108 protein-coding genes and 3 tRNA genes (1 of these 111 cut by a window edge) are annotated in these 113,134 nt (G+C 66.9%); 43 read left to right on the forward strand and 68 right to left on the reverse strand.

Features of this window, described 5'->3' with window-relative positions:
* From SP5_RS06455 to SP5_RS06475, 5 genes are all read left to right on the forward strand, one after another.
* Window positions 1-2,640 (forward strand): BapA/Bap/LapF family large adhesin (locus SP5_RS06455; RefSeq protein WP_042485836.1); only part of this gene is annotated, 2,640 nt, incomplete at its 5' end.
* Between the two features lie 187 nt (window positions 2,641-2,827).
* Window positions 2,828-4,090, forward strand: coding sequence for a TolC family protein (locus tag SP5_RS06460; RefSeq protein ID WP_042485838.1), 1,263 nt, complete (start codon window positions 2,828-2,830; stop codon window positions 4,088-4,090).
* Window positions 4,087-6,228, forward strand: coding sequence for a type I secretion system permease/ATPase (locus SP5_RS06465; RefSeq protein WP_042485841.1), 2,142 nt, complete (start codon window positions 4,087-4,089; stop codon window positions 6,226-6,228). Before SP5_RS06460 ends, SP5_RS06465 begins: the two co-directional genes overlap by 4 nt.
* On the forward strand, window positions 6,225-7,412 hold the full coding sequence (locus SP5_RS06470; RefSeq protein ID WP_042485844.1) for a beta-barrel domain-containing protein: 1,188 nt from the start codon (window positions 6,225-6,227) through the stop codon (window positions 7,410-7,412). Before SP5_RS06465 ends, SP5_RS06470 begins: the two co-directional genes overlap by 4 nt.
* 77 nt (window positions 7,413-7,489) lie before the next feature.
* Window positions 7,490-7,942, forward strand: coding sequence for a helix-turn-helix domain-containing protein (locus SP5_RS06475; protein WP_042485847.1), 453 nt, complete (start codon window positions 7,490-7,492; stop codon window positions 7,940-7,942).
* 6 nt (window positions 7,943-7,948) lie between these two features.
* On the opposite strand, the gene SP5_RS06480 is transcribed toward SP5_RS06475, so the two are convergent.
* Window positions 7,949-8,800, reverse strand: coding sequence for an IclR family transcriptional regulator (locus SP5_RS06480; protein WP_369386072.1), 852 nt, complete (start codon window positions 8,798-8,800; stop codon window positions 7,949-7,951).
* A 64-nt stretch (window positions 8,801-8,864) separates the two neighbouring features.
* Entirely contained in the window at window positions 8,865-9,881 is a 1,017-nt protein-coding gene (locus SP5_RS06485) for a zinc-binding alcohol dehydrogenase family protein (protein WP_042485853.1), read from the reverse strand.
* Between the two features lie 139 nt (window positions 9,882-10,020).
* Between SP5_RS06485 and SP5_RS06490 the strand changes: the two genes are divergently transcribed.
* The gene (locus SP5_RS06490; RefSeq protein WP_042485856.1) at window positions 10,021-10,359 is read left to right on the forward strand and encodes an L-rhamnose mutarotase; all 339 of its coding nucleotides are present in this window, start codon (window positions 10,021-10,023) and stop codon (window positions 10,357-10,359) included.
* Window positions 10,356-11,480 (forward strand): mannitol dehydrogenase family protein, encoded by a 1,125-nt coding sequence (locus tag SP5_RS06495; protein ID WP_042485859.1) that lies wholly within the window; start codon window positions 10,356-10,358, stop codon window positions 11,478-11,480. Before SP5_RS06490 ends, SP5_RS06495 begins: the two co-directional genes overlap by 4 nt.
* A gap of 182 nt (window positions 11,481-11,662) precedes the next feature.
* Here the strand turns inward: SP5_RS06495 and SP5_RS06500 are convergent, their stop codons facing one another.
* The 8 genes from SP5_RS06500 to epsC form a co-directional block, all read right to left on the reverse strand.
* Window positions 11,663-12,898 (reverse strand): UxaA family hydrolase, encoded by a 1,236-nt coding sequence (locus SP5_RS06500; protein ID WP_245613423.1) that lies wholly within the window; start codon window positions 12,896-12,898, stop codon window positions 11,663-11,665.
* Window positions 12,895-13,194: a UxaA family hydrolase gene (locus tag SP5_RS06505; protein ID WP_042485862.1), complete on the reverse strand. Its 300-nt coding sequence runs from the start codon at window positions 13,192-13,194 to the stop codon at window positions 12,895-12,897. Before SP5_RS06505 ends, SP5_RS06500 begins: the two co-directional genes overlap by 4 nt.
* The gene (locus SP5_RS06510) at window positions 13,191-14,219 is read right to left on the reverse strand and encodes an aldo/keto reductase (protein WP_042485863.1); all 1,029 of its coding nucleotides are present in this window, start codon (window positions 14,217-14,219) and stop codon (window positions 13,191-13,193) included. The genes SP5_RS06505 and SP5_RS06510 overlap by 4 nt, the downstream gene beginning before the upstream one ends.
* A complete protein-coding gene (locus tag SP5_RS06515) occupies window positions 14,216-15,103 on the reverse strand; it encodes an amidohydrolase family protein (protein WP_042486245.1) in 888 nt (295 codons plus the stop codon). Before SP5_RS06515 ends, SP5_RS06510 begins: the two co-directional genes overlap by 4 nt.
* Window positions 15,100-15,831 carry an SDR family oxidoreductase gene (locus tag SP5_RS06520; protein WP_042485866.1) on the reverse strand — a complete coding sequence of 244 codons (732 nt, stop codon included), beginning with the start codon at window positions 15,829-15,831 and terminating at the stop codon, window positions 15,100-15,102. The genes SP5_RS06515 and SP5_RS06520 overlap by 4 nt, the downstream gene beginning before the upstream one ends.
* On the reverse strand, window positions 15,831-17,150 hold the full coding sequence (fucP, locus tag SP5_RS06525) for an L-fucose:H+ symporter permease (protein ID WP_042485869.1): 1,320 nt from the start codon (window positions 17,148-17,150) through the stop codon (window positions 15,831-15,833). The genes SP5_RS06520 and fucP overlap by 1 nt, the downstream gene beginning before the upstream one ends.
* A gap of 322 nt (window positions 17,151-17,472) precedes the next feature.
* A complete protein-coding gene (locus tag SP5_RS06530) occupies window positions 17,473-18,213 on the reverse strand; it encodes a gamma-glutamyl-gamma-aminobutyrate hydrolase family protein (protein WP_174435516.1) in 741 nt (246 codons plus the stop codon).
* Window positions 18,210-19,166, reverse strand: a complete 957-nt coding sequence (gene epsC / locus SP5_RS06535) for a serine O-acetyltransferase EpsC (RefSeq protein WP_042486251.1) — start codon at window positions 19,164-19,166, stop codon at window positions 18,210-18,212. Before epsC ends, SP5_RS06530 begins: the two co-directional genes overlap by 4 nt.
* 225 nt (window positions 19,167-19,391) lie before the next feature.
* Between epsC and SP5_RS06540 the strand changes: the two genes are divergently transcribed.
* Window positions 19,392-20,411: a class 1 fructose-bisphosphatase gene (locus tag SP5_RS06540; RefSeq protein WP_042485872.1), complete on the forward strand. Its 1,020-nt coding sequence runs from the start codon at window positions 19,392-19,394 to the stop codon at window positions 20,409-20,411.
* A gap of 145 nt (window positions 20,412-20,556) precedes the next feature.
* On the opposite strand, the gene SP5_RS06545 is transcribed toward SP5_RS06540, so the two are convergent.
* The 9 genes from SP5_RS06545 to SP5_RS06585 form a co-directional block, all read right to left on the reverse strand.
* Window positions 20,557-21,609, reverse strand: coding sequence for a LacI family DNA-binding transcriptional regulator (locus tag SP5_RS06545; RefSeq protein WP_084220594.1), 1,053 nt, complete (start codon window positions 21,607-21,609; stop codon window positions 20,557-20,559).
* A gap of 139 nt (window positions 21,610-21,748) precedes the next feature.
* Window positions 21,749-23,431, reverse strand: coding sequence for a GMC family oxidoreductase (locus SP5_RS06550; protein ID WP_042485875.1), 1,683 nt, complete (start codon window positions 23,429-23,431; stop codon window positions 21,749-21,751).
* 30 nt (window positions 23,432-23,461) lie between these two features.
* A complete protein-coding gene (locus tag SP5_RS06555; protein ID WP_042485878.1) occupies window positions 23,462-24,295 on the reverse strand; it encodes a sugar phosphate isomerase/epimerase family protein in 834 nt (277 codons plus the stop codon).
* Window positions 24,292-24,876 (reverse strand): gluconate 2-dehydrogenase subunit 3 family protein, encoded by a 585-nt coding sequence (locus tag SP5_RS06560; RefSeq protein ID WP_042485880.1) that lies wholly within the window; start codon window positions 24,874-24,876, stop codon window positions 24,292-24,294. Before SP5_RS06560 ends, SP5_RS06555 begins: the two co-directional genes overlap by 4 nt.
* Window positions 24,873-25,694: a 3-keto-disaccharide hydrolase gene (locus SP5_RS06565; RefSeq protein ID WP_369386074.1), complete on the reverse strand. Its 822-nt coding sequence runs from the start codon at window positions 25,692-25,694 to the stop codon at window positions 24,873-24,875. Before SP5_RS06565 ends, SP5_RS06560 begins: the two co-directional genes overlap by 4 nt.
* Before the next feature lie 17 nt (window positions 25,695-25,711).
* Entirely contained in the window at window positions 25,712-26,632 is a 921-nt protein-coding gene (locus SP5_RS06570; RefSeq protein ID WP_042485885.1) for a hydroxypyruvate isomerase family protein, read from the reverse strand.
* Complete coding sequence (locus tag SP5_RS06575) at window positions 26,629-27,933, reverse strand: MFS transporter (RefSeq protein ID WP_042485887.1); 1,305 nt, start codon at window positions 27,931-27,933, stop codon at window positions 26,629-26,631. Before SP5_RS06575 ends, SP5_RS06570 begins: the two co-directional genes overlap by 4 nt.
* 71 nt (window positions 27,934-28,004) lie before the next feature.
* Window positions 28,005-29,045 (reverse strand): sugar phosphate isomerase/epimerase family protein, encoded by a 1,041-nt coding sequence (locus SP5_RS06580; RefSeq protein WP_042486257.1) that lies wholly within the window; start codon window positions 29,043-29,045, stop codon window positions 28,005-28,007.
* A gap of 14 nt (window positions 29,046-29,059) precedes the next feature.
* Window positions 29,060-29,452 (reverse strand): c-type cytochrome, encoded by a 393-nt coding sequence (locus tag SP5_RS06585; protein ID WP_042485890.1) that lies wholly within the window; start codon window positions 29,450-29,452, stop codon window positions 29,060-29,062.
* 121 nt (window positions 29,453-29,573) lie between these two features.
* On the opposite strand from SP5_RS06585, the gene SP5_RS06590 reads away from it, so the two are divergent.
* Both SP5_RS06590 and SP5_RS06595 read left to right on the forward strand, forming a co-directional pair.
* The gene (locus SP5_RS06590) at window positions 29,574-30,764 is read left to right on the forward strand and encodes a Gfo/Idh/MocA family protein (protein ID WP_084220595.1); all 1,191 of its coding nucleotides are present in this window, start codon (window positions 29,574-29,576) and stop codon (window positions 30,762-30,764) included.
* 27 nt (window positions 30,765-30,791) lie between these two features.
* On the forward strand, window positions 30,792-31,244 hold the full coding sequence (locus SP5_RS06595) for a nuclear transport factor 2 family protein (RefSeq protein WP_052811440.1): 453 nt from the start codon (window positions 30,792-30,794) through the stop codon (window positions 31,242-31,244).
* A gap of 17 nt (window positions 31,245-31,261) precedes the next feature.
* Here the strand turns inward: SP5_RS06595 and SP5_RS06600 are convergent, their stop codons facing one another.
* Window positions 31,262-31,741 (reverse strand): DUF4126 family protein, encoded by a 480-nt coding sequence (locus SP5_RS06600; RefSeq protein ID WP_217995685.1) that lies wholly within the window; start codon window positions 31,739-31,741, stop codon window positions 31,262-31,264.
* Between the two features lie 103 nt (window positions 31,742-31,844).
* On the opposite strand from SP5_RS06600, the gene SP5_RS06605 reads away from it, so the two are divergent.
* From SP5_RS06605 to SP5_RS06615, 3 genes are all read left to right on the forward strand, one after another.
* Window positions 31,845-32,042 (forward strand): hypothetical protein, encoded by a 198-nt coding sequence (locus SP5_RS06605; RefSeq protein ID WP_042485896.1) that lies wholly within the window; start codon window positions 31,845-31,847, stop codon window positions 32,040-32,042.
* 6 nt (window positions 32,043-32,048) lie between these two features.
* Complete coding sequence (locus SP5_RS06610) at window positions 32,049-33,005, forward strand: aldo/keto reductase (protein WP_042485898.1); 957 nt, start codon at window positions 32,049-32,051, stop codon at window positions 33,003-33,005.
* A gap of 69 nt (window positions 33,006-33,074) precedes the next feature.
* Window positions 33,075-33,434: a response regulator gene (locus tag SP5_RS06615; RefSeq protein ID WP_042485900.1), complete on the forward strand. Its 360-nt coding sequence runs from the start codon at window positions 33,075-33,077 to the stop codon at window positions 33,432-33,434.
* 28 nt (window positions 33,435-33,462) lie between these two features.
* On the opposite strand, the gene SP5_RS18465 is transcribed toward SP5_RS06615, so the two are convergent.
* A complete protein-coding gene (locus SP5_RS18465; protein WP_052811441.1) occupies window positions 33,463-35,511 on the reverse strand; it encodes a putative bifunctional diguanylate cyclase/phosphodiesterase in 2,049 nt (682 codons plus the stop codon).
* Between the two features lie 69 nt (window positions 35,512-35,580).
* On the reverse strand, window positions 35,581-36,975 hold the full coding sequence (locus tag SP5_RS06625) for a helix-turn-helix domain-containing protein (protein ID WP_042485902.1): 1,395 nt from the start codon (window positions 36,973-36,975) through the stop codon (window positions 35,581-35,583).
* A 186-nt stretch (window positions 36,976-37,161) separates the two neighbouring features.
* On the opposite strand from SP5_RS06625, the gene aceA reads away from it, so the two are divergent.
* The 4 genes from aceA (at window position 37,162) to SP5_RS06640 (ending at window position 40,491) form a co-directional block, all read left to right on the forward strand.
* A complete protein-coding gene (gene aceA / locus SP5_RS06630) occupies window positions 37,162-38,439 on the forward strand; it encodes an isocitrate lyase (RefSeq protein ID WP_042485905.1) in 1,278 nt (425 codons plus the stop codon).
* 23 nt (window positions 38,440-38,462) lie between these two features.
* Window positions 38,463-38,621: a hypothetical protein gene (locus tag SP5_RS19465; RefSeq protein WP_167334684.1), complete on the forward strand. Its 159-nt coding sequence runs from the start codon at window positions 38,463-38,465 to the stop codon at window positions 38,619-38,621.
* A gap of 257 nt (window positions 38,622-38,878) precedes the next feature.
* On the forward strand, window positions 38,879-39,838 hold the full coding sequence (locus SP5_RS06635) for a cation diffusion facilitator family transporter (protein ID WP_042485908.1): 960 nt from the start codon (window positions 38,879-38,881) through the stop codon (window positions 39,836-39,838).
* An 8-nt stretch (window positions 39,839-39,846) separates the two neighbouring features.
* The gene (locus SP5_RS06640; RefSeq protein ID WP_042485910.1) at window positions 39,847-40,491 is read left to right on the forward strand and encodes a hypothetical protein; all 645 of its coding nucleotides are present in this window, start codon (window positions 39,847-39,849) and stop codon (window positions 40,489-40,491) included.
* Here SP5_RS06640 and SP5_RS06645 read toward each other — a convergent pair.
* Together SP5_RS06645 and SP5_RS06650 are read right to left on the reverse strand one after the other, a co-directional pair.
* Entirely contained in the window at window positions 40,443-41,057 is a 615-nt protein-coding gene (locus SP5_RS06645) for a DUF4893 domain-containing protein (protein WP_052811442.1), read from the reverse strand. The two genes, SP5_RS06640 and SP5_RS06645, sit on opposite strands and share 49 nt — an antisense overlap.
* A complete protein-coding gene (locus SP5_RS06650; RefSeq protein ID WP_042485913.1) occupies window positions 41,054-41,839 on the reverse strand; it encodes a 3-hydroxybutyrate dehydrogenase in 786 nt (261 codons plus the stop codon). Before SP5_RS06650 ends, SP5_RS06645 begins: the two co-directional genes overlap by 4 nt.
* A 130-nt stretch (window positions 41,840-41,969) precedes the next feature.
* Here SP5_RS06650 and ypfJ point away from each other — a divergent pair, with 130 nt between their 5' ends.
* Complete coding sequence (gene ypfJ, locus SP5_RS06655; protein WP_042485917.1) at window positions 41,970-42,884, forward strand: KPN_02809 family neutral zinc metallopeptidase; 915 nt, start codon at window positions 41,970-41,972, stop codon at window positions 42,882-42,884.
* 469 nt (window positions 42,885-43,353) lie between these two features.
* Here the strand turns inward: ypfJ and SP5_RS06660 are convergent, their stop codons facing one another.
* On the reverse strand, window positions 43,354-44,340 hold the full coding sequence (locus SP5_RS06660; protein WP_217995686.1) for an NADP-dependent oxidoreductase: 987 nt from the start codon (window positions 44,338-44,340) through the stop codon (window positions 43,354-43,356).
* A 100-nt stretch (window positions 44,341-44,440) separates the two neighbouring features.
* Window positions 44,441-45,703 (reverse strand): DUF2171 domain-containing protein, encoded by a 1,263-nt coding sequence (locus SP5_RS06665; protein ID WP_042485920.1) that lies wholly within the window; start codon window positions 45,701-45,703, stop codon window positions 44,441-44,443.
* Window positions 45,704-45,951: 248 nt separating this feature from the next.
* On the opposite strand from SP5_RS06665, the gene SP5_RS06670 reads away from it, so the two are divergent.
* From SP5_RS06670 to SP5_RS06680, 3 genes are all read left to right on the forward strand, one after another.
* Window positions 45,952-46,027: transfer RNA gene (locus tag SP5_RS06670), tRNA-Ala, on the forward strand.
* Window positions 46,028-46,085: 58 nt separating this feature from the next.
* Window positions 46,086-46,844 carry an NUDIX hydrolase gene (locus tag SP5_RS06675; protein WP_042485923.1) on the forward strand — a complete coding sequence of 253 codons (759 nt, stop codon included), beginning with the start codon at window positions 46,086-46,088 and terminating at the stop codon, window positions 46,842-46,844.
* Complete coding sequence (locus tag SP5_RS06680; RefSeq protein WP_042485926.1) at window positions 46,844-47,575, forward strand: extensin-like domain-containing protein; 732 nt, start codon at window positions 46,844-46,846, stop codon at window positions 47,573-47,575. The genes SP5_RS06675 and SP5_RS06680 overlap by 1 nt, the downstream gene beginning before the upstream one ends.
* Window positions 47,576-47,630: 55 nt before the next feature.
* Here SP5_RS06680 and SP5_RS06685 read toward each other — a convergent pair whose 3' ends face one another.
* The 4 genes from SP5_RS06685 to SP5_RS06700 form a co-directional block, all read right to left on the reverse strand.
* Window positions 47,631-48,188, reverse strand: a complete 558-nt coding sequence (locus SP5_RS06685) for a hypothetical protein (protein WP_042485929.1) — start codon at window positions 48,186-48,188, stop codon at window positions 47,631-47,633.
* Between the two features lie 274 nt (window positions 48,189-48,462).
* Complete coding sequence (locus tag SP5_RS06690) at window positions 48,463-48,738, reverse strand: hypothetical protein (RefSeq protein ID WP_042485932.1); 276 nt, start codon at window positions 48,736-48,738, stop codon at window positions 48,463-48,465.
* Window positions 48,739-48,765: 27 nt separating this feature from the next.
* Entirely contained in the window at window positions 48,766-49,581 is an 816-nt protein-coding gene (locus SP5_RS06695) for a transglutaminase-like domain-containing protein (protein WP_042485936.1), read from the reverse strand.
* 76 nt (window positions 49,582-49,657) lie between these two features.
* Window positions 49,658-50,404: a Bax inhibitor-1/YccA family protein gene (locus SP5_RS06700; protein WP_042485939.1), complete on the reverse strand. Its 747-nt coding sequence runs from the start codon at window positions 50,402-50,404 to the stop codon at window positions 49,658-49,660.
* Between the two features lie 123 nt (window positions 50,405-50,527).
* On the opposite strand from SP5_RS06700, the gene thpR reads away from it, so the two are divergent.
* From thpR to SP5_RS06715, 3 genes are read left to right on the forward strand one after another with little or no spacing between them, the layout of a single operon-like run.
* Complete coding sequence (gene thpR / locus SP5_RS06705; RefSeq protein ID WP_042485942.1) at window positions 50,528-50,992, forward strand: RNA 2',3'-cyclic phosphodiesterase; 465 nt, start codon at window positions 50,528-50,530, stop codon at window positions 50,990-50,992.
* A gap of 39 nt (window positions 50,993-51,031) precedes the next feature.
* Window positions 51,032-51,568, forward strand: a complete 537-nt coding sequence (locus SP5_RS06710) for a superoxide dismutase family protein (RefSeq protein ID WP_042485944.1) — start codon at window positions 51,032-51,034, stop codon at window positions 51,566-51,568.
* 5 nt (window positions 51,569-51,573) lie between these two features.
* Entirely contained in the window at window positions 51,574-52,236 is a 663-nt protein-coding gene (locus SP5_RS06715; protein WP_042485948.1) for an HAD-IA family hydrolase, read from the forward strand.
* Window positions 52,237-52,512: 276 nt separating this feature from the next.
* Here SP5_RS06715 and SP5_RS06720 read toward each other — a convergent pair whose 3' ends face one another.
* The 25 genes from SP5_RS06720 to SP5_RS06840 all read right to left on the reverse strand — a co-directional run bounded on the left by SP5_RS06720 (window position 52,513) and on the right by SP5_RS06840 (window position 77,846).
* Window positions 52,513-52,866 (reverse strand): HesB/IscA family protein, encoded by a 354-nt coding sequence (locus tag SP5_RS06720; RefSeq protein ID WP_042485949.1) that lies wholly within the window; start codon window positions 52,864-52,866, stop codon window positions 52,513-52,515.
* A 2-nt stretch (window positions 52,867-52,868) separates the two neighbouring features.
* A complete protein-coding gene (locus tag SP5_RS06725) occupies window positions 52,869-53,342 on the reverse strand; it encodes an SUF system Fe-S cluster assembly protein (protein WP_042485952.1) in 474 nt (157 codons plus the stop codon).
* Window positions 53,339-54,544, reverse strand: coding sequence for an aminotransferase class V-fold PLP-dependent enzyme (locus SP5_RS06730; RefSeq protein WP_042485954.1), 1,206 nt, complete (start codon window positions 54,542-54,544; stop codon window positions 53,339-53,341). The genes SP5_RS06725 and SP5_RS06730 overlap by 4 nt, the downstream gene beginning before the upstream one ends.
* Complete coding sequence (locus tag SP5_RS06735; protein WP_042485956.1) at window positions 54,541-55,620, reverse strand: SufB/SufD family protein; 1,080 nt, start codon at window positions 55,618-55,620, stop codon at window positions 54,541-54,543. Before SP5_RS06735 ends, SP5_RS06730 begins: the two co-directional genes overlap by 4 nt.
* Window positions 55,617-56,369, reverse strand: coding sequence for a Fe-S cluster assembly ATPase SufC (sufC, locus tag SP5_RS06740; protein ID WP_042485959.1), 753 nt, complete (start codon window positions 56,367-56,369; stop codon window positions 55,617-55,619). Before sufC ends, SP5_RS06735 begins: the two co-directional genes overlap by 4 nt.
* Before the next feature lie 2 nt (window positions 56,370-56,371).
* Window positions 56,372-56,782 (reverse strand): endonuclease domain-containing protein, encoded by a 411-nt coding sequence (locus SP5_RS06745; RefSeq protein WP_042485961.1) that lies wholly within the window; start codon window positions 56,780-56,782, stop codon window positions 56,372-56,374.
* Between the two features lie 71 nt (window positions 56,783-56,853).
* A complete protein-coding gene (gene sufB / locus SP5_RS06750; RefSeq protein WP_042485964.1) occupies window positions 56,854-58,317 on the reverse strand; it encodes a Fe-S cluster assembly protein SufB in 1,464 nt (487 codons plus the stop codon).
* Window positions 58,317-58,772 carry an SUF system Fe-S cluster assembly regulator gene (locus SP5_RS06755; RefSeq protein WP_042485967.1) on the reverse strand — a complete coding sequence of 152 codons (456 nt, stop codon included), beginning with the start codon at window positions 58,770-58,772 and terminating at the stop codon, window positions 58,317-58,319. The genes sufB and SP5_RS06755 overlap by 1 nt, the downstream gene beginning before the upstream one ends.
* 309 nt (window positions 58,773-59,081) lie before the next feature.
* Window positions 59,082-60,128 (reverse strand): Glu/Leu/Phe/Val dehydrogenase family protein, encoded by a 1,047-nt coding sequence (locus tag SP5_RS06760; protein ID WP_042485970.1) that lies wholly within the window; start codon window positions 60,126-60,128, stop codon window positions 59,082-59,084.
* 132 nt (window positions 60,129-60,260) lie between these two features.
* Window positions 60,261-60,337: transfer RNA gene (locus SP5_RS06765), tRNA-His, on the reverse strand.
* A 48-nt stretch (window positions 60,338-60,385) separates the two neighbouring features.
* Complete coding sequence (locus SP5_RS06770) at window positions 60,386-61,096, reverse strand: type II secretion system protein N (RefSeq protein ID WP_241823696.1); 711 nt, start codon at window positions 61,094-61,096, stop codon at window positions 60,386-60,388.
* Window positions 61,097-61,107: 11 nt separating this feature from the next.
* Window positions 61,108-61,581, reverse strand: coding sequence for a type II secretion system protein GspM (gene gspM, locus SP5_RS06775; protein WP_042485977.1), 474 nt, complete (start codon window positions 61,579-61,581; stop codon window positions 61,108-61,110).
* On the reverse strand, window positions 61,578-62,660 hold the full coding sequence (gene gspL / locus SP5_RS06780; RefSeq protein ID WP_042485981.1) for a type II secretion system protein GspL: 1,083 nt from the start codon (window positions 62,658-62,660) through the stop codon (window positions 61,578-61,580). The genes gspM and gspL overlap by 4 nt, the downstream gene beginning before the upstream one ends.
* Window positions 62,660-63,649: a type II secretion system minor pseudopilin GspK gene (gspK, locus tag SP5_RS06785; protein WP_241823695.1), complete on the reverse strand. Its 990-nt coding sequence runs from the start codon at window positions 63,647-63,649 to the stop codon at window positions 62,660-62,662. Before gspK ends, gspL begins: the two co-directional genes overlap by 1 nt.
* On the reverse strand, window positions 63,642-64,319 hold the full coding sequence (gene gspJ, locus SP5_RS06790; protein WP_281177311.1) for a type II secretion system minor pseudopilin GspJ: 678 nt from the start codon (window positions 64,317-64,319) through the stop codon (window positions 63,642-63,644). Before gspJ ends, gspK begins: the two co-directional genes overlap by 8 nt.
* 86 nt (window positions 64,320-64,405) lie before the next feature.
* Complete coding sequence (gene gspI, locus SP5_RS06795) at window positions 64,406-64,759, reverse strand: type II secretion system minor pseudopilin GspI (protein ID WP_042485984.1); 354 nt, start codon at window positions 64,757-64,759, stop codon at window positions 64,406-64,408.
* Window positions 64,760-64,919: 160 nt separating this feature from the next.
* Window positions 64,920-65,462: a GspH/FimT family pseudopilin gene (locus tag SP5_RS06800; protein ID WP_439645604.1), complete on the reverse strand. Its 543-nt coding sequence runs from the start codon at window positions 65,460-65,462 to the stop codon at window positions 64,920-64,922.
* 44 nt (window positions 65,463-65,506) lie between these two features.
* A complete protein-coding gene (gspG, locus tag SP5_RS06805) occupies window positions 65,507-65,962 on the reverse strand; it encodes a type II secretion system major pseudopilin GspG (RefSeq protein WP_076710552.1) in 456 nt (151 codons plus the stop codon).
* Window positions 65,963-65,979: 17 nt separating this feature from the next.
* Window positions 65,980-67,203, reverse strand: a complete 1,224-nt coding sequence (gene gspF, locus SP5_RS06810; RefSeq protein ID WP_042485988.1) for a type II secretion system inner membrane protein GspF — start codon at window positions 67,201-67,203, stop codon at window positions 65,980-65,982.
* A gap of 390 nt (window positions 67,204-67,593) precedes the next feature.
* Window positions 67,594-69,069, reverse strand: a complete 1,476-nt coding sequence (gspE, locus tag SP5_RS06815) for a type II secretion system ATPase GspE (protein WP_084220605.1) — start codon at window positions 69,067-69,069, stop codon at window positions 67,594-67,596.
* Between the two features lie 121 nt (window positions 69,070-69,190).
* Window positions 69,191-71,419 (reverse strand): type II secretion system secretin GspD, encoded by a 2,229-nt coding sequence (gene gspD, locus SP5_RS06820; protein WP_042485995.1) that lies wholly within the window; start codon window positions 71,417-71,419, stop codon window positions 69,191-69,193.
* On the reverse strand, window positions 71,416-72,258 hold the full coding sequence (locus SP5_RS06825) for a type II secretion system protein N (RefSeq protein WP_042485998.1): 843 nt from the start codon (window positions 72,256-72,258) through the stop codon (window positions 71,416-71,418). The genes gspD and SP5_RS06825 overlap by 4 nt, the downstream gene beginning before the upstream one ends.
* 315 nt (window positions 72,259-72,573) lie before the next feature.
* The gene (locus tag SP5_RS06830) at window positions 72,574-75,402 is read right to left on the reverse strand and encodes a TonB-dependent receptor domain-containing protein (RefSeq protein ID WP_042486001.1); all 2,829 of its coding nucleotides are present in this window, start codon (window positions 75,400-75,402) and stop codon (window positions 72,574-72,576) included.
* Between the two features lie 112 nt (window positions 75,403-75,514).
* Complete coding sequence (locus SP5_RS06835; protein ID WP_042486003.1) at window positions 75,515-77,143, reverse strand: beta-helix domain-containing protein; 1,629 nt, start codon at window positions 77,141-77,143, stop codon at window positions 75,515-75,517.
* A gap of 613 nt (window positions 77,144-77,756) precedes the next feature.
* Window positions 77,757-77,846, reverse strand: a tRNA-Ser gene (locus tag SP5_RS06840).
* Between the two features lie 127 nt (window positions 77,847-77,973).
* On the opposite strand from SP5_RS06840, the gene hspQ reads away from it, so the two are divergent.
* The 15 genes from hspQ to lptG all read left to right on the forward strand — a co-directional run bounded on the left by hspQ (window position 77,974) and on the right by lptG (window position 91,827).
* On the forward strand, window positions 77,974-78,354 hold the full coding sequence (gene hspQ / locus SP5_RS06845; RefSeq protein ID WP_042486005.1) for a heat shock protein HspQ: 381 nt from the start codon (window positions 77,974-77,976) through the stop codon (window positions 78,352-78,354).
* A 147-nt stretch (window positions 78,355-78,501) separates the two neighbouring features.
* Complete coding sequence (gene rplU / locus SP5_RS06850; RefSeq protein ID WP_007405484.1) at window positions 78,502-78,801, forward strand: 50S ribosomal protein L21; 300 nt, start codon at window positions 78,502-78,504, stop codon at window positions 78,799-78,801.
* Window positions 78,802-78,844: 43 nt separating this feature from the next.
* Window positions 78,845-79,111 (forward strand): 50S ribosomal protein L27, encoded by a 267-nt coding sequence (gene rpmA, locus SP5_RS06855; protein ID WP_042486007.1) that lies wholly within the window; start codon window positions 78,845-78,847, stop codon window positions 79,109-79,111.
* Window positions 79,112-79,291: 180 nt separating this feature from the next.
* Window positions 79,292-79,840: a GNAT family N-acetyltransferase gene (locus SP5_RS06860; RefSeq protein WP_174435519.1), complete on the forward strand. Its 549-nt coding sequence runs from the start codon at window positions 79,292-79,294 to the stop codon at window positions 79,838-79,840.
* Between the two features lie 199 nt (window positions 79,841-80,039).
* Window positions 80,040-80,333 (forward strand): hypothetical protein, encoded by a 294-nt coding sequence (locus SP5_RS19045; protein WP_157013613.1) that lies wholly within the window; start codon window positions 80,040-80,042, stop codon window positions 80,331-80,333.
* Between the two features lie 93 nt (window positions 80,334-80,426).
* Window positions 80,427-80,858, forward strand: a complete 432-nt coding sequence (locus tag SP5_RS06865) for a TadE/TadG family type IV pilus assembly protein (protein WP_052811443.1) — start codon at window positions 80,427-80,429, stop codon at window positions 80,856-80,858.
* A complete protein-coding gene (locus SP5_RS06870) occupies window positions 80,855-82,462 on the forward strand; it encodes a pilus assembly protein TadG-related protein (protein ID WP_042486013.1) in 1,608 nt (535 codons plus the stop codon). Before SP5_RS06865 ends, SP5_RS06870 begins: the two co-directional genes overlap by 4 nt.
* 61 nt (window positions 82,463-82,523) lie before the next feature.
* Window positions 82,524-83,573 (forward strand): GTPase ObgE, encoded by a 1,050-nt coding sequence (gene obgE / locus SP5_RS06875; protein ID WP_042486015.1) that lies wholly within the window; start codon window positions 82,524-82,526, stop codon window positions 83,571-83,573.
* Window positions 83,574-83,751: 178 nt separating this feature from the next.
* Window positions 83,752-84,852 carry a glutamate 5-kinase gene (proB, locus tag SP5_RS06880; protein WP_042486017.1) on the forward strand — a complete coding sequence of 367 codons (1,101 nt, stop codon included), beginning with the start codon at window positions 83,752-83,754 and terminating at the stop codon, window positions 84,850-84,852.
* Window positions 84,849-85,745: an NAD-dependent epimerase/dehydratase family protein gene (locus tag SP5_RS06885; RefSeq protein ID WP_042486018.1), complete on the forward strand. Its 897-nt coding sequence runs from the start codon at window positions 84,849-84,851 to the stop codon at window positions 85,743-85,745. Before proB ends, SP5_RS06885 begins: the two co-directional genes overlap by 4 nt.
* A 71-nt stretch (window positions 85,746-85,816) precedes the next feature.
* Window positions 85,817-86,062: an acyl carrier protein gene (locus tag SP5_RS06890; RefSeq protein ID WP_042486020.1), complete on the forward strand. Its 246-nt coding sequence runs from the start codon at window positions 85,817-85,819 to the stop codon at window positions 86,060-86,062.
* Window positions 86,063-86,090: 28 nt separating this feature from the next.
* Complete coding sequence (gene spt, locus SP5_RS06895) at window positions 86,091-87,353, forward strand: serine palmitoyltransferase (RefSeq protein ID WP_042486022.1); 1,263 nt, start codon at window positions 86,091-86,093, stop codon at window positions 87,351-87,353.
* Between the two features lie 75 nt (window positions 87,354-87,428).
* Window positions 87,429-89,348 carry an ATP-binding protein gene (locus tag SP5_RS06900; RefSeq protein WP_042486283.1) on the forward strand — a complete coding sequence of 640 codons (1,920 nt, stop codon included), beginning with the start codon at window positions 87,429-87,431 and terminating at the stop codon, window positions 89,346-89,348.
* 185 nt (window positions 89,349-89,533) lie between these two features.
* Complete coding sequence (gene lptF, locus SP5_RS06905) at window positions 89,534-90,733, forward strand: LPS export ABC transporter permease LptF (RefSeq protein WP_172839621.1); 1,200 nt, start codon at window positions 89,534-89,536, stop codon at window positions 90,731-90,733.
* Window positions 90,730-91,827 carry an LPS export ABC transporter permease LptG gene (gene lptG, locus SP5_RS06910; protein ID WP_042486024.1) on the forward strand — a complete coding sequence of 366 codons (1,098 nt, stop codon included), beginning with the start codon at window positions 90,730-90,732 and terminating at the stop codon, window positions 91,825-91,827. The genes lptF and lptG overlap by 4 nt, the downstream gene beginning before the upstream one ends.
* Before the next feature lie 195 nt (window positions 91,828-92,022).
* Here lptG and SP5_RS06915 read toward each other — a convergent pair whose 3' ends face one another.
* Entirely contained in the window at window positions 92,023-93,117 is a 1,095-nt protein-coding gene (locus SP5_RS06915) for a fatty acid desaturase family protein (RefSeq protein WP_042486026.1), read from the reverse strand.
* 132 nt (window positions 93,118-93,249) lie between these two features.
* Here SP5_RS06915 and SP5_RS06920 point away from each other — a divergent pair, with 132 nt between their 5' ends.
* Window positions 93,250-94,401, forward strand: coding sequence for a hypothetical protein (locus tag SP5_RS06920; protein WP_042486028.1), 1,152 nt, complete (start codon window positions 93,250-93,252; stop codon window positions 94,399-94,401).
* Between the two features lie 50 nt (window positions 94,402-94,451).
* On the opposite strand, the gene SP5_RS06925 is transcribed toward SP5_RS06920, so the two are convergent.
* Window positions 94,452-94,706, reverse strand: coding sequence for a hypothetical protein (locus SP5_RS06925; RefSeq protein WP_042486032.1), 255 nt, complete (start codon window positions 94,704-94,706; stop codon window positions 94,452-94,454).
* A 20-nt stretch (window positions 94,707-94,726) separates the two neighbouring features.
* The gene (locus tag SP5_RS06930) at window positions 94,727-94,987 is read right to left on the reverse strand and encodes a hypothetical protein (protein WP_042486035.1); all 261 of its coding nucleotides are present in this window, start codon (window positions 94,985-94,987) and stop codon (window positions 94,727-94,729) included.
* Between the two features lie 555 nt (window positions 94,988-95,542).
* Here SP5_RS06930 and SP5_RS06935 point away from each other — a divergent pair.
* Together SP5_RS06935 and SP5_RS06940 are read left to right on the forward strand one after the other, a co-directional pair.
* A complete protein-coding gene (locus SP5_RS06935; RefSeq protein WP_245613424.1) occupies window positions 95,543-96,196 on the forward strand; it encodes a class I SAM-dependent methyltransferase in 654 nt (217 codons plus the stop codon).
* A complete protein-coding gene (locus SP5_RS06940) occupies window positions 96,193-96,816 on the forward strand; it encodes a hypothetical protein (protein ID WP_042486040.1) in 624 nt (207 codons plus the stop codon). Before SP5_RS06935 ends, SP5_RS06940 begins: the two co-directional genes overlap by 4 nt.
* A 212-nt stretch (window positions 96,817-97,028) precedes the next feature.
* Here SP5_RS06940 and SP5_RS06945 read toward each other — a convergent pair whose 3' ends face one another.
* A complete protein-coding gene (locus tag SP5_RS06945) occupies window positions 97,029-98,705 on the reverse strand; it encodes an aminotransferase class III-fold pyridoxal phosphate-dependent enzyme (RefSeq protein ID WP_042486044.1) in 1,677 nt (558 codons plus the stop codon).
* Between the two features lie 38 nt (window positions 98,706-98,743).
* Here SP5_RS06945 and asd point away from each other — a divergent pair, with 38 nt between their 5' ends.
* Window positions 98,744-99,601 carry an archaetidylserine decarboxylase gene (gene asd / locus SP5_RS06950; RefSeq protein WP_245613425.1) on the forward strand — a complete coding sequence of 286 codons (858 nt, stop codon included), beginning with the start codon at window positions 98,744-98,746 and terminating at the stop codon, window positions 99,599-99,601.
* A 35-nt stretch (window positions 99,602-99,636) separates the two neighbouring features.
* Here asd and SP5_RS06955 read toward each other — a convergent pair whose 3' ends face one another.
* The 9 genes from SP5_RS06955 to SP5_RS06990 form a co-directional block, all read right to left on the reverse strand.
* Window positions 99,637-101,526, reverse strand: a complete 1,890-nt coding sequence (locus tag SP5_RS06955) for a methyl-accepting chemotaxis protein (RefSeq protein ID WP_042486051.1) — start codon at window positions 101,524-101,526, stop codon at window positions 99,637-99,639.
* 339 nt (window positions 101,527-101,865) lie between these two features.
* Window positions 101,866-102,126 carry a hypothetical protein gene (locus SP5_RS06960; protein WP_042486054.1) on the reverse strand — a complete coding sequence of 87 codons (261 nt, stop codon included), beginning with the start codon at window positions 102,124-102,126 and terminating at the stop codon, window positions 101,866-101,868.
* Window positions 102,123-102,674 (reverse strand): glycoside hydrolase family 108 protein, encoded by a 552-nt coding sequence (locus SP5_RS06965; protein ID WP_042486056.1) that lies wholly within the window; start codon window positions 102,672-102,674, stop codon window positions 102,123-102,125. Before SP5_RS06965 ends, SP5_RS06960 begins: the two co-directional genes overlap by 4 nt.
* The gene (locus tag SP5_RS06970; RefSeq protein ID WP_042486058.1) at window positions 102,671-103,000 is read right to left on the reverse strand and encodes a hypothetical protein; all 330 of its coding nucleotides are present in this window, start codon (window positions 102,998-103,000) and stop codon (window positions 102,671-102,673) included. Before SP5_RS06970 ends, SP5_RS06965 begins: the two co-directional genes overlap by 4 nt.
* A complete protein-coding gene (locus SP5_RS19050; RefSeq protein ID WP_157013614.1) occupies window positions 102,997-103,245 on the reverse strand; it encodes a hypothetical protein in 249 nt (82 codons plus the stop codon). The genes SP5_RS06970 and SP5_RS19050 overlap by 4 nt, the downstream gene beginning before the upstream one ends.
* A gap of 13 nt (window positions 103,246-103,258) precedes the next feature.
* Window positions 103,259-105,508 carry a hypothetical protein gene (locus tag SP5_RS06975; RefSeq protein WP_042486061.1) on the reverse strand — a complete coding sequence of 750 codons (2,250 nt, stop codon included), beginning with the start codon at window positions 105,506-105,508 and terminating at the stop codon, window positions 103,259-103,261.
* A complete protein-coding gene (locus SP5_RS06980; protein ID WP_157013615.1) occupies window positions 105,505-107,991 on the reverse strand; it encodes a hypothetical protein in 2,487 nt (828 codons plus the stop codon). The genes SP5_RS06975 and SP5_RS06980 overlap by 4 nt, the downstream gene beginning before the upstream one ends.
* Window positions 107,988-111,161: a glycosyl hydrolase 108 family protein gene (locus SP5_RS06985; protein ID WP_042486067.1), complete on the reverse strand. Its 3,174-nt coding sequence runs from the start codon at window positions 111,159-111,161 to the stop codon at window positions 107,988-107,990. Before SP5_RS06985 ends, SP5_RS06980 begins: the two co-directional genes overlap by 4 nt.
* On the reverse strand, window positions 111,158-113,134 hold the 3' portion of the coding sequence (locus tag SP5_RS06990) for a hypothetical protein (protein ID WP_042486070.1). 3 nt of this gene lie beyond the right edge of the window; the window shows 1,977 of its 1,980 coding nt (coding positions 4-1,980); its start codon lies beyond the right edge, outside the window — the gene reads right to left on this strand; the stop codon is at window positions 111,158-111,160. Before SP5_RS06990 ends, SP5_RS06985 begins: the two co-directional genes overlap by 4 nt.

Consider the following 113,134-nt stretch of genomic DNA (forward strand, 5'->3'; position numbering starts at 1 on the left):
ATCGGCACGCTGGTTACGGGTCAGGGAGAAACAGGCGCGACCGTGACCGTGCGCGATGCGGGCGGCAACCCGATCGGCACCGCCGTCGTCGCGTCGAATGGCAGCTATACGGTCACGCTCACCAGCCCCCAGGCCAATGGCCAGACGCTGAGCGTGACCCAGGCCGATGCGGCGGGCAACGCCTCCGCGCCCAGCCCGCTGACCGCGCCGGACATCACACCACCGGCCTTGCCCGGCGCCACGATCAACGGCACGGGCACGATCGTCACCGGCTCGGGCGAGCCCGGCGCGACGGTGCGCATCCTCGGCGCGCAGGGCCAGCTGGTCGGCAGTGCGATCGTCGATGCGAACGGCGCCTACACCGCCACGCTGACCATCGCGCAGGCCAATGGCCAGGCTCTGACCGTCACGCAAGTGGACGCGGCGGGCAATGTCTCGCCCCAGGCGCCATTGGCCGCGCCCGATATCACGCCCCCGGCGATTCCCACCGCCGCGATCAACGGCACGGGCACGATCGTCACCGGCACGGGTGAAGCCGGCACCACGGTGGAGGTCCGCAATACGGGCGGCACCGTCATCGGCACCGGCACGGTCGCGGGCGGCGGCACCTATAGCGTCACCCTCACCACGCCGCAGGTCGCGGGCGAAACGCTGAACGTCGGACTTCGTGACGGGGCGGGCAATGTGTCGGGTACGGTCGCGGTCGTCGCGCCCTTCGACATCAGTGCCTTCGACAATGTCGCCTCGGCACAGGTCGACCTGGTGCCCGTGCAGACCAACGAAACGCTGGGCAATGCCAACTACACCGCGCTTGTCTCGCTGGGCTTGGTCAATCTGGACGCACAGGTGCTGGCCATCCCCAACGTCCAGTTCACGGTGCAGCAGGGCCATGTGCTGGACGCGACCTTCACCTATGACGCCACCCTGTCGCTGGGTGTCGCCAGCGGCTATTCGGTGGTGCTCCAGCGGTTCGACGGCACCAACTGGGTCGCGGTGAACGGCGGCGGCAATTCCCCGCTGCTGGAGGTCAGCCTGTTGGGCGGCAATCTGGTCGCCACCGCAGACGATCTGGCGCCGGGCCAGTACCGGGCCTTCGTCACCTTCGACAATACGCTGGGCATCGGCCTCCTCGGCGGGTTGAGCGTCACCGGCGTGGACTCGGACTTCACCGATATCGGCCAGGTCTTGCCCGCCGTGACGAACGGGAATGTCATCACCGATCCCGGCCCCACGGGCCAGGTCGATGTGGTCAGCCCGCAGACCCGCGTCGAAAGCGTCACGCTGAACGGGGTGACGACCGCCGTCACCGGCAATACGCAGGTGGTCGGGCAATGGGGCACGCTGACCATCGGCAGCGACGGCCGGTACAGCTACACCCCCAATGCGGATGCCGCCGTGCTCGGCAAGACCGACCGCTTCACCTACACCCTGCTCGACGCCAGCGACGGCGAGCGGGAGAGCGCGACGCTGACCATCTCGATCGGCAGCCCGGACATCACTGGCGCTCCGATCGCGGTCAACGATGCGGCGACGGCGGGCGCGACCTTCGTCAATGTGGTCGAAACCATCCCGGCGACGGTCGATACGTCGTTCGCCACTCCAACGGCCATCGCGCTGACCGGCGCGCGGACGGGTCAGGTCACCGACAGCTTCACGGTCGATGCCAACAGCGTGGCCAACGTCACCCTGACCGCCGCGATCGCACCCGGCCTGTCGGTCGTGCCCAACTATACGATCACCGTCACCAATGCGGCGGGCGCGGTCGTCGGCACCGCGTCGGGCACGGCCCTGGCGGGGGTCGGCGGGCTGATCGGCTCGGGCATCAGCGTGACGATGACCGGTCTGCCCTCGGGCACGTACAACTACACCGTCACCAGCACCAACATTCTGGGACTGGGCTATACGACCGACGTCTATGTGGCCGAGACGGTGACCCGTCTCGACCAGTTCGCCCTGTCCGGCACCACGCCGGTCAACGGCGATCTGCTGGCCAATGATACGCTGGGCAGCGATTTCCTGGGCATCAAGATCCTGGTCGGCGGCGAGTTCGTGGACGTTGGCGATGCAGGCCGGACCCTGGCCGGCGCCTATGGCACGCTGACCATCAACGAGGTCGGGCAATATAGCTACCAGCCCTTCGCCAACCTGGCCTATGCCGCGACCGATCCGATCGACCGCTTCACCTATCAGATCGTGCAGCCCGACGGGCAGGTCTCGACCGCGCGGCTGGACGTGGCGATCGACATCAACAACGGCGTCGCCCCCGTCTTCCCCGCGACGCTGACCGCCTTTGCGCTGGAAGACCCGGTGCAAGTGCATAGCGACGTCGTGCCGATGACGCTGGCCGTCGGTCATGACGCGGTGCCGCTGACCCTGGATCAGGCGGATGCCAGGATCGCACTGTCACCGATGGACGATCAGGGCAGCGTCGAGGATGTGCTGTCCCGCTATCTCGACGCGCAGAGCCCGGCCGGGGAACCGTTGCCGAGCGAATCTCTGGCCGATGCGGGTGATTCGTCCGTGATGCCAAGCGTTTCGGACATCAGCGCGCAGGACCCCGTGACGCATGATCCGCTGGGCTATCTGACCGTTTCGGTCGATCCCGAGCAGGAAAGGCTGGCGACCCTGCACCTGGTCTGACCATCTTGCGCATATATCCGAAAACGGAGTTGATTTCGGGTGCCGAAGGGGTTCCCCTTCGGCGCCTAATCCCTTTTTGTTTAAATAGTTTAGTCAGCCTCTTTGTCAGGGAGAGGTCAAAATGCGATCGATGAAGCGAGAGTGGCGAGAACGCTACCAGAGGCGATCGGCACGGTTCGGGAGGGTGATGATCGCGATGAGCGCCATCACGGCAACGGCTGCGGCAGAACCCGCGGTCGTGACGATGGAAAGCGCGATGCACGAGGTCCTGGCGTGGCACCCTTCGGTCGTCCAGGCGACGGCGACCATCGAGGCGCGGGCTGAGGATGTCGAGGTTGCGCGCGCGGGTTATCTGCCGCGGATCAGCGCAGGGGTCGGCAGCGGGTACGACAACCGCATCGGCAGCGCGTGGCGGCCCCGTCCGCAGGTCTCGGCGTCGCAGATGATCTATGATTTCGGCAAGGTCGCGGGCGCGGTCGAGTCCGCCCGCGCGGGCACCCGGATCGGTCGCGCAGACCTGTTGCTGGCGGTCGACGGGCTGATCCGCGACACCGGCTTCGCACTGGTGGAGGTCCAGCGCAATGCGGCGCTGCGCGCGATCGCGATGGAACAGCTGGGCCGCATCCGCGAGATCAGCGCGCTGGTCGACAAGCGGTTCGGCAAGGGCGCGACCACCCGCTCCGACGCGCTGCAGGCCCAGTCGCGCGTCGCCGCAGCCGAAGCGACGCTGACCCGGATCGAGGCGGAGCAACGGCGCTGGACGACCAGCCTCGCCTTTCTGCTCGGCCGCGAGACGGCGCCCGTGGTCGATCCGGGCGTCCCCGACTGGCTGATGGCCAGCTGCACCCGCGCCACCACCGTCGAATGGGCCGATATCCCCGCGATCATGCGTGCGCGGGCGCAATATGAGCAGGCCAGCGCCGAGAGCCGCCGGGTCCATGCCGCGCGCCTGCCGACCATCGCCCTGGCGGGCGATGCCACGACCGATGTCACCTCCCCCTTTTCCGACCGCAGCCTGTACAATTTCGGGCTGAACGTCAGCAGCGACGTGTTCGGCGGCAATGCCGTGCGCGCCCGCGCGCGCAGCGCCGATTACGGCGTCCGCGCGGCGCAGGCCGCCGAACAGGCCGCCCGCAACGAGGTCGGCCAGTCGCTCGCCGCCACGCAACAGCAGATCGCCGGGCTGTCGCAACTGCTCGGCACGCTGGCCGAACGGCAGGACAATATGGTCGAGACCGGCAAGCTCTATCGCCTGCAATATCTCGACATGGGCACGCGTACCCTGGTCGACCTGCTCAACGCCGAACAGGAATTGCAGCAGGCGCGCTTCGATGCGGTCAACACGACCCACGACCTGCGGCGGCTGGCGATCGAATGCCTTTATTATTCGGGCCGGGCGCGCGACGATTTCGGGCTGACCGGCACCTCGATCCGGGGCGTGACGCTATGAGTGGCCCGACCCAGCCACAGACCGATCCGCTCGCCTGGATCGACATGATGGGGCAGGTCGCGCGCCATTACCGTATGCCCTTTGCCGAGCAGCGCGCGCGCCTAACGACCCTGTGGCAGGGCGGCGGCGATGAAGAGGCGCGGGTTCGGGCACTCGCGCGGGCGAGCGGCCTGTCCGTCCGTTTCGTGGCGCCGGGCGCGATGCGGCTGACCAGCTGGCGGCTACCGGTCATCGCTTGGCTGAACGATGGCGAGCTGGCGCTGATCACCGGTATCGACGCCGATGGCCAGGCGGTCTTCTCGGTCGCGGGCGAGGAAGGGCAAAGCGCCCAGCGTCCGCTGTCCACGCTGGTCGAACAGACGCGCATGTTCGTCGTCCCCCGCCCCGCCCGCTCGGCGAAGGATATCCGGGTGGACAGCTATATCCGCCCCTTCGAGGAGCATTGGCTCCGCCGCCTGCTGCTTCAGGACATGAAGGGCTATGGCCATGTCGCCATCGCCTCGGTCGTGACCAACTGCCTGGGGCTGGCGGGGGTGCTGTTCTCGATGCAGGTCTATGACCGCGTCGTCCCCGCCCAGTCGATGCCGACGCTCTACATCCTGTTCATTGGCGTCATTCTGGCGACGGGGTTCGACTTCGTGCTGCGCCGCTTGCGCGTCGGGATCACCGACATTCTCGGCAAGCGCGCCGACCTGCGCCTGTCGGATGTGGTGTTCGGCCATGCGCTGCGGGTGCGCAACCGGGCGCGGCCGACCTCGACCGGCACCTTCATCGCGCAGCTTCGCGATCTGGACCAGGTACGCGACATGCTGACCTCCACCACCGTCGCGGCGGTGGCGGACCTGCCCTTCTTCTTCCTGTTCCTCGTCATCCTGGCCTTTATCGGCGGCTCGCTGGCGCTGGTGCCGGTGGTGGCGCTGATCGCGCTCCTGCTGCCCAGCCTGCTCGCCCAGCGCCGGTTGCGCGCCTATGCGACCGAGTCGATGCGCGAGACCTCGCTGCGCAATGCCCTGCTGATCGAGTCGGTACAGGGGATCGAGGATATCAAGACCCTCCAGGCCGAGGAGCGGTTCCAGCGCCAGTGGAACCACTGCAATGCGGTGGCGGGCGAGGCGCAGTTGCGGCTTCGTGGCCTGACCGCCAGCCTGTCGACCTGGGCGCAAAGCGTGCAGAATGCCGTCTACGCCACCGTCATCTTCGTCGGCGCGCCCATGGTGATCGCAGGCGACATCACGACCGGCGCGCTGGTCGCCACCTCGATGCTGGCCAGCCGGATGATGGCGCCGATGGGACAGGTGTCGCACCTGCTCGGTCGCTATCAACATGCCAAGGTCGCGGCGAACAGCCTGGACCAGATCATGGGCCTGCCGGTCGACAACCCGGATGCCGAGCATCGCATTCCCCTGCCCTCGGTCGACGGCCGCTTCACGCTTCGCGGCGCGGTGTTCAGCTACGCCGATCCCAATGCCCCCCCTGCGCTGACCGTGCCGAAGCTGGAGATTGCGAGCGGCGAGAAGATCGCGCTGCTGGGCCGCAACGGGGCGGGCAAGTCGACGCTGTTGCAGGGCCTGTCGGGCATGTTGCAGCCGGTATCGGGCGAGATCCTGCTCGACGACCTCGCTTTGCACCAGATCGATCCCGCCGATGTCCGCCGCGACGTCGCGCTGCTCACCCAGAACAGCCGGTTGTTCCACGGCACGCTGCGCGAGAATTTGACTATGGGCGCGGTGACGGCGAGCAACGAGACGATCCTCGCCGCGCTCGACATGGTGGGAGCGATCGACTTCATCCGGCGGTTGCGCGACGGGCTGGAGCATGTCGTGCTGGAGGGCGGGCTGGGCCTGTCGGGCGGCCAGCAACAGGCGCTGCTGCTCGCGCGCCTGCTGATCCGCCAGCCGCAGGTCATGCTGCTCGACGAACCCACCGCCGCGATGGATGAGGCGGCCGAGCGTCTGTTCATCGATCGTTTCCGCGCCTGGGGACAGGGCCGCACCGTCATCGTCGCGACGCACCGGATGCGCGTGCTCGAACTGGTCGACCGGATCATCGTCATCGATCAGGGCCAGATCCTGCTCGACCAGCCCAAGGCCGCCGCGCTCGCCACCATGCAGGGCGCTGCCCGGAGCCAAGCGGCATGACCGCGCTCACCCATCCCGCCGACCTGCCCTTCGCCGATGAGGGCGCGGCGCCTTTGCTGGCGGCCAAGCGGATGAACTGGGCGCTCGCCGCGCTGTTCGTCGTGTTGCTGGTCTGGGCCTGGTTCGCCAAACTCGACGAGGTGGCGACCGGCACCGGCCGCGTCGTGCCGACAAGCCGCGAACAGGTGCTGCAATCGCTGGAGGGCGGCATCCTCGCCAAGATGCTCGTTCGCCAGGACGACATCGTGAAGCCGGGCCAGATCCTCGCCCAGCTCGACCCCACCCAGGCCGGATCGACCGTCGAGGAAAGCGCCGCCAAATACCGCGCCGCGCTGGCCGCGCAAGCGCGGTTGCAGGCGGAGGTGAACGGCACGCCTTTGACCTTCTCGCGCGAACTGGATGCCTTCCCCGCGCTCAAGGCCGAGCAGCAGCGGCTCTACGATGCCCGCCGCCGCAGCCTCGCCAGCTCGATCGGGCTGATCGACGAGTCGCTCGCGCTGATCGGACGCGAGGTCGGCATCGGCGAATCCCTGATCGAGGTCGGCGCGGCCAGCAATGTCGAGGTGCTGCGCCTGAAGCGCCAGCGCGCCGACCTCGACCTGAAGAAGTCCGACCTGCGCTCGCAATATATCGTCGAGGCGCGGCAGGACCTCGCCAAGGTCAGCGAGGAGGTGGAGGCCCTCGCCCCGGTGGTGCGCGGCCGTTCCGACACGCTGCAACGCCTGACCCTGCGCTCGCCGGTGCGCGGCGTGGTCAAGAATATCGAGGTGTCGACCATCGGCGGCGTCGTGCCGCCGAACGGCAAGATCATGGAGATCGTGCCGCTGGACGAACGCCTGCTGGTCGAAGCGCGCATCCAGCCGCGCGACATCGCCTTCATCCGCCCCGGCCAGCGCGCCAGCGTCAAGATCACCGCCTATGACTATGCGATCTATGGCGGGCTGGAGGGCAAGGTCAGCAGCATCTCGCCCGACACCATCCGCGACGAGGTGAACCCGGACGTCTATTATTACCGCGTCTTCGTGCGCACGAGCGCGGACTCGCTGGTCAACAAGGCGGGCAAGCGCTTTCCGATCGTGCCCGGCATGATCGCCACCGCCGATATCCACACCGGCAGCAAGACCGTGCTGCAATATCTCCTGAAGCCGCTCAACCGCGCGCGCGAAGGATTGCGCGAACGATGACCGGCCCGCCCCGCTCCTCCCATCCGCCGCCATGCCATCGACATGATCGTCCATTGCCCCAAGCCAAGGATCACCTCATGCCCAAGGAACTTGCCGCTTTCTATCACCCCCCCGCCCATCGCGGCATTCGGCCACCCGCCATGCGCGAGGTCGGCCCCAGCCTGCTCGATCTGGCCCGCCAGACCCAGGCGATGCGCGCCACGACCGCACAGTTCTTTCCCCGCGACGTGTTCCGCGACTCCGCCTGGGACATGATGCTGGAGCTGTTCATCGCCGATCAGCAGAACCGGCCGATCTGCGTCAAGGAATTGATCCTCGTCTCGGGCGAAAGCGCGACCAGCGCGCTGCGCCGGATCGACCGGCTGGAGGGGGCGGATCTGCTGCGGCGGCGCACCGACCCGGCGGATCACCGACGCCTGGCAGTCACCCTGACCGACCGGGGCATCGATGCGATGACGGCGATGTTGCAGCATTTGTATCTGACGATGGGCAATGGCACGCAGCGGGGCACGGAAACGCGCCCCGACTGATCCGCCCTATCCGTGCGATGCAGGCCGCGCGTCGCCCGCATCGTCCCCGCGATGGCCGAGCGCTTGTGAAATACGGGCGGTGGTTGCGATCAGGATCTGCGTGGCCTCCGCGATGGAGCATTGCTGCGATCCGTCGATCGATTCCAGGAAGGGGATGGTCAGCGCCGCCATGCAGTCGCCGCCGAAACCGAAGATCGGCGCGCTGATATCCGTCACGCCGCGGGTGATCGGGCTTTCGCGCAGGCCATGGCCCTGGACGCGCACCCGCTCCAGTTCCCCGGCCAGCGACACGCGGTCGATGGCCCGGCCCTGCGCCGCCTCCGCCCGGTCCAGGATGCGCCCCAGTTGCGCCGGCGCGGCAAAGGCGAGGAGCACCTTGCCCGAACAGCTGGTGACGATATCGATCGACGCGCCCATGCGCAGGGCGAAACCGCGCGTGCCGGGATTTTCCTCGCGCGCGATGACCAGCCCCGCTCCGCCCTCGATCACCACCAGGTGACAGGACTGGCCGACATGCAGCGCCAGCGACTGCATCTCGGGCAGCGCCGCGGCGGTCAGTTGCCGCGCCGGCGTGGCCCGGTACGCGATGTCGAGGAATTTGTAGGTGACGCGGTAACGATCGTCGACCGGCGACTTTTCGAGATAGCGCGCTTCCTCCATCACCACGACGATGCGGAACAGTTCGCCCAGCGAGCGGCCCAGCGCGGTCGCCATCTCGCTGACCAGCATCCCGCCCGGATGGTTGGCCAGCAGTTCGATGATCAGGAACGCCTTGTCCAGCGCGGGTGCGGCATAGCTGCCCTTGCGCGTCCGCCCTTCGCTCGTCTTTACCCCGTCGCCCGTCATATCGTCCCTCACCGATCGAGGATTAGGGCGATGGCCCGCCCCGGGCAAGCGATGTTGCCCGGAGCCGCCGGTCCGCTCAGGCGATGGTGATGATCGCCTTCAGCACCGAATCCGCCTCGTCGATCAGTTGGGGCAGGCGCGTCGGCGCCTCGTCCAGCGTCAGCGTGTGGGTGCGGATCGCGTCGGTCGGCACCGCGCCGCTGCGGATGCTGGCGATGACATGGTCGAAATCCACCGACAGCGCGTTGCGGCTGGCGACCAGCGTCGTCTCGCGCTTGTGGAATTCGGGATCGGGGAAGACCAGATCGTCCTTGCAGACGCCGACCAGCGTGTAGCTGCCGCCATGCGCGACCCAGTTCAGTCCGGCGCGCATCGCATGGATGTTGCCGGTGGCGTCGAACACATGGTCGAACATCTCGCCCCCCGTCATCCCGGCCAGCGTCGCGCCCAGCGCCTCGTCGGCGACCACGCCCTCGCCGAAGCCCAGATGGTCGCGCGCATAGGCCAGGCGCGGGGCGCGCGTGTCGACCAGCACGATCCGACCCGCCCCGGCGATCCGCGCGAACAGCGCCGCCGCGATGCCAATCGGCCCGGCCCCGATCACCGCGACGCTCTCCCCCTCGGCGACGCCCGCCCGCCGCACCGCATGGGCGCCGATCGCCAGGAACTCGACCATCGCCGCCTGGTCGAGCGACAGGCCGACCGCATCGATCACCGCGCTTTCGGGCACCGCCAACAGCTCGCACATGCCGCCATCGCCATGCACGCCCAGGACGCTGATCCGGGCACAGCAATTGGGTTTGCCCCGGCGGCAGGCGCGGCAGGTGCCGCACGCGATATAGGGGTTCACCGTCACCACCTGTCCGACCGTGAAGGCCGAACCCTCTGGAACCTCGGCGATTTCGCCCGCCAGCTCGTGGCCGATCAGCCGGGGATATTCGAGGAACGGATGCTTGCCGCCATAGATATGATAGTCGGTGCCGCAGATTCCGGCACGGCGCATCCGGATCAGGACCTCGCCTTCTCCCCGCACCGGCACGGGCCGATCCTCGACGCGAATGTCATGCGGCTGGACACAGACCAGTGCCTTCATTGCGACCCTCTCCAGATTCCTATATGCGATTTCACTCTCACATATGCCATTGCTGGCTTGGGATGGAAACGCTAAAACATCCTCCGGCGGATGGGACGCAAAGAATGGGTCCTACCGCCCTGGAGAGAGGAGGCCCGAATTGGCCCGACGCCTGTGTTTCGCCCTGGATCTGGTCGCCGATGCCGGTCTGATCGCCGAATATGAAAAGGCCCATGCCCCCGGCGCGGCCTGGCCCGAGGTGACCACGGCGATCCGAGCCAAGGGATTCCTGTCGATGGAGATCTGGCGCACCGGCGACCGGCTGTTCATGATCGCCGAGGTGGCCGACGACTTCCCCCATGCCATCCCCGCCGAACTGGCAGCTGTCGACGCCAGATGGGAAGCCACGATGGACCGCTTCCAGAAAGCCCTGCCCCATGCCGCGCCGGGCGAAAAATGGGTGGGCATGGACCGCATCTTCTCGCTGGACGCGCCATGAGCGAGGCGGGCGTCATCCTGCAATTCGGCACCAGCCGCTTCCTGCAGGCGCATGTCGACCTGTTCGCCGAGGAGGCTCGCGCCGCCGGGCAGGCGGTGCCGCCGATCGTCATCGTCCAGACCACCCGCGACCCCGAGCGCGCGCGGCGGCTGGCCGGTTTCGCCGATCCGGCTGGCTTTCCCGTCATCCTGCGCGGCCTGCGCGACGGCACACGTGATGAGCGGACCATCCAGGTGCGCAGCGTCCGCGAAGGGCTGAGCGCGGCGGGCGACTGGGACCGGCTGGTCGATCTGGCGGTTGGGGCGGTGACGCATATCGTCTCCAACACCGGCGACAGCGGCTATGCCATCCCCGACGAAGATCGAACCGTGCCCGCCCATGATCAGGGGTCGGTGAGCTTTTGCGGGATGCTGACCGAATTGCTGCACCGGCGCTGGCAGGCCGGGGGGGCGGGCGTCACCTTGCTGCCCTGCGAACTGGTGGTGCGCAATGGCGACGTGCTGCGCGCTACTATCCTGGGCCTGGCGCGGGATCAGGGACGCGAGGTGGCGTTTCTCGACTGGCTGGAGCGGGAATGCGTCTGGGCCAACACCCTGGTTGACCGCATCGTCAGCGAACCGCTCCATCCGGCCGGTGCTGTGGCCGAACCCTATGCCCTTTGGGCGATCGAACGCCAGTCGGGCCTGGCTTTGCCCTTCCCCCATCCCGACATCGTCCTGACCGACGATCTGGAGCGGTATGAGCGGCTGAAGCTGCACATCCTCAATCTCGGCCATAGCTGGCTGGCGGCGCGCTGGCATGACGGCGGCGGTGCGGCGGACTTGACCGTCCGCGCGGCGCTGGCGGATGCGGACACGCGCGCGGCGCTGGAGCGGGTGATGGCGCAGGACGTGCTGCCGGGCTTTGCCGCGCACGGCATGGCGGAGGAGGCGCGCGCCTATATCGCGACGACGCTGGAACGCTTCGCCAACCCGTTCCTTGACCATCGGCTGTCCGATATTTTCCAGGGGCACGCCGCGAAGATCGACAAGCGGGTCGGCGGCTTCATCCGCTGGGTCGATGGCTCGGGCGAGACGGTGGCGATGCCGGAGTTGCGGGCGCTGGCGACGCACCACGCCTGAAGCTTCCCCACTGCCGTTCAGCCTGAGCGAAGTCGAAGGCTATAATGGGATGACGTTGCCTAGAATCGATGCGAGCCCCTCCCCTTCAGGGGAGGGGTTGGGGTGGGGCCTCACCGCGAACGCCGTGCTCGCCGCAACGCCCCACCCCCGGCCCCTCCCCTGAAGGGGAGATTCAGTCCTACTTACGCCGCGTTCGGCAGACAGCCCGGTCCCTTCGCCCCCGCCGCCTTGTAGGTCAGCACGAACTCCTGATGCCCCAGCGACTCCGACTTGGTCTGCGCGCCGCCCGACACCGCGACGATCAGGTCGACGATCTCCGCCCCCACTTCGTCCAGCGTCGCGTCGCCGTACAGGATGCGACCGGCATTCACGTCCATGTCGCCCTCCATCCGGGCATACATTTCCGGGTTCGCCGCGACCTTGATGACCGGCGAGATGGCCGAGCCGACCACCGAGCCGCGCCCGGTCACGAACAGGTTGATATGCGCGCCGCACGCGATCAGTTCGCCGATTTCGGCATTGTCGACGATGTTGGGGAAGCCGAACTTGGGGTCGCCCGCGGGCACCACGTCGAGCAGGTACAGCCCCGGCCCCGGCGCCTGTTCGGCGGGCAGGATGACGCCGGTGATCGGACGGCTGCCCGACTTGGCATAGGCGCCTGCCGACTTCTCTTCCTGGCTCGAAAGGCCGCCCTCGGCATTGCCGGGCGCGAAGCTGCCATAGCCCATGGCGCGATAATAACGCTCGGCCTGCGCGACCGAGGCGATCAGGTCCTGCGCCACCTCCGGCGTCGCGGCACGCTCGGCCATATGGCCCTCGCACCCGATCATCTCGCCGGTTTCCTCGAAGATGCAGATCGCGCCCGCATCGTAGAGCGTGTCGAAGGCGCGGCCGACCGCCGGGTTACCGGTGATGCCGCTGGTCCCGTCCGACCCGCCGCAGATGGTGCCGATCACCAGTTCGGACAGCGCCATGGGCACGCGCACGGCTTGCGCATCCGCCGCCGCCCGGACGCGCTCGACGGCGGCGATCCCTGCCTCCATCGCGCCGCGCGTGCCGCCCGACTGCTGGATGACGATCGTCTCGACCGGGCGGCCCTGCTCGCGCACATTGGCGGCCAGCGCCTCGCGGTTGAAGCTCTCGCAGCCCAGCGACAACAGGACGACGCCGCCGACATTGGGGTGCGTGGTCAGCGCCTTCATCATCGCCAGCGCATAGTCATTGGGGTAGCAGCCGGGAAAGCCGATCAGCTGCACACGCGGGTCGTCCATCCGGTCGACGATCCGCCGCGCGACATGATGCGCGCATTCGACCAGGTAGACGACGACGATCGCGTCGCGAATGCCCTTGCGGCCGTCGGGGCGCGCCCAGGCCTGCCAGGTCCGTTCGGCCATGGCCCCAGTCATGCCCGTGTTCATGCGTGATCTCCGTGCGCGTCGCGCAGATGCGCGGGGATATAGTCGCTTTGCATGTTGTGCATATGGACCCAGCCACCGGCGGGCGCGTCATGCGTCATCGATCCGATCGGCATGCCGTATTTGATGACCTTGTCGCCGGCCGCCAGTGCCACGACCGCCAGCTTGTGGCCCAGCGCGACGCGTTCGGTGACGGTCAGCGCATGGCCGTCGACCAGGATATGCTCGCCCGGCTCGACCGTGCGGCAGCAGACCGCGACATTGTCGGTCGGGGTCAGCCGGATGGCGGCGACGCTCATGCCCCCTCTCCCGGCAGGGGCGCGTCGGGACGGACCAGCCCCTGGTCACGCAGTTCCGTCCAGAAGGCGGACGGGATGGGTTCGGCGTAAAGTCGCATCGTGTCGGATACCTGTTGCGGATCGGCGATACCGGGAATGACGCTGGCCACCAGCGGATGGGCCAGCACGAAGGCGAGCGCGGCGGCGGGCAGCGAAACATGGTGCCGCGCGGCCACCGCCTCCAGCGCGCGGACCTTGGTCAGCACCGCCTCGGGCGCGGGCGCGTAATTATAGCGCCCGGCGGCCGCACTGCCGGTCGCCAGGATGCCGCTATTATAGGGACCGCCGACCACGATCGACGTGCCTGCCATAGCGCAGGCGGGGAACAGCGCATTGAGCGCACCCTGTTCCAGCAGGGTATAGCGCCCGGCGAGCAGGATCACGTCGAACCGCGCCGCCTCCATCAGGTCCAGGCAGACCTCGACCTCGTTGACGCCCAGCCCGAAGCCCGAGATCGCACCCTGGTCGCGCAAGCTCTCCAGCGCGCGGAACCCGCCGCCCGCGATCAGTTGCTCGCGATAGCGCGCATCGGCCTCGCCATGCGTGACCCGGCCGATGTCGTGGACGAACAGTATATCGACACGCGCCAGGCCAAGCCGTTGCAGGCTGTGCTCATGGCTGCGCAGGATGCCGTCATAGCTATAGTCGTAGCGCGGTCTGAACGGCATGGCGGAGTGGAAGCCGTCGCGCTCCCGGGCATCGGTGATGCTGGCGTCCGGGTCCATCAGCCGCCCGACCTTGGTCGAGACGAACACGTCACCCCGCCCCCGCAGCGCGTCACCGAGCCGCCGCTCGCTCAGGCCCCGGCCATAATGCGGCGCGGTATCGAAATAGCGGAGACCGGCCGACAGCGCGGCGTCCAGCGTCGCGGCGGCGCTGGCATCGTCGATCGCGGCATAGAGATTGCCCATCGCCGCCGCGCCGAAGCCCAGCTCGGGCAAGGCGCAGTCGGTCCGGCCCATCTTGCGACGGGGAATGTCGGTCATAGGTTCAGGCCCAGTCGATAGATCCGGTTGGCATTGCGCCCCCACAGGTCGCGCCGCTCGTCATCGGAAAAGCCGCTCAGCAATGTCTCGTATACGCCGAGCGTGCGATCGAGATCGGCGGCAAGCCGGTCGGTCGGGAAGTTGGTCGCGACCATCACGCGCGACGTGCCGAAGCGATCGATCACCTCAGCCACGATGTCCGCGAAATGGACCGGATCGAAACGCGGCCCGACAAAGCCCGCCCCCGACAGCTTGATCGCGGCATGGGGCATGGCTGCAAAGGCGACCAGCCCGGCGCGCCATTCCTCCAGCCCGTCCGCCGGGATGGGCAAGGCGAGGTGGTTGAGGATGACCGGCACCTCGATATGCTGCGCCGCGACCTCCGCCAGTCCCGCCAGTTGCGCGGGAAAGCCATGGAAATCATAGCTCAGCCCATGGCGACCAAGCAGCGCATAACCCGCCCGCCAGCGTGGATCGCGGGTCAGGTCACGCTCATAGGCCCGGCGCGCGGGGTCGGTCGGATGCCAGTTGATGAGGTGGCGGATGCCCTTCACCCGTGGCTGAGCCGCCTGCCACGCCAATTGCGCCTCGACCGCCGGATGGTCGAGTTCGACCCGCGCGACGATACCCCCGGGCAGGCCGTCCTCATCCGCGACGCCGTTCAGCCAGACCGTCTCGTCCGCGCCCTGGTCGGGATGCGCGCCCGCATCGACATGCACCGCACCCGCCGGATTCCACGCCGCCAGCTCCGCCCGATAATCGGCGATCCGATAGCTCGCGGCGATCGGCGCCGTCTCGGGCGCGTCCAGCCATGGGTAGCGCAGCACGGCGTGATCCCACAGGTGGAAATGCGCGTCGACAAAAGGCGGGCGCGTGTGCGTCACGCCATCGTCCACCCGCCGTCGATGGCGTGCAGCTGGCCGGTGGTATAGGCGCTCTCGTCCGAGGCGAGGTAAAGCGCGAGCGATGCGACCTCCTCGGCCCGGCCCAGCCGCCCCATGGGCTGGCGCGCGACAAAGGCGGCACGCGCCGCCTCCGCATCGCCGGTCGCGGCCAGTCGCTCGTCGAGGCTGGGCGACTGGACGGTGCCGGGGCAGATCGCGTTGCAGCGAATGCCCTTGCCGACATAGTCGAGGGCGACCGACCGGGTGATCCCCGCCACCGCCGCCTTGGAGGCGCAATAGGCATAGCGGTTGCCGACGCCGATGATCGCGCCCGCGACCGAGGCCATGTTGACGATCGAGCCGCCCCCTTGCGCGATCATCGCGGGCACGAAGGCCTGGAGCATATGGGTGATCGCATGGACGTTCAGGTCGAAGGACAGGCGATATCCGCCGTCCTGCGTCGCCAGCAGGTCGCCCGCATCGACATAGCCCGCGCAGTTGAACAGCACATCGACCGCGCCCGTCCGCTCGCCGAACGCCGCGATAGCCGCCGGATCGGTCAGGTCCAGTGTCTCGGTCGTACAGCCCCGAAGGCTGGCCAGCGCGTCGGCGTTGCGATCGACCGCGATCACCTGCGCGCCCTCGGCGGCGAACAGCTCGGCGGCGGCGCGGCCGATACCCTGTCCGGCGCCCGTCACGATCGCCCGCTTACCCTGCAGACGGTTCATCAATCTCTCTCCTTACGGCGGCCCATCATCAGGGCGAATATCGTCACGACCACAAAGCTGGCGGTCGGGACCAGCATGGCGCTGGTAATGCCGGCATGGTCGGACACCAAGCCCATCAGCGCGGTCAGCCCCGCGCCGCCGATGATCGCCATCACGATCAGCGACGCCCCCGCCCGGCGCAGCGGCCCCAACCCCTCGATCCCGAGCGCGAAGATCGTCGGGAACTGGATCGACATGAAGAAGCTGGCCGCGACCAGCGCGATCAGCCCCGGCCAGCCGCCGAGCACGGCCGCCACGGCGGTCAGCAGCACCGAAAGCCCCGCGAACAGCGTCAGCAGCTTCACCGGCCCGGCGCGGCCCATCAGCGCGCTGCCCAGGAAGCGCCCGGCGGCGAACAGCACCAGCGAGACGAACAGCGCATCCGCGCCACCCCGCTCGTTCAGCCCGACATTGGCCTGCGCATAGCGGATCGTGTAGCTCCACACACCGACCTGCGCGCCGACATAGAAGAACTGCGCGACGACCGCGCCCATCAGGCGCGGCTGGCGGAACACGTCGACGAAGCGGCCGCTGCGCCCCTCATCCTCCGCCCGCACCGGCGCGCCAGTGGGGAAACGGACCAGCGCGGTCGCGACGGCGAACAACAGCACGATGATCGCGATCGCGACATAGGGCGGTGCGATGGCCTGTACCTCGGCCTTGTAGAAGGCGGTGCGCGCGGCGGCGTCCATCGTGGCGAGCGCGCGCTCGTCATGCTCGATGCCCGACAGGATGAAGAAGCGCCCGATCAGGATGCCAGTGATCGCGCCCAGCGGATTGGCCGCCTGCGCCCAGTTGAGCCGCCGGGTCGCCCCCGCCGGATCGCCCAGCTCCCCCATCAGCGGATTGGCCGAGGTTTCGAGAAAGGCCAGGCCCGCCGCGATGACGAACAGGCCGAGCAGGAACAGCTGGTACAGGCTCGCCGCCGCCGCCGGATAGAAGAGCAGCGCGCCCGTGCCATAGAGCGTCAGCCCCAGCACGATCGCCGCCTTGTAGCCATAACGGCGCATCACCATCGAGGCGGGCACCGCGAGCAGGAAATAGCCGAGATAGAAGACCTGCTGGACGAAGCTGGTCCCGAAATCGCTGAGCGTGAAGGCCTTGCGGAATTGCGCGATCAGGATGTCGTTGAGGTTGTTCGCCATCCCCCACAGGAAGAACAGGCTGACCGTGATTATCAGCGCGGGGAGATAACCGCGCGCGACTGTGCCGCCCTGGCCTGCGGCGTCACCGCCCTGCCCCGTCACGGCCCTGGGGGGTAGATCGACAGGCAGGGCCATCAGCCATGTCCTCGCTTATGCCGTCCCGTGCCAAGTGCCGCCATGACGACTCCTTCTCCATGAAAGTCTTATTTTATGAGCGCGACTCTATGGTGGAGGCAGGGTTGATGGCAAGCGCTATCGGAGGAGTTCCGCCGGGGATGCGATTGATGCGAGAAGATATGACAAGCGGATACGGGCGCAATCTCCCCTCCCCTTCAGGGGAGGGGCCGGGGGTGGGGCGCTTCCACAAGTGCGGTATCAAATGGCGAGGCCCCACCCCAACCCCTCCCCTGAAGGGGAGGGGTTGGGGCCGATTGACTGAAACTAGCAAACCCCCTCGTCAGGCGTGACCGCGCACCGACTCGCCCAGCATGGTGAAGAAGCCGCGCGCCACGCCGCAGGTCGCAATGTCCCATTCGGGATGCCATTGCACCGCCAGCACGTCTGCGCCGCAGCCGGGCGCGCGGAACGCCTCGATCAGTCCGTCTTCGGCATCGCGTGCCTCGACCACCAGGCCATAGCCCAGCCGGTCGACACCCTGCTGATGCACCGAATTGACCTCGACCCGGCGATGCCCGCTGCGCCCGGCCAGCGCGCCGCCGGGCATCAGGTCGACCGGATGGTGATGGCCGAACAGCATGTCGTAATCGCCTTCCCACGATCCGCGATGATGGCGCGGCAGGCCGCCCAAGCAGGTCAGCGACCCGCCGAACAGCACATTGATCTCCTGCATCCCCCGGCAGATACCGAACACCGTCTTGCCGCGCTCGATCATCCGCCCGGCCAGCGCCAGCGCAACCGAGTCCCGCTGCGGGTCGCAGGCTTGCGGGGCCAGTTCGGCGCAATCGCCATATTGCGCGGGCGCGACATGCGACCGTCCGCCGGTCAGCAGCAGCCCGTCGAGCATGTCGGCCATCAGCGCAGTGTCGACCGCTTCCGGCACGGCGGGGACGATCAGCACGCTGGCACCACACAGCTGGACCAGCGGATCGATGAAGCGCGTCGCGACCGCCTGGATCGGGCGGTTCGACACCTCATTGCCGCACATCAGGCCGATGACCGGTTTGCGCCCCTGCTTCATGCCGTCCCCTCCAATTCCTGCCGCAGCGCCCGCCCCTCGGCGCGTGGCAGGGCCAGCGCCTCGGGCTGGACGAGCACGCTGTCCGGCTCGACATCGGTCAGCAGCCAGACATTGCCCCCGATCACCGAGCGCGCTCCGATCGTCACCCGCCCCAGGATCGTCGCGCCCGCATAGATGATGACGTCATCCTCGACGATGGGATGGCGCGCAAAGCGGTCGCGCGGGGAGCGCGGCGCGGTGCCCAGTGCCGAGCGCGCGCCCAGCGTCACATGCTGATAGACGCGCACCCGCTCGCCGATGATCGCGGTCTCGCCGACGACGACGCCGGTGCCATGGTCGATGAAGAAGTGCCGCCCGATGGTCGCGCCCGGATGGATGTCGATCCCGGTCCGTTCATTGGCCAGTTCGGAGATCATCCGCGCCACGATCGGTGCGCCCAGCGCGTTCAGCTCATGCGCGATACGGTGGTGCAGGCTGGCGATGGCACCGGGATAGCAGAGCAATATCTCATCGACGCTGCGCGCGGCGGGATCGGCCAGGAACGCCGCCTCGACATCGCTGTCGATCAGCTCGCGCACCTGCGGCAGCGTGGCACCGAACAGCCGCGACACCAGCGCCGCCTGCTCGGGCGGGAAGGCCGCATCGACATCCTTCTGCCAATAGGCCAGCTCCGCGCCGATCTTGCGTTCCAAGGCGGTCAGCGCGGCGAGCAGCTTGGCGGCGACGAAGCGATCCTCCTCCTGCACACCGCCGCGAAAATGGCCCAGACGACGCGGATAGAGCGCGGCGGCGACCAGCGCGACGACATCCTCGACCCCGCTGCGCGAGGGAAAACGCTCGACATCGCGGCCCGCATCCTGCCGCACCCGCCAGCCATGCCGGGCGGTGCGCAACGCCGATACGATGCCGTCGATGCCCGTCGGGGCATGACCCTGAACGAGGGTATCCGTCATCAGCCGTCCGGTCGTCATATGCGATCCTCCGACTTCCATCATATCCCATTTGCGAAGTGGGATATAACAGATTTGCTACGGTCCCATAAAGCGCCAGCTTTGCTTAACGTCAGGTTGCGCATGCGAAGAGGCCGGTCCATGGTCCGCCCGCCACCATGGCTTGGCCCGGCGGGAGGGAGCCCGCGGGGCCGATCATCCCCCCCCCGGCCCTTCCCGGAGCAATCGATGACGACGCCGCGCCAGACGACGCTGACCCGTTTCCTGATCGAGGAGCAGCGCCGCTCCGAAGAGACCTGCCCCGCCGAACTCCGCCTGCTGATCGAAACCGTCGCGCGCGCGTGCAAGGCGGTGAACCAGGCCATCTCCAAGGGCGCGCTGGGCGATGTGCTCGGCAGCCTGGGCAGCGAGAATGTGCAGGGCGAGGTCCAGAAGAAGCTGGACGTGATCGCCAACGACCTGCTGCTCGACGCGAACGAATGGGGCGGGCATCTGGCGGCGATGGCGTCGGAGGAGATGGAGACGATCCACCGCATCCCCAACCGCTTCCCGCGCGGCGAATATCTGTTGCTGTTCGATCCCATCGACGGGTCGAGCAATGTCGATGTCGACCTGTCGGTCGGCACCATCTTCTCGGTCCTGCGCGCGCCCGAGGATTGCGCAGGGCGCGAAGTGACCGAGGCCGATTTCCTCCAGCCCGGCCGCGCGCAGGTGGCGGCGGGCTATGCCATTTACGGTCCGCAGACGTTGCTGGTCCTGACGGTCGGCACCGGCGTCTATGAGTTCACGCTCGACCGCGAGATCGGGTCGTGGCGGCTGACCGACGGGCCGATGCGTATTCCGACGGGTACGAAGGAATTCGCGATCAACATGGCGCGCCGCCGCCAATGGTCGCCCGGCATTGCCCGCTATATCGAGGAGCGCATCCTGGGCACCGAGGGGCCGCTGGGCGAGGATTACAATATGCGCTGGACCGCCTCGATGGTGGCGGACGTCCACCGTATCCTGAAGCGCGGCGGGGTGTTCCTGTATCCGGGCGACCACCGCAAGGACGGCAAGGCCAAGCTGCGTTTGCTCTATGAAGCGAACCCGATGAGCTTCCTGATCGAGCAGGCGGGCGGCGCGTCGATCGACGGGGCCATTCCGATCATGGAGGTCGAGGCGGTCGGCCTGCACCAGCGCGTCGGCGTGGTGCTGGGCGATCCCGAAGAGGTGGCGCTGATCGCGGATTATGGGCGGACGGGGTAAGGCTTCGTTCCCCGGGGCGGCGGAGGAGGAGGGAACTTCTACCTACCTCCGTTCAGCCTGAGCGTAGTCGAAGGCCAAGGGAAACCCCTGCGGCAGGGTCCGGGGCGTGCACTTCGACTTCGCTCAGCGCGAACGGAGGTGAGGTTTATGAGGCGGTAAGCCCCACCGATTCCCGCACCACCAGCTCGAAATCCACCACCCGGTCCTCCACCACCCGCGAGCGCAGCGCCGCCAGCACCTGCTCGACCGCACGAAAGGCCATGTCGCCGACCGGCTGGCGGATCACGGTCAGCGGTGGCCAGAGCCGCGCCGCGATCGCGGTGTCGTCGAATCCGGTGACCGCCAGTTCGTCCGGCAGCCGCAGGCCCCGGCGAGACGCCTCACCGATCAGCCCCGCCGCCATGTCGTCGCTGCTGCACAGGATCGCGCTCGGCCGATCGGGTCGGTCGAGCAGTTCCCGCCCCGCCGCCGCGCCCGCCGCCGGATCGAACCCGGCGCGCACGACCAGTGCGGGATCATAGGCCAGGCCGCCCGCCGCCAGCCCGTCGCGAAAGCCCGCCAGCCGCTCGTCGGCGACCGAGAAATGCTGCGGCCCCGCCAGGAAGCCGATGCGGCGATGCCCGGCCTCCACGACATGCGCGGTCATCGCCGCCATCGCCGCGCGATTGTCGATCCGCACGGTCGCCATGTCGGGCATGGTCTGCCCCGTCGCGATCGCCGCCGCCGCGACGCCCAGTTCCTCGAACAGGCCCGATCCGCTCAGCAATTCGGCAAAGGGGGGCAGCAGCAGCACCGCCGCCGCGCCGCTCTGCACCAGCGTGCGCAGCGCTGCCTCGGCCGACGCGCGGGTCAGCCCTTCCTCGGCCTGGGCGATGAATTGCAGGCCCCTCGCATTGCTCGCCCGCAGCGCACCGAGCAGCACCGAGTCGATGAACGGGGTGCCCTTGTCGCTGTATAAAAGGCCCAAAGTCGTCGCCCGCGCCTTGGCCAGCCGCCGCGCCGCGACATTGGGGACATAGCCCAGCGCCTCGATCGCCGCGAGCACGGCGTCGCGTGTCGCGGGGCTGACCCGGCCTGCGCCGTTGATGACGTTGGACACGGTCATCGCCGACACCCCCGCCCGCTCGCCGACCGCGCGGATGGTGACGCCTTCGGGGCGTTTGGTAGGGATGGAGGGCTTTGCGGTGGACGAGGTCAAAGAAAAGCGCCCCTCCCCTTCAGGGGAGGGGATGGGGGTGGGGCGCTTCCGCAGGCGGAAAGCACTTGGTGAGGCCCCACCCCAACCCCTCCCCTGAAGGGGAGGGACTTTGCCCAGATCAACTCGACGGCCTCCAACCTCAGACCGCCCCCGCCTTCAGCCCCTTGACCGCATGGTCCGCCGCCCGCGCGGTCAGCGCCATGAAGGTCAGCGAGGGGTTCACGCACGACACCGACGCCATTTGCGCCCCGTCCGTGACATAGAGATTGGACGCGTCATGCGCCTGGCTCCATTTGTTGAGCACCGATTGGCGGGGGTCCGCGCCCATGCGCGCGCCGCCCATTTCGTGGATCGCGTCGCCGGGCACATGCTCGGACTCGCCGCTGGTCACGTTCTTCAGCCCCGCCGCGCGCAGCATCGCCTCGCCCTCGCGCCGGGCGTCGGCCATCATCTTCAACTCGTTGTCGCGGAAGGTCACATCGAACCTCATCAGCGGCACGCCGAAGCGATCGACCTTGCTGGAATGCAGCGACACGCGATTATCCTCATAGGGCAGGCATTCGCCGAACGCGCCCATGCTGAACTGCCACGGGCCATAGCGGCGCATCCCATGCTTCATCTCCGCGCCGAAGCCGACCGGCTTGGCGGCGTTGCGATAGGCCGAACCCTGATAGCCATAACCGCGCCGGAACCCCAGCCCCTCGTCGCCCTTCAGGTTGCGGAAGCGCGGCACATAGACCCCGCCCGGACGACGGCCATATTCGATCAGGTCGTCCATGCCCGGAATCTCGCCCGACACGCCGACGCGGAAGATATGGTCCATGACATAGCGGCCCAGCGTCCCGCTGCTGTCGAAATGGCTGCGCTCCGAGCCGGGCGCGCGCGAGTTCATCAGGATCTGCACCGACGCCATGGCCGAGGCGCAGACAAAGACGAGATTCGCCTGGACCGTCTGTGCCTGCCCGGTCTTGGCATCGACATAGCGGACGCCGGTGACTTTCTTCTTGGCGGGGTCATAGTCGATCCCCGTCACCACCGCATCCGACTGAAGCGTCAGCCGCCCGGTTGCGCGCGCGGCAGGCAGCGTCACGGCTTGCGTCGAGAAATAGGCGCCGAAGGAGCAGCCATTGCCGCACTGGTTGCGGAACTGGCATTTCGTGCGGTTCTGGTCGGGCTTGTCCTCGGTCATGTTGGACAGGCGGGTGTGGATCAGCTTGCGGCCGGGAAACTGGCCTTCCAGCCGCTCCTTCAGCCACTTCTCCGCCACGTTCATCGGCATCGGCGGCTGGAACTCGCTATCCGGCAGATAGGGTAGATTCTCCCGCGAGCCCGAGACACCGATATATTTCTCAACATAGGAATACCAGGGCGCGACATCCTCGTACCGGATCGGCCAGTCGGCGGCGACGCCCTCGCGCTTGTTCGCCTCGAAATCGTCCGCGCTCCAGCGGAACGACCAGCGCCCCCAGATCAGCGACTTGCCGCCAACCGCAGCGGGCCGGATCCAGTAGAATTTGCTCCCCTCGTCATAGGCATAGGGGTTCAGCCGGTCGTCATTGTAGAATTTCTGGTTGCTGGGGGCGACATAACCCTGCTTGGCGATGAAATAATCGCTCTCCAGCAAGGGCTTTGGCATGATGTTGCGCGCGGGCACCTCGAACGGCGGCTTGCCGTCATAGGGATAGCCCTCGCCATGCTCGACCATGACGCCGCGGTCGAGCATCAGCACGCGCAGGCCCTTTTCGGTCAGTTCCTTGGCGGCGAAACCGCCGCTGATCCCCGACCCGATCACGATCGCGTCGAAACGGTTCGTCGCCGCCATGGCTATCCTCCCTATATCGTTCTTGTCGTTTTAGAATCGAAGCGCTTTCAGCGTCCGGTAGCTGGTCGTGATGTCGGGCAGATAGGGCGCGGGCGCCTGGTCGTTCTCGACATAGAAATGCTTCACGCCCGCCAGGCCATTGAGCTTGAAGAGCGAGGCGAAGTCGATCTTGCCCGCACCCACCGCGGTCATGCTGCCGTCGGCGCGCGCGTCCTTGACGTGATAGGCATAGATGCGCCCGGCCAGCCGCCGGATCAGCCCCGCCGCATCCTCGCCCGCATGGATCGCCCAGTACAGATCGATCTCGACCTTCACGAGCGTCGGATCGGTGCCCTTGAGCAACCGGTCGTACAGGCTGATGCCGCCGGGCTTGTTGGTGAATTCGAAGTCGTGATTGTGATAGGCGAAACCCAGCCCCGCCGCCTTCAACTGCGCGGCGAAGCGATTGATGTTGGGCAGCGCCGCGTTCCAGCCCGCCTCGGTCCGATGCCGATCGATCATGTACGGCAGAATGATGGTATCCGAACCCAGCGTCTTGGCCATCGCGACGCACTTGTCGAACTTGCCGAGCAGCAACTCATAGGGGACATGGATCGATGGCGCCTTCAGCCCCAGCCGGTCCTGCGTACGGCGGAGCATGGCATGATCCATCGCGTCATAGCCGCCCCCGCCATATTCGACTTCGCGGTAGCCGATCTTGGCCACCGCCTCCAGGGTCTTGACCGGATCGGCCGCGAACAGCTCGCGGATCGTATAAAGCTGGAGCCCGATGGCGCCGAGCTTCGCGGCCTGCGCCATGCCCGGCAGCATCGCCGCCGCGCCTAAGCCCAGCCCCGCGCCCATGAGAGAACGACGATCGATCATGCCGAATACACCTTGTTGACCTTGGAATAGGGATAGGCGCCGTCATATTCGCCCGGCACCGGCAGATATTCGCGCTCCTGCGTGATGCCGATCTCCGACGTGTAGTAGCCGGTGATGACCAGCTGCCGGAACGGCTCGAAGAACGCGCGCCCCTCGGGCAGCACGCCCTCCATCGCCTCGGTCAGCAGCGTGTCCTGTTGCGCGGGGCTGGCCTTGGCGGCGGGCACCTTGTTGACGCTCTGGCTGCGCGCCTCGATCGCGTTCAGCCCGGCGATGATCGGCACCCGGTCGGCGGGCAGCGACCAGTCGGCCAGCATCTTTTCGATAAAGGCGGGCACCCCGGCCGCGATCGCACCGGGCGTGTCGGTGGTCGGGATCACGCGGTCGGCCAGCGCGGTCATCGTCGCGCGCTGGACGGGGGTGAAGACGGCGACGCTGGGCGGGCCGTCGGAGATGACGGGGATGGTGCCGCGCGCCTGCTCCACCGCGCCCGCCGCTCGCGCGATCGGCGCGAACAGCGCGGAGCCGAACATGGCGGTGATCCCCGCCAGGGCATGTCTGCGGTCGATATGGGGGGTCATCGGGCATCCTCCGGCAGGTCCTGCGCGATCGCCTCGGGCGGCAGCGGACGGACCCAGATATTGCGGAACGAAACGGGCGAGTCATGATCCTGAAGCTGGATCGGCGCGGCATCGCCATGCGCCTGGTATTTTTCGACCTGTCGCCAGATGGTGGTGCCCAGCATCGCCTGATGATTCTGCACCACCACGCCGTTCAGCAACGCGGTGACATAGGCGGGCCGCAACAGCTTGCCGTCCGCCGCGAAGCGTGGCCGCTCGAAGATGATGTCATAGCTCTGCCACTGGCCGGGTTTGCGCGCGGCGTTCACCAGCGGCGGCTTCCAGGCATAGACCGCACCGACCTGCCCATCGGCATAGGTCGGGTTGTCGTACCCGTCGAGGATCTGCACCTCGTAGCGCTGCATGAACCAGATGCCGCTATTGCCCCGGTCCTGCGACGATTTCTGCGGCGGGTTGGGCGAGCGGAATTCGAGGTGAAGCTGGACGTCGCCGAAGCTCTGCTTGCTGACCAGCACGCTCTCGGCCTTGCCGTCGCGCGGGGGCACGGTCATCGCGCCGTCTTTCAATAGCCATGGCTTGCCGCTGGGCGTCCAGGCGTCCATCGAGCGCCCGTCGAACAGCACCACCGCGTCGGACGGCGCACCGCCGGGCTGCGCGGCGGGCGTGACGACCTTCGGCGCGGGCCGGTCGGGGTCATGGACATGCCATTTTCCACCGGGCAGCATCGGCGTGTCGCGAAAGCCCATGCCCGGCTTGTCCGCCTGCTGACCCTGGGCCACCGCACCACTCGCCACGGCCAATGCGATCAACGATAGCATCCGCATCGCTCCCCTCCTCATGTTCTCGGATCGATCGCGCGATAGGCGGCGATCAGCTTGTCTTCGCCCGCCCGCCCTTCGACCGAATTGCCATGCTCCATGCCGATCACCCCGGCATAGCCCTGTGCCTTCAGGAAGCGGCAGATATTGGCGTAATTGATCTCGCCGCTGCCCGGCTCGTTACGGCCCGGATTGTCGCCGAACTGGATATAGCCGATCTCGTCCCAGCACAGCTTCATGGTCGGGATCAAATTCCCCGACTGGATCTGCTCGTGATACAGGTCCGCCAGCACCTTCACGCCGGGACTGTTCGCCCCGCGCGCCACCGCATAGCCCTCCGCGATCGACTGCATGAAGACGCCCGGATGGTTGGTCCGCGTGTTGAGCGGCTCCATCACCAGCGCCATCCCGTGCGGCGCGACGATGTCGCCCGCGCGGCGCATCACGTCGATGATCCGGCCCATCTGGATTGCGGGGTGCAGCTTCTTGTCCATAAAGCCGGTGACGACGGTCATCCGCGTCGCGCCGACCCGCTTGGCGACATCGACCGCGCTGGTCACGTCGGCGAGGAAGGCCTGCCGTTCGCCCTCGTCGTCACCACCCAGCAGGGGGCGCGACTCCGACCATTTGGGCATCGACGCGACGAACACGCCCATCGTCATCTTCCGGTCGCGCAATGCCTTGGCGATCGCCTCCTGCTCGGCCACGGGGCGGAGGCGGTATTCATTGTCCTCCCACGCCCAGAAGCCCTGATCGGCGGCATAGGCGATCTGCTCGACCGAGCTGTCGCCCCGGCTGGCGAAGCTGCCCAGATGCGGCGCGAAGCCGAGGGTAAAACGCGCGGCATTCGAGGACTTGCCCGATTTCCGGCCCGCCAGCGCGGCGGCGGGGACAGCGGCGGCCAGGCCACCCATGACGGTACGACGCGACCAGTTCATGCGACAGTCTCCGCAACAGAGCGATGGGGACGACGGCGCTCGGCCAGCCAGATGCCGCCGAATACGAACAACAGGATCACCGGCACGATGGCGAGCCGCGCAAAGGACTGCGACGCCGCCGCATCCTCGACCTGGCGCAGCGCTTCGCCGGTCAGCCGCTTGAACGCCTCCGGCCCGCCTGCCAGCTCGACCTTAGCCGCGTCGAACATCGCGCCCAGGCGCGGCAGGACGAAGAAGCTGGCGAGAGCCCCCGCCGATCCGACCAGGCCCAGCGCCCAGGCGCCGCCGCGCGGATAGCGTTCCGCGACCGAGGCCAGCATGGTCGGCCACATCGCACAGACGCCCAGCCCCCAGACGGTCGAGGCCAGCACCGCCGCCACCGGCGACTGGGCGCGCGACAGCAGGAACAGGCCGATGCCTGCCATCAGGCTCGACACCCAGAGCAGCCCCGGATTGGACAGCCGCCCCGCGATCCGCCCGGCAAAGTGGCGGAACACGAACATCAGCGCGCTGACATAGACGAGCAGCAGGATACCGCGCATCCCCACCCGGCTGCTAAGCGCCACGTCGAGCCACTGGCCCGGCGCGAGTTCGGACGCGGCGGTCAGGAACATCGCGGCGAACCAGACGAAGAAGCTGGGCCGCTTGAAGACTTCGGCGATCATGCCGCCAAAGCCGACGTCTTTCACCGCGCGCGGGACAGGCGGAAAGCGCGTGGTCGCCGCCATCACCAGCACGCCCAGCGCGGGGATCAGCACCAGCGCCATGATCGCCTGCCACGACAGGACTTCGGCCAGCAGCACGCCCGCCAGCCCGCCGACGATCAGCCCGCCGGGATACCAGGCATGGAGCACGTTCAGCCGGTGCGTGGTCTCCTCCGGGTAGAGCCGCGCGGTCAGCGGATTGATCGACGCCTCGGCCAGCCCCCAGCCGATGCCGCTCAAGAGCATTCCGCCCCAGACGATGTGATAGACTCCCATGCCGGTTGCGACATGGCCCGCCCCGATGATCGCGCCCGTGCCGAGCAGGAAGCACAGCCCACAGCCGATCAGCATCTGCCGCGCGCCGATCCGGTCCAGCAGCGCGCTCGCCACGAACAGGGTCGCCGCAAAGCCCAAGAACGCCGATCCCAGCGCCGATCCGATCAGCTCCCCCGCCTCGACCGGCGCGATGGGATCGATCCATTCCGCCTTCAGGCTGCTCGCCACCGCCGCGCGCAAGGCCGCACTCGCTGCGGCCGTGAACAGCGCCAGCACGCTCAGCCAGAACAGCCGCGACCGATTGTCCGGTATCGCTTCCATGCCCCTCTCCCGCTTCTTATATTTTTGTCAGACTTTACCTTCCGGGGCGGATGGTCAAGCCGTTGCAATCGTTACAGTCCCAGCCAGCGCCGATTGGCGGCCGGATCGCCGCCACCGGCGAAATCGTCGAAGGCGCGTTCGGCGCGACGGATCATATGCGCGGCGATGAAGGGTGCCCCCTCCCGCGCGCCGTCCTCCGGGTGCTTCAGGCAGCATTCCCATTCCAGCACCGCCCAACCGGCGTAACCATATTGGGTGAGCTTCGAGAAAATGCCGCCGAAATCCACCTGCCCGTCGCCCAGCGAACGGAAGCGCCCGGGCCGGTCGACCCAATCGCCATAGCTGCCATAGACGCCCGCGCGGCCGGTCGGATTGAACTCGGCATCCTTGACGTGGAACATGCGGATGCGGTCGTGGTAAAAGTCGATGAACTGCAGATAATCCATCGCCTGCAGCACGAAATGGCTGGGGTCGTAGAGGATATTGGCCCGCGCATGGCCGCCGACCGAGTCCAGGAACCGCTCGAAGGTCGTGCCGTCGTGCAGGTCCTCGCCGGGATGCAACTCGTAGCAGAGGTCGACGCCCTCTTCTTCGAACGCATCGAGGATCGGGCGCCAGCGCTTGCCCAGTTCGGCAAAGCCTTCCGCGACCAGTCCGGCGGGCCGCTGCGGCCAGGGATAGACGAAGGGCCAGAGGAGCGCGCCCGAAAAGGTCGCGTGCGCCTTCAGCCCCAACCGCCGACTGGCCTTGGCGGCGTAATGGAGTTGCTGCACCGCCCATTGCTGGCGCTCGGCCGGCTTGCCCCGCACCGCCTCCGGCGCGAAGCCGTCAAAGGCCGCATCATAGGCCGGGTGGACCGCGACCAGCTGCCCCTGCAAATGGGTCGACAGCTCGGTGATCGCCACCCCCGCCTCGGCACAGCGCCCGGCGAGGTCGTCGCAATAATCCTGGCTTTCGGCGGCCAGCTTCAGGTCGATACAGCGCGCATCCCAGGTCGGGATCTGCACACCCTCATAGCCCGCCTCCGCCATCCAGCGCGCCGCCGAATCGAGCGTGTCGAACGGCGCGGCGTCGCCCATGAACTGCGCCAGGAAGATGCCCGGCCCGCGCATGGCCCCCGCCGCCGTCACTTGCTGGTCTCGGCCTTGAGATAGGCGATCAGCGCGGCGCGCTTGGCCGGATCGGCGACGCCGATCGGCATCCGCGTGCCCGGCACCTTCTTCATCGGTGCGGCGATGAACTCATTGAGAGTCTTGTCATCCCATTTCAGCCCGGACGCCTTCATTGCGGGCGAATAGTTGAAACCTGCGACCGAGCCCGCCTGGCGTCCGATTACGCCGTTCAGATTGGGACCGACACCGTTACGCCCGCCCTTGTTGAGCGTGTGACAGGCCCGGCACGCGGCAAAGGCCTGCGCGCCTGCGGCGGGGGCGATCTGCGCAGTGGACGGCGCCTGTACGGCCACGATCCCGGCGACCAGGGCCGGTACGGCGGCGGCCAGCCCGATGAGCTGCCTCATCCTCTCTCTCCCGAAATTTTCTTGCCCAGACTCGCTGGTTGTTGACTGAGTTTACCGCTAAATCGACGCCATGCAAGCACCGATTATCGCGTTATAAGCGATTGGGATGACAGGAGAGAGGATGATGGCGGGACGGAAACTGCGGCTGGCCATGGCAGGCGGCGGCGAAGGCGCGTTCATCGGGGGCGTGCACCGAATGGCGGCGGCGCTGGACGGCGACTGGGACCTGGTCGCGGGCACGTTCAGCAGCGATGCGGCGCGCAACCGGCGGAGCGGTGAGCAGCTGGGCCTCTCCCCCGACCGGGTGCATGATTCGATCGACGCGCTGCTGGCCGACGAACGTGCGCGGCCCGAGGACGAGCGGGCCGATGCGGTGGCGATCGTCACCCCCAACCACCTCCACGCGCCGATGGCGATCGCCGCCTTGAACGCCGGTTTCCCCGTGTTCAGCGAAAAGCCGATGGCGATGAACCTCGCCGAAGCCCGCGCCATCGCCGAAGCGGCGCGCGCCTCGGGCCAGCTCTATGCGCTGGCCTTCACCTATAGCGGCTACCCGATGGTCGAGGAGGCGCGCGCACGGGTCGCGCGCGGCGATTTCGGGGCGATCCGGCTGGTCCATGTCGAATATGTCCAGGGCTGGCTCAGCAGCCCGCTGGATCGCGAGGGCAACAAACAGGCCGAATGGCGCACCGACCCGGCGCGGGCGGGACTTGGCGGGGCGCTGGGCGATATCGGCACCCACGCCTTCCAGCTGGCCGAGCATGTCGCGGGGCTGCGGGTCGAGGCGCTGTCGGCGGACGTGACGACGCATGTCGCGGGGCGGATGCTCGACGACGACGTCAACGTCCTGCTCCGCTTCGCCGAGGGTGCGCGCGGTACGTTGCGCGCGACGCAGGTGGCGGCGGGCGAGGAAAACGGCCTGCGCCTGCGCATCCATGGCGAGAAGGGCGGGCTGGAATGGTCGCAGATGGAGCCCAACACGTTGACCCTGCGCTGGCTCGACCGCCCCGCCGAGATCGTCCGCGCCGGAGGGCCGGGTCTCAGCCCCACCACCCTGCCCCGCCTGCGCACCCCCTCGGGCCATCCTGAAGGGTATATCGAGGCGTTCGGGAACCTCTATCGCGCGGTGGCAGGGTCCTTGCGCGATGGTGACGCGAACAACGACCAAGTACCGGGCGAGGCGAACTGGTATCCGGGGCTGGAGCCGGGACTGCGCACCATGGCGTTCGTCGAGGCGGTGCTGGACAGCGCGAAGTCGCAGGAGAAATGGACGGCGTTTCCCGTGGTAGACGCGGCGATGCTGAGCGGATAGCCTGATCCCCATCGGGGGGAGAGAAACATGCGGTCTTGGTACATCGTCGTCGGTCTGGCGCTGCTCGCGGGTCCGGCGTCGGCGCAAGGGTCGAGCGATCCGGCGGTCCTGAAGCTCGTCCAGTCGTTCAACGACGCGCGCAACCGCTTCGATGCGAAGGCGCTCGATGGCCTGTTGGCGGCGGACTATATCGAGGTCTCGCCGCGGGGCGAGATCGACCGGCGACCGGAAGTCCTCACCTTCTACGCGCCCGAAAAGGCGAGCCAAGTGCCACCCATGAGCTTTCAGACGCAGGACGTGCGTCGACATGGTGACAGTGCGATCGTCATCGGCTCGGTCGACTATACGCTGCCCAGTCCCAATGGCGGCACGGTCACGCGCAGCGTGCGCGTGACCTATGTCGAGCAGCGGGTCGACCGGGAATGGAAGATGGTGTCGGTCCAATATACCGGCATCCAGCCACCCAAACCCGCCTCCTGATCGGAGGCTGCATCGCCTCAGGCCGCTGCGCGTCCTCGCACGACGCCGATGGCACCGGCCAAAACCGCCGCATCCTCGGCAAAGCCCGTCTTGGTCTGGCCGTAGCGGCCCAGCGCCGCCATCCGCCCGCGCCAGCCGGGATAGGACGCGACGACCGCCGTCACGCCGCCGATCGCAGCGCCCAGCCAGCGATGCTTCGGGCTGGCCAGCGCCGCGCCCGCAATGGCCGAGGTCGTGAAACGGGCGACCAGGCCGATGGGGACGATGCGGTTCGGCGCGGTCTTCTGCTTGTCGCCCGCCATCTCGCCGATCGCGAGGGCCAGCGTGCCCGCCGCGACGATCGGATTGGCCAGCCAGCGGAGCACGCCCTTGCCCACCGGCAACTGCCCGCGCGCCGCCGCGATCGACACGGCGGCGAGCGGCGTCATCGCGCGCTGGCCGCCGACCAGACCCATTTTGAACGGCGCGAGCAGATGGGCAGGCAAGGGAGCGGACATGGCATTGACCTCATGAGCGAAAATCAGGCCGCGACAACGCACGCCCCCCGCCGCCGGGTTCCCCCCTTCCCCACCGCCCCCGGCTTTTGGCATGATAGCACCCATGATCCGCATCCTGATGACCGCCGCGCTGCTGGCGCTGCCCGCCTGCTCCTCCCACGACCAGCCCCAGGGGTTGAGCGCGGCGGAGAATGACCAGCTGAACGATGCCGCCGCGATGCTCGACGCCAATGCGGTCGATCTGAACGCGATGGCACCTTCGGGCGTTGGGGAGGAAAATCCCATCGAAAACGAAAGCTGATACGCCATGACCGACATGCCGCTTCGCCGCCTGGGCTCGACCGACCTGATGATCGCGCCGCTGGTGCTGGGCGGCAATGTCTTTGGCTGGACGGCCGACCGCGCGGCCAGCTTTGCCGTGCTCGACGCCTTTGTCGATCACGGCGGCGTGATGATCGATACGGCGGATGTCTATTCCGCCTGGGTCGACGGGCATCAGGGCGGCGAATCCGAGGCGATGATCGGCCACTGGCTGAAGGCCAGCGGCAAACGCGACCGGGTGCTGATCGCGACGAAGGTCGGGATGCTGCCCGGCGAAGGCGGTGAGAAGCTGGCCCCCGCCCGGATCACGGCGGCGGCGGAAGCGTCGCTCAAGCGGCTCGGCACCGACCGGATCGACCTCTATTTCGCGCACCAGGACGACGAGGACCAGCCGCAAGAGGCGGTCATGGAGGCCTTTGCCAGACTGGTCGAGGCGGGCAAGGTGCGGGTGATCGGCGCATCCAACTTCCACGCCGCGCGGCTGAAATCGGCGAACGAAGCCGCGCGCGACGCCGGGCTGCCGCGCTATCATGTCCTGCAGCCCGAATATAATCTGGTCAGCCGCCACAAGTTCGAGGGCGAGTTACAGGATTACTGCGTGACGGAGAATGTCGGCGTCGTCCCCTATTACGGGCTCGCCGCCGGGTTCCTGACCGGCAAGTACCGCAGCGACGCCGACCTGTCGCAAAGCGTGCGCGGCGCGAAGATGGGCGAGCTGCTGCATGGCAAGGGGGCCGCGGTGCTGGCGGCGCTGGACGCGGTGGCGGAGGAGACCGGGGCCACCCCGGCCCAGGTCGCGCTCGCCTGGCTGATGGCGCAACCCGGCGTCACCGCGCCCATCGCCAGCGCGACCAGCGTGAAGCAGCTGTCCGAGCTGACGCCCGCCATGCGCCTGTCCCTGTCGGAGGCGCAGCTGGCCCGGCTCACGGACAGTGGCGCCTGACGCTCCCATGAACGCCGAATGACACCGAATCCGGAACAGACGCCGCATTGCAGAATTGATACAAATTATATGAAGCCTCCGACCATTTTGATCGTCGACGACCAGCCGCTTCTGCTGATGCACGCGCAATTCGCATTCGAGGATGCCGGCTATGTGGTGATCCAGGCGGGCAGCGCTGACGAGGCGCTGATCGCACTCGATCGCCATCCCGAAATCTGCGCGATGTTCACCGACGTCGCGATGCCCGGTTCGATCGACGGGGCAGCACTGGCGGAAAAGGCCCATCAGTCGCATCCCCATATGTCGATCATCGTCACGTCGGGCGAACAACGCCATGTCGCTGCCGACCTGCCCGCCGGGGTCCAGTTCATACCCAAGCCCTATACAGGCCACGACATCATCCGCATGATCCGGGAATGCGTCAGCTGACGACCGGCATAGCCGCCCCGGCCGCGGATCATGCCGCCTTGGCCAGATGCGCTATCGGGCGACCGATCAGATAACCCTGCACCTGGTCGCATCCCAGATCGCACAGCATCCGGTATTGCGCTTCGGTTTCCAGCCCCTCCGCCACGATCGGGATGTTCAGGCTGCGTCCCAGCCCGATCGAGGCGCGAACGATCGACAGGGCCGGGCCATCCTCGTCCATCGCCTGGATGAAGCTGCGGTCGATCTTGATCTTGTCGAAGGGAAATTGCTGGAGGCTGCTGAGCGAGGCGTAACCGGTGCCGAAATCGTCCATCACGATTCCCACGCCCGCGGCCCGCAGTGCCGCCAGATTGGCGGTGGTGGCTTCGCGATTGTCGATCAGCACGCCTTCGGTCACTTCCACCTCGATCCGGCGAGGATCGATGCCCTGGGACGCGGTGGCGGCCAGCATCCGCCGGGCGAGGTTCGGTTCGCGAAGCTGCACCGGCGACAGGTTGATCGCCAGCATCCATTCGGCGGGCCAGGTGCGCGCGGTGGCCAGCGCATCGACAAACAGACGCTGCCCGATCTCGCCGATCAGGCCGCTTTCCTCGGCCAAGCCGATGAACACGTCCGGGCTGACCGGCCCCAGCACCGGATGATCCCAACGCGCCAGCGCTTCCTGTCCGATGATCCCGCGCGACGCGCAATCGGCGATCGGCTGATAGACCAGGTGCAGTTCGCCGCGCGTGACGGCCTCGTGCAGTTCATGCGCCAGCCAGTGGCGCTGCCGCCGCTCCTCGTCCATCGCCATGTCGTAATGGCGGGCGCAGTGGCGGCCATCGGCCTTGGCACGATAGAGCGCGATGTCGGCGCAGGCCTGAAGCTCGTCGGCCTCCAGCCCGTGGCGGGGCGACAGCGCAACGCCGATGCTCATCCGCACCGACGGGCTTACGGGGTCCTCGGCAATGACGGCATAGATGCGGCGGACCAGCGCCTCGGCATCCTCTTCGTCGGCGGACAGATGGTGGATGATCGCGAATTCGTCGCCACCGATGCGCGCGACCGTGTCGCCGGTGCCCACCGACACCGCCAGCAGGTCGCTGGCACGCTTGAGCAGGATGTCGCCAGCCGCATGGCCGAGCGTGTCGTTGACCCCCTTGAACCCATCGAGATCGATCGCCAGCAACGCGATCCTGCGCCCCGCCTGCAATGCGGCATCCAGCCGGTCGGCGAAAACGATGCGGTTGGCCAGCCCGGTCAGCGGATCGTGATGCGCGAGATATTCGACCTGCCGCTGGATACGCTCGCGCTCCTCGGCGGCGCGGGCCAGCATGTCCATGCCCCGTGCCAGCTCACCCAGTTCGTCGCGGCGATGCACTGACAACGGCTTCAGCGACTGGCCCTTGCTCATCGCGCGCATCCCCGCGACGATATCCATCAGCGGCCGCATGACCCGGATACGAAGCCAGAGGATCAGCCCGCCAGCCAGGATCACGAGGAGCAGTCCGGCCAGCATCATCCGGGTCAGCACCCGCTTCGCCAGCGCCTCCACCTCGCGGGTTTGCCAGGTAAGGCGGCGGCCGAGTCGTTCGTGTACCAGCTCGCGATGACGCTCCATGTCGTGCAGCCTGGCGATGAACAGCGGCATGGTCCGCTTCATCAGGGCCGTGTCGACCGCCGCCCCGCCGATCACGCGGCGCGCCGTGCGCAGGAAGCGGCGTTCCGACGACACCGCCGCCAGCTGGGCCGAACGGATGGGGCGCGGCATCCCGTCATGGCGGACCAACGGCTCCGCCAGCCACGTCCGCGCTGCGGCATCCAGCCCCTGCCAGCGCTCGGCAGGCACGGCTTGCCCCCTTTCCAACTGGCGCGTCAAATCGCCGACCTGGATTCGGAAATCGCGAAGGCGCGCATCCCTTTTGTCATGCTCGTCCAGCAGGGACGCAATCTCATGGGTCGACCGGACCATCCCAAGCAACTGGTTGTTCAACAGAAGTCCGCGACTCCCCAGCGCCAGACTGATGCCCAGCACGACGGTCAGCATCGTCGCAAAGCGAAATTCCAGGGACTGAATGCGACGACGAAGCCAGATCATGGTCACTGGCGTATAGGGCTTCCTCTTAAAACAGGTTAAGCAATCGCCACGTACCTGCTCTCTTCCGGCTCAGTCCTGCGCAAAGACCAGCATGTTGATCGCCCGGTCCCGCTCGGTGATAGCCAACACCCGGCCGCCCATCGGCAGGGATCGTTGCGGACAGGCGGGACGCGAACATTGGCGGCACCCCGGTCCGATCGGTGTCGCCGCCTCGGTCAGCGGATGGCCGCGCGCCGCGGCGACCTGCCCCGCCAGCCCCGCCTCCAGGCCTAGGATGATGGCGAAGCGCGCCCGCACCCCGGAGGCGTCACGCCCCGCCCGCTCCTGCGCGCGCGTGATCGTCGCAAAGCGGCTGCCGTCCGGCATCTCGACCAGCTGGAACAGGGCCTCCCCCATCCGCTCGAAGGCGGCAAAGGCCTGCCAGAGCGGGCAGCGTCCCTCCGCCTCGACCAGGACCGGGTTCGCCGCCCCGGCATAGCGCTTGGACACCTGCCCCGCCCGGTCGATCCGCATCAGGAAAAAGGGCAGCCCGCGCGCTCCGACCCGCCCCAGCGTCGTCAGCCGGTGCGCCAGTTGCTCGTGCGACACACCGAAGCGCCGCGCCAATATGTCCAGATCATAGCCGGTCGCCTCGCACGCGCGCAGGAAACGGGCATAGGGCATGACCAGCGCCGCCGCGAAATAGCGGTGCAGATAGCGCCGGAACAACCGCTCGGCGAGCCGGTCGCCAAAGGCCGCGCCGCGCGCCAGCGCCTCGATCTCGGCACGCGCCTCCAGCTGGGCGAGTTGAGTCGCCAGGGCAAAGACCCGTGCCGGGCCGTCGAGCATCTCGGAAAGCTGCAACTGGCGCGCATGGAGGTCCAGCCGGGTCAGCAACTCGGGCAATATGTCGATCGGCAGGATGCGGATAGTCAGCGCATGGCGGACGCGCAGCCGTTCGGCCAGCGTGGCATAGAGATCGCCGGCGCCCATGCGCAGTTCGTCGGCCAGTCCCTCGGCGGCGGCGTCCAGATCGGGGAAATGATTGCGCCACCGCTCGATCTCGCGCCGAACGGTCACGGTCGGCTCGTGGGCTGCCGGAGCCTCGGCTCCTCCACCACCAGCCCCGGCCAGCCGGTCGAAGGCACGCGCGAACGCCTCCGCCCCGCCCGGCGCGGCCGCCAGCCATTCCTCCAGTTCGGCGCGGTCGATCTCCAGATCGGCGAACAGCGGATCGGCCAGCCGCCGCCGCATCGCCGCCGCGCCGCCGCCCGGCGCGCCGCTGGTCAGCGCGCGCGGATCGAAGTCGAACGTCTCCACCAACCGCACCAGCAGCGCGGCCGACACGGGCCGCTGGTTGCGCTCGATCAGGTTCAGATAGCTGGGCGAAATCTCCAGCATCTCCGCCATCGCCGCTTGGGACAGGCCGGTCTGCCGCCGAAGCCGCCGCACGGCATGGCCCGCAATCACCTTGGCTCCGCTCATCGCCGCTCTCCTTGCGGCCCAGGCTGCGCCGCGCCTGGGACCATGTCAATTCTTTACAAATCGACAGGTCATGTCAGCGGCATTGGCGACGGCGCGACGCGGTCATACGCGCGCCATACCTTATGTTTCGATCCTCCTCGCGGCAATCTCGCGGTCAAGAACAGTCAAACTGTAAAGGATGATGCGATGCCGAGCTTTCAGGATCTGATCCCCGCCCCCGCCGGGCGGTTCGACGGCATCGCCCGTCCCTACACCCCCGCCGATGTCGCACGACTGCGCGGATCGATCACGGTCGAGCATACGCTGGCCCGACGCGGCGCGCTGAAGCTATGGGAATTGCTCCAGACCGAGGATTATGTCCCCGCGCTGGGCGCGCTGTCGGGCAATCAGGCGATGCAGATGGTCCGCGCCGGGCTGAAGGCCATCTATCTTTCGGGCTGGCAGGTCGCGGCGGACGCCAACACCGCCGGGCAGATGTATCCCGACCAGTCGCTCTACCCCGCCAATGCCGGGCCGGAGCTGGCGCGGCGGATCAACGCAACGCTGGCCCGCGCCGACCAGATCGAACATGCCGAAGGGGCTACGACGCGCGACTGGTTCGCGCCCATCGTCGCCGATGCCGAAGCCGGGTTCGGCGGCCCGCTCAACTGCCACGAGATCATGAAGGCCTATATCGCGGCGGGTGCGGCGGGCGTGCATTTCGAGGATCAGCTGGCCTCGGAGAAGAAGTGCGGCCATCTGGGCGGCAAGGTGCTCATCCCCACACAGGCGCATATCCGCAACCTGGACGCGGCGCGGCTGGCGGCGGATGTGGCGGGCGTGCCGACGGTCATCTGCGCCCGCACCGATGCCGAGAGCGCGCGGCTCATCACGTCCGACGTGGACGAGCGCGACCATGACTTCCTGACCGGCGAGCGGACGGCGGAGGGCTTTTTCCGCCTGAAGCCGGGCACCGGGGTCGATCATTGCATCAAGCGCGGCCTGGCCTTCGCGCCCCATGCCGACCTGTTGTGGTGGGAGACGTCCAAGCCCAATCTGGCCGATGCCCGCCGCTTTGCCGAGGCGATTCGGCGCGAGCATCCGAACAAGATGCTGGCCTATAATTGCTCGCCCAGCTTCAACTGGGAGGCCAATCTGGACCGCGACGACATCGCCCGGTTCCAGCGCGAGATCGGCGCGATGGGGTACAAGTTCCAGTTCGTCACGCTCGCCGGGTTCCACCAGCTCAATTACGGCATGTTCGAGCTGGCGCGCGGATATCGGGATCGCGGCATGGCCGCCTATTCCGAACTGCAACAGGCCGAGTTCGCCGCCGAGGCCAACGGCTATACCGCGACCCGCCACCAGCGCGAAGTGGGGACCGGCTATTTCGACCTGATCGCGCAGATCGCGGCGGGCGGCGACAGCTCGACCACCGCGCTCGCCGAATCCACCGAGGCCGCCCAGTTCGTCCAGGCCGCCTGACCCATTACGAAGGAGAATATGCCATGCCGACCGAACCGCAACGCAGCCGCGCCGTCTTCTCCACCGAGGACTTCGCGCTGATGAAGGAAGCCATTGCCGAACATATCAAGCGGGTCGCCGATGACCCCCGCTCGATCAAGTTCGCCCATCTCTACCACCGGCTGGGACGGATCGCGTCCTGAGGTGACGGCTCGTGAACGGGGGTGGCAATCTCCCCCCACCCCCGTTCGCACTGAACCCTTCGGCTGGCTGGCAAGCCAGCCGCTCAGGATAAACTTCGGCGCATCGCGCCGAAGTCGAAGTGCACGCCCGAACCTTCGCCGAGAATCCCTTGGCCTTCGACTGCGCTCAGGCTGAACGGGGGTTGGGACAGATGCACTGCCACCACCCCTGTGTAGACTCCACGGAACAACCGACCCCATCACACGCTGTACCGGCCATGCCCGACACCGGCCTGACCGCCCGCATTCGCGAGAATATCGTCCTGTACGGCGCGCTGGCGGCCAATCTGGCGATCGGCGTCGCCAAGTTCGTCGCGGCCGGGATCACCGGCTCCTCCTCGATGCTGACCGAGGGCGTGCATTCGGTGGTCGACAGCGGCAACCAGGTCCTGCTGCTCTACGGCCAGAAGCGCGCCAAGCGCGGGCCGGATGCGATCCATCCCTTCGGCTATGGGCGCGAGCTGTATTTCTGGGCGTTCGTCGTCGCCATCCTGATCTTCGCGCTCGGCTCCGGCATCTCGATCTATGAGGGCTGGCTGCACATCCGATCGCCCGAGCCGCTGCGCGATCCGACGGTCAACTATATCGTGCTCGCCATCGCCTTCGCGCTCGAAGGCGCCAGCTGGACCATCGCCGTGCGCGAGTTCTCCCGCACCAAGGGCAGTAGCGGCTGGTGGCGCGCCATCCACGATTCCAAGGACCCGCCGGGCTTCATCGTCCTGTTCGAGGATTCGGCGGCGCTGGCGGGCCTGGTCATCGCGGCGCTCGGCGTCTGGTTGTCGCACGAGACGGGCGATGCCCGGATCGACGGGATCGCCTCGATCCTGATCGGGCTGGTGCTGGGGCTTGTCGCGATCCTGCTCGCCCGGGAATCCAAGGGACTGCTGATCGGCGAGCGCGCCGACCCCGAGGTGGTCGAAACGATCCGCGGCATCGTCGCCGCGCGGCCCTGGATCACCCATGTCAATCATGTCCGCACGATCCACACCGCGCCCGACAGCATCTTCGCCGCGATCAGCGCCGATTTCGTCGACAGCCTTCCCATGGGTGCGGCAGAGACGATGATCGAGGGGCTGGAGGACGACCTGCGACTCGCCGTGCCCAGCCTGTCGTCCATCTATATCCGGCCCGAGAAGCAGGAGAATGCGGCTGTGGCGACCCCGCAACATGGGTTATGAGGGCGGTCATGACGATGTTCCTGCGACTCGCAATGGCCTTGGCCCTGACATTCGGTTGCGCGCTGCCCGCGCAGGCGGCGGTCACGATCACCTTCTGGAGCCATGAGCTGGGCGACAGCTTTCCCCATGCCTTTTTCTCATTGCGCGGCACGGTGGACGCGACCGGCCAGCCGGTGGACGCCAATTATGGTTTCACCGCCCGGTCCGTGTCACCAGCCATTCTGATGGGCACGGTCAAGGGGCGGCTGGACATCTCCAAGCCCTTCTACATCTCGACCAGCGACGCGCAGTTTTCCTATGTCATGACCGATGCGCAATATGGTGACATATTGGCGCTGGTCGCGGCTTGGGACGAGAAGACGGGTGACTCGCATTATAATCTGAACGACCGCAATTGCGTGCATTTCGTGCAGGAGGCCGCGCGGCGGCTGGGACTGGTCGGACTCGACCGCCCCGACCTGATGAAGAAGCCGCGTTCCTATCTGAAGGCGGTGGCGCAGGCCAATGCCGACCGGGTCACGGTCCTGGGCCTGCACGGCAAGGCCTATCTCGCCTCGCTGCCGCCGCTGCCTGCCGCGCCGGTTTCACCGACTCCCGCCCCGGTTCAGGGCGCGACCGGCTCCAGTTCGAGCAAGTCGACCACCGATTCGTAAGCCGGGAAGGGAAAGGCGATGCGCCAATGGGTCGCATCGACCCGCTCGACCACGCCCGCCATGTCGCGCGCCCGGTCGCGGCCATAGGCGTAGGAGCGTTCCTCGTCCCCCAGGATCATCGTGCCCAGGAAGATGCTGCGCGCATCGGTATCGGGATAGATGCGCCCGGTCAGCCGCTGCGACCCGTCGATCTTGGCCAGCTGCTGCCCGCCACCCGCCACCCGGCAGCGAAAATAGGGATAGGCGACATAGGTCAGCGTCGCGCGCCCCTGCGACCCCAGCTTGATCGTGCGGCAGCGATAATTCCCATCGGGCAGCTTGGGGTCCGCGATCGAATAGTCGGGATCGGCGAGCTGCCCCAGCGCGGCGATCTCGGCCGTCGCCCCGCCCGCCCGCGCCTGGGCCAGCCCCTTGACCCAGGCGCTGCGCCATCCGCGCAGGCGGATACGGTCATCCTCGGTCGCCGCCAGCCGCCAGTCATTGGCCTCCTCGACCCGCTGCGCCTGCGCGGCCGCCATGCCGCCCGCCGCCAGCGCCGTGCCGAGCAGGACCAGCGGCCACCTCATTGCGCGGTCCAGCCGCCATCGACCGACAGGTTGGCGCCGGTGATCGACCTGGCTTCGTCACGGCACAGGAACAGCGCCAGCGCCGCGACCTGTTCGATGGTGACGAATTCCTTGGTCGGCTGCGCCTTCAGCAGCACATCGTCGATCACCTGCTCGCGGCTAAGGCCCCGCGCCTTCATCGTGTCGGGAATCTGGTTTTCGACCAAAGGCGTCCAGACATAGCCGGGCGAGATGCAATTGGCCGTGATGCCATCGGTCGCGACCTCCAGCGCCACGGTCTTGGTGATGCCGACCACGCCATGCTTGGCCGCGACATAGGCCGACTTGTTGGGGCTGGCGACCAGGCTGTGCGCCGAGGCGGTGGTGATGATCCGGCCCCAGCCCTTGGCACGCATATGCGGGATCGCCGCGCGCATCATGTGCCAGGCCGAGGACAGGTTGATCGCGATGATCGCATCCCATTTCTCGACCGGGAACTCGGTGATCGGGGCGACGTGCTGGATACCGGCATTGTTGATGACGATGTCGACCGAACCCGTCTCGGCCGCCGCGCGATCGATCATCGCCTCGATCTGGTCGGGCCGGGTCATGTCGGCGGGGTCGTACAGCGCCGCCGCCCCGCTGGCCTTTTCCAGCGCGGCACGGTTCGCCTCGATCGCGTCCGCCTCGCCGAAACCATTGAGCACGACCGCCGCGCCCTCCGCCGCCAGCGCCTTGGCATAGGCCAGCCCGATGCCCGAGGTGGAACCCGAGATCACCGCCGTCTTGCCCTTCAGGAACATGCTATTCTCCCGTGCTGTGCACCGCATCATGCGGTCCAATTCCGACCCGTGCAACCGCCGGAAGGCTTTGCGGGTTCAACCTCTCGCCGAAGACCCGCATAGGCGGGCATTATGACAAAGGGGTGAGACGATGCGGCTCGACGATTATGACAACAATATCGATGTCGGCGAGGCGCAGTCGGGCGGCGGCTTCGGTGGCGGTGGCGGCGGATTGCTGTTCGGCCTGTTGCCGCTGATCGGCAGCCGCTTCGGATGCGGCGGCATCGTCGTCGTGCTCATCATCCTGGCGGTGGTCGGCATGAACCCGCTTGGCCTGCTCACCGGCGGTGGTGGCGGCGGCAATGCCCCGGTCACGCGGTCTGCGGACTCGACCTCCGGCCAGAGCGTCCGCCAGATTTGCGAAGCCTCGCCCGAGCGCCGCGACACCTGCCGCGCGTTCAGCAGTGCCGACAATACGTGGGAAAAGATCTTCGCGGAGTCGGGGCAGCGTTTCCAGGCACCCGGCCTGCGCTTCTTCAAGCCCGATGCGAACAGCGTCCAGTCGGGTTGCGGCGTGGCGCAGTCGGCGGTCGGCCCCTTCTATTGCCCGACCGATCGCAAGATCTATCTCGACACCAATTTCTTCAACGAGCTGGCCAACCGCTTCGGCGCGAAGGGCGATTTCGCGCGCTATTATGTCGTCGCACATGAGTTCGGCCATCATATCCAGACGCTGCTCGGCACGTCGGACAAGGTGCGCCAGGCGCAGCAGGCGGCGGGTCAGGCCGAGGGCAATGCCCTGTCGGTGCGGCTGGAGTTGCAGGCGGACTGTTATGCGGGCGTCTGGGCCGCGAAGAACCGCGACCGGCTGGAGCCCGGCGATGTCGAGGAGGGCATGACCGCCGCCCGCGCCATCGGCGACGACACGCTCCAGCGCGAAGCCACCGGCCGGGTGGTGCCGGACAGCTTCACGCACGGCACCTCCGAACAGCGGATGCGCTGGCTGCGGCGGGGCATGGAGACGGGCGATCCGGCGCAGTGCGATACGTTTTCGGGCACGATCTGAGCGAGTGAAATGCTCCCCCTCCCGCAAGCGGGAGGGGTGGGAGGAGGGTCAGGAGTCTCACCGAGCCCGTCGCTTGTGGCCTTCCCTCCCCCAGCCCCTCCCGCCTGCGGGAGGGGAGTGAGACAGGATGCGGCGGCGATTTCGGGAAAGAACCAGTCCCCGGCTATCGATCGATATCAAGCCATACTACGCCACCCCATGCTCCCCCTCCCGCAAGCGGGAGGGGGGTGGGGGGAGGGTCAGGAGTCTCACCGAGCCCGTCGCTCGTGGCCTTTCCCTCCCCAGCCCCTCCCGCCTGCGGGAGGGGAGTGAGACAGGATGCGGCGGCGATTTCGGGAACGAACCAGTCCCCGGCTATCGATCGATATCAGCCAATACATCGCCACCCCATACTCCCCCTCCCGCAAGCGGGAGGGGGCCGGGGGGAGGGTTAGAGGTCTCACCGAGACCATCCTCCGCGCCCCGCCCCTTACAGCTTCACCAGCATCTTGCCCTTGTTGCCGCCGGTGAACAGCGCCAGGAACGCCTCGGGCGTCCGGTCCAGTCCCTCGAACACCGTCTCCTCGCGCTTGAGCTGGCCGTCCTTCAGCATCCCGGCCATGTCGCGGTAGAATCCCGGCTGATCCTTGAAGTCGCTGACGATGAAACCCTGAATCCGCACGCGGTTGCCGATCAGCCGCGCGAGATATGTCAGGCTCGTCGGCTTGGCGTCGTTATAGACGTCGATCATGCCGCAGATCGCAAAGCGCGCATTGGGCTTGGCATGGGCCAGCGCGGCATCCAGATGATCGCCGCCGACATTGTCGAAATAGACGTCGATGCCGTCTGGCGCCGCTTCGCCGAGCGCGTCGACCACCGACTGGCCCGACTTGTAATCGATCACCGCATCCGCGCCGAGCGAGCGAACCCAGTCGCACTTTTCCGCGCCACCGGCCGATCCGATGACGGTCATGCCCTTGGCCTTGGCGATCTGGACGACCGTCGAGCCGACCGCACCGGCCGCTGCCGAGACGAACACCGTGTCGCCCGGCTTGGCCTCGGCCACCTGGAGCAGGCCGTAATAGGCGGTCATGCCCGGCATGCCGAACTGGCCCAGATAGGCCTGCGGGTCGACGCCCAGATCGGGCAACGGCTGGACATGCGCGGCCGGAAGCACCGCCTCGTCGCGCCAGCCCGCCATATGGCTGACCATCGTGCCGACCGCGATGCCGTCGGCGCGGCTTTCGACCACTTCGCCGATCGCGCCGCCCTGCATCGGCTCGCCGAGCTGGAAGGGCGGGACATAGCTCTTCGTGTCGTTCATCCGCCCGCGCATATAGGGGTCGACCGACAGCCAGCGATTGACGATCCGCACCTCGCCCTCGTTCAGGGCGGGCAGGTCGCGCTCCACCAGCGCGAAATCACCGTCAACGGGCGTGCCCTTGGGGCGGGCCGCCAGGGTCCAAGCCTTCATCATCATATCCTTTTCATCATCTGGATCGGACATGGGAAAAGGCCCGGGTGATGTCCACCCGAGCCCTCCAAGAAAAGTCACCAGTCAGTGACGTTTTTCTTTATCAATAACCCCGGCTGGTGTCCGAGGTGCTGCCCGACGTGGCGCTGGTGGTCGTGCCGGTGCCGGTCGTGGTGCCGGTGGCCGACGTCGTACCCGTCGTGCTGCTGTTATTCTGTGCCGAGCTGGTCGTACCGGTCGCACTCTGGCCGTAACCGCTCGATTGGCCACCCATGCCGGTCTGGCCGTAGCGATTGGCCTGACCGTAGCGGTCGTTTTCACGGGTGTTGTCGCCGAACATGGCGCGCGCATTTTCCTCATCGCGCCACTGGGCCTTGGCTTCCTCGGCGGTCTTGGTCAGCGTGACCTTGTCCTCGACGGACTTCAGCCAGCGCGACGGGATCGAGTGGTGCTGGCCGCCCGCATCCTTGTCGTTCTTGGTCAGCAGGATGCGGTCGCCGCGCACCTTGTCGACGGTGCCGACATGGCTGCCGTCCGAACCGACGACTTCCTGATGCTCCTTCACCTTGGGCAGAAGGCCGCGCTGGCCTTCGCGCTCGGTGCGCCAGCTCGAGAATTCGTTCTGGAACTTGGTGCGGTTCTCGCTGCGATATTCGTCATAATCGCGGTCGAGCGCGGCGATCTGGCCCGAGCGCCAGTGGTTATAGTCATGGTCCTGCTGGGCGTAATAGCGCTCGTCCATGCGCGCGTCCGCCTCACGGCGACGCTCCGCTTCCTCGTCGCCGAACCACGAGCGGACCTCGTCCCCGGCGCGCGCGAAGAAGCCGCGATCCTCATAGTCATAGCCTTGCGGCTGGCGACCATAGTCGCGACCCGACGGCTGCTGGCGACCATAGTCCGAACGGCCATAGTCCGAGCGACCATAATCACTGCGCCCCTGGCGGTCGTCGCGGCCATAACGGTCGCCGGTATAGCCATAGCCACGCGACGAATCGCCATAGCTCGACGCGCTGCGATAACCTTCACGGCCGGTGTCGCGGTCATAACGATTCTCGTCGCCGCGATAGGCACCGTATTGGCCCGAACGGCCTTCACCGTAACGGCCTTCATTCTGGCGGCCGCCGAAATCCTGGCGCGACGCGTTGTAGCTGTCGCGGTCATAACCCTGACGGCCATAGCCCTGATTGCCGTAATCGCGCGCGCCATAGCCACGACGGCTGTCGTTGCGGCTGTCGTCATACGCGCCTGCCGCTTCATAGTCGCGGGCGCTGGAATAGGTGTAGTCGCGCCCCGAGCCGTAGTCCCGGCCATAGTCGAAGTCGCGGTCGCCACGATTGGCGTCGCGGGAATAGCGGTCGTAAGCCATCCTAAACCCTCCTGAAATTCGATCCTGCGGGGGCCGACGCCGCTCGTCCGGCGGGCCGTGCCTTCCGGGTGTTTCAATGAGGCACGTCAAGACATGTTCCGTTGGCGACGTGCCAGCCGCGACGGACGGAGTGATGCGAAAGGCCGAAAGCAGGCCAATTTTTTTGAGCCCGCCCGTCAAAGCGGTGTTGCGTCGCCCCGAATCACGGGTTAATGGCGTCGCTCCCGACCATGGTCGGGTTACGGGGCGGGGCTGTAGCTCAGATGGGAGAGCGCTGCAATCGCACTGCAGAGGTCAGGGGTTCGATTCCCCTCAGCTCCACCACCCCGCCTTCCCTTCCATCGCCGACACCCGCGAACGCCTTTGGTGCGTTGTCCATGCGATGATTCCCGATCCGATTCCCGCCGCCACGCTGATCCTGATGCGCGAAGGCACAGACCCTGAAGCGTATCCCGAAATCCTGATGGTCGAGCGTGGTGCGACACTGGCCTTTCTGGGCGGTGCGATGGTGTTTCCGGGCGGGCGGGTCGATCCGGGCGATCATGCGCTGGTCCCCGCCGAGTCCCCCGACCGGGACGAAACCGCCGCCCGCATCGCCGCGATCCGGGAGACGATCGAGGAGGTAGGCCTGGGCGTCGGCCTGTCGCCCTCCCCCGATGCGACGACCCTGCCCCGCCTGCGCGCAACCATGGCGGCGGGACGATCCTTTGCCGAGGCCCTCGCCGATCATGGTCTGGCGATCGACCCACAGGTGCTGACCCCCTTTGCCCGCTGGTGCCCCGAACATGTGCCGGTCCGCCGCTTCGATGCCCGTTTCTATCTGGCGGCGGTCGCGCGGGAGGCGTCCAACCCCGCGATCGACGGTTCGGAAACGGTCGGCGCCATATGGACGACCGCTCGCGATGCGCTGGCGGCGGCGGACGGCGGCGCGATCCGCATCATCTTTCCCACGCGCCGGACGCTGGAACGATTGGCGCTCTACCGCGATTTCGCTTCGGCCACCGCCGACGCGCGGGCCTGGCCGATCCGACGGATCATTCCTTTTCAGGTGGAGCGTGACGGCGTGCCATTTCTGTGCATCCCCGACGATCTGGGTTATCCGATCACGGCGGAACCCGTCGCCAGCGCAAGACGCGGCTGATGCGGGCTGTCCGGCGATGGACGACCATATTGATCGGGATCGTCGCCATGGCGATGCTCGCGCTGCTGCTATGGGGCTGGGCGCGGCGTCACCCTCAGGATGTGCCCTGGGCGCCGCTCGATCTGGCTCAGCCGGTGGGAATGTTCACCGGGCGCAAGCTGACCGCGCTGACCCAGGGCAGGACGCAGTGCCTCGGGCTGCTCGACCGGGCGGGTATCCGCTACACCGCGCTGCCCGCCCGGTCGGACGGCGCGCAATGCGGCTATGACGATGCGGTGCGCTTTACGGCGGGCGGGGCAAGGGCCATCGGCTATCGCCCGGCCACTTTGGGCGTATCGTGCCCGGTCGCGGCCTCGCTGGCCTTATGGGAATGGGATGCGGTCCAACCCGCCGCACGCGAACTGCTGGGCAGCGAGGTCGTCGCGATCGATCATCTGGGCAGCTATAATTGCCGCCGGATCAGCGGCCGCAGTACCAGCGACTGGAGCGAGCACGCCCGCGCCAATGCGGTTGATATCGCGGCCTTTCGCCTGAAGGACGGGCGGCGGATCAGCGTGCTGCGCGACTGGAAGGACCAGGGGGCGAAGGGGCAGTTCCTGCGCCGGGTCCGCGACCAGGCCTGCGACCTGTTCGCGACCACGTTATCGCCGGATTACAATGCCGCTCATGCCGACCATTTCCATCTCGATCAGGCCTATCGCGGGTCGATGGGCTGGCGTGCCTGCCGGTAAGGAACAAGCGGACGATGGCGGCGCCCCCCGGCCCCGCCATCGCCATCGCGCGGCATCAGTTGGCCAGCGACGTGCCGTTCGTGTCGACCTTCTCGACCCAGTGCGGGAAGAAGGCGGGCTGACGGCTCGACCAGCCCGCCGCGGTCGCTGCCGCTTCGCTGATCGACTGGAGCAGCTGCCGCCGCAATTCGGGATGCAGATGCGGCAGGGCCGCCGCCGCGCAGAAAATCGAAGGCAGCCATGGGCGCACCTCGGCCCCGACCAGCCGCTCATAGAGGAACCGGAAAGCCGAGAAGCTGGTCAGCCGCCCCTGCCCCAGGTCGAAAGCCGCGATCGTGACGAACGGCGCCATGAACGGCTCCAGCGACTCCAGGCCGCTATCGACCGGGATCAGGTGCCGGATTTCCGGCAGGTTGCGGTACAGCCGGGCCTGGGCGCGGATGCTCGCCGCCTCGACCACGTCACGCGACCAGCGCGTCATCGCATCCTCACGGTCCAGCCCGATATCGAGCGACCGGCGGATATAACGCTGCGTCGCCGCCGCGAAGCCTGCAAATTCCTTCATTTCCGCCAAGGTCATCGCGCCTTCGGCCGGTCTGCTCCTCGATCCCATATCATCACCCCGCCCAATCGAAACTAACCCGATCATCATGCGCGCATTTGGTTAACGCAACGCTGAACGAGCCGGTCCAGACAAACATGAAAAGCGCCGCGCCGCAACATAGATTGCGACGAACCGCCATAGGAGCAATCAATTTTCCGAGATACGCCGAACCCCGACATATTCGGCAAGTTTGTTGCGAGGACGCAACGGCGGGTGATTTTCATAGGGAAGAAGCCGGGGAGAGGCCCATGTCTGGCCCTCGCCCCCGGTCATGCGGTACGGGTCAGCGATCCTCTTCGGTATAACCCGACGACTCGGCCGGGCCATCGCGGCCGGGCTGGGTGATCGAGGGCGGATCGCTGGCATCCATCGATTCGTCCAGGCTCTCGTCAAGCTGGGCGTCGACATCCTGCGGGTTCTTCTGCAGGTCCTCGGTGATGGCGGGATCCTGCCCGGCTTCCTGTTCGGGAGGACGCGGGCGGTTGCCCTGCTCGGCCTGCTCGCCGCCCGGCGCGACCGAAACGCTGTCCAGCGCGCGATCGTCGATGCTGTCGTTCATGTCACTTCCCCATCATAGTGGACCGGATCAACGAGCCAGATCGGACAAGCGTTCCTGCGCCGATCCGTCCAACCGCCGCACCTTCACCCGTTGATCGCAAAGCTGCGCCTCGCCGAACACCGTCATGAAGGCGATGTCGGTCGCATCGCGGCCGACGCACACCCGCGCGATCTCGTCGGCCTGCGCCATGCCGGTCGCGTCGACCAGATGCCAGCCGCCCTCCAGCCACAGTTCGGCCACCGCATGGAAGTCGGGCGGATCGACGCCGGGCGCATAGGCGGCGACACAGCGCGCCGGAATTTCCGCCGCACGGGCCAGCGCGACCAGCAAATGGGTATAGTCGCGGCACACCCCGCTGCGCGATCCGAAGGTGTCGAGCGCGGTCGTGACGCCGCTCGACCCGCCCGACTGATAGGTCATGCGCGTCGCCACCCAATCGGCCAGCGCCGCCGCCATCGCTCCGCCCGACAGCCCCCCGAAACGCTGGCGGACGAAGCCCTCCAGCCGGTCGGACTCGCAGTAACGGCTGGGCAGCATATAGGGGATCAGCTCACCGGGCAGCCCGCGCGCCGGGGTGGCCGCCAGCCGCTCCAGCCGGACGACCGGCCGTTCGACCGCGACCACTGCTTCATAACGGGCGAGCAGGCCGTGATCGGCACGCACCCAGCAACGTTGCCCGATTCCGTCCTCGCCGCGCACCGCCGCGACCGGATGATCGGACCAGATGGTCAGCGACTGATGCTCCAGCCGCTGGTCGGGCGTCGCCGCCACCTCGATCTGGAGCAGGATATCGGCCGGTTGCTTCAGAACATAGTCGAGCGTCACGTCGATCGACAGGCGCATGGCCGTATCCCCTTCGCATGAAAAAAGGCCCGGCGGATATGCCGCCGGGCCTTCTGGATCTGTTCTGTCGACCCGATCAGTCGCGGCTGGAGCCGGTCAGACGCAGGATGAACATGAACATGTTGATGAAGTCGAGATACAGGCTCAGCGCCGACATGATGACCACCCGGTCCTGCATCGACGTGCCGCGCACCTCGTAATACATCGACTTGGTACGCTGCGTGTCATAGGCGGTCAGGCCGGCGAACAGCAGAACGCCGACGAAGCTGATGACCAGGCCCATCGTCCCCGACTGGAGGAAGATGTTGATGACGCTGGCGACGATCAGGCCGACCAGGCCGATGATCAGGAAGGTGCCGAACGCCGACAGGTCACGCTTGGTGGTGTAGCCATAGAGGCTCAGCGCCGCGAAGCCCGCCGCGGTGGCGAAGAAGGCACCCGCGATCGAACCGCCGCTATACACCAGGAAGATGGTCGACAGCGACAGCCCCATGACGACCGCAAACGCCCAGAAGAGCAGCTGCATCGTCGAGGTCTTCATGCGGTTCACGCCCATGCTCAGCGCGAACACGAAGCCCAGCGGCGCGAACATGATGACGTAGCGAAGCGCGCCGCCGTTCAGGAAGACCTGCGCGGCCATGCTGTCGCGACCACCCCATGCGAAGAGCAGCGCGACGATACCCGTCAGCAGCACGCCCGACGTCATGTAGTTGTAGACGGACAGCATGTACGAACGCAGACCCGCATCATAGGCGGTCGAGCCCGTGGTGGCTGTGGTACCGAACGGCGCGGCGCTCGGCCGTGGATCAGACCAGTTTGCCATGGTGAACTATTGCTCCTTTGCCCGGCCATATGCCGGTTAGGCCAAATATCGCTCTGTTGGGGACGCTTTTCAAGCGGAGGAGGTTCCCGCGAACGCGACGGAATGCGATAGACATATTTTGTCATGGTTCGTCTGTTCGTCGCGCTCCGCCCACCGCCCGCCATTCGCGACCTGCTCGCCGATGCGATGGACGGCGTTCCCCAGGCCCGCTGGCAGGATGACGACCAGTTGCACCTGACCCTGCGCTTTATCGGCGAGGTGGACCGCCCGGTGGCGGAGGATATCGCCGCCGCGCTGGGGCAGGTTCGCGCCCCCGCCCCCATGGTGCGGATTTCCGGCGTCGGCACGTTCGATCGCAAGGGGCGGGTCGACACGCTCTGGGCGGGCGTCACGCCGCACGACGCGCTGGCCCGCCTGCCCGGCTCGGCGGGACGCGCACCCGAGATCGAAGGGTGGCGTGCGGTCCATGCGGGCCTGTCCAGCGAGCCTTTCACCATGGGCCATCTGGTCCTCTACCAAAGCCATCTGGGCCATGGCGGCGCATCCTATGAACCCGTGATGCGTTGGCCGCTTGAAACCGGCGGGTAACACGCCGCAACTATGCGTATCGAACAGGGAGCTTGCGTCATGAAATATCTCACGCTGTTGACCATCGGCACCGCCGCGCTGGGCCTGGGGGCCTGCGACCAGACAAAGATGGAAACGGGCTCTCCCACCCCGAGCGGCGCCAGCGCGACCGCGAGCCTGCGGACCGGCACCGGCGGGGATGCGGGCCGCGCCACCGCGACCGAAGTCGCCGGGGGATTGCGCATCACCCTCGACGCGATGAACGTGCCGGCGGGCATGCACGGCGTCCATGTCCACACCGTCGGCCGCTGCGACGCGCCGGACTTCACCACGGCGGGCGGCCACTGGAACCCGACGCAGCGCCAGCATGGCAGCATGAACCCGCAGGGGCCGCATGAGGGCGACATGCCCAACATGACCGTCGGCAATGACGGACGCGGGACGCTGGGCGTGGTGTTGCCGGGCGCGACCATGGCGGGGCTGCTGGATGCCGACGGCTCGGCGATCGTGATCCACGCCGCCGCCGACGATCTGAAGACCGACCCCAGCGGCAATAGCGGCGGCCGCATCGCCTGCGGCGTGTTCCAGGCCAACTGAACGGCATGTCCACACCCCTGCCGATACGCGCCTTTGGCGGCTTCCTGTTCGACATGGACGGGACGATCCTGAGTTCCATCGCATCGGCCGAGCGCGCCTGGACCGTCTGGGCAAAGCGGCAGGGGCTGGACGTGGAAGCGTTCCTGCCGACCATCCACGGCGTCCAGTCGGTCGAGACGATCCGGCGGTTGAACCTGCCCGGTATCGATCCGGTGGCCGAGGCGCATGCGCTGACCGAGGCGGAAATGCTGGACGTCGACGATGTGGTGCCGATCGGTGGCGCGGCGGCATTCCTGGCCGCCCTGCCCCCCGATCGCTGGGCTATCGTGACCTCCGCACCGAAGCGGCTGGCGGAGGTGCGGCTGAAGGCGGCGGGGTTGCCTTTACCGGGCGTGTTCGTGACGGCGGAGGATGCGAAGCGGAGCAAGCCCGCGCCCGACGGCTTCCTGCTGGGCGCGAAACGGCTGGGCGTCGCGCCAGAGGAATGCCTGGCCTTCGAGGACGCCCCCGCCGGGATCGCTGCGGCCGAAGCGGCGGGGATGACGGTGGTGGTGATTACCGAGACGCATCGTGGGGTGATGGATACCGCCCATGCGACGGTCGGGGATTATCGCGACCTGGCGGTGGAGTGGGACGGTGCCAGCCTGAAGCTGGACCACCGGGTTTAGGCCATTGCTGTAACCCGGTGGAGGCCGGGATCGGGTTACGATGCGGTTTCGTCGGCAGGGACCTTTGCCTCCCACATGGCGGCGCCCCGCAATCTCAACCGGGAAGAAACTGGACCCCGGCCTTCGCCGGGGAACAGGTGTCAAAAGCCCCTTACCCCCAACCTCCGTTCAGCCTGAGCGAAGTCGAAGGCCACGGGATTCCGCGCCGCCGTTCAGAACGTGCACTTCGACTTCGACAGTGCGAGCGGAGTGCAGGGATGGCGCTACCGCCTCCCCTTAAACCGTAAAGCTCTCTCCGCACCCGCACGCGCCCTTGGCGTTGGGGTTCTGGAACACGAACCCCGCGGTGAAGTCGTCCTCGACCCAATCCATGGTCGATCCGATCAGGTACAGGATCGATCCGCCATCGACGAACAAGGTGCCGCCCGGCGTGTCGATTTTCTCGTCGAACGCCTTGGCCTCGGTCACGTAATCGACCGAATAGGCCAGTCCCGAACACCCCCGGCGCGGGGTGGACAGCTTCACCCCGATCGCCCCCTCCGGCGCGCGCGCCATCAGCTCGGCGATCCGCGCCTCGGCGGAGGGCGTCAGGTTCAGCGCGGCGGGGCGCGGGCGCAGGGTGGTGGCCATGGTCAGAGCATCCCCAGTTCGAGCTTGGCGTCGTCCGACATCTTCTGCGGGTCCCAGGGCGGGTCCCAGACGAGGTTGACGTCCGCCGTCGCGATCCCCGGCACCGCCGAGACGCGCAGTTCGACCTCGCCCGGCATCGACTCGGCGACCGGGCAATGCGGGGTGGTCAGCGTCATGGTGACGACCGCATGGCCGCCCTCGGTCACCTCGACGCCATAGATCAGACCCAGGTCATAGATGTTGACCGGGATTTCGGGGTCAAAAATATCCTTCAGCGCGTCGATGATCCCGTCATACAGCGCGCCGCCCGGCTGGGTCGGATCGTCGGCGGTCGGCTTTTGCGAGAGGAAGCCCGAGAGATAGTCGCGCTGGCGCTCCGCCCCAGCTTCCGTCGCCGGTGTCTCGACGACATCCTGCACACGCGCCTTGGGCGGCTGCGCCACGCTGTCGACCTCTTCGATTCTATAATCGCTCATCCGAAAATCCTCGTGACCCGCCGGACGCCATCCACCAGCGCCGCGACGTCATCGGGTCCATTATACACGCCGAAGCTCGCCCGCGCGGTGGCGGGCAGGCCGAGCGCGTCCATCAGCGGCTGGGCGCAGTGATGGCCTGCGCGGATCGCCACCCGGCTCTCGTCCAATATGGTGCCGATATCATGGGGATGAACCCCCTCGACCGCGAAACTGACGATTCCCGCCGAGTCTTCCGGCCCCAGCAATCGCACAGAGTTGATCGCCGACAGCCCCTCGCGCGCTTGCATCACCAGCGCCGCCTCATGCGCATGGATCGCATCCAGCCCGATGGCCGACACATAGTCGATCGCGGCATGAAGCCCCAGCGCGCCGACGATATGCGGCGTCCCCGCCTCGAACCGGCCGGGCGGGGGGGCATAGGTGGTCTTCTCGAAGCTCACCCGGTCGATCATCGACCCGCCCCCCTGATAGGGCGGCATCGCGTCGAGCAGTTCGGTCCGCGCCCACAGCACGCCGATGCCGGTCGGACCATAGAGCTTGTGGCCCGAGAAGACGTAGAAGTCACAATCCAGCGCCTTCACATCGACCGCGATACGCGGCACCGCCTGGCAGCCGTCGAGCAGGATCTTCGCGCCCACACCATGCGCCAGATCGGCCGCGCGACGCCCGTCCAGGACCGAGCCCAGCACGTTCGACACATGGCCCAGCGCCACCAGCTTGTGCGCCGGGGTCAGCATCCGTTCCATCGCGTCCAGATCGATGCGGTGGTCGGCGGTCAGCGGCAACACGTCGATCGCGACGCCCAGCCGCTCGGCCACCATCTGCCACGGCACGATGTTGGAATGATGCTCCAGCATCGACAGCAGGATACGGTCGCCCGCCTTCAGGTTGGTCGCGGCCCAGCATTGCGCGACCAGATTGATCCCCTCGGTCGCACCGCGCGTGAAGACGATCTCGTTCGCCGACCCCGCGCCGATGAACCGCGCCGTCGCCTCCCGCGCCTTCTCATAGGCCACCGTCATATCGGCCGAACGCTGATAGACGCCGCGATGCACGGTGGCATAGCTGGTGTCATAGGCACGGGTGATCGCGTCGATGACGGCTTGCGGCTTCTGCGCGGTCGCGGCGGTGTCAAGATAGGCCCAGCCGTCCGGGATCGCCGGGAAATCCGCCACCCGGTCGAGAGGCGCGGCGCTCGTCAAAGCGCCGCCTCCAGCCAGGCGTCCGCGTCCGCCGCAAAGGCTTCGCGCACCACCTCGTTTCCGATCCGGTCGATCGCATCAGCCACGAAGGCGCGCGTCAGCAGCGCCTGCGCGCGGGGCTTCGGAATGCCACGGCTCTGCATGTAGAACAGTGCCTTGGCGTCCAGCTCGCCCACCGTCGCGCCGTGCGCACACTTCACGTCGTCGGCGAAGATTTCCAGCTCGGGCTTCAAATTCACCGTCGCCGTCCGCTGGAGCAGCAGGCCGCGAAGCGACTGCTCGCCATCGGTCTTCTGCGCATGGCGTGCGACCTCGACCCGTGCGGCAAGGCTCGCCTGGCTGCGATCGGCGGCGACCGCGCGCCACAGCTGATGGCTCTGCCCGTTCAGCGCGGCATGGCGGAGGGCCACCGCGCACTCCTGCTTCAACTCGCCCTTGGTCAGCAGCGCGCCGCCGAACTCGGCATAGGCGCCGTCGCCGGTCTGGGTGATCCCGCCGTCGATCCGCACGCCCATGGTGCCTGCCGCGAGGAAGGTCGCGGTCAGGCTCGCGCCCTCGCCCAGTTCGGCTTCCTCGCGCAGCGACACGAAGCCGTCATCCTGCAACAGCCGAACGCCACGCATCAGCCGCGCCGACGTCGCCAGCGTCACCCGCGTCAGCCGGTTGGTCCAGCCGCGCCCGACATAGGTCTCATAGACCTGCGCCGCCGCATCCTCAGCCAGCACGATCTCGGCGGGCAGGTGATTGGCCGCGCCGCTGGCGACATGGACGATCTGCACCGGCTCGGCGACCGCATCGCGCTCCAGCCGCAGCGACCAGCCGCGCCCCAGCGCCTGCCGTCCCAGCGGATGGTCGCTGGCGTCGATCTGCATCAGCTGCACCGGGCCAAGGTTGCTGGCGCTTTCATCCAGCACCCCGTCCACGAACAGCAACCGCGCACCGGGCAGGTCGAGGAAGCGATCTGCCCCCGCAACCGGCACCGCCCGCTCGCTCTCCGCCGCACGGCGAAGCGCGTCGATATCCGCCCAGCGCCACGCCTCTTGCCGGGTCGAGGGGAGTTCCAGCGTGGTCGTCACGCCGCCGCTCCCTCGACGCCCACATAGCCTTCACGCTCCAGTTCGAGCGCGAGTTCGGGGCCGCCCGAGCGCACGATGCGGCCATCGGCCAGCACGTGTACCCGGTCGGGCTGCACATAGTCGAGCAGCCGCTGATAATGGGTGATGAGCAGCACCGCCTTGTCGGGCGCGCGCATGATCCGGTTGATGCCGTCGCCGACGATTCGCAATGCGTCGATGTCGAGGCCGGAGTCCGTTTCGTCCAGGATCGCGAACTTGGGGTTCAGGATGCCCATCTGGACCATCTCGTTGCGCTTCTTCTCGCCGCCCGAGAAGCCGACATTGACCGGACGCTTGAGCATGTCCTGGTTCAGCCCCAACCCATCGGCCTGCGCGCGGGCGAGCTTCAGGAACTCGGCGCCCGACAGCGGCTTTTCGTCACGCTGCCCACGCTGGGCGTTCAGGCTCTCGCGCAGGAACTGGACGTTGGACACGCCGGGGATCTCGACCGGATATTGGAAGCCCAGGAACAGGCCCGCCGCAGCGCGCTCGTTCGGCTCCAGCTCGAGCAGGTCGACGCCGTTAAACGTCACCGAACCCTCGGTCAATTCGTAACCCGGACGCCCGCCCAGCACATAGCCCAGCGTCGACTTGCCCGCGCCGTTCGGCCCCATGATCGCATGGACTTCGCCCGCATTCACCTCGAGCGTCAGGCCCTTGAGGATCGGCTTGCCGTCAATCTCGGCATGGAGGTTTTCAATTTTCAGCATTGTCATATCCTCGTCAGCCCCTCCCCTTCAGGGGAGGGGTTGGGGTGGGGCGCCCACCGCGCGGGCATCGCTTGCAGCGTGCCGAGCAGGTGCGCCAATACACCCTCGATATTGTGCATCACATCAGTATTGCCGATGTGAACGACCCTAAAACCCAATTCCGTAAGTGCCGCATCGCGCCGAACATCCCGCTGTGCATCGGCATGGGTTTCGCCATCGACCTCAACGATCAAGCCCGCTGCCGGGCAGAGAAAGTCGGCGATATAGCTGCCGATCACGGCCTGCCGACGGAATTTGAAACCGCCCAGTTGCGACCGCGAAAGACGCGCCCAGAGTCGTTTTTCCGGCTCGGTCGGTTCACGACGCATCGTGCGGGCGTAGCCCGACAAACGGTCGAGCGCCCCTGCGGACATGCCCCACCCCCGGCCCCTCCCCTGAAGGGGAGGGGTGTCGTGGCGTCGGGCGTCGTCGCGCGGCGTCAGTGTCACCCGACCGAACCTTCCAGCGAAATCCCCAGCAGCTTCTGCGCCTCGACCGCGAACTCCATCGGGAGTTGCTGCAAGACTTCCCGCGCAAAGCCGTTGACGATCAGCGCGACGGCCGCTTCCTGATCCAACCCGCGCGACATGGCATAGAATAGCTGGTCCTCGCTGATCTTGCTGGTCGTCGCCTCATGCTCGATCTGGGCGCTGGGGTTCTTCACCTCGATATAGGGCACGGTGTGCGCGCCGCACTGATCGCCCAGCAACAGGCTATCGCACTGGGTGAAGTTGCGGACATTCTCGGCGGTCGCCGCCACGCGGACCAACCCGCGATAGGTGTTGTCCGAACGCCCGGCCGAAATCCCCTTCGACACGATGGTCGAGCGGGTATTCTTACCCAGATGGATCATCTTGGTGCCGGTGTCGGCCTGCTGGCGGTTGTTCGTGACCGCCACCGAGTAGAATTCGCCCACCGAGCCGTCGCCCGCCAGCACGCAGGACGGGTATTTCCACGTCACCGCCGAGCCGGTTTCGACCTGCGTCCACGACACCTTGCTGTTCTTACCCTGGCAGAGCGCACGCTTGGTGACGAAGTTGTAGATGCCGCCGACGCCGTTCTCGTCGCCCGGATACCAGTTCTGGACGGTCGAATATTTGATCTCGGCGTCGTCCAGCGCGACCAGCTCGACGACCGCCGCGTGCAGCTGGTTCTCGTCGCGCATCGGCGCGGTGCAGCCTTCGAGATAGGAGACATAGGCCCCCTTGTCCGCGACGATCAGCGTGCGCTCGAACTGGCCGGTATTCTCCGCGTTGATGCGGAAATAGGTCGACAGCTCCATCGGGCAGCGAACGCCCTCGGGGATATAAACGAAGGTGCCGTCCGAGAAGACCGCCGAGTTGAGCGTCGCGAAGTAATTGTCGCGCTGCGGCACGACCTTGCCCAGCCACTTGCGGACCAGATCGGGATATTCCTTGATCGCCTCGCTGATCGAGCGGAAGATCACGCCCGCCGCTTCCAGCTCCTTGCGGAAGGTGGTCGCGACCGAGACGCTGTCGAACACCGCGTCGACCGCGACCCTGCGCGCGCCCTCGACGCCCGCCAGCACTTCCTGCTCGGCGATGGGGATGCCCAGCTTTTCGTAGGTCCGGCGGATTTCCGGGTCCAGCTCGTCCAGCGACGCGATCGTCTTCTTCTGCTTCGGTTCGGCGTAATAATACGCGTCCTGATAGTCGATCGGCGGGATGTTGAGCTTGGCCCAGTCCGGCGTCTCCAGCGTCTGCCACAGGCGGAACGCCTTCAGCCGCCAGTCGAGCATCCATTCGGGCTCGCCCTTCTTGGCCGAGATATAGCGGACCGTATCCTCGCTCAGCCCCTTGGGCGCGAAGTCCTGCTCGATGTCGGTGGCGAAGCCCCACTCGTACTTCTTGTTGGCGGCGGCGAGCGCCTCTGCATTCTTCGTGGCCATCAGGCGAATACCCCCGGACGCGGATCGGCGTCCATCACTTGCGATTCAACAGGATCGGCGGCGAGCGTCGCGAGCGTCACCCCGGAAAAGGCGGCGCGTACCGCCTGATTGACGACATGCCAATGCGGCCGGACCCGGCACTGCATTTCCAGGCCGCAGTCATGCGCGGCGCCGTCGACGCACGCGGTCAGCGCGATCGGGCCGTCCACCGCCTCGACGATATCGGCCAGGCTGATCGCGTCCGCCTCGCGCGCCAGGCGGATACCGCCGCCGGTGCCGCGCGTACTCTCGATGAGCCCTGCGCCCGCCAGACGGCTGACCAGCTTCTGGGCGGTAGGCAAAGGCACCCCCGTCTGCCCCGCCAGCAAGGTCGCGTTGCTCCGCCCACCCACGCCTTCGCGCGCGGCGGCGGTCATCATCACGACCGCATAATCGGCTAGGCTGGAAAGGCGCATGGACTCCCAATCGGATGGATTTGATCCGATTGGCAAATGGGCGCGAGGGGGCGGTTCGTCAACCGGGTTTCGGTGCGGGAATTTCGATGGGTGTGAGTGAGGGGGACTCACTCTCTTCTTAAGCACCTCCCGCAGGCGAGTTTCAGGTCGGTCATGCTCCCAGCATGACCTAAACGATGCGGGGCATCGTTTACCTGAAACTGGGTTTGGGGAGGGCATGGCCACAAACGATGGTCTCGGTGAGACTCCTTGCCCTCCCCCATCCCCTCCCGCTTGCGGGAGGGGCGTGAGTCTCAAGAGCGTGTGGTTTTACCGCCCGATCAGACCCTGCGCAATTTCGTCCGCCACGTCCGACGCCGGATGACCCGTTTCCGCCGAACGCTGCCACACCTGTTCCAGACGCTCGGGAATCTTGGCGATGCGCGCCATGACCTCGGCCTCGTCGCCCTGGCCCAGATATTCCAGGCCGACATTGATGATGCCGCCTGCATTGATGACGTAATCGGGCGCATAGAGGATGCCCGCCTCCGCCACGCGCGCGCCGTCCTCGCGGGTCGCCAGCTGGTTGTTCGCGCCACCCGCGACGACCTTGGCCTTCAGGCGCTGGATCGAATCGGCGGTCAAGACCGCGCCCAGCGCATTGGGGCTGACCAGATCGACGTCCGCGAACAGGATCTCGTCGGCCGAAGCAACGCTCGCGCCCAGTTCCGCCGCCATCTGTTCCGCCCGCGCCTGATTGACGTCGGCGATGGTAAGCACCGCGCCGTCCTTCGCCAGCAGCTTGGCGAGACCGCCGCCGACCGAGCCGACGCCCTGGATCGCGACGCGCACGCCCTTCATGTCGGTTGCGCCCAGCCCACGCTTGGCGGCGGCCTTTACGCCCAGATAGACGCCGTGCGCGGTATAGGGGCCGGGGTCGCCGCCCGCCGCACCGCTCGCCACTGGCAGGCCCGAGACATAACGGGTCTGGGTCGCGATGACCTTCATCCGCTCTTCCGACATGCCGACATCCTCGGCCGTCACATAGCGACCGCCGAGCGACTCGACCGCGCGGCCGAACGCTTCGAGCTGCGCGGTGGTGATGACGTCGCCGGGCTTGGCCGCCAGGACCACGCCCTTGCCGCCGCCCAGCGCCAGACCCGCCATCGCGTTCTTGTAGCTCATGCCGCGCGAAAGGCGCAGCGCGTCGGTGATCGCCAGCGCGGGCGTGCCATAGTTCCAGAAGCGCGCGCCGCCCGCCGCCGGGCCGAGATGCGTCGAGTGCACGGCGATGACCGCCTGCAGACCCGAAGCGGGATCGGTGAACAGGTGTACGCCTTCATGCGCGTCGAAATCGGGAAAGCCCCAGTCCGTCATGCTCGTCCTTCGGTCCGACAAAAGCGGAACCGGACCGAGACTTTCGACCCGGCCACCCTATCGGTGAGGATTGAGGGGGGACACGGGCGCGAAAGGGGCCGGTGCCGTGGCCAGGATATGGCCGGAGAAGAATGGGGCGACCGACGGGACTTGAACCCGCAACTTCCGGCATCACAAGCCGGCGCTCTAACCAATTGAACTACGGTCGCCGCGAAGGCTTGCGCCCCTAAACGGGATCACCCGCTTTCGTCAAGCGGTCAAAATCGTCCTTCTGCCGAAAGTCGATATCCGCCCCCTGTCCCGGCCACGAAACCCAGCTGCTCCAACTTCGCTGCCGCCGCCGGATCGCCGGGCGTCAGGACCAGATCGGCGGTGTAGCGGCCATCGGGACGGATGCGCAGGTTGACGCCCTCCGCACCACCCTGCCCCGTCATCGGCAGGAGGAGCGCGCCCGCCTCGCACCGCGCGGTGCCCATCATCGTCGGCGGCAGCGGCAAGCCGCCCGCCTCGCCCGCCACGGTCGCACGGACGCGGCCCGCCGCTTCCTCGCACACGCCATCACGGAAGCGGACGGTCACATCCTCCAGCGCCAGCGTCGTCACCGGCAGCGGGGCAAAGAGCGTCGCGGCGGGCAAGGAGGCGGTGACGCCGTCGATGCCCATGGCGTGGCGGCTGACCGTCGCGGACCCGGCGATCGGACGGCCATCGGCGCCCGCTCCCTCGAACGCCAGCTTCGCCCGCCCGACCAGCAGGGCGAGCGGCGACAGCGACACGCGGAGATCACCCAGCGCCACCGCGCCGAACCGCGCCTCGATCATGCTGCCGCCCCAGATCGTGCCGCCGACCCGGCGCGCGCTCAACCCCTGATCGGCGAGACCCGTTGCGCCGAGCGCCAGCCGCATCGGCAGGAAGACGATCAGCGCCACGGTCAGCATGGCGGCGAACAACACCAAGGGCCGCGTGGTCATCCGCAACCGCATCACGACACCCGCGTCCGCAGGATAAGGGCGACACCGACCGTCCGGTCGCCATTGTCGGTCAATGTCGCCTGCTCGACCAGCACGCCGCCCCGCTCCAGCCGTGCCAGCCACGGCGTCAGCGCGGATGGCCGCGCCGAGGCGATCTGCGCGCGCACCCGGCCGGGGCCGTCCTCGGTCAGCGCCGAAAGGCCGAAGCCCACCTGCTCCGCCGACAGACGCACCGTGTCGGCCAGCGTGCCCGAAAGGGCCGGCGGACGGCGGCGACGCTGGTTCAGCTCGGCCGCGATGGCTTGCGCCTCGCCCAGCCGGATCACCGCATCGGCGTGGCGTTCCCGCGCACTCGACAGGCCGTCGTCCAGCGGGCGCAACAGGCCGCCCCATAGGAGCGTCACGACCAGTAGTGCCCCCATGACCAGCAGCAGCCGCTTCTCACGAAGGCTGCGCCCATCGAACCAGAGTTTCAGCGCCTTCATCGTGCGCGCACCGTGAATTCTCCCGTGATTCGGCCGTTCGCCGCGACGAAGGTGCTGGGCTGAACGGTAAAGCCCTCCGCCTCGATCGCGCGCTTCAGGTCGGTGGCCAGCGCCTCGCGATCGACCGCGACACCCAAACGGATGTCGCCGCTGGGCTGAAAGTCGAGGGCGGTCAGCTCGGTGCCGGGCACCGCGCGCACGGCCGCGAACACCGCCGCCGCCGTCCGGCTGAACCCCTGGCCCGGCCCGCGCAACCCCGACAGTCGCTCGGTCAGCTGGCGATCGGCATCGACCAACGTCTCGCCGCGCGGCAGGGCGGTGCGGGCGACCTGCTCGATCTTCGCCTCGGTCGCGTCGGCGGCGAAACTGTATTTGGTCCAGCGCACGAAATCGATCGCCAGCGTGGCGACGACGATGGCGACGCCCAGCCATGCCAGCCGCTTGACCAGCCGCCAGTCGATCGAAAAGCCCCGCCGCCGCGCAAAAATTCCCTGCCGCAGGTCGAGCGCGGGCACCGCCGCCACCGCGCCCAGCGCGGCCGCGACCGCCGCATCATCCAGATCGTCGAGCGGCGCGTCACCCGTGACGATCTCGGTCAAGCCCGGCTCGTCGGCAAAGCCCGACGCGCGCCCGCGGACCACGCCCTGCCCGGCCAAATGCCCACGCACATACCCCTCGTCAGGACGCGGCAGCAGCAGCGGTGCGGGCACGACGGCGACCGGATCGACCCCCGCCGCGCCCAGCCGCGCCAGCCATCCCGCCATCGCCCCGCGATTGACGATGCCGATCGGGCGGCTGCCTGCCTCGTCCTCCCCGACCGCGACGTGCAGTTCGTCCATCGGCGCGGCGCTCACCTCGGCGGCGAGCAGGCGCGCCGCGGCGGCGGCCTGGGCGGTCGAGCGGGCGGGAATCTCGGCCCAGTGCAACGACACCGCATCGGCGGGCGCGACGGCGATGATCTCGCCATCACCCTGCGGCAGGCCGTCTCCGGCGGCGGCGACGCGCTCGTCCTCGATCCGCATCCAGCGATAATCGCCGCCATCCCCCGGCGGCAGGAACAGGAGGTTGGTCGCACTCATCACTCTTCCCCCCAAATCCGTGCCACCAGGCGCGGCGGCTGTCGCGTGGCGTCGACCAGCGCGCGCTCCTGCACCGTCACGCTGCCCAGACCGACATCGATACGCAAGTTGAACCAGCGCGTCGTCACCGCCACGCCGCCGCCCCCGCTCGCCCCCGGTATCTGCGCCCAGAAGGCACCGGCGTCGGCATAGCCTTGCGGCGGGCGGCGCAAAAGGGCCTGGGCGATGGCGGGGGGCGAAATCGTATCGACCTGCGCCATGGCGACCAGGGGCGCCTGTTCGGGGGCCAGCGTGTTGATGTTGACGCTCGTCGGCTTCGCCTCGGGCAAGGTGCAGAGCCAGGGGCGAAGCTGGGCATAAAGCTCGGGTGTGACGCCGCTGACCATGCGCAGCTCGCTGACATCCGCCATCATCGCGCCGCCGGTCCGATAGGACGGATCGCGCGCCAGATAGATGGGGTCCTCCGCGCCGCCCCCTTGCGGGTTCTGGTCGCTGTCGATCCAGTCGGACGCGGCGGTCGCGACCTGCTGCGCGACCTGGCCGGGCACGTTCAGCAGCCGCATCAGCTTGGCGAAATGCGCGACCTCGACCGCATTGCCGACCAGCATGCCGGGCTGGCCGGGCAGGTCCTGCACCAGGCCGTTGAGGTTGAAGCAATTGCCCCCGTCCGTCACCCGCGCGACCGCGCTGCCCCCGCCCGCGATATCGCCCAACGGCAATGCGAAGGGCCGGTCACTCCATCCGCCGAGCAGCGACACCTTGCCCTGGGCGCGTTCCAGCAGGTCGCCGATGCGGATGATCGCCAGCGCCTCGGCCGCATAGGCGAAACCGCGCGCCTGCTCGATCGCGACCGCATTGCCGCCCAGCCGGGTCGACAGGCGCAGCTTTTCCAGCGCGGTGGCGGCCAGCACCGCGATCACGGCAACCAGGATCAGGACGGTCAGCAGCGCGGCCCCGCGCTCGCCCGCTGGCGGCAGCGGTCTAGCCATTGGGTGTCGGCGTCGGGCTGGGAGACGGACCGGGCTGGGGCATCACGGCCGTACCGACATAGCCGGTGCCGACCAGGAACAGCTGGCGATAGATCATGCCGTCGTCACGCACGATCGTGACCTCGGCCGCCTGCGGCAGGGCGACGCCCGGCTGCCCCTGCCACTGGTCGAGCCACGCGCCGTTGAAGCGGTAACGCAGATGCAACTCGCGCACATGCTCCATCAGCGCGGCAGGCTCCATCGGCGCGGCTCCGTCGAGCAGCGGCCAGGCGACCCGCTCCAGCACGTTGCCGTTCAGGCGATAGGCGACCTTCTGCACCGAAGGCCGCGCCGCATTGTCGAGATTGCTCCAGCCGCCCCGCACCAGCCGCATCGCGTCCGGCCCGGCGACCATGGCGGGGGTCAGGACGCCGCCCTCGTCGCGCGTCGGCCGGTCGACCGCCTGCGCCAGATCGGCCGACAGGATCGCGGTCGTGCGGCTGACCGCCGCCATCGCGTCGAGCTTCTGCCCCGTCACCCCCTGCGCCCGGACGCTGAGCGACAGGATCGCCACGGCAGCGGCGGCCAGCATCGCGAAGATGAGCAGCGCCACCATGACCTCGACCAGGGTGAAGCCCTGTTCCCCCGTTCCCCCGCGCAGGTGGGGGTCCGGTTCTCGCTCCGTTGGCAATCTGTGGCTCGATTGGCCCGCCCGACCGACAGCGGAAGGAACCGGACCCCCGCCTGCGCGGGGGAACAGATGGGTCGACACGCCCGTCACGACACCGACACCCCGACCGGCGGCGCGGCCATGGGCGGGCGGACCATCGTCATCCGCCCGACGACGCGGCCCCCCGGATTCGTCACCGCCACGTCGATCCGCACGACCCGCGCATCGCCCGTGCCGCTGACGATCCGCGTCCATTTCCAGCTGCGCCCGCCATTCACCTCCGCGCCCGTCGTCCGGCCCAGCGCGGGCGCCTGCGGGTCGGTGACGGCCGAAACGGCGATGTTGCGCGCGACCATCTGCGCCACCACGGTCTCGTCCAGGGTCGAGGCCCCCCGGATCGTCGCACTCTCCAGCCGCACCAGCGCCATCGCCGCCAGGCTGAACACCGCCAGCGCGACCATGATCTCGATCAGGGTGAAGCCATCCTCCCCGGCACGGGGAGGGGGACCATCCGCAGGATGGTGGAGGGGGATCGCCGCAAGGGTCGACTCATGAGGAAGCCCCCCTCCGTCAGCGCTTTGCGCTGCCACCTCCCCGTGCCGGGGAGGATAAAAATGCCCCTTACCCATCGACACGCACCGTGCCGTCCGCGCCGATCCGCACGATGCTGCTCGCTCGCTCCCGCGTCAGGCGCAGTTCGACCGGGCGGTCCGCCAGCCCCGTCACGTCGAAGGTGATCCGCACCCGGCCGCTGGCATCGGGAATCACCGCCTGGGTGCCGTCTTCCCACTGGGCGACGCGCAGGGGCTTGGCGGTCATCGGGCTCCAAGCGCCGTTCGCCCGCCGGTCGAAACCATAACCGCCGCGCGTGACCCATATGCTGACCGGCGACGCCTCGACCACCGCCACGTCATGCGCGGCGCGGACGCGGGCGGCGAACTTCAACGCCTCGTCGGTGACGCGGCCCCGCCGGTCGGGCAGCGACAGCACCGCCACCGCCGAGGCCAGGCCGATCACGGTGATGACGATCATCAGTTCGACCAGGGTGAAGCCGTTGGCCCATGCACGTCGACTTCGCTCATTGCGAACGGAGGTCGGGACCAGACCTCCACCCCCGTTCAGCCTGAGCGAAGTCGAAGGCCACGTTCCGCGCCCTCCACGCAGGCCGCGCCCGCCACCGTCACCGGCATCCAGGCGGGCAGCCCGCGTCACTTATCCCAGTTGCCGATATCCGCATTGACCCCTTCGCCGCCTTCCTTGCCGTCGGCGCCATAGGTCCAGATATCCGCCTCGCCATGCTGGCCGGGCGAGGCATAGAGATAGGGGCGGCCCCAGGGATCGTCGGGCAGCTTCTTCAGATAGCCGCCCTTCTGATAACGCGACGGATCGGCCAGCCCGGCGGGCATCGACACCAGCGCGGGCAGCCCCTGCGCCGTGGTCGGGAAGGTCAGGTTCTGGAGCTTGTACATCTCCAGCCCCGTCTCGATGTTCGAGATGTCGGCCTTGGCCTTCTGGATCTTGGCGGTGTCGCCCGACGGCAGCACGTTCAGCGCCACGATCGTCGCCAGCAGGCCGATGATGACGATGACAACCATCAGCTCGACCAGGGTAAAGCCGTTCGCCGGACGCTTGCGGCGGATCCGCCGGGGATTGGGGGTACGCATGAACATGTCCTCTCGACTCATTGTCCCGCCAGCGTGTTGAGCTGGAGGATCGGCAGCAGGATGGATAGCACGATGGTGGCGACCACGCCGCCCATTACGACGATGATCGCCGGCTCCAGCAGCGACAAAGCGGTGGCGGTGAAGCGGTCGAATTCGCGCTCCAGATAATCGGCGGCGCGCTCCAGCATCTCGTCCAGCCGCCCCGCCGCCTCGCCGCTGGCGGCCAGATAGGTGAGCAAGGGCGGGAACACCCCGGCGCGCCGCATCGCGGCGGACAGGCTGCCGCCGCCCCGGATCGCATCGACGATCGCGTCGGACGCCACGCGCAACCGGCGGTTATGGATGGTCCCGGCGGTCAACGTCAGCCCTTCGAGAAGCGGCAACCGGCTCGCCACCATCGTCCCCAGCGTGCGCGCCATCCGCGCCGCGTGCAGGTCGCGCAACAACCGGCCGAGCAGCGGCAGCTTCAGCAGCCAGCTGTCGAAGGACAGCCGGATCGACGGCACCTTCAGCGCGCGCCAGAACCCGACGCCGCCGAGCACGACGATCCCCGCCATCAGCCACCACCAACCGACCAGCAGGTCCGATACGGTGATGACCATGCGCGTCAGGAAGGGCAGCTCCTGTCCGACCGTATCGAACTGTTCGACCACCTGCGGCACGACGAACATCATCAGCGCGGTGACGACGCCCATCGCCACGACTGCGAGGATCGTCGGATAGGCGAGCGCGGTGATCAGCTTGCCGCGAATCTCCGCCTGCCGTTCGAGCAATGCGGCGAGCCGTTCGAGGATGGTCGGCAGCGTGCCCGAACTCTCCCCCGCCGCGACCATCGCGCGGTACAGGGGCGGGAAGCTCTTGGGCTCGCGCGCCATCGCATCGGCCAGGCGACGCCCTTCGGTGACGCCCTGATGCACGGTCGCGACGATGGCGCGCACCCGCTCCTGCTCGGTCTGGCGGGTAATCGTGCGAAGGCTTTCCTCCAGCGGCGAGACGCGGTTGAGCGTGGCGAGCTGGCGGGTGAAGAGCGTCAGCTGCTTGACCGACATGCGCGCGCGGCCGAGCTTCAGTCCGAACAGCGGCCGCCGCTCGGCGGTGTCGCCGCTACCGGGCTTGACCGACACGACATAAAGCCGCTGCTTCTCCAGCGCGGCGCGGGCGGCGTCGGCGGTTTCGGCCGGGATAAAGCCCCGCTTCTCCGTGCCCCGGGTGTCGATCGCGACATAGTCGAACCCGGCCATGTCAGTGCACCTCCACTCTGCCGCGTTCCCCCACGAAGGCGGAGGGCCAGTTGCCTTGCGGCATGCCGGATCGCCCTTCCAGCTCACGCGGAGACGCGGAGACGCGGAGAAGAAGGGGATGTTCGCGCAGAGGCGCGGGGGACGCAGAGGTGTCTCGTGCGCGGCAGCGCACGACATCTATAACCGACAGAGGCAAGAGGGCCGCTGGCGCGGCGGGTACGCCATCTCTGCGTCCTCCGCGGCTCTGCGTGAACTCATTTTCTCTCCGCGTCTCCGCGTCTCCGCGCGAACCCATGCCATAATGACCGACAGCGTCCAGCGTGATACGGCAAAGGCACTGGCCCCCCGCCTTCGCGGGGGAACGGGGGATGATGAGCGTGCGCACCTCCCTTACCCCGCGTCGGAGTCGCGGCGGGATACGCGGATGGCTTCCTCCGCCGTGGTCATGCCGTCCAGCACCAGCGCCCGCGCCACGGCGGCCAGCGGCTGTTGCCGGGCAAAGGCGTGCGCCGCGATCGCCTGTTCGTCGCCGCCTTCGTTGATCAGCCGCCGGATGGTATCGTCGACGCGCACCGCTTCATAGACGCCGGTCCGGCCCTTATAACCGCTGCCGTTGCATTGCGGACAGCCGACCGCCTCATACACCGTGGCATGGGCGTCGATGCCGAGTAGCGGCGCGACCGTGTTCCTGGCCTCGACCGGCCGCCTGCATACCGGGCACAGCCGCCGCACCAGCCGCTGGGCGATCACGGCACGCAAGGTGGAGGCGAGCAGAAACGGCTCGACCTTCATGTCCCGCATCCGGGTGATCGCGCCGACCGCATCGTTGGTGTGGACCGTCGACAGCACGAGGTGTCCGGTCAGCGAGGCCTGCACCGCGATCTCGGCGGTCTCGCGGTCGCGGATTTCGCCGACCATCACCACGTCCGGGTCCTGGCGCAGGATCGCGCGCAAACCCGCCGCGAAGGTCAACCCGACCTTCGCATTCACCTGGGTCTGGCCCACACCCTCGACCGCATATTCGACCGGGTCCTCGACGGTCAGGATATTGCGGCTGCCGTCGTTGAGCAGGCGCAAGGCCGCATAGAGGCTGGTCGTCTTGCCCGAGCCGGTCGGGCCGGTGACGAGGATGATGCCGTTGGGCTCGCTCAACGCCTCGCGCAGCAGCGCGTACATGGCCGGGTTCATGCCCAGCGCGTCGAGGTCGATACCCGCATTCTCCTTGTCGAGGATACGCAGCACCACGCGCTCCCCGGCCCGGCTGGGCAGCGTCGAGACACGCACGTCGAGCAGCTTGCCGCCCAGGGTCAGCGCCATGCGCCCGTCCTGCGGCACGCGCCGCTCGGCGATGTCGAGCCGGGCCATGACCTTGATGCGGCTGACCACCACCGGCGCGACATGCGGCGGCATCCTGAGCGTCTCGCGCAGCACGCCGTCGATGCGCATCCGCACGACGAGGCCGGTCTCGTACGGCTCGATATGGATGTCCGACACGCCGTTGCGCGCGGCGTCGGCGATGATGCCGTTGATGAGCCGGATGGCGGGCGCGTCGTCGGCGGTGTCGAGCAGGTCCTCGGCGGTCGGGATACCGTCGGCCAGCATGTCCAGCTCGTCGCCCATGCCCACCGCCGCGATCGCGGTCGCCTGTCCGTCCATCGCATAGGCGTCGGACAACAGCCGGTCGAAGGCGGGGCCTTCCACCCGCGCGATGGCGAAGGGGCGACCGATATGACGGCGCAGCTCGATCAGCGCGCGCGGGTCGGCGCCTTCGCGCAGGGCAATGGTCAGCGGGTCGGCGGTGTGGACGACCGTGCCGAACTTACGCGCAAAGGCATAAGGGATGGTCAGCGGGGCGACCAGCTCCAGCGCTTCGTCGGGCGTGGGGAGCGGGAGCGCGGGTGGCCCTCCCCCATCCCCTCCCGCCTGCGGGAGGGGCGTGCCCAGTGGCAAAGGAACGGTGTCCCCCGTGGTGATAGGCTGCTCGTCGTCAGTCACGGCGCTTGATCGGTTCGACCGACTTGGCGACGGGCACCGCGATGCGCGGGTCCTCGATATTGCCGGGCATCGGTGCGTGCGGGATCGGCGGCGCGGCGTTCATATAGTCGCGGACCAGTTCGTCGATCGACGGCTCGACGCCGGGCTGGGCATAGCCCTGGAGCTGGCGGAGATAGCCGTAGCGCTGTTCGGTGACGCGGCGGCTGTCCTCGGGCGTGCGCAGGATGGTCGGGCGGATGAAGACCATCAGGTTCGTCTTCGACCGACTGCGCGCCTTGGACCGGAACAGCGCGCCCAGGCCCGGAATGTCGCCGAGCAACGGGATCTTCTCGATCGTGCGCCGCTCATTATCGTCGAGCAGGCCGCCGATGACGGTGATCTGGCCGTCGTCGGGGGTGAACACATTCTCGAACGCGCGCTTGTTGAGGATCAGCTCGCTATTGTTGCTCGACACCGGCCCGGCGATCGAACTGACCTCCAGGCGGACATAGAGTTTCAGCGAGCCGCCCGCATTGACCTGCGGCTTCACGTCCAGCTGGATGCCGACATTCTGGCGCTGCACGGTGCGGAAGGCATTGTCGAAATTGGGCGACAGTGCCTGGCCGGTCGTGATCGGGATTTCCTGGCCGACGAGACTGTGCGCCTGCTGGTTGTCCAGCGTGATGATGTGCGGGACCTGGAGCAGGTTGGAGGTGGTGTCGCTCTTCACCGCGTTGATGATCGCGCCGAACACCGTGTCGCCGATCTGCCCGCCCCAGCCCGCAAAGCCGCCGGTGGTGCCCAAGATCGACTGCACCGCCGACTGGGTCAGTTGGCTATAGGCCTGGTTGGGGACGTTGGTCGTCGTGCGGGTGCCGTCGGGCGCGACCACGGTGGTCGAGGTGCCGCCAATGGTCTGCGCGCCGACCGCACCCGCGATCTGCAGGATGTTGGGCGCGGTGTTGCCATAGGTCGACGCGGCGAAGGCCCCGCCCGAGAGACTCCCGAGCAGGAACTGCGCGCCCAGCCGCCGCGCGGTCTGGTCGGAGACTTCGGCGACGATCGCCTCGATCAACACCTGTTCCCGGCGCACGTCGAGCTGGCGGATGACTTCGCCGATCTGGCGCTGGATATCGGCGGGCCCGGCGATGACGATGGCGTTCGCGCCGGTGAAGCGGGTGACGACCGCCGCCGTCCGCCCCCCTTGGGTGCTGATCGCGGGTTGCTGGCCGGTCTGGCCGCCCGCGCCGGGGGCGCTGGTCGCCTGGGGCTGTGCGACGGGCTGGATACGCTGGGCGATCGAGGTGCCTGCCGCCGAACCGGCCTGATTGTTGGTCTGGGTGAAGCTGCCGCGCGACAGGGTGGTTTCCTGCACCGGATCGGGTTGCTGCCCGACCAGTTGCTGGAGCACGGGCAGAAGCTGCTCGGCATCGGCGTTTTCGAGGAAGACGACGCGGATCTCGGTGCCGCTCTTGGCCTTGTTGTCCAGGTCGATGGCGATCTGGGCGAAGCGCGAGACGCTCGACGGATCACCGCGCAGCGCGATCGAGTTGGAACTGTCGATGGCGACCACCGACACGCCGGTGCCACCGGGGGCCGCCCCGCCACCCTGCCCGGCTCCACCGCTGCCGCCGCCCGCCAGCGTCTGGAGCGCGGTCGCGATCTCGCGCGCGCCCGCATTGCGGAGAGCGATGACGCGGGTGGAGGCATTGTCGGCGTCGATCCGGCGGACGACCTCGCGAATACGGCGGATATTGTCGGCGAAATCGACCACGACCAGGCTGTTGCCCGCCCGATTGGCAGTCACCGATCCTTGCGCGCTGACCAGCGGGCGCACCGTCTCCAGCGCGCTCGGCGCGTCGATCGCGCGCAGGCGGATGATCTCGGTGACGTAGGAATTGCGGTTCGCGCCCGCCGACCCGATCCGGCTGGGCTGCGACGCGGCGTTGTCGACCGGCTGCACCCGGAACGCCCCGCCCGAGGTCGGCACCGCGACCAGCCCGTTGGAGCGCAGGGTGGACAGGAAAATCTCGAAATATTCGGACCGCGACAGCGGCCGGTCGGTCACGACCGTCACCTTGCCGTTGACCCGGCTGTCGATGATAAAGGTCCGCCCCGTCACCTTGGCGGCGTCGGCGATGAAGGCGCGGATATCGGCATCGCGGACGTTGAGCGTGGTCTGGGCGTGTGCGCCTGCGGCCAATGCCAGCGCCAGGACCGAACCGAGGATGAGCTTCTTCATGGCCGTGGTGCCGCAATCTGAAGGGAGAGCGGCAGCGTTTGATCGCCCCGCTCGACCGTGATGGAAAGAGAACCGCCCTGTGCGAAGTCCGCCGCCAGACGGTCAAGATCGCCCGGCCCCGTCACCGGACGCCCGCCGAGCGCGGTGACGATATCGCCCTCGCGAAGCCCCGCCGCGCGGAACGCCGCGCCCGAGCCCTGCGACCGGACGACCAGGCCCGACACCCGCCCGCCGTCGAGCCGTGGGATAAAGCCGATATCGCTGCGCAACTGCGCGATCGCCACGCCGCCCGCCGGGGGAACCGATCCGGGCGCTTGCACGGACGGCGCACCGAGAGCGGATGCTCCGGCGGCGGCGGGCGGCGCATCGGACTGGTCGAGATACAGATCCTCGGTCGCGCCGCCGCGATCGATGGTGATATGGTCGAAGGCGACGGCCTTCAGCGTGACCCCGGGCTGGATCTCCTCGCCGACCGACACCGAGCGCTGCACCCCGTCCGGCCCGGCCAGGATCGCCGAGCCGCGCCCCGATGCCTCGTCCAGCCGGGTGCCGAACAGCGTCAGTTGCAGCGTGGTGACGGCGGCGGGGGCGGCCTGCTGCCCCTGCAAGCGGAAGAACGGATCGAATCCCTCCAATATGGCCGATGCCGACCCGGCAATGGCAGGCGCCAGCGGCCGCCACTCGCCCAGCGGCGAGACGGGCGTGACGATCACCCATAGCAGCCGCGCGCCCTGAACGGCGAGGACCGCCATCAGCGCCAGTTCGGCCACCGAATAGACATTCACGACCGGCAGGCGTCGCAACCAGCGACGTCCGCGCGCGTCGAGCCTCAACCGCATGAAACCCACCCCGTACGCATTTTCGGGCTCTAGGCATGGCATGTTACAGCACGGCGTCAAAGCCCTGAAACATGTTGGTCATATCCGTTTCACGGGAACCGCCGGATACGAACCCGATCCTGCGTGGATTATGGGCAGGCGTCATCCCGTGGGCTTCGACTTCGCTCAGCCTGAACGGCTGTCGGTATAAGACCCCCAATTCCCCCACCACCGTTCAGGCTGAGCGAAGTCGAAGCCCACGCCCCACCCGCACCAAAAACGAAAAGGCCGCCACCCGGACACTCCCGGATGACGGCCCCCTGCATACCCCAAAAATCAGAAGGTCGTGCTGATCCCCAGCGAGAACACACGACCCAGATTATACCGGTTCAAATACACGAACCGGCCATTACCGAAATCCTGCCGCTCATTGTAGCGCGTGCGGGTCAGGTTGCGGGCCTCGGCCTTCAGTTCGAACTTGCCGCCCATCAACTCGAAGCCCTGGCGCGCCACGAGGTCGAGGCGGATGCCGGGCACTTCGACGATGTCGGGCTGGAAACCCGTACCCGACAGGTTGGACGGGCCGCGATTGGTCACGCGGTTGCTGGCATAGTTGAACAGCAAGGTGATCTGCGACAGCGCGGCGGTGTCCTCCACGCCCAGTTGCAGGTTGACCAGATGGTCCGACTGGCCGGTCAGCGACGCGCCGTCGCGGAACAGCAGCCGCGCCGGGCCGAAGCCCGAGGCGCAGCCCGCCAGCCCCGGCGAGCCCTGCGCCGCCGCCGGGTTGGGCACGCAGGACGCGTCCGCGTTGATCTTCGACTTGGTGTAGGTGTAGTTCGCGATCGCGACGAGGCGGCGCGTGGCGAAGAAGTCGCCGCCGATCCCGGCCAGCGGCACATATTTCTGCAGCTCGACTTCCGCGCCGTACAGGGTCGCCGAAGGCAGATAGGTAAAGCCCGTCTGCAACCGATCGTCCGCGCCGGTATAGAAACCGACCTGCTCGATCGGATTCTTGATCCGCTTGTAGAAGCCCGCCAGCGTGAAGCGCTGGTCGCGCGCGTAGAACCATTCGTAGCGCGCTTCGAGGTTCCACAACTCGCTGTCGCGCAGGTTCGGATTACCGAAGAACAGGCGATCCGAGTCCGGGTCGCGGAACTGCTGCGGCGCCAATTCGCGGAACTGCGGGCGCGAGATGGTCTTGGCGCCGCTCGCGCGCAGCTGCATGTCGGCGGCGAAGTTCCAGGTCAGTGTGCCCGCGGGGAGGAAGTAATCATTCTTCAGCCGCGTCGTGGCGCTCTGCACCGGCGTCACCGTCTCGACCGCCGTCTCGTAGCGGACACCCGCCACCGCGCGCAGGCCGTTGGCGACCTCCGCCTCGGCCTGGACGTAACCGGCATGGACGTTCAGCCTGGCATCATAGGCATAGGCACCGGCTTGCGTCGAGAATTGCAGCTGGAGCGTACACGCCCCCTGCCCGCGCAACGGACAGGCATTGTTGATGACGTCCGGGCTCAACAGGTAATCGGGGCGGTACAGATTATACGGGAAGCCCGGCGCAGTGCCCGCCCCGTCGCTGGTCTGGTAGTTGAACTGGATACGGCTCGAATAGCGGTCGGTGCCCTGGTAGAAATAGCCGGTGCTCAGCGTGATCGGACGATCGCCGTCGATCTTGTAGGAAAGGTCCGCCTGGCCGGTCCACAGATTCTCGTTCAGTTCCGAGAAGATGATCGAGGCGAAGGGCGTGAAGCGCTGCGTCACCTGATAGGCGCCGTTGCACTGGAAACCGCCCGCCCCGTTCGCGCCGTCATAGCTGATGGGCAGGCCGGTGGTCGTGCGGCCCGAGCAGAGATAGTCGAACTGGCGCTCATAGGGCGCATTGCGCTTCGAATTGGCGAAGGCACCGCGCGCATCGAACTTCAACGCGTCGGTCAGCTTGAACTCGCCGACCAGCTGGCTTTCGATCAGCTGGCGCTCGAACCAGTTGGTGTTCTGCTGGAAGCGAAGCCCGCTGGCATTGTTGTAGACCTCCGCCGCCGAGCCGCGCGCCTGCTTCAGCGTGTCGTGAATATAGACGTTGGTCCAGCGCACCGTATTGTCACCGAACTCATAGCCCAGGCCGACCAGCGCGTTGGCGACGATGCGGTTGTCGGTCAGCAGCGTGCGGAAATCGTTGCGGATCGTGCCGTCCGCCGACACCGAGTCCTGCTGGATTGCCGAGCGGGTGCGGAAGGTGTTGGAGAGCGACAGCGACGAGATCACGCCCAGACGGTCGCTGCCGATGTCGAACACCGACCCCGCCGACAGCTCGCCCGACAGATTGGCGGGCAACTGGTTGTTGCGCTGAAGCAGGGTGGTCGAGGCGTTGGACAGACCCAGCACCTGCGACGCGGGGACGATGCCCGAGCCACGGCCCGCCTGCACGTCGCGCACGAACTGCGGAACGCCGCGCGTGCCGTCGTCATAGCCCAGCCAGTCGGCATCGCCGCCCGCATAGGTATAGCCCAGCTCGCTGGTCGTCGCATCGTCGGCCGCGACGGTGAAGCCGCCCGAGATGAAGTTCTTCGCCGGGATCGCCTTGGTCGTCAGGTTGATGACGCCGCCGCCGAACTCGCCGGGATAGTTGACCGAATAGGTCTTCTGGACCAGCGCCGAACCGACGATGGTGGTCGGAAAGATGTCGAGCGGGACCGAACGGCGCAGCGGCTCAGGGCTGGGCAGCGGCGAGCCGTTGAGCAGCGACGAGGAGTAACGGTCGCCCAGACCCCGGACATAGACGAAGCCGCCACCTACGACCGACAGGCCAGTAACGCGGGTCAGCGCGCCCGCGATATCGCCCTCGCCCGTGCGCGCGATGTCGGCGGCCGACAGGACCGAGACGATTTGCGGCGTGGCGCGGATGGTGTTGGGGATGTTGCGGCCGACCACGACGATCTCGTTGCCCGCCGTGGCATCGACGCCGGGCGCGGAAATCTCGACCGGCTCGTCCGCCGCCTGACCGTCCTGGCCGGTCGGGGTCTGGCTCTGCGGCGTCGCCTGCCCGTCGGGGCTGGTCGCGGTGGTGCTGGTCTGCGGCGGCGCCCCCGCCGTCTGCGCGAGCAAGGCAGGCGCGACGAGTTGCGAGGTCAGCAGAAGGAGGGAGGCATAAGCGAGGCGTCGCTGCATGGCCGGGTCATCCCGTATGAATATCTTATGGAGGAAAGCCGGGGCGGCGATGTTCGCCACCCCGGCCTGCCGAGAGCGTCCGAACGGTGCCGGACGCATGGTCAGCGGGGCCTTAGCGGCCGTTGCAGCTGAAATAGACCGAGGTGAAGACCGGCGGCCCGACATCCTGCAGCGAGGAGTCGGCGGCGCGGATCGTGGTGCGGCCCGAACCCAAACCCTCGCCCGCGATCAGGTTGATACAGGCGACATTCGACGGCGCCTTCACGATGCCGTTGATGAAGGTCATGTCGGCACCGCCGCGCAGACGGATCGCGGCGGGCGCGAGCGCGGTCTGGACGAAGGTGAAGTTGGCGTAACGACCGAAGGTGCGCGGCAGCAAATCCTCGGCATTGTTCGAGTCGATCTCGGTCGAGAAGCTGTCGGCGGTCGCGCCGATGGTCCGCTGCGCCGCGACCAGGAACTGCATGAAACCGCGATAGCCATTGTCGATGTCGAAGCCGTCATCGTCCGCGCCGGTGATCGCGATGTACTTCAGGTTCGACGTGCCGCCGAAAATCTCGATGCCGTCATCGGCCGAGTTGTGGCTCTGGATATGATCCAGGACCGTGCCCGAACCGGTGCCGCCCAGGGTCAGGCCCTGCAGCTCGTTGCCGTCCGAAATGGCGATGCCCGAATAGCGGATCTGGACATAGGACATCTGGCCCGACGAGTCGGTCTGGTTCGCACCGCCATAGAAGCGCCCCGTCACGCCCTCGATCGCCAGCTGGCAGGTGGTCGACGAACCGGCGGCGTTGTTCGGGCCGGTGCCGGTGGCGCAGACGGCGGTCGGCGCGCGGCCGAGCAGGATGATGCCGCCCCACTGGCCCTGGCTGGCGTCGGACACGCCGTTGTTCGCCAGATTCTGCTGTGAGGTGAAGACGATCGGGGCATCGCGGGTGCCGACCGCCGAAATCTTCGAGCCGCGATTGACGAGCAGCAGGTCGTTGGTCGCCTCCGACGAGTCCGCCGCGACCACGACGCCCGGCGCGATGGTCAGCGTGACGCCGGTGCCGCCGGTCGAACCCAGATCGGTGCCGACTTCGGTCTGGCCGCGCAGGCGGTACACGACACCGGCGATCTTCGGCAGCGTCAGGTCGGCGGTGATGGTCTGCGGCAGGCGGCAATAGCGCAGCGTCGGCGAGGACGAGCTGTTGGTGCCGTCATCGGTGGTGCCGGTCGGGCAGACCGAGGTCGCGGCGGCATAGGTGCCGATCGACGGAACCGCGGTGCAGCGCGCCCCCGAGCCGCCGAATTCGGCTGAGGTCGAGTTGCAGGTCCAGCCCTGGAAGGCGGTGTCCGACGGGCCGTTCAGCGCGCCGACATAGTTGGTCGAGGTGTAGAAGCTGTTCAGCGTCGACGGATCGGTCGCGGTCACCAGCGAGGTGCTGCTGGTCGGATAGATGCCGTTCAGCGCGCCGCCGGTGCCGTTGACGTTGTTGTTCGTGCCTGCATTGACGATCGCCAGCTGCTCGTCGGCGGTGATCGTCACGTCGTTGACCTTGGTCACGGCGGCGAACTGCGCGGCGGTGATGTTGGCGGTCGGCGTCGCCGTGGGCGACGGGGCCGGGGTCGGCTGGGGCTGTACGATCACGACGTTGCCCGCCCCCGGAGAGGCGACGCTGTCGGCGCCACCGCATGCGGAAAGGGCGGCACAGGCCGAGCTGGTCATGAGAATGAGGCCGAAGCGCTTGAAGCTGCCCATCGCCGAAAAACTCCCGATCTTATCGTTACTAAGCCGGGCGAACGCCGCCCGATGACCGACTCAAGACAAGTCCCCCTGTCGATCCCTGCCCGGGCGTTAGGCGCGTCTCATGACGCGAAGATGCAGTTTGGGAGAAACTTTCGTGACATATCCAAGTCATTTCCGTGACATCGGCGCCCATCGGACAGGTCGCCACGGCCCTTCCCGAAGGCTTTATTTTTGTACGGCGCAAAGGAAGGCGCAGCTTTTGTCACCAAAGCACGTTACTGGGCGTGCGAGGTCGAGCTTCCGCACGTCCTCGGCGCCCCGTTCAGGCACTGTGTCACTACGGAATGAACGGGGCGTCCCTTGGCCCGCCAATCGAACCCCGTCACTCGAACGTCATGTCGGCGGGGATCTTCGCTTCGGCGCATCCCGTCCTTCCATGCCTACCTGATTATACTGGTCTACGCATGCTCAGGCGCGACGCGGCGCGTGCGCTCTATGGCCGCAGCTCCCCACGCGAACCCGCCGACGATCGCCAGCGTATCGCACAGCCCGACGCCGAACGTTCTGGGCTGTCCATGCCGGCCGGGGGAATTTGCCCGGTGCATCCGGGGCGATCGTCAGTAAGTGGCGGAGAGGGAGGGATTCGAACCCTCGGTACCGTTGCCGGTACGCCGCATTTCGAGTGCGGTGCATTCGACCACTCTGCCACCTCTCCGCGAGGACGTCCGGGCGGTGGGAAACCGCCGGGGCTGATCGATTGGAGGCGCGCTGTTAGATCAGCTTTTTGCGCATTGCAAGCGCCTAAACTTGTGCGGCGCGACAAAGACATTAAATCATGGGGCATGGACCTGACCGACACCCTCCCCCTCACCTCGCGCCTGGACGTGGAGGCTCCGATGATCGCGACCGCGCGGTTCGCGATCGGGGATGTCGTGCGGCATCGCATGTTCGATATTCGCGGCGTCATTTTCGACGTCGACCCCGTCTTCGCCAATAGCGACGAGTGGTATGACGCCATTCCCGAACAGATCCGCCCGGCCAAGGACCAGCCCTTTTACCACCTGCTCGCCGAGAATGCCGAATCGAGCTATGTCGCCTATGTCAGCCAGCAGAACCTGCTGCACGACGACAGCGACGAACCGATCGAGCACCCCGCCATTGCGGGCCTGTTCACCGGCTATGCCGATGGCCGCTATCTGCTGAAGCGCGAACACCGGCATTAAGGCCTTTCGGGCATGCGGGCGGGGCCGGTCCAAGGCCCGAAAATGCGAATCCCCGGTTGACAATCCGGCCACCTTTGCCTAGCTGGCCGTTCTTTCCCGACGGGCATTCCCGCGCGGGAGCCATGTATTTGGGAAGTGATAACAGCCATGTTCGCAGTCGTGCGCACGGGCGGCAAGCAGTATCGCGTCGCCGCCGGAGATAAGATCGTCGTCGAAAAGATCGAGGGCGAAGCCGGCGCGTCGGTGACGCTGGGTGACGTTCTGCTGGCGGGCGAAGGCTCGGAGCTGAAGGCCGTCGACGGCATCACGGTCGCCGCCGAGATCATCGCTCAGGCGAAGGCCGACAAGGTCATCGTCTTCAAGAAGCGCCGTCGCCACAACTATCGTCGTCGCAACGGCCACCGTCAGCAGCACACGATCCTGAAGATCGTGTCGGTCGGCGCCTGAATTTCAGCCGCGCCACCCCAACGAAATCCAGGAGTAGTTCGCAATGGCACATAAGAAAGCAGGCGGTTCGTCGCGTAACGGTCGTGATTCGGCCGGCCGTCGCCTTGGCGTGAAGAAGTTCGGTGGCCAGGAAGCCATCGCTGGCAACATCCTCGTGCGTCAGCGGGGCACGAAGTTCTATCCGGGTCGCAACGTGGGCATGGGCAAGGACCATACCCTGTTTGCGCTCGTCGATGGCCGCGTCGCGTTCCACGAAGGTAAGCTCGGCCGTAAATTCTGCTCGGTCGAACTGGCCGCAGCGGCCGAATAATCGGGCAACCGCACCGGGTTGCCCACCAGGGTGACCCGGGTTCCGCGCAGGAACCAGCAAAAAAGGGAGACGGGTCACCCCGGCTCCCTTTTTTCATGCTCCCTCCACCGTTTGGGCCAGTGTCGCCGTCCCGTCATGGGGCTGTGGCAAGCGCCCGACGCGACGAGGAGTTGTCGAGTGATGTTCGCGCGGACCCCAAGATTGTTGTTGCGGCCAGCCTGGCCGGAAGATGCCGCCGCCCTGACCCGGGCCATCGGCCATGAAGCCGTCGCCCGCATGGCGGCGCGTGTCCCCTATCCCTATACCATCGGCGATGCCGAACAGTGGCTGGCCCGACCCTGCGGCCCGACCGAACCCCAATTCCTGATCACCGCACTGGATCATGGCGGCGCGCCCGAGCTGATCGGCGGAATCGCGATCATCGGGGGCGATACGGGCCATGAACTCGGCTATTGGCTGACGCCTTCGGCCTGGGGTCGCGGCTATGCGACCGAAGCGGGCCATGCGGTCATCGCCATGGTGCGCCATGCCTTGCCCATCGCGCGACTCGGGGCGTGGCACTTCGCCGACAACCCCGCCTCGGGCCGCGTGCTGACCAAGCTCGGCTTCCGCCCCACCGGCCACCGCATGGCCCGTGCCTCGGCCGGGCGCGACACGCTGTCGCCCAGCCTCCATTATGCGCTGGACCTGGAAGTCGAGCGAAATCCCGCGATGCCGCTGGCCGCCTGAGTGATGCGATTCCCGAATTCCTGCCTATGAAGGGTGGGATTCGGGCCGAGCAGGAACGGCCAGGTCGCTGCGTCCCCGCGCGGCGTCGCCATGATATGGCGCGGACGTGGTCCCCGCCCGTCCCGATATGCGTGACAAAGTCGGCCAAAGCCCATCAATCCGATGCTGCGCCCATGTCCCTTTTCGAAGGGCAAGGGGAATGGACGAGGATCGTGCGCCACAATGTCGATGGAACGCGCGCTCGGGGCGCATCGCGATCAAATATTCTCTGCAATATCCGACCTTTGCCGCCGTCCATCCAAATTCATTTTCAGCCAATCCGAGTATCGCAACCACAGGTCGCGAGTCGCAGCGCCAGCCATTAGGTTACACCGTCACGCCGTCATCATGCCCGAATCGGTCGAAAAGAGAACAAGGAACCTCATCCATTGATCCGGTTTGGACACTGATCTATATTATCGAGGCGAAATTGGTCGTCGATCCGACATGGTAACCGATCGATAAGAAATTCAGCGTTCTATGTCGGCAGACGTTCATTCTGCCGCAGGGAGGCAAACCTTCGGTGTCCTGTTCCATCGCCCGATCCGTGTGGCGCCGTCGTCCCCGTCTGGCCCGGCCCCTGCTGCTGCATGACCGGCGCGGCGCGGCGCTGATCGAATTCGCGCTGGTGCTACCGATCCTGCTCGCGATGCTGATGGGGATCGTCAGCTTCGGCGAGTATTTCCTGACCGCGCATCTGGTCCAGCAGGCCGCGAACGACGCCGCCCGCGCCGCATTGGCGGGCATGAGCGTCAATGAGCGCAAGGGCATCGCCATCGACACCGCCAGACGCATGATCGACTCGACCGGCATCCTGCGCAGCAGCCGGGGGCAGGTGGACGCGGTCGAGGTCGACAATATGATCACGGTGTCGATCCGCTACGACGCCACGTCCGATCCGCTGCTCAACCTGCCCTTCATTCCCACCCCGGGGCGCACCATGACCGCCAAGGGTATCGCGATGGTCGGCGGATTATGATGCGCAGGTTGCGGGGGGATCGGCGCGGCGCGGTGAGCATCCTGACCGCGATCATGACCATGGCGCTGATCGGCTTTTCCGCATTCGGCGTCGATATCGGCATGCTGACCCTGTCGCAGCGCCGGTTGCAGGGCATCGCCGACCAGGCCGCTTTGGCGGCGGCCTCCTCCAGCCCCGATCGGCGCGATGAAGCGATTCGTCGTCTGCTCGCCGCCAATGGGCTGGGCGACGTGACCAGCACCATCACGCCGGGTCGCTACCGCGCGGACGCCGCGATCGCGCCGCAGGACCGATTCGTGCCGGGCGCCGATGCCGGAGCGTTGCGTGTCGCGCTCAGCCGCCCGGTCCCGCTGTTCTTCGGACGGGTGCTTACCGGACGTAACACCGCGCCGGTGTCCGCCAGGGCGGTGGCGCGGCGGATCGACATGGCGGCCTTTTCGGTCGGCACCCGGTTGGTCAATGTGTCCGGCGGATTGCCCGGTGCGTTGCTCAACGGACTGGCGGGCAGCGACCTGTCGCTGTCGATCGGCGATTACCAGGCGCTGGTGGGCGCCCAGGTCGACCTGCTGCCCATGCTCCAGGGCCTGGGCACCAAGATCGGCCTGACGGGCGCGAGCTTCGACAGGATCCTGGCCGCCGACGTCACGCTGCCGCAGGTGCTGGGCGCCATGGCCGATGCGACCGGCAAGCCGGATGCAGCCGGCGTGTTGCGCCGGATGGCGCTGCGCGTACCGGGGTCGAGGGTCCCGCTGACCCGGCTGATCGATCTGGGGCCGCTGGGCAATGCGACCAAGGCGCCGTCGCGCGACCTGATCGGGATCGACGCCTATTCGATCCTGCGCGAATCGCTGTCGGTCGCCAACGGGCAGCGACAGGTCGCGCTGAACCTGGGCGGTTCGGTCATGGGGCTGCTGTCGACCAGGATACTGGTCGCTGTCGGCGAACGCCCGGCCGGCACGCCCTGGCTGGCGGTGACGCAGGACGGCTCGACCGTCGTGCGGACCGCGCAGCAACGATTCCTGATCGACACGGATATCGGCGTGCCCGTGCTCGCCAATATCCGCCTGCCGATCTTCGTCGAAACCGCGGCGGCCCAGGCCCGGTTGAGCGGTGTCTCCTGCGCCGGCCCCGCACAGACGGTGACGATCGACGCCCTGCCCTCCCCCGGCACGCTGGCCATCGCGCAGGTCGACCGGAGCCGCTTCGACGATATGAGCCGTTCGCCCATCACGGGCCAGACCGTGCTAGGCCAGGCGGTGCTGGCGCGGGTCTGGGGTTATGCCAGGCTCGATCTGGCGAGCGACAGCGCATGGCAACAGGTCCGTTTCGACCGGGGCGACATCAGCCAGCGGACGACCAAGACGGTCACCGCCAATTCGGCGGTGCGCGGGGTCGCCGCATCGCTGATCCGGCAGGTGACGTTGCGGCTGGAGGGGTTCGACCTGTCGGGGCTGACCGGGATCGTCGGGGCGGCGCTGACGCCGGTCGCCCCCATACTCGACACGCTGATCGGCGATCTGACCGGGTTGCTGGGCCTGCATGTCGGCCAGGCGGATGTGACGGTCAACGGCGTGCGATGCGGCGCGGCCACGCTGGTCGCCTGATCGTCCCCGCCATAAAAGGCCGGGCTGGTCAGTCGGCGCGGTCAGCGGTAAAGGCGACGCCATGCATTTTCTCGATCAGGCCAAGATTTTCGTCCGTTCCGGCGCGGGCGGCCCCGGCGCCGTATCCTTCCGCCGTGAAAAGTTCATCGAATATGGCGGCCCCGACGGCGGTAACGGCGGCAAGGGCGGCGACATCGTCTTCGAGGCCGTCGCGGGCCTGAACACCCTGATCGACTTTCGCTATACCCAGCATTTCCGGGCGCCGCGCGGGCATGGCGGGTCGGGTTCGAACCGCACCGGCGGCGGCGGCGACGATCTGGTCATCAAGGTGCCGGTCGGCACCCAGGTCCTGTCCGAGGACAAGGAGGAGGTGCTGCTCGACTTCACCAAGGTCGGCCAGCGCGAGGTGTTCCTGCGCGGCGGCGACGGCGGGCGCGGCAACGCCACCTACAAGACCTCGACCAACCGCGCGCCGCGCCAGCACGGCACCGGCTGGCCCAGCGAGGAGGCCTGGGTCTGGCTGCGCCTGAAGCTGCTGGCCGATGCTGGGCTTGTCGGCCTGCCCAATGCGGGCAAGTCGACCTTCATCAATGCCGTGACCAACGCGCAGGCCAAGGTCGGTGCCTATGCCTTCACCACCACCCGGCCGCAGCTGGGCGTGGTGCGGCATCGCGAGCGTGAGTTCGTGGTCGCCGACATTCCCGGCCTGATCGAAGGGGCCGCGGACGGGGCGGGGATCGGCGACCGCTTTCTGGGGCATATCGAGCGGTGCCGCGTGCTGCTGCATCTGGTCGACGCCAATGACGCGGACGTGGCCGAAAGCTACCGCATCGTGCGCGACGAGCTGGAGGCCTATGGCGCGGGCCTGATCGACAAGCCGCACATCATCGCGCTCAACAAGATCGACACGCTCGACGACGAGCTGATCGAGGCGCTGTCGGCCGAACTGGCCGAGGCGAGCGGCGCAGACGTGATCCCGCTGTCGGGCGCGGCGGGCATCGGCGTCGACTGGGTCCTCGACAAGTTGCTGGAGCAGATGGGTCCGGGGGCCGATGCGGTGCCGGAGAATGACCAGGGCGAGGACGAGATCACGTGGTCGCCGCTGGCCTGATGCGTCGGGCGGGCGGCTCGGTGAGACACCCTGCCCTCCCCCACCCCCTCCCGCCTGCGGGAGGGGAGCGATTCTTGGCAGGCCGCCCACCCCAAGCACGCCCCTCCCGCAGGCGGGAGGGGATGGGGGAGGGAAAGACGCCTCGCAGAGACCGACAATCGTGGCACTCCACCGACCGATGATCTTCCCCCCCACCACCTGCCCCCGCCTGATCGTCAAGGTCGGCTCCGCGCTCCTCGTCACGCCCGAAGGCGAAGTCCGTCGCGACTGGCTGACCGGCCTGGTCGCCGACATCGCCATGCGGGTACGCCAGGGGCAGCAGATCGCGATCGTCTCGTCGGGCGCGATCGCCCTCGGCGCGCGTCGCCTGGGCCTGCCCAAGGGCGGCCGTGCGAGCCTGGAGGATGCGCAGGCCGCAGCCGCGACCGGCCAGATCGCGCTCAGCCAGGCCTGGGCTGAATTGCTGCACGCCGAACACCTCACCGCCGCACAGATGCTGGTCACGCTCGACGATCTGGAGGATCGCCGCCGCTACCTGAACGCCGCCGCGACGCTGAACCGGCTGCTGGGCCTGGGCGTGGTGCCGGTCATCAACGAGAATGACAGCGTGGCGACCGAGGAAATCCGCTTCGGCGACAATGACCGGCTGGCCGCAAGGGTCGGACAGGCGGCGGGCGCGAACGGTGTGCTGCTGCTCTCCGACGTGGACGGGCTGTATGACAGCAACCCGCATACCAACCCGCAAGCGCGCCATATCGAGCGGGTCGAGCGGATCGATGCGGTCCACGGCATGGCCGATGGCGGCTCCGCCTCCGGCATGGGATCGGGCGGCATGGTGTCGAAGATCGCCGCCGCGCGCATCGCGGTCAGCGCGGGTGCGCATCTCGCCATCGCATCGGGGCGGATCGAACATCCGCTGTCGACGCCTGCGCGCCACACGATCTTCGTCGCGGAAAAGAGCGCGCCCGCCCGCAAGGCATGGCTGGCGGGCGGCCTGACCGCGCGCGGCGCGATTCATGTCGATGCGGGCGCGGCCAGGGCGCTGGCCGAGGGCAACAGCCTGCTCGCGGCGGGAGCGACCGCCGTGCAGGGCCATTTCGCGCGCGGCGATCTCGTCACGATCGAGGGGCCGGGCGGCACCATCGCGCGCGGCCTCAGCGAATATGATTCGACCGAGGCGCGCGCGCTGGTCGGTACGCGTTCGGACCAGCAGGCCGGGATATTGGGCCATGCGCCGCGCGCCGCGCTGATCCATCGCAACCATCTGGCCCTGCTATGATCGTCGCCGTGACGGGAGCGACCGGCTTTGTCGGTCGCGCGGTGGTGGACCGTGCCGCCGGGTCGGGCCTCACCTTACGCGCCCTCACCCGCCGCGCCCAGCCGTCGCGCGCGGGGCTTACCTGGATCGCGGGCGCGCTCGACAAGCCGGAGAGCCTGGCCACGCTGGTCGAAGGGGCCGACGCGGTGCTGCACATTGCGGGCGTGGTGAATGCCCCCGATCGCGAGGGCTTTGTCGCGGGCAATGTCGACGGCACGCGCGCCATGGTCCAGGCAGCCAGAGCGGCGGGGATCAAGCGCTTCGTCCATGTCTCCTCGCTGTCGGCGCGCGAGCCGGCGCTGTCCGTCTATGGCTGGTCCAAGCGACAGGCCGAGGATGTCGTGATGCAAAGCGGCCTCGACTGGACCATCGTCCGGCCGAGCGGCATCTATGGCCCGCACGATACCGAGTGGCTGGACATATTCCGTACCGCCAAACTCGGCCTCGCCTTCATGCCGCCGCCGGGCAAGCTGTCGCTGATCGCGGTCGAGGATTTCGCCCGGCTGCTGACCACGCTGGTCGCGACCGATGGTCCGCGCAGCGTATTGGAGGTCGATGACGGGCAGGTCCTGACCCACGCCGAACTCGCCCAGGCCATGGGCGCGGCGGTGGGGCGGCGGGTGATGACGCTGCACCTGCCCAAGGCGCTGCTAAGCCTGGGCGCGGCAATCGACCGCAAGTTCCGGGGCAATGGCGCCAAGCTGACCCCCGACCGGGTCGGCTATCTCTGCCACCCCGACTGGACCGCCGACGCCGCCCTGCGCCCCGACCCGGCGCTGTGGGAGCCCGCCATATCGCTGGCCAAGGGGCTGGCCGACACGGCACGGTGGTATCGCGCCAACGGCTTGCTATAGCAGCGAACATACAGGCGGTCGAAAAGCCGCCGCATTTGGGTGCCACTGGGCGCCCGACTGAAAGGATCATCATGAGCGACCGCCAAGCCATTTTCGACACCGTCGCGGCCCAGATCGCGCTCTTCAACAAGAAGGGCGTGGCACTGACCGAGGCGACGACCTTCCAGGGCGACCTGGAGTGGGACAGCCTGACCGTGATGGATTTCGTCGCCGCGATCGAGGACGAATTCGAGATCATCATCACGATGAACATGCAGGCCGAGATCGAGAATGTCGGCCAGCTGGTCGACGCGGTCGAAAAGCTGAAGCAAGCCTGACCCTGAAGCGCCCGAGACGGACCCTCCCATGACCGAAGCCGCTGTCCAGCCCCACGCCCTGCCCGCCGACGCGCCCGAAATCGCGCCCGAACGCGACCTGCTCTCCAAGTTCGACGGCCTGATCGCCGAGCGGCAGAAACTGCTCGATTCCGGCGTCACCGATCCCTTCGCGATCGTGATGGAACAGGTGAAGTCGCCGACGCAGGCCGTGATCCGCGGAAAGGACACGATCCTGCTTGGCACCTACAACTATATGGGCATGACCTTCGACGCGGACGTCATCGCGGCGGGCAAGGACGCGCTGGAGAAGTTCGGCTCGGGCACGAACGGCAGCCGGATGCTCAACGGTACTTTCCACGACCATATGGACGTGGAACAGGCGCTGCGCGAATTCTACGGCACGACCGGCGCGATCGTCTTCTCGACCGGCTATATGGCGAATCTGGGCATCATCTCGACGCTGGCGGGCAAGGGGGAGTATGTCATCCTCGACGCCGACAGCCATGCGTCCATCTATGACGGCTGCCAGCAGGGCAATGCCGAGATCGTCCGCTTCCGCCACAATTCGGTCGAGGACCTCGACAAGCGACTCGGCCGCCTGCCCAAGGAGCCTGCCAAGCTGGTCGTGCTGGAGGGCGTCTATTCGATGCTGGGCGACATAGCCCCGCTGAAGGAGATGGTCGCCGTCGCCAAGAAGCACGGCGCGATGGTGCTGGTCGATGAGGCGCACTCGATGGGCTTTTTCGGCCCCAACGGGCGCGGCGTGTACGAGGCGCAGGGGCTGGAAGGCCAGGTCGATTTCGTCGTCGGCACCTTCTCCAAGTCGGTCGGCACGGTCGGCGGCTTCGTCGTGTCCAACCATCCGAAGTTCGAGGCGGTGCGCCTGGCCTGCCGTCCGTACATCTTCACCGCCTCGCTGCCGCCTTCGGTCGTGGCGACCGCCGCGACCTCGATCCGCAAGCTGATGACCGCGCATGAAAAGCGCGAGCGGCTATGGTCGAACGCGCGTGCGCTGCACGGCGGGCTGAAGGACATGGGCTTCCGCCTGGGCACCGAGGATTGCGACAGCGCGATCGTCGCGGTCATCCTGGAGGATCAGGAACAGGCGGTCATCATGTGGCAGGCGCTGCTCGACGGCGGCCTCTACGTCAACATGGCGCGGCCGCCCGCGACCCCGGCGGGCACCTATCTGCTGCGCTGCTCAATCTGCGCCGAACATACGCCCGAGCAGATCCAGACGGTGCTGGGCATGTTCCGCGCTGCGGGCCAGGCGGTCGGCGTCATTGCCTGACCCCATGGTCGGGCCGAACGCAAAGTCGGCCCGGCTTTGCAATATCCGGCCGTCGAGGATAGCGTCGCGCCCGTGATGGATCAGGAGGAGCTTGGCGGGGTCGGCCGGTGGCGGACCTTTACGCTGATCGCGATGGCGGTGGCGGGTGCGGTGACGCTGGCCATGCTCGTCATCACGCTGGGCCACGCCAATCGCGAGCGCGACCGCGCGCTGGAGCGGCAGAGCCACAGCTATGACGTGATGATCGCCGCCCGCACCCTGGCGGGCACCATCGCCCGGTCCGAGGCGTCGCTGGGCCGCTATGTCATCTCGGGCGACCGCAAGCTGGGCCAGCTCTACCAGGACGAATGGACGACGGCGGGGGTGCAGCTCAACCGGCTGGACCGGATGATCGAGGACCGGCGGCAGCAACGCCTGATGGACCAGCTTCGCCAAGCTTACGGCGCGCGCGGTCGTGAATTGTCGACGATCGCGCTGTCCACCACCTATCACCTCAATCGTCAGGCCTATGGCCTTTATTATCAGGCCCGCCAGGCCGAGGCCCTGCTGAAGATCAACGATCTGCTCGCCCGGCTGACCGATGGCGAGCGGGTGCTGCTGCAACAGCGCACCGAAGCCGCCGAGGAGACGATCCAGCATTCCAACCGGATTGCGGGCGGGCTGGTGGTGTTCGGCATCGTGCTGGTGCTGGGCGGCATCGCGCTGGCCTGGATCATCGTCGGCGCGGTCAGCGAGCGGGCGAAGGCCCATGCCGAAGCACGCGCCGAACGCGCTCGGGCCGAGGAATTGGCCAGCGCGGTCGAGGTGGCCACCGAAGAACTGAAGGTTCAGGAGGCCAAGCTGCGTCAGGCGCAGAAGATGGACGCGCTGGGCCAGCTGACCGGCGGGATCGCGCATGACTTCAACAACATGCTGGCGGTCGTGCTGGGCGGGCTGGAACTGGCGCGCCGGACCGGATCGCCGGATGACATGGCGCGCCATCTGGAAAGCGCGACCGAGGGCGCGCACCGCGCCGCCGCGCTGACCCGCCGCCTGCTGATGTTCAGCCGTGAGGAGGCGCTGGCCCCCGAAACGCTCGTCCCGCGCCGCCTGGTCGAGGGGATGCGCGACCTGCTCGACCGGACGCTGGGCGACGGGGTGAAGGTGACGATCCAGGACTGGACGACCGGCTGGACGCTGTTCGGCGATCGCACCCAGATGGAGAATGCGATCCTGAACCTGGCGGTCAACGCCCGCGACGCGATGGACGGACGCGGCGAGCTGACCATCCGCACCGCCGAGATGAGGATGGGGCCGCATGCCCTGCCGCGCGGCGAGGCGGGTGATTATGTCGTGCTGTCGGTCGCCGACACCGGCGAGGGAATGACGCCCGAGGTGATCGAACGCGTGTTCGAGCCGTTCTTCACCACCAAGCCCGCGGGCAAGGGCACCGGACTGGGCCTCAGCCAGATTTTCGGGCTGGTCGGCCAGATGGGCGGCGACGTGACCATCCAGAGTGCGCCGGGCAAGGGCACGACGGTCAATCTCTATCTGCCCCGCCACTCCGCCCCCGCCCCGGCCCTGCCGGTCGAGGCCACACCTGACGTCGCCAGGACGGAGGTCGAAGCCAACGACGCGCTGCGCATCCTGCTGGTCGAGGACGATCCCCGCGTGCTGGCCGCCACGATGAGCGCGCTTCAGGAACTGGGCCATGACCCGATCCCCTGCAACGACCCGCGCGAGGCCGAAGGGCTGCTGGCGCGGCATCCGGGCATCCGGCTGATCGTGTCCGACGTGCTGATGCCGCACCTGACCGGACCCGAGTTGATCGCCACGATCCGCCCGAGCCATCCCGATCTGGCGGTGCTGTTCGTCACCGGCTTTGCGGGCGATGCACAGGCGACGGGGTTCGAGGGGCATGAGGTCTTGCGCAAGCCGTTCACGCTGGCCGGGCTGGAACGCGCGGTGGCGGCGGCGTTGAAACGGGCGGACGGGCCGGTCTGCGCGGCGGCTTGAGGGGGTGTGGGGCGTGGCCTTCGACTTCGCTCAGGCCGAACGGCTGTTGTAAAAGGGCGCTCCCTCGCTCCGTTCAGCCTGAGCGAAGTCGAAGGCCAGGGGAATCCTTCACAAACAAGGGGTGACGCGCCCTGCCCGCCCCCGTATAGCCATGGCCGTTTTATCGCGCGAGTGATGTCCCCGGCATGAAATCTATCGATCGCTACATGGCCCGGTTGATCGCGTTGCCGCTGTTCGCGACGCTGCTCATCTCGGCGATGCTGCTGGTGCTCGATCGCATCCGCCGCCTGTTCGAATTCGTCGCGACGGAGGGCGGGCCGATCAGCGTGGTGTGGCGGATGCTCGCCAATCTGCTGCCCGAATATCTGGGGCTGGGCATCCCGATCGGGTTGATGCTGGGCATCCTGCTCGCCTTTCGCCGCCTCGCCACCTCGTCCGAGCTGGACGTGATGCGCGGCGTCGGCATGAGCTATACCCGGTTGCTGCGCGTGCCGTACATGTACGCGATCGTGCTGGCGGCGCTGAACCTGGCGATCGTCGGCTATATTCAGCCGGTTGCCCGCTATTATTACGAAGGCCTGCGCTACGAACTGCGCACCGGCGCGCTGGGCGCGTCGATCAAGGTCGGCGAGTTCACCCATCTGGGCGACCGCATGACCCTGCGCATCGAGGAAAGCCGCGAGAATGGCCGCGACCTGTCGGGCATCTTCGTCCACGCCAACACGTCGAAGGGCGACTGGATCGGCGTGACGGCGGCGCGCGGGCGCTTCCTGGCGACCGACGATCCCAACGTCATCATCTTCCGCCTGACCAACGGCACGCTGATCCACAACCGGCCCGAGTTCAAGGCACCGCGCGTGCTGACCTTCTCCAGCCACGACCTGCCGATCGACCTGCCCAAGTTCGACAATTTCCGCCAGCGCGGCGGCCGCGACCTGGAGTTCACCCTGCCCGAACTGGCCCGCCACGGTCAGGAGGCGCAGAGTGCGGAGGCGCGCGCGGGCAGCCGGTCCGAATTCCACTTCCGCGTGGTCGAGGTGGTGACGATGTTCCTCCTGCCCCTTCTCGCCGTATCGCTGGGCATTCCGCCGAAGCGATCGACCTCGGCGCTGGGCGTATTCCTGTCGATCGTGATGCTCGTCACCTATTTCAAGGTGAACCAATATGCCGCCGATATCGGTGCGCTGGGGCGGGTGAACCCGATCCTGGCGCTATGGGGGCCGTTCGCGGTGTTCGCGGGGCTGGTCCTGTGGATGTATTATGTCACCGCCTATGTGCCCGGCGGCCAGCCCATCGGCGCACTGGAGCGCGGGGTGGCCAAGCTCGCCAAGGCGATCGGCCGCTGGATACCCGGCCGCCGCCGTAAAAAGGCCTATACGGCATGAGCCTGTCCAACATTTTCCCGTCGAAGACGATCGCCATCTACATGGCGAAGATGTTCCTGGTGCGCACCTTCGCCATCCTGTTCGCGGTGGCGCTGGTGCTCCAGACGCTCGACGTGCTGAGCGAGTCGGGCGCGGTATTGGCCGCGCCGGGGAACGGACAGGCGCAGGTCTGGCGCTACGTCTCGCTTCGCCTGCCGCAGATCGTGTCGTTCCTGCTGCCCTTCTCGGTGCTGCTCGGCACGATCCTGACCTTCTTCACGATGAACCAGAATTCGGAGGTCATCGCGCTGAAGGCGGCGGGCATGTCGGCGCATCAGGTGCTGGCCCCCCTGCTGATCGCCAGCGCGGGCGTGGCGGCGTTCAGCTTCGCCTTCAACGACCGCATCGTGCCGCGCGCCAGCGCGACGCTATCGGCCTGGCAGAAGGTGCAATATGGTCCCCTGCCCATCGACAGCGGCGACCGCGCCAATGTGTGGGTGCGCGATGGCGACGACCTGATCTCGGTCGACCTGATCCAGGGGCGCGGGCCTAAGACCCAGCTGGGCGGCGTGACGCTGTACGATCGCGCGGGCGGCAGCCTTCAGGCCATCGTCCGTGCGCCGCGCGGGATCCGTTCGGGTGATGGCTGGCAGATCGGCCCGGCGACGCGCTTCGAGGTGAAGTCGGGCAAGCTGACCAACTACCCCTCGCTGATCGTTGGCCACGGCGTGACGCCCGAGCAGTTGACGCTGGCCAGCGTCAGCGCCGACAATCTGTCCTTCGGCGCGCTGTCGAGCGCGATCACCGATCTGCAGGAGGCCGGACGGCCGACCAAGTCGCTGGAGGGGTCGCTCTGGCACAAGCTGTCGGCGCCGATGTCGGCGATGCTGATGCCGCTCTTGGGCGCGGTCGCCGCCTTCGGCATCGCGCGGTCGGGCAAGCTGTTCGTGCGTGCCGTGATCGGCATGGCGCTCGGCTTTGCTTATTTCGTGGCCGACAATTTCTCGATGGCGATGGGCGATCTGGGGGCCTACCCGCCCTTCCTCGCGGCCTGGGCGCCGATCCTGCTGTTCTTCCTGATTGGCGAGGCCGTGCTGTTCCGGACGGAAGAGTGAGGGGCGGTTAGCCCTGCCCTTCCCCCCGTTCGCACTGAGCGAAGTCGAAGTGCACGGGCAAGCATGGCGGCTGGGCAGCGGTTTTCCCTTGGCCTTCGACTTCGCTCAGGCTGAACGGAGGGAGATAAGCCCCAACACCCGTTCACGCTGAGCGAAGTCGAAGCGCTCGCCCGCCCCTCGCCCGGCAGGGGAAAATCACTTCCCCCGACGGATCGAACTCAGGCCGATCTTCGCGACCAGCCCCGGCAGGCCCTTATAGCTCGCCTTGTGATAGGGTGACTCCGGGGTCAGCGCCGCGCTGATCCGGCGGTGCGCCTCGCCTAGCGCGTGATAGGGCAGCGACGGCAACAGGTGGTGCAGCGCGTGATAGCGCAAGCCGACCGGCGCCCAGAGCCCCGGCAGCAAAGCGGGCGGCGGCACGTTGACCGAGTCCAGATACTGCGCGGTGACGGTCATCTGCTCGCCCTCATTCTCCCAGAGATGGGCGACCAGCGTGCGGACCTGGTTCAGTACGGCGACCGCCGAGCCGATCGCGAAACCGATCGCGAAGCCGCGCACCGGGATCACGCCCGTCGCCACCAGCGCGATCAGCGTGATCGCCCAGATCGAGGCCGCCGCATCGGTGCGGTTGAAGCGGACCAACGCCTCGCCCTCGGGCATGCGGCGACGGAACTGCGGGTTGATCGCCAGCGCCGAATAACGCTCGACCACGATCTTGCGCAGGCCGGGGATGACCCAGGACAGCGGCGACAGGATGGCAAAGCGGATCAACAGGCCCAGCGGCGCCAGCGCCGACACCAGGATGAACACCGGCAGAGTCCACAGCTTCATCAGCGCCAGCGGCAGATATTCGGGATCGTCCGCCGTGCCGTAGCGCGTCTTGGCATGGTGCAGGTTATGCACCCCCTCATACATGAAGGCGGGCGTCAGCAGCGGCACCCCGACCAGCGCGTTCCAGCCTTCGCGGAAACGCGGCAGCGCGGAATGCTTCATATGGCTGACTTCGTGGATGAACAGCAGCGCGCGATAGAGCGCCAGCACCGCCACAACCGACGCGACGACGATCACGCCCGTCGACGATGCCATGACCGCCACCGCCAGCGCCGCGTAACCGATCAGCGCGCTGCCCACCATGTCGGCCCAGTACAGGCCGGGACGCGGTGCGATCAGGTCGCGGGTCAGCTCGGCTGCGGCGCGCAGCATCGCCTTGTCGTCCGCAATCGGGACACGCACGGCAGGGGCCGCTGCAACGGCCTGCGCACTCCGTTCAAAAGAAAGCGTCGATTCCATAGCTCTATCCTTTGCCCCCACATAGTGGCGACACGGTGGCATTCCCACGTCCAGCGATGACGGAATCCTCACTCGCTATGATCGACGCGGACGGTTAGGAACGATGGCAAAATCATTGCCGGACCGCATCCCATGACCGTTTCCATCCGCCCCATCTCGTCGAAGTCGGATCGCAAGGCGTTCGTCGACTTCCCCTTCCGCCTCTACGCCGACGATCCCCACTGGGTTCCGCCGCTGAAGGGTGAGGCGCTGGGCCTCATCACGCCGGAGAAGAATGGCTGGTACAGCCATGCCAAGGCGCAGCTTTTCCTCGCGGAAGAGGATGGCAAGGTCGTCGGGCGCATCTCGGCGCATCTCGACACGCTGGCGCTGGAGATGGACCCGTCCAAGGGCTTCGGTCCGGGCGTCGGCTTCTGGGGCCTGATGGATGCGGTGAACCAGGACGTGTTCCAGGCGCTGCTCGCCGCCGCCGAGGGCTGGCTGCGCGACCAAGGTATGACCCGTGCGATCGGCCCCGTCTCGCAATCGGTCTGGGAAGAGCCGGGCCTGCTGGTCCAGGGGTTCGACCAGGACCCGACGATCATGATGGGCCATGCCCGCCCCGAATATCAGGGCTGGATCGAGGGCGCGGGCTACGGCGTCGTCAAGCAGCTCTTCACCTATGAGCTGGATATCACGCAGGAATTCCCGCCGATCGTCCAGCGCATCATCAAGTCGGGCGAGAAGAACGAGCGCATCCGCATCCGCGAGGTGAACAAGGCCAGGTTCGAGGAGGAGGCCGCGATCATCCTGAGCATCCTGAACGATGCCTGGTCGGATAACTGGGGCTTCATCCCCCTCACCCCGCCCGAGATCAAGGATGTCGGCGTCAAGCTGAAGCCCATCGTGTTCAACGACCTGATCCGCATCGCCGAGCTGGACGGCAAGCCGGTGGCGTTCATGATCACGCTCCCCGACCTGAACGAGGCGATCAAGCCGCTGAACGGCAGCCTGTTGCCCTTCGGCTGGGCCAAGCTGCTGCTATGGCTGCGCGCGCCCAAGGTGCGGACGATGCGCGTGCCGCTGATGGGTGTGGTCAAGGAGCTTCAGGCGTCGCGCATGGCGGGCCAGCTCGCCTTCATGATGATCGAATATATCCGCCAGGCCTCGGTCACGAAATATGGCGCGTCGCGCGGCGAGATCGGCTGGGTCCTCGACGACAATCAGGGGATGCGCTCGATCGCCGAGACCATCAACAGCGACGTCAACAAGATCTACAACGTCTATTCGCGCGATCTGGTCTGATCGCACCGGGTGGGGCCGTCCGCAAAAGAGGCGGCCCCTTATCCCGTACTTCATTTGTTGCGGCCGAGATAGTCGAGCGGGTCGACGCCGCGCCACATCCATTGTTTGCGGGTCAGGCAGACCTTGCCGCGCATGATATGGTCCTCCTGGACATTCAGGAAGCAATAGCGGGTCGGCTTGGCGGCGGCCGTCGGCGCGGTCGGCAGGGCGGCGGTTTCGACGGCGGGGGCGGCGGGTTTGGCCGCTTCTTCGCGCGGTGACGGCGCGGACAGGACAGCGGCGGCGAGCAGGGCGAACATCATCATCGGTCTCCGTTTTTCAGGGCTCAGCGACGCGCGATGCGGCCGGTGGGGATCTGGCCGTCCATCGCGATCCAGTCCTCGGCGGTGCGGCAGACCTTGACCGGCAGGTGCGAGCCGGTGATCTGCGCGACGACGCAGTAGCGCGTCGCCTTGGACGGCATGACCGAGGGCGCCCCGCCGCTGGTCGTCACGGCGACCGTGTTAAGCGTGATGGGGGCAGCCTCGACGGTCTCACGGGCCGGAGCGGCGGAAAGGGTCGATGCGATCAGCAGTGTCAGCAACATGGTGGTAACTCCCTTTATGCCGGATCACCCCGGCATGTGAGTTACTGCATTAGTCATGCCATACACATGATTCATTGCTTTTCAATGAGTTAGAGATTTTCAACATAGTGCAGAACGCCAAAGCGTAGGAAAATTTGCCATAGAAATGGCGAAACCCACCAGCGGTTATCGCGTGCCGGAAAAATCAGGCGGACCCATGACGCCATGACCGTGCAAGAAAGCCGCTATCGCTGACGGCGGATCGCTCCACCGGCGCACGCAGCCGAGTCGCGACACCTCACGAAATCCGAACATCAAAAGTATAGAAGACCATCACCCCCGCAATCCGCGTCGGGTGGAAAGTTTAGAATGGTCATACGCCACCTATTTGACGGACCCTCGACCTTATCATTTACCTATCACATGCGACATATTCATGCATGGATGATGACATATTCGTTGCGCTATTGCGATATTCTCGCAAGCCATGACTGGTTTGTCGTGAAACTGTCACCGCCTGCTGCGAACAGGGATCGCATCGTCGTTCAACGGGATGCCCCTTCGATGGCAACGCAGATGAGTACCGCCAGCGTCACCAAGGCCTATGACCGCTGGTCGCCTGTCTATGATCTGGTCTTCGGCCCCGTCTTTAGGAAAGGCCGCTCCGCTGCCATCGTCGCCGCCGAACGCATCGGCGGCCGCATCATCGAGGTGGGGGTCGGCACCGGCATCTCGCTGCCTCAATATTCGCGCAACAATCGCATCGTCGGCGTCGACCTGTCCGAGCCGATGCTCGACAAGGCGCGCGAGCGGGTGAAGCGCGGCAACCTCTCCCATGTCGAGCAGATCGCCTATGGCGATGCCGAGGCGCTGCAATTCGCCGACAACAGTTTCGACGTGGTGGTCGCGCAGTACGTCATCACCGCCGTGCCCAACCCCGAAAAGGCGCTGGACGAGTTCGCCCGCATCTGTCGCCCCGGTGGCGAGATCGTGATCGCGACGCGCGTGGGCGCGGGCGACGGTCTGCGCGGGTGGATCGAAAAGACGCTGATGCCGATCACCAGCCGCCTGGGGTTCCGTACCGACTTCCCGTTCGAGCGTTACACCGACTGGGCGGCGACGCGCGGCGATGTGGAGCTGGTCGAAAGCCGCCCCCTGCCCCCGCTCGGCCATTTCTCGCTGGTCCGCTTCGCCAAGCGCCAGCCTTCCCTCCAAGGACAAGTCCAATGACGGGTTTCCGCGCGCAGCTCGCCGAACAGCGGTGGGACGATCATCGTTATTATCATCACAGCCTGGTCAATCAGAGCCTGCACTTCGTCAGCGCCTGTACCTTCCTGACCGCCTATGTGCTGCTGTTCATCGACCCGGCGGTGGCCAGCCTGCTCGCCTGGGGCGTGGCGATGACCAGCCGCCAGGCCGGGCATTTCTTCTTCGAGCCCAAGGGCTATGATCATGTGAACAAGGCGACGCATGATCATAAGGAAGAGATCAAGGTCGGCTACAACCTGGCGCGCAAATATGTGCTGATGGGCATATGGGCCGCGATCCCGGTTGTGCTGCTGGTTCAGCCTACGCTGTTCGGCACCCTCGAATATCCCGACGGCTTCATGGGCTATCTGCGCCATGTCGGCATCGGCTGGCTCGGCCTGGGCGTCAGCGCGATCGTCGTGCGGGTGATGCAGCTGTGGGCGCAACGCGATCTGGAGACCGGCCTCGTCTGGGCGACGAAGATCGTCACCGACCCGTTCAACGACTTCAAGATGTACAAGAGCGCACCGCGCCGCCTGATGAAGGGCGAGCGGATGGATCATCACGATGTCGATGATTTCGAGGACCTGAAAGCGGCGTAACGCGCGACTTTCGGTTCGACGGACAAGGCGGCGGTTCGACAAGGACCACCGCCCCGTTTTTATGTTCGAACGTCTCGTCTGGCCGCTCCCCTCCCGCAAGCGGGAGGGGATGGGGGAGGGCAAGCCGCAGGCCAAAGGCTCGGTGAGACACCCTGCCCTCCCCCCGCCCCCCTCCCGCCTGCGGGAGGGGGAGCAGTGAGAGCGGAAGAGGCCTACCCTCCCCGCCCCAACCGCACCGCCAGCGACTCCTTCAGTATCCGCCGCCGGATCGCCTTGTTCGCCGCCTTCAACTCCTGCGGTGCCTCCGGCGAGGTCCACCACCAGCCATCGTCACGCATCTGTTGTCCCGCTGCAACGAAGCGGTCGCAAATCTCGGCGAACAGGGTGTCGTCGATATCGAGGCTGAAGATCAGCCGCCCGGTCCCGACCCAGCTCAACGCCAAGCCGTGCGCCCGGAGATAATATTGCAGCATCCAGTGATAGGGCGAGGCGACCGAATAGAGGATGGTCCAGATCGTCTGGACATGCGCGGCCGACAGCGGCAGCCCGGCCTCCGCCATCCGCGCATTGAACATCGCCGCGCGGGCGTTCCAGCGTTCGTCCAGCCCGTCATACAGCACCGCCACCTCGGGTGTGTCGAGCCGCCGCAGGAAAGCGTTCATCGCCCCCATCACCATGGGGTGCGAATTGAAGGTCCCGCGCGCGAAGCAGATGTCGACCGGCCGATCCTCGCGCCAGCGCTTCATCAGATTGGCGGGACCACACAGCACGCCGACCGGCAGGCCGCCGCCCAGCGTCTTGCCATAGGTGATGAGGTCGGGCTTCACCCCGAAATACTCCGGCATTCCCCCCTTCGCCAGGCGGAAGCCCATGAACACCTCGTCGAAGATCAGGACGATGCCGTTGGCGCGGCAGGTCGCGGCCAGCCGATGCAGCCAGTCGCGATAGGCGACCAGATCCGCCCCCGCCTTGCGCCCGCCATCGACCAGCTGGCCGTCCGAGGGGGCCGAGCCATTGGGGTGCATCGCCTGGAGCGGATTGACCAGCACGCAGGCGATATCCTTGCGCGTCGCCAGCACCTTCAGCGTCCGCTCGGACATGTCGGCCAGCGTCAGCGTGCGGTCGGCGGGAACCGGGTTGCCGATGCCGGGCTGCACATCGCCCCACCAGCCATGATAGGCCCCCGCGAAGCGCACCAGGCGCGGCCTGCGGGTGTGATAGCGCGCCAGCCGCACCGCCTGCATCACCGCCTCGGTGCCCGACATGTGGAAGGACACCTCGTCCATCCCCGACAATTCGGTCAGGCGGTGCACATTGTCGGCGACGACCGGGTGGAAGGACCCCAGCACCCCGCCCAGATCGGCGACCATCGCCGCCCCCTCGGCCATGGTCTGCTTGTAGAAGTCGTTGCCGAACAGGTTGACGCCGTAGGAACCGGTCAGGTCGATCAGCCGGTTGCCGTCCAGATCGACCAGGATCGGCCCCTCGGAGCGCTGATAGAAGGCACCGGTGGCCAGCGTGGTGCGCACCTTCTCGCGAAACTGGAAGGGCACGCGATACGCGCCGGTGAATTGCAGATCGGACAGACCCGGGCGCGTCTCGCGGGTCAGCGCCAGCGTCTGCGCGAAACGCTCGGCGAACAGCGCGCCCAGCCGCTCGAACCCGGCACGGCGCTGCGCGGCGACCGGATCCGGCGCATCGTCGACTCGGAAGAAGCGATCCTCGCCATAGCTGTAGAAGGGAATCTGCCCGGCGATCCGCTTGGCCATGCGGACATGGCCGCCCAGCCCCGGATGCTTGGCGCGCGACAGGGTCAGCCGCCGATGCCCTTTCGTCAGGGCGACGGCACCGGCGGAAGCGGCCAGCAGGCCAGTGAGAATCGGGTTCATGCGGCCTTTGACCGCGTGCCCATGACGGAGGCATGACAATGCGCGGACCCATCATGCGGTTCTTCCTGAACGAGGATATCAATTTCCTCGTCACCAACCGCCTGCCGCGCCGCTTCGCGACGAAACTGGTCGGGCGGCTTGCCCGGATCGAGCATCCGCTGATCGCCGGACCGAGCCTGGCGCTGTGGAAATTCTTCGCGGGCGTCGACCTGTCCGATGCGCGCACGACCCGGTTCAAGTCCCTGCGCGACGGATTCGTCCGTTCCTTGCGCGACGGCGCGCGTGCGTTCGACAGCGACCCCGATACCATCGCCTCGCCCTGCGACGCGATCGTGGGTGCGCATGGCCGCATCGAGGGCGACCGGCTCTATCAGGTGAAGGGCTTCCCCTACAGGTTGGGCGACCTGATCCCCGATCCCGGGCTGGTCGAGCGTTTCCGCGACGGGTCCTTCCTGACCTTGCGGCTGACGGCGGGCATGTATCATCGTTTCCATGCGCCGACGGATATCGTGGTGGAGGGCGTGACCTATCTGTCGGGCGACTGCTGGAACGTGAACCCGATCGCGCTGAAGCGGGTCGAGCGCCTGTTCTGTCGCAACGAACGCGCGGTGATCGAGGCGCGCACCCTGGTGTCGGGACATCCGCTGCTGATCGTGCCGGTCGCCGCGATCCTGGTCGCGAGCATCCGCCTGCACTGCCTGGACACGGTCGCGACACTCCGCGACCATGGCCCCGGCCGCACCGCCTGTTCCGCCCGCCTCGGCAAGGGCGAGGAGATGGGCTGGTTCGAGCATGGCTCGACCATCATCCTGTTCCTGCCCAGGGGGATGAAACTGGCGGAGCCGCTGGTCGAGGGGGATGCGATCCGCGCCGGGACGATCGTCGGGCGGCTGTGACGAACGGGCTTTGCCTCATCCCCCGTTGAGAGGGTTCAGAACTCCGACCAGTCGCCGTCATCGACCGCAACCGCGGCGGCGGCGGCACCGGACGTGCGGGCGACGCGCGGGGCGGCGGCGGTGATCCGGGGAGTCGCCTGCGCCACCCGGGCCTGGAGCTGGTGGACCGGCGAGTGATGGACCACCGGCGCGGGGGTCCGCGTGACCATGCCGCCGTCGATCAGGCGGAAGCGGGCCACCTCACGGGTCATGTTGCCGGTTTCCTCCGACAGGCTGCGCGCGGCGGCGGTCGCCTGTTCGACCATCGCGGCATTCTGCTGGGTGACCCCGTCCATCTCGGCGACGGCGGTGTTGACCTGCTGCAGGCCCGTCGCCTGCTGCGCCGCGGCCGAGGCGATGTCGGAGACGAGCGCGTTGATCTCGCCGATCCGGCCGGTGATGCGGGTCAGGGCATTGCCCGCCTGCGCGACCAGCTGCACCCCGGCATCGACCTGCTGGGTCGAGGCGGTGATCCGCTCCTTCACGTCCTTGGCCGCATCGGCCGAACGCTGCGCCAGCGCACGCACTTCGGAGGCGACCACCGCAAAGCCCTTGCCCGCATCCCCGGCGCGCGCGGCCTCGACACCGGCGTTCAGCGCCAGCAAATTGGTCTGGAAGGCGATGCCGTCGATCACCGCGATGATCTCGCTGATCTCGTGCGACGAGCGTTCGATACCGTGCATCGCCTCGACGGCCTTGCGCACCACATCGGTCGACTGGTCGGCATCGGTGCGGGTTTCGGTGACCGCCTGATTGGCGCGCTTGGCATTTTCCGCCGTTTCGCGAACCGTCTCGGTGATCTCGTGCATCGCCGCGGCGGTTTCCTCCAGGCTGGCCGCCTGCTGCTCGGTGCGGTGCGACAGGTCGTCCGACGCCTCGCGGATATCGGCGGCGCCGTTGGTGATCCCTTGTGCGCTGGCGTTCACCGCGGCCAGCGTGGCGGAGACCGAGTCCATCGCATGGTTGAAGTCCTGCTTCAGCTTTTCGAACGGGCCGGTCAGGTCCGCGTCGATCCGCCTGGTCAGGTCGCCCTGCGCCAGCGCGTCGAGGCCGCTGCCGATGCTGCTGACGATCAGGCTGGTCTGTTCGGCCTTGGCGCGCTCCGCCCCTGCGAGCTGGTCGCGGAACGCAACCATCGCCTCGGCCAGCTGGCCCACTTCGTCGCGGCGCGGTTCGACCTCCAGCCTGGTGTTCAGGTCACCCGCCGCCAGCTTCCGCATCGCGGCGGTCATCGCCGCCAGTGGATTGGCGATGCCCCGGATCAGGATCATCAGCAGATAGGCGGTCAGGGCGAGCACCAGCACCGAAATGGCGATCGAGGCGTTGCGCGACCAGATATAATCCTGATTCGCCTCTTTCATCTCCTTGTCCATCAGGCCGACCTGAATGTCGGTCATGACGGAGGCGTCCTTGTTCGCCGTATCGAAGATACGCTTGCTCGCCCGAAAACTGGCCAGCGCCTCGGCATTCAGATTCTGGCGGCCGAGATCGACCGTCTTGCGTGACTGTTGCTCGAACTCGTTCCAATGGTCACGGAAGGTACGGAATTGTTCGATGGCCCGGGGCGACGACAGGGTCCGATCGAGAAAGGCTTCGTTCTTGGCGATCGTCTGCGACCGTTCCTGCAAGTCCCGATAGGCGGCGTTGATCTGATCGGGTTCGGGCGAGAGCACGACTGTCGCCTCATAGATGCGGTAGTCGGACGTCGCCGTGTTGATCAGCGACATGGCGACCAGCTTGTCGCGCCGGACACGTCCCAGATTTTCCGCCACGCTGTTCAGATGCTGCTGGCTCATGATGGACAGCACCATCGTGACAACCAGGGCGGCGGCGAGGATGCCGAACGCCACGAACAATTTGCCGCTGATCTTCAGATTTTTCATCATGCACCACCCGGAATATGGGGCGGTTATGGCATCGACCTCTTAAGATCGCGTTTCATGTCTCGATTGTCATTTGACTTATAAAAAAGATCGTTGCGCAATCGTCATGATTGTTCATCTGCGGCACCGATGCTGCCCGCATCTCGCATGGTGACCCCGACTGGATTCGAACCAGTGGCCCTCAGATTAGGAAAGTTGCAACATTTCTTATTTTACAGATACTTAAAGAATCAAGACATTCCGATTTTGGCGCATTTTAGGCTTTTCGTCGGAATGCCCGTTAAAACAGGGCAGCGCACAGACGGGCCGCGACCGCCAGATTCTGACCGCGATAAATATCCATCAATTGGGGTCCTTTTGATTCGGCGAGCCGCGCTGGTCCATCGCCTTCTGCGCCAATTCGGCACCGGCCTTGGTGGCCGATGTCCACATGCCGATCACCGCCATGAAGGATGCACCGACCACGCCGGAGGCTAGCGCGACGAAGAGCTGGGATTTTTCCAGCGCCGGAAAAAGCGCGAGCAGGGTCAGGACATAGACGAGCAATGCAGTCACGATGATGACGAGCCAGCCGCGCTCGCTGGGCCACTGAAAGCCGCTCATGCCGCCTGTCCGATCCGCTCCGACAGCCAGCCGAAAAGGAACGCTTCGTTCGCCGGGCGATCCTCGGTCAACTTGATATAGCGCTCGCCTTGCAGCGCCTCCAGCGCCCGCAGCATGACCAGCTCCGCCCGATCACCCCGCTTGGCCAGGTAAAGCCGCAGCGCATAGATCGTCATCGCGCCGATCTGCCCATCGACCTTGATATCCGGATAGTCGACCGCCCCGCGATTCAGTGCGTTGAGGGCGCGCTGGAGAAAGGTCGACGCGACGCCGACGCCCATGTTGATGCCGGTATCGAACAGCTCGGCCGCGATGACCGGCGCATAGGCCGCGACTTGGTCGAACGACGGCCGCGTCCAATAGATCGCACGATAGATCGCCTCCGCGCGCTGACGCGGAAAGACCCTCATGTCGCCGGTATAGCCATTGGCCCGCCCCACCTGCTCGGTGATGCCGAACCGCGTCGGCCCGCCACGATCGGCCGGATGGTTGCTGTAATCCCCCTCGCGTGCGATCACCTCGTCGATCAGTTGGTCGATCGTCTTCATCTCACACCTCCTGTTTCCAGCCGCCCGAGACGTTCCTCGATGCGATTGAGCCGTTCCTTCATCTCGCGACGATCATCCGCCGTGACCTGTTGCCGCTCGTCGATCCGCGCGACCGTCTTCGTCAGATCGGACAGCGTCGCGGCCATCCAGCTGCACATGCCGACGATCAGCGCGGTCAGGACTGCACCACCGATGCCAGCGATCCATTTGAGGTGAGGCGGCATTTCGGCTTTCGGTGGATTGGCACGGACATATTCTTCGATCGCGGCCCGCGCGACCGTCTCGGCGATAATGCGCGCCTGAACCGCATTTGCCGTGTCCGTCACGGCTGTTCGCCACTGCCGCCCGGCGCGGCGATCGCGATCTTGATCGACGATCCCAGCGTCAGCATTGATGCCAAGTCGCTGTCCGACAGAACCGGGCCGATCATGATATGTCCGCTGCGGCTAAGAGGCGGTACGTTGACGTTCAGATAAGCAACGACCCCAGATACTTGGCGAGATTGCCCAGCCTCGTCTTTTTCATTTTCAATCACCGGGTCGACCCGGCCTACCTGCGCTATCACTTCCATACTTTCGCTCCGATCAAGAAATTTTGACGCGCCAGCGGACCCGCGCGCCGGTGGGCGCGGCTGTACCGAACCGTATTGTCGCGCTGGTCGGCGTTGGATTGTCCATGCCTACGGACGTTGCCCAATTTGGCACCAAGAGATCCGTTACGACTTCATATCCATACTGGGCCGATAGAGCGTAGGAGATGGATACTTCCGTCGCGCCCGATGTAACTGTGGCGACACCTTCGGCATACCAAGTCACACCTTCCATGCTGTCTAAGTATACGTAGCGATGCTTACCAAAGAAACCCTCGGTATCGAATATCGGCGTATTGTGTCGCCTATTTCTGTTGCCAGCATTCAAAGTTACTTTTTCGACGACAGCCGACATATCCACGAATTCGCAACCATCCAGTGCGACGAATTGCTTGGTCGAATCTCGACCCCATATTGCGATAGCGCCACGCATGAACGTCGTGTTGCTAACCTTCAGAGAACATCCTTCGTTCGCACCGTCGCCGAGCTTTCTCTTCATATCGATTGGATATGTCACATCCTCGAAAAAGCATTCATCAATCGAAAAGCCTGCGAGCGTTCCGTGGATGCCTCCGTCGTTTGGGCTCTGGAGTTGGATACCGCTGGTGTCGATCGGACCGCCGGGCACCGGATTGTCGGCCGCCTTCCAGCCCAGAAAATGCGTTCGTCCGAAAATGTGGAAGTTCCAGAACGGCGCCGATCTATTGGGCTCGCGCAAAATGCGAATGCACGCCGGTATCGCGCCGATAGAAGGCTGCTTACCGATATATAGCTGACAGGCGTTGATGAAAAAGTGGTCTTCGTTTTCGTCGGTTTCCCACTTCAAATTGATGTCGAGCGCAAAGTTGTTGACGTTGGTGAAGACGTGCTCGAGGCTGGTCCATTGGACCCAATTTGTCGAAATACCATCGACGATAGCATTGTTTGATATGCTGAAGGGACCGACGTCCAGTTCGGAAAGCAGTGCGTTGTCGCAATTCTCTAAATAAATGCACTTCTGGGAAGTCGCACCATCGGGTTTGACGCCAATACCATGCAGACGCGGAAATAGAACTTTACCATCGGCGGTTCGAATGGGCCGACCGTCCGGCTCATAACCAGTGATGATCGCAGTGCCGAGAACGATCTTCGCGCCTTGTCGCCCCGACAACATTGAGGCCGATTTTCCTTCGCCGATGATCGAGGCGAAGTGACTGGTAACGCGCAGATCCTGAGAAAAAACAAAGGATCCGCGTGGAACGTTGAGCGTGCGGCCCTCTCGTTCGTTCAACCAGGCGAACGCGGCCAGCATTGCGGCCGTGCTGTCCGAACCATCACCCTTCGCACCGAAATGAGTGACATCGGTAACCCGCTCGTCTTTTTCGAACCACTGACCATTGCGCGACTGCCGACGCCAGCGCGTGGCGATGAACGGACCGGCGCCGGTCAGCCGATTGTAACGACCACCGCCGATACCCTTTGTGTCATAGCCGCCGGTTTCGATCGCATCATATGCTTGACCGACGATCGTCCTGGACAGCTTGTCGAAAGTTGGAACATAGAGCGAGGTGTCCTGGACAGCGGCCGCCTGGTTGGTTGGCACGCCTGCGAGCGCGACGACGTCAAGATCGTTCGCATCAGCGCTGAAATCGCCCTGCACCAGGGTGTAGGTGCCGGGGTTGGTGGCGTCCGCGCGGATGAAGCTGCCGTTCGTCGGATCTGCGGCTTTGAGCTGGGCGAGCTGCGTGAAGGTACTGTTGGCTGGCCCGCTCGGACCGACTGGAAAACTACCAATCGGGCGCGGATACGGGACACGATTGTCGTCGAATGCGATGACCGTTTGCGGTTCCGGTCGGATGTCACCGACATCAGAGCCCGCAGGTACCATCAGCGCCCGGCGCTTCGTTTCGTCGATCTGATCCTGCTGCTCCTGATCAATCATAGCGGCACGATCCACTGCGCGCTCATGATTCGCGGAGGGAAAATTGTTGCCGTATGGATATTCGGTTTTCTGGCTTATCTCGGTCCGGCCACGGATCACGACGGTGTAACCGGCCGTTGAGCCGGTAAAGCTTACCTGACCGGTTGCGCCATTACCGCCCGAGATGATGAAAGCGCCTGCCGATGGCGCTTGTTCGACGCCTGCCGGATCGCGCAACGAAACCGAAATGTCTGCGCTCGCAAGAAATTGAAACTTGATCGCAAAGGCCATGGGCCCCGCAACACCCTGATATTCGTTCACACGGGGCAGCTTCGCGACGGTCATTGGTCGGCTCCTTCGTTCAGATACACATTGCTCAGTTCCGGGGAGCGATCAGGAATCATATCGCCCGGAGCCCACCAAAAATTGGTCCGCTGATCGCGCGCGCGCTTCTCCATGCGCGACCAGCTTTGCGTGTAGTTTGGGTCGATCGCCGCCTGGATCTGGTCGGTCAGCATCCGGTCGAAGGCGAGCCGCGCATACCAGAGCGACCCTCCCGGCAATTCTGCACGCGCCAGCCGCGCCGCCTTCCACGGCGTCGCCGCCAGATGCTTTTCTGCCAGATCGGCGCGGGTGCCAGTCAAAACATCCGCGACCGGCTGACCCAGCTCGGCCAGCTTCTGCGCGTCTCCGGCCAGCGGCCCGGCCAGCGTTCCGGCAAAACCGCCGTCGAACCGATTGGTGGTGGACTGGAGGAAATCGCCGAAGATGCCGAAGCCACCCCCCTGTAGGACGGCCGCGCCCCAGAACTTCTGATCGTCCATCGGGCGCGGATCCTTGCCCCCCGCCAACGCCTTCAGCTGGAGCACAAGGCCACCCATCAGCGTGGTGGTTAGCACCAGGCCGCCGGAGTAGAGTGCACGATTGCTCCAGCCGCTCATGTCCATGATCCGGCGCCCCTGCATGATGAGCAGCGATATGCCGAAGCCTTTGAAAAGCGCGGCCGAACGGACCATCTCGCCGAAGAAATTACCCTTGGGCGCGACCGAGTTGACCAGCGCGCGCGTCCGGAGATCCGCCGTCGGCACCGCATAGTCGGTTTCCGACAGGATCATTTCATACAGCCGGTCGCCCAGCTCGCGATCCTCGACCATATCGGGCTTCAGCCAGAACGCGCCGCGATCCCGCTCCAGCGGCGTCTTCCGAATGGAGTCCCATCCGGCCGCATTAATGCCATAGCGATCAAGAGCGCCCCGGAAGGCGGAATTCAGCTGCGCATAGGGGCGGTCGACCTGATCGGTAATATGGCCCAGGAACTCCATCCCAAAGGCCCAGCGGCCCGCCTCGGTCCAGCGAGACAGACCGGAGACGCGCAACGTCCCTTCCGCCAGCCGCCGCGCGACATCGCCGGTCAATTCCTCCCCGAGAATGCGCTGCTGCGCGCCAGCGCGCTTGGACCATTCATCGGCGATCCCGAGCAATCGCACCGCCTGCCGCTGATCCGCAACCGCGCCCGGCCGAAACATCTTCACATAGCCGGGGAGAATGGTCGTGCTGGCGAGGCCATTGAAGCGCCGCGTCATCCCCTGGAATGCCACGTCGGTAACGGCGGACAGTGTCGCGGAACCCAGTTTCGCGGCCGTCTGGAGCGACCGGACGGACGAGAATGCCAGCGCCATGGTCCGATTCTCCGGCCGCCCGGCCGCGCCCGTGATTTCGTCGTACAGACGATCGATCTTGCGCGTCGCCCCGAATGCGCGGTCGACCGCGCGGCTGTCGGGCGCGGTATCGAGTGCCGCCTGCCTTTCCAGCGTATCCTTCAGCCAGCGGACGGAGGCGGCCGGGTTCGGCCCGAGGATCTCCATCATCGCGATGTCGCGGGCCATGCCGTCGATATGGCCGGTCATGGCATCGAACGCCGTACCGACCCCGAACGCATCCTGATAATCCATCCAGGCGTCGGCCGACTTGAAGATCAGGAAACGATGATCGGCCCGCGAATTGGCGAGGCTCTTGCCGCCCGCCTGCCCCGCCGACCGCTTGTTCCATCCCTCGGTGCGGATCGTCTCGAAAACGTCGCGCAGCGCCAGCTCAAGCCCGCCGTCGCTGAATGGCAGGCCGGTGCGATCATCGACCATTCGCTGCCGGTCGAGGCCGGGCAGGATCGCATTGCGCCAGCTTTCATAGCCCGCCGCGCGGATCGCCCGCGTGTCATGCGCTTGGGGCAGGCCCCAGCCTTCCAATTTGCCGATCGCGCCCCCGGCCGCGTTGAAGCGCTGCCGCAGCATCTCCGCCGCGTCGGTCCACGCGGTCGCCAGCTCGCGCGCCGACAGATTGCCGCTATCCTCACCGAACAGCTCGCGTACCAGATCGCCTAGTTCGGCCTTGTTCCGGATGCGCCCGAGCGGGTCGGTATGATGGCGGGCCAACAGACCGTCGATCATGCCGAACGCCCGCGCACGGATCGCCTTGCGCCGCCCCTCGACGTTGGAATAGCCCGCGCGGCCGTCGCGGTCGAACAACGCGACGGCCGCGCGCGGATCGAGCGGACCCGCCGCCATCGGATCGCGCCCGGCAAAGCCGCCCATGTCGACCAGCATACGCTTCTGCGCCTGCACCTGCCCCAGCGCCAACCGCTTCTTGCGCAGCGCCTCCCGCTCCATGGTCGCCAGCGCCGCGTCCGTCGCCATCGCGGCGGCCGCCTGATCGCCAAACTGGCGACGGAAATCCTGTTCCAGCGTGTCGAACAGGCGCGCCATTTCCTCGCCCTTGGTCGGGGTGATTTCCCCGCGCTCGACCATGCCCGGAATGCAGACACCCAAGCTCACAGGCAATTCCTCGCAGCCTTGATCGCCGCATCGTCCGCGTCGATCTCATCCAGAATGTCACGAAGGCTCCGCTCGACGCCTTGATCGTCGATGCGGAAATCTGTGCGGGCGGTCGAACCGTGCGCCTGCTCCAATGTCTCCGGATGCCCCTCCACGATCCGGATGGGGCCGAACTCGGCATCGCCGCCTTCATAGGCCAGAATGCGCTCATACAGCGCATCGCCCAGCTTCAGCTTGTAGGCTTGCCCCAGAGCCTCCCGACGGGCCGCCGCAATATCCATGACGCGGGACGTTCCGACCGGCGAAAGCGAACGAAACTCCCGTTGGGCCGGATCATAGGGAAGCACCTCGTCGAGCTGCGCGCGCAGGTCGTGGATCAGGCTATCGACCAGGGCGACCGCGCCCGGCCCGTCCGGATCATCGAAAGCCCGCCCGCGAACGTCGTCGAGCGGGGCGGGACCGGCTAGGCCGCTGGCTTGCCGTTCGTCGAGGGCAGCGCCGCCTTCTCCAGCGCCGCGAGGTTCGCCAACGCCCGCGCCGCCTTGGCCCTCGTCTGTGCCGTCAACTGCGCGTCCGAGGCGATCGCCGTCAATGCCTCGGTCGGCATCGGCGATGGCTTGGAAGTCGTCGGCGAGAAGGTCATAGCGGTCACTGTCTGCCTCCATGCGGGCGTCGTCAAGCGCCTCGGCAATGTCCTGATTGACCACGGCACGGATCGCCTCATCGGGCTCCATGTCGCGTTCGATCATCAGTGCGGCCGCGCGGCTGGTCTGGTCGCGGTCGAACGAAAATCCATGCTCGGTCAAGCGCGCATCGATATGGCTGCGCACCATCGCCGCCTGCTCACTGGCCGCAGCGCGGGCCTCGCGATCGGTGACCGCCTCCAGATCCGCGAGCGTGTAGACCGGATCGCGGTCCGCACGCTGCAAAAGCTCGATGAAATCGTCGGTGGTCGTTGATGCCATCGCATCGTCGGGCGCCCGGTCATGAAAATAGCCCGCCTCCGCCGCCAGCTCGCGCGCGCGGTCCAGCGACATGCCGCCTTCACGAAACAGCGGACCCGCACCAGGCACGAAGCGATCCAGGCCACGGCCCGCAATGAGGCTATGCCCCTCGTCATCGCGCAGACCGCCGCGATCGGCGATGAAACGGAACAGATCGATCGGGGCACGCCGCACCGGGCGGCGGATGATCCGACCGGCCTTACCCTGCCGCACCAGGCCGCCCCGCGGATCGGCCGCCAACGCCTCAACGATTCGGGCCGCGTCGTCCTCGACCAACCCGAGCGCCTTGGCGATCTTGGCGGGTTGCAGCGATCCCCGCGTATCCGCGATATAACGACGGACGGCCGCTCGCGCCTCTGGATCGATCGGCGCTACGGGCGGCGGCACGGAATCGATCTGGGAAGGCTCACCCATCTCCATGACGGCCGAGCCCTCACCTGCGCTCATATCCTCCGGAGCCGCATCGCGTTCGGCAATGTCCGGCTCCACTCGGGCGCGCTCGGCCGCCGCCAACTCGGCGTCCATCGTCGCCTGATCGAGCGCCCGCTGCGCGACGGCGACATCGTCGGCCGCATCCGCTGCGAAGCCCAGGGGCTCCAACTGGACTCGCTCGCCGCTGGCGCCGGTCATGCGCTCCAGCCTGTCGACCCGCTTGCGCCAGCCATTCCGATACTTGGCCTTGCCCGCGACCGTGTCCGCGACATGCTCAAGATGCTGGCGATACAGCGCCAGCGCCTTGGCCGGATCGCCCCCGCTTTCCGCCAGGATGCGCTTGCCGACCTTGGGACCGGCGATATAGCCCGCGTCGAACGCGACGGCCGCCACGCGCGGATCTGCGCGGTCCAGCTCGGGAAACCAGTATTTGCGACGGGCGATGGCCGCCGCCTGCCCCTCGCTCAAATTGGCGACATCGACGCCGGGATTGAACTTGGCCGCAATCCCATACTTCGTGGTGCCGCCGTCCGCCGCGCCATAGCGCACGACCTGCGCACCGCCCTCCAGATCGTTGATGACGAACCGAATGACCCGGTCAGGCGACAGGTTCGGCCTCGCTGCTGGCAGCGCGCGCGGCGTGAAGGGCACCGCCGTACCGCTGGAAAGCGCAGTCGACGCCGCCAGCGTGCCGCGCGCGGCGTCGGGGGCCAGCATCGCCCGCAACGCAGCCTCCAGCCGCGACGCATGTTCGTCGTCACCAGCCGCGTTGCGCACGAACGGATTGCTCGCATCGATGTCCGCCTCGCGCTCGACGACGTGGATCGCCGCCTGCTGGTCGGGTGTGCGATATTCGGCGGGCACGGCATCGGCGAAAGCGCGGACAACATCAATGTCGCTGGCATTGCGCAGCTCGGCCATGCGCAGCGCCAGCGGTGTCATCGCCCGTCCGGCCGCGCGACCCGCCGGGCTGGCGGCGGCCGCGCGCGCGCCCGCGCCGATCGCACGGCCCCCGGCATGGAACGCCGCGCCACCGGCCAGCGCCATGCCGATGTCCAACGCGACATCACCCGCGCTCATGTCCTCGCCAAATGCCGCCCGGTTGCTCATGATCTGGGGCATCTCGACGCCCTCGATTGCACCGTTGATCAGCGCCTCACGGGCCATTCCCCGCCAGATGGTCGGCGCAGCGCCGCTGCCGCCCGTCAGCACCATGGCACTGAGATTGATCGGGTCGACCAGCCCCGTCGCCATCCCGACACCGAAACCGAATGCCTTCTGCCCGATGCCCGATTCGCGCGCGACGACGCCCTGCGCCGCCCGACGACGACGCAGTTCCTCGCGCTGGACCCATTGGGTGAATTCGGCCCCGTTCTTGGCGGGAATGTCTTTCAGGAAATCCGGGTCGCGCTCACGCTCCGCTTGCACATCGGCCCAGACGTTGTCCGAATTGATCGCGGCGGACCGCTGGCCGACTTGGACATAGCGATTATGGCCGCCCAGCATGTCCCACCAGCTTGCGGGACGGCGCTTGCCCAGTGCGGTGACGATCGGACCATAGGCGTCCATCTCGGCCTGTTGTGGCGCACCCATGAAATCCTGACGGCCCAGTGTCCATTGCGCGGACGCGATTTCACCCAGCGACACGGGCGCGGGCGGCGCGTCGGGGGCCTGGCCGGACTTGCGACTATCCGGCCGGTTGTCGAGGAAGACGGAGGAACGACGATCGCTCACGGCAGATACCGCGCACCGAGCGCCCCGATGTCGAGCGACCAGACCGCCCCCGATTTCGTCCGAAGCACGACGTTACCGGGGCCATGGAACTCATATCGGCCATCGGGTCGGGCAACCGGCGTATATTTGCGGACATCGGCCGGGGTCATCGGCGTGCCGTTGCGCCAGGCCGGGGCGTTGGGCTGGTCCGGCTTCCACGCCATACGGCTCATGACCGCCTCAAATTGGCCCTGGTTGAGCTTGGGCGGCAACAGAATGTTGGTCCCGCCCCAGCTACCGATACCGCCGAAAAAGTGGCCTTGCGCATCGCGCGTGCCACCCAGCGAGCGGTGGACAAACGCGTTCCAAAGCTCGGGCTCGAACTCTTGAATGCCGCGCTTGACTGCATAATCGGCATAGAGATTCCGGGCGATGTCGAATGCGGCCGCGACATCGCCCTGCCCCATCAGCATCGTCGCCGGACCGACCCGCTTGTTGAACAAATCCTGTGCGATGGCGCCAGCCTTGCCATCGACCAGTTGCGGCCGCGCCTTGCGCGCCTCGGCACCGTTGGACACCGCCGCACGGTCGCCCGGCTGCAGGACGACCAGGCGGGCCAGCATCGGATCATTGGGCGCGACCTGCCGCGCCGCCTGCACTGCCGTCATGCCGCCAAAGGTTGCGAGCTGGTTGGCGACATCGATACGCGCGCGCGGACTTTCGTCCATCTGCGCGCGAAAGGTTTCGACTTCCTGCGGCTGGAGGAACGGCGTCGGCTGGCCCGTCGTCTTCGACACGCTGGCCTGCCACTCACGACGGCGCGCATAGGATGCCGCGTTGCCCTGCACCAAGGCCGGGGGCGGATTACCGTTGAGCGCGGCCCAACTGCCCGGATCGTTGCGGAACTCGGCCGTCCGGTGCGGGGCGATGGCCTCGATCTGGTTGAGATATATGTCTTCGTCGGGCGTCCGCTTCTGGCCCTTGGCGCGAAGACGCTGGATTTCCGTCTGATATTGCTGCGGCGTCCACCCTTGCGTCTGGCGATTGACGCCCGACTTGATCCGGGCCGTGTGGATTCGCACCACGCCGCTATCGTCGCCGATGCTGCGCGCCAGTTGCTCGGCCTGGGTGAAATCCTTGTCGGGAATATCCTCGCCCGATGAAACCCGAGCATCGAAGGTGGAGAGCTGTTCGCGGGTGGCCGCCTTCGCCAAGGCCGCCTGATGTTCGGCGATCGCCTGCTGGCGGCGCTCCTCCACGCCGATCGCACGATAGCCCTGCTCGATTTCCTCGGCAGGCAGATTGCTGAACCCGCCCTGCGCGAGCATGCCTTTGGCAACCGCCGGATCGGTGCGGACGACCATCGCCAGCGTTGTACGGGCCAATCCCTGATCGAAGTCCCGGAGCAGCGCCGCTTTCTGGTCGGCGTTCAGGCCATCATAGCCATCGATCCGCGCATGACCGGCCGCGCGTTCCTCGCCGATCGCCCGCTGCGCATCGGCCAGCGATCCGGCCGTGGCGATCCGGGCGAACCCCGTCTGCGCCGCCTCCTTCTCGTCGCTTCCCAGCTTCGCGACACGCTGACCGCGCTGCCATGTATCTTCGCTGTCGATCAGCCCCGTGTTGAACGAGGCCATTTGCTCGTCAAGCTGGCGACGAACATGCGGATCAGTAACGCCATCGAGCAGCGCCTGACCCTGCTGGGCCAGATACGACTTCACCGCCTCCGCATGACCCGCACCGCCCGGCTGGGCGTTGACGCGCATGTCCTTGATCGCGCCGCTGGCCGCCAGGCGATAATCGGCAAAGGATTTGCCCGCCGCAGCGCTGTCCTCGTTGCGCTGCAACCGCCGTTCCATCTGCTGGTAACGGTCGACCGATTCCCCCAGATCGCTGATCGAACGCCCGACATTCGCCCCGAACGCGTCCGGGCTCGCCATGTCGAGCGAGGCCGTGCGCCCCTGCGCGACCTGCCGTTCGTACAGTCCGGCCGC

This window comes from Sphingomonas parapaucimobilis NBRC 15100, assembly GCF_000787715.1.
In the GTDB taxonomy this organism is placed as follows: domain Bacteria; phylum Pseudomonadota; class Alphaproteobacteria; order Sphingomonadales; family Sphingomonadaceae; genus Sphingomonas; species Sphingomonas parapaucimobilis.

Excerpts from the sequence above, each read along its gene's own strand:
- SP5_RS06460 (WP_042485838.1), top strand. The coding sequence starts at position 2,828 with ATGATCGCGATGAGCGCCATCACGGCAACGGCTGCGGCAGAACCCGCG.
- SP5_RS06465 (WP_042485841.1), top strand. The coding sequence starts at position 4,087 with ATGAGTGGCCCGACCCAGCCACAGACCGATCCGCTCGCCTGGATCGAC.
- SP5_RS06470 (WP_042485844.1), top strand. The coding sequence starts at position 6,225 with ATGACCGCGCTCACCCATCCCGCCGACCTGCCCTTCGCCGATGAGGGC.
- SP5_RS06475 (WP_042485847.1), top strand. The coding sequence starts at position 7,490 with ATGCCCAAGGAACTTGCCGCTTTCTATCACCCCCCCGCCCATCGCGGC.
- SP5_RS06485 (WP_042485853.1), bottom strand. The coding sequence starts at position 9,881 with ATGAAGGCACTGGTCTGTGTCCAGCCGCATGACATTCGCGTCGAGGAT.
- SP5_RS06495 (WP_042485859.1), top strand. The coding sequence starts at position 10,356 with ATGAGCGAGGCGGGCGTCATCCTGCAATTCGGCACCAGCCGCTTCCTG.
- SP5_RS06500 (WP_245613423.1), bottom strand. The coding sequence starts at position 12,898 with ATGAACACGGGCATGACTGGGGCCATGGCCGAACGGACCTGGCAGGCC.
- SP5_RS06505 (WP_042485862.1), bottom strand. The coding sequence starts at position 13,194 with ATGAGCGTCGCCGCCATCCGGCTGACCCCGACCGACAATGTCGCGGTC.
- SP5_RS06510 (WP_042485863.1), bottom strand. The coding sequence starts at position 14,219 with ATGACCGACATTCCCCGTCGCAAGATGGGCCGGACCGACTGCGCCTTG.
- SP5_RS06520 (WP_042485866.1), bottom strand. The coding sequence starts at position 15,831 with ATGAACCGTCTGCAGGGTAAGCGGGCGATCGTGACGGGCGCCGGACAG.
- fucP (WP_042485869.1), bottom strand. The coding sequence starts at position 17,150 with ATGGCCCTGCCTGTCGATCTACCCCCCAGGGCCGTGACGGGGCAGGGC.
- SP5_RS06530 (WP_174435516.1), bottom strand. The coding sequence starts at position 18,213 with ATGAAGCAGGGGCGCAAACCGGTCATCGGCCTGATGTGCGGCAATGAG.
- epsC (WP_042486251.1), bottom strand. The coding sequence starts at position 19,166 with ATGACGGATACCCTCGTTCAGGGTCATGCCCCGACGGGCATCGACGGC.
- SP5_RS06540 (WP_042485872.1), top strand. The coding sequence starts at position 19,392 with ATGACGACGCCGCGCCAGACGACGCTGACCCGTTTCCTGATCGAGGAG.
- SP5_RS06550 (WP_042485875.1), bottom strand. The coding sequence starts at position 23,431 with ATGGCGGCGACGAACCGTTTCGACGCGATCGTGATCGGGTCGGGGATC.
- SP5_RS06555 (WP_042485878.1), bottom strand. The coding sequence starts at position 24,295 with ATGATCGATCGTCGTTCTCTCATGGGCGCGGGGCTGGGCTTAGGCGCG.
- SP5_RS06560 (WP_042485880.1), bottom strand. The coding sequence starts at position 24,876 with ATGACCCCCCATATCGACCGCAGACATGCCCTGGCGGGGATCACCGCC.
- SP5_RS06565 (WP_369386074.1), bottom strand. The coding sequence starts at position 25,694 with ATGCTATCGTTGATCGCATTGGCCGTGGCGAGTGGTGCGGTGGCCCAG.
- SP5_RS06570 (WP_042485885.1), bottom strand. The coding sequence starts at position 26,632 with ATGAACTGGTCGCGTCGTACCGTCATGGGTGGCCTGGCCGCCGCTGTC.
- SP5_RS06575 (WP_042485887.1), bottom strand. The coding sequence starts at position 27,933 with ATGGAAGCGATACCGGACAATCGGTCGCGGCTGTTCTGGCTGAGCGTG.
- SP5_RS06580 (WP_042486257.1), bottom strand. The coding sequence starts at position 29,045 with ATGCGCGGGCCGGGCATCTTCCTGGCGCAGTTCATGGGCGACGCCGCG.
- SP5_RS06585 (WP_042485890.1), bottom strand. The coding sequence starts at position 29,452 with ATGAGGCAGCTCATCGGGCTGGCCGCCGCCGTACCGGCCCTGGTCGCC.
- SP5_RS06590 (WP_084220595.1), top strand. The coding sequence starts at position 29,574 with ATGATGGCGGGACGGAAACTGCGGCTGGCCATGGCAGGCGGCGGCGAA.
- SP5_RS06595 (WP_052811440.1), top strand. The coding sequence starts at position 30,792 with ATGCGGTCTTGGTACATCGTCGTCGGTCTGGCGCTGCTCGCGGGTCCG.
- SP5_RS06600 (WP_217995685.1), bottom strand. The coding sequence starts at position 31,741 with ATGTCCGCTCCCTTGCCTGCCCATCTGCTCGCGCCGTTCAAAATGGGT.
- SP5_RS06605 (WP_042485896.1), top strand. The coding sequence starts at position 31,845 with ATGATCCGCATCCTGATGACCGCCGCGCTGCTGGCGCTGCCCGCCTGC.
- SP5_RS06610 (WP_042485898.1), top strand. The coding sequence starts at position 32,049 with ATGACCGACATGCCGCTTCGCCGCCTGGGCTCGACCGACCTGATGATC.
- SP5_RS06615 (WP_042485900.1), top strand. The coding sequence starts at position 33,075 with ATGAAGCCTCCGACCATTTTGATCGTCGACGACCAGCCGCTTCTGCTG.
- SP5_RS18465 (WP_052811441.1), bottom strand. The coding sequence starts at position 35,511 with ATGATCTGGCTTCGTCGTCGCATTCAGTCCCTGGAATTTCGCTTTGCG.
- SP5_RS06625 (WP_042485902.1), bottom strand. The coding sequence starts at position 36,975 with ATGAGCGGAGCCAAGGTGATTGCGGGCCATGCCGTGCGGCGGCTTCGG.
- aceA (WP_042485905.1), top strand. The coding sequence starts at position 37,162 with ATGCCGAGCTTTCAGGATCTGATCCCCGCCCCCGCCGGGCGGTTCGAC.
- SP5_RS19465 (WP_167334684.1), top strand. The coding sequence starts at position 38,463 with ATGCCGACCGAACCGCAACGCAGCCGCGCCGTCTTCTCCACCGAGGAC.
- SP5_RS06635 (WP_042485908.1), top strand. The coding sequence starts at position 38,879 with ATGCCCGACACCGGCCTGACCGCCCGCATTCGCGAGAATATCGTCCTG.
- SP5_RS06640 (WP_042485910.1), top strand. The coding sequence starts at position 39,847 with ATGACGATGTTCCTGCGACTCGCAATGGCCTTGGCCCTGACATTCGGT.
- SP5_RS06645 (WP_052811442.1), bottom strand. The coding sequence starts at position 41,057 with ATGAGGTGGCCGCTGGTCCTGCTCGGCACGGCGCTGGCGGCGGGCGGC.
- SP5_RS06650 (WP_042485913.1), bottom strand. The coding sequence starts at position 41,839 with ATGTTCCTGAAGGGCAAGACGGCGGTGATCTCGGGTTCCACCTCGGGC.
- ypfJ (WP_042485917.1), top strand. The coding sequence starts at position 41,970 with ATGCGGCTCGACGATTATGACAACAATATCGATGTCGGCGAGGCGCAG.
- SP5_RS06660 (WP_217995686.1), bottom strand. The coding sequence starts at position 44,340 with ATGATGAAGGCTTGGACCCTGGCGGCCCGCCCCAAGGGCACGCCCGTT.
- SP5_RS06665 (WP_042485920.1), bottom strand. The coding sequence starts at position 45,703 with ATGGCTTACGACCGCTATTCCCGCGACGCCAATCGTGGCGACCGCGAC.
- SP5_RS06675 (WP_042485923.1), top strand. The coding sequence starts at position 46,086 with ATGATTCCCGATCCGATTCCCGCCGCCACGCTGATCCTGATGCGCGAA.
- SP5_RS06680 (WP_042485926.1), top strand. The coding sequence starts at position 46,844 with ATGCGGGCTGTCCGGCGATGGACGACCATATTGATCGGGATCGTCGCC.
- SP5_RS06685 (WP_042485929.1), bottom strand. The coding sequence starts at position 48,188 with ATGGGATCGAGGAGCAGACCGGCCGAAGGCGCGATGACCTTGGCGGAA.
- SP5_RS06690 (WP_042485932.1), bottom strand. The coding sequence starts at position 48,738 with ATGAACGACAGCATCGACGATCGCGCGCTGGACAGCGTTTCGGTCGCG.
- SP5_RS06695 (WP_042485936.1), bottom strand. The coding sequence starts at position 49,581 with ATGCGCCTGTCGATCGACGTGACGCTCGACTATGTTCTGAAGCAACCG.
- SP5_RS06700 (WP_042485939.1), bottom strand. The coding sequence starts at position 50,404 with ATGGCAAACTGGTCTGATCCACGGCCGAGCGCCGCGCCGTTCGGTACC.
- thpR (WP_042485942.1), top strand. The coding sequence starts at position 50,528 with ATGGTTCGTCTGTTCGTCGCGCTCCGCCCACCGCCCGCCATTCGCGAC.
- SP5_RS06710 (WP_042485944.1), top strand. The coding sequence starts at position 51,032 with ATGAAATATCTCACGCTGTTGACCATCGGCACCGCCGCGCTGGGCCTG.
- SP5_RS06715 (WP_042485948.1), top strand. The coding sequence starts at position 51,574 with ATGTCCACACCCCTGCCGATACGCGCCTTTGGCGGCTTCCTGTTCGAC.
- SP5_RS06720 (WP_042485949.1), bottom strand. The coding sequence starts at position 52,866 with ATGGCCACCACCCTGCGCCCGCGCCCCGCCGCGCTGAACCTGACGCCC.
- SP5_RS06725 (WP_042485952.1), bottom strand. The coding sequence starts at position 53,342 with ATGAGCGATTATAGAATCGAAGAGGTCGACAGCGTGGCGCAGCCGCCC.
- sufC (WP_042485959.1), bottom strand. The coding sequence starts at position 56,369 with ATGCTGAAAATTGAAAACCTCCATGCCGAGATTGACGGCAAGCCGATC.
- SP5_RS06745 (WP_042485961.1), bottom strand. The coding sequence starts at position 56,782 with ATGTCCGCAGGGGCGCTCGACCGTTTGTCGGGCTACGCCCGCACGATG.
- sufB (WP_042485964.1), bottom strand. The coding sequence starts at position 58,317 with ATGGCCACGAAGAATGCAGAGGCGCTCGCCGCCGCCAACAAGAAGTAC.
- SP5_RS06755 (WP_042485967.1), bottom strand. The coding sequence starts at position 58,772 with ATGCGCCTTTCCAGCCTAGCCGATTATGCGGTCGTGATGATGACCGCC.
- SP5_RS06760 (WP_042485970.1), bottom strand. The coding sequence starts at position 60,128 with ATGACGGACTGGGGCTTTCCCGATTTCGACGCGCATGAAGGCGTACAC.
- SP5_RS06770 (WP_241823696.1), bottom strand. The coding sequence starts at position 61,096 with ATGACCACGCGGCCCTTGGTGTTGTTCGCCGCCATGCTGACCGTGGCG.
- gspM (WP_042485977.1), bottom strand. The coding sequence starts at position 61,581 with ATGAAGGCGCTGAAACTCTGGTTCGATGGGCGCAGCCTTCGTGAGAAG.
- gspL (WP_042485981.1), bottom strand. The coding sequence starts at position 62,660 with ATGAGTGCGACCAACCTCCTGTTCCTGCCGCCGGGGGATGGCGGCGAT.
- gspK (WP_241823695.1), bottom strand. The coding sequence starts at position 63,649 with ATGGCTAGACCGCTGCCGCCAGCGGGCGAGCGCGGGGCCGCGCTGCTG.
- gspI (WP_042485984.1), bottom strand. The coding sequence starts at position 64,759 with ATGGTCGCGCTGGCGGTGTTCAGCCTGGCGGCGATGGCGCTGGTGCGG.
- gspG (WP_076710552.1), bottom strand. The coding sequence starts at position 65,962 with ATGCGTACCCCCAATCCCCGGCGGATCCGCCGCAAGCGTCCGGCGAAC.
- gspF (WP_042485988.1), bottom strand. The coding sequence starts at position 67,203 with ATGGCCGGGTTCGACTATGTCGCGATCGACACCCGGGGCACGGAGAAG.
- gspD (WP_042485995.1), bottom strand. The coding sequence starts at position 71,419 with ATGAAGAAGCTCATCCTCGGTTCGGTCCTGGCGCTGGCATTGGCCGCA.
- SP5_RS06825 (WP_042485998.1), bottom strand. The coding sequence starts at position 72,258 with ATGCGGTTGAGGCTCGACGCGCGCGGACGTCGCTGGTTGCGACGCCTG.
- SP5_RS06830 (WP_042486001.1), bottom strand. The coding sequence starts at position 75,402 with ATGCAGCGACGCCTCGCTTATGCCTCCCTCCTTCTGCTGACCTCGCAA.
- SP5_RS06835 (WP_042486003.1), bottom strand. The coding sequence starts at position 77,143 with ATGGGCAGCTTCAAGCGCTTCGGCCTCATTCTCATGACCAGCTCGGCC.
- hspQ (WP_042486005.1), top strand. The coding sequence starts at position 77,974 with ATGGACCTGACCGACACCCTCCCCCTCACCTCGCGCCTGGACGTGGAG.
- rplU (WP_007405484.1), top strand. The coding sequence starts at position 78,502 with ATGTTCGCAGTCGTGCGCACGGGCGGCAAGCAGTATCGCGTCGCCGCC.
- rpmA (WP_042486007.1), top strand. The coding sequence starts at position 78,845 with ATGGCACATAAGAAAGCAGGCGGTTCGTCGCGTAACGGTCGTGATTCG.
- SP5_RS06860 (WP_174435519.1), top strand. The coding sequence starts at position 79,292 with ATGTTCGCGCGGACCCCAAGATTGTTGTTGCGGCCAGCCTGGCCGGAA.
- SP5_RS19045 (WP_157013613.1), top strand. The coding sequence starts at position 80,040 with ATGGACGAGGATCGTGCGCCACAATGTCGATGGAACGCGCGCTCGGGG.
- SP5_RS06870 (WP_042486013.1), top strand. The coding sequence starts at position 80,855 with ATGATGCGCAGGTTGCGGGGGGATCGGCGCGGCGCGGTGAGCATCCTG.
- obgE (WP_042486015.1), top strand. The coding sequence starts at position 82,524 with ATGCATTTTCTCGATCAGGCCAAGATTTTCGTCCGTTCCGGCGCGGGC.
- proB (WP_042486017.1), top strand. The coding sequence starts at position 83,752 with ATGATCTTCCCCCCCACCACCTGCCCCCGCCTGATCGTCAAGGTCGGC.
- SP5_RS06885 (WP_042486018.1), top strand. The coding sequence starts at position 84,849 with ATGATCGTCGCCGTGACGGGAGCGACCGGCTTTGTCGGTCGCGCGGTG.
- SP5_RS06890 (WP_042486020.1), top strand. The coding sequence starts at position 85,817 with ATGAGCGACCGCCAAGCCATTTTCGACACCGTCGCGGCCCAGATCGCG.
- spt (WP_042486022.1), top strand. The coding sequence starts at position 86,091 with ATGACCGAAGCCGCTGTCCAGCCCCACGCCCTGCCCGCCGACGCGCCC.
- SP5_RS06900 (WP_042486283.1), top strand. The coding sequence starts at position 87,429 with ATGGATCAGGAGGAGCTTGGCGGGGTCGGCCGGTGGCGGACCTTTACG.
- lptF (WP_172839621.1), top strand. The coding sequence starts at position 89,534 with ATGAAATCTATCGATCGCTACATGGCCCGGTTGATCGCGTTGCCGCTG.
- lptG (WP_042486024.1), top strand. The coding sequence starts at position 90,730 with ATGAGCCTGTCCAACATTTTCCCGTCGAAGACGATCGCCATCTACATG.
- SP5_RS06915 (WP_042486026.1), bottom strand. The coding sequence starts at position 93,117 with ATGGAATCGACGCTTTCTTTTGAACGGAGTGCGCAGGCCGTTGCAGCG.
- SP5_RS06920 (WP_042486028.1), top strand. The coding sequence starts at position 93,250 with ATGACCGTTTCCATCCGCCCCATCTCGTCGAAGTCGGATCGCAAGGCG.
- SP5_RS06925 (WP_042486032.1), bottom strand. The coding sequence starts at position 94,706 with ATGATGATGTTCGCCCTGCTCGCCGCCGCTGTCCTGTCCGCGCCGTCA.
- SP5_RS06930 (WP_042486035.1), bottom strand. The coding sequence starts at position 94,987 with ATGTTGCTGACACTGCTGATCGCATCGACCCTTTCCGCCGCTCCGGCC.
- SP5_RS06935 (WP_245613424.1), top strand. The coding sequence starts at position 95,543 with ATGAGTACCGCCAGCGTCACCAAGGCCTATGACCGCTGGTCGCCTGTC.
- SP5_RS06940 (WP_042486040.1), top strand. The coding sequence starts at position 96,193 with ATGACGGGTTTCCGCGCGCAGCTCGCCGAACAGCGGTGGGACGATCAT.
- SP5_RS06945 (WP_042486044.1), bottom strand. The coding sequence starts at position 98,705 with ATGAACCCGATTCTCACTGGCCTGCTGGCCGCTTCCGCCGGTGCCGTC.
- asd (WP_245613425.1), top strand. The coding sequence starts at position 98,744 with ATGCGCGGACCCATCATGCGGTTCTTCCTGAACGAGGATATCAATTTC.
- SP5_RS06955 (WP_042486051.1), bottom strand. The coding sequence starts at position 101,526 with ATGATGAAAAATCTGAAGATCAGCGGCAAATTGTTCGTGGCGTTCGGC.
- SP5_RS06960 (WP_042486054.1), bottom strand. The coding sequence starts at position 102,126 with ATGAGCGGCTTTCAGTGGCCCAGCGAGCGCGGCTGGCTCGTCATCATC.
- SP5_RS06965 (WP_042486056.1), bottom strand. The coding sequence starts at position 102,674 with ATGAAGACGATCGACCAACTGATCGACGAGGTGATCGCACGCGAGGGG.
- SP5_RS19050 (WP_157013614.1), bottom strand. The coding sequence starts at position 103,245 with ATGGAAGTGATAGCGCAGGTAGGCCGGGTCGACCCGGTGATTGAAAAT.
- SP5_RS06975 (WP_042486061.1), bottom strand. The coding sequence starts at position 105,508 with ATGACCGTCGCGAAGCTGCCCCGTGTGAACGAATATCAGGGTGTTGCG.